The sequence below is a fragment of the Nitrospira sp. genome (assembly GCA_016873435.1).
Lineage (GTDB): Bacteria > Nitrospirota > Nitrospiria > Nitrospirales > Nitrospiraceae > VGXF01.
Genome location: VGXF01000003.1, coordinates 56746 through 169187, shown reverse-complemented (window position 1 = coordinate 169187; position 112442 = coordinate 56746). Strand labels below are relative to the sequence as shown.

Genomic DNA, 112442 nt, shown 5'->3' with positions numbered 1-112442 from the left:
GGCCGACGCGGGAGTTTTCTTCTGCCCGCCCGACCACATCAGCCGGGAGTTTCCGCACTTCCCCGTCACCCGCACCTACGCGGAGCTCCAAGCGCAGTTCGCGGCCGCCGCCCCCTTCCGCCCCTAAAATAGCCGCGGCGGGGGGCACAGCCCTCCCCTGCGACGACACGCGGGCCCGCTCTCCCCTCAAACGCAGACGGGCGAGGGGGATCCGTCCCCTCGCCCGTCCGTTGAGGCAACCCGTCTACGTGGTGCTTAGAAGTTCATCCAGATCTGGGCATAGCCCCAGTGCTGGTTTTGGCTCTGTCCCAGGTTATGCTCAATGTAGCCTCCTGAGAACATGGTGGAGTAGTTGAGCTGGAAGGCCACCTTCCCCTCGGCAAACATCCGCGTCCACGAAAAATCGATTTCGTCGCCGATGTGTTTCTTGGTATTGCCCACCTTGGAGTAGACATAGACCCCCTGGCCACCACGATACCAGTTGTCCTGTCTGTCGGCTAGATTCAGGCTCGTCGCCCAGATCTCGAAGTGATCATCCTTGGTCGGCCGGAACTGGAAGTTGATCGACGGGCTCATCATGTTCTTCCAGGCTTGGATGTCCATGTAGCCCATGTGGATGTGGTTTGTCGGATAGAAGTTCTCAAACGTGTTGGCCGTTGAGCAACGCCCGTACCCGGCATTCAACGAACAGTTGGACTTGCTATCACCCGACGCATAGTCAAGGTTGAACGCCAGCCGCGGCTTCATCGGGTTATTATAGGCCGTGTAGCCGAACCAGTTTCTCATCGCCCACGCGTTGATGGTCAGATTCTTTTTCTGCGCCTCGCCCGCGATGAGCTGAGGCTGACCGCTGTCACCCATGCGACCGAACTGATAGGCGGTCTCGTTGGTGAAGTCCCAGTTGCCTTTGCGCATTTCGATTCGGTTGCCGATCATGTGACGAATCTGGTTGCTGTGCTTTGCCGTGCCCAGACCCTGCGCCCTGTTGACTTCGCTCTGCTGGTTGTTGACGTACAGGACATAGTAGGGCTCGATCAGGAAGCCCGGGACCGACTTGATCTGGTTGTAGAAAATAAACAGATCGGCGTCGGCCTGGCCATCTCTGCCCGTGGTCGTGTTAGTTACCACGTTCGCCGCGAGACTGCCAACCGGGGCGCCCGACCGAATGTCGGATTCCGCCTCGCGGAACCAGCCCAAGTAGGAGGTCACGGCCTTGGTCTCATAGGAGAACATGAGGCCGTCATGCGAGAAGCCCGTGTTCGCCCAGTCAAAGTGGCCGAACAGCGAGTGGTTGCCGAAGATCACATACTGGCGGCCCGCCTTCATGCTCAGCCCCTGGATCCCGCCCAGGTTCCGCACCAACACATAGGCCGCGCGCACACCGAGCCGGTTGGCAGTACCTCCGCTAGCGTCGTTGGACCCGCCGTGGTTCAGGGAGCTCAACCCTGCACCAACTTCGTTGCCGCCGCCGGTCGCCCCCCAGACCGCCGCGTCAATGATTTCCATGTAGAAATTGACATCCGGCGAGAGGTCATAGCCGATACCCAGCCGCACCCACTGCTGGACGTAGAAGTCGTTGGCTTTGCCCGCTGCGCCGTTATGGTTCACAACGTTGCAGGCACCCGCGGCCGCGTTATTGGCGCCGAAGCACGTGTTTTGCCGCATCTCGGGCCGGACGCGCAGGTCGGCGCGCAGCCAGAAGTTCTTGATGTCGAAGTTCTTGCCGATCTTCGGGTCATAGAGCTCGTAGCCTTCCTTCTGCGGAATGGCCCGCGGAATCGCCGGCAGGTTGGTGATCTTCTCACCTTCTGGGAGCTCAAACGCTGCCCAAGCCGGCGCCGTAAATCCGGCCACTACTGCAACCAGCGCCATATTGAGCGCCTGTCGCAGCCACCCGAGTTTCTTGCTCATCATAACGTGCCTCCTCCTTAATGGACTGGCCATGATTACCGTACGTTACGCGACACTGCTGCATCCCTCAACTGCCTGGCTCACTGGCGGCCCTCCGCCTGGTTCGGCCCGCCGTTCCACTGTCGCAGTGTGGCGTAGCCGCCTACTTATCAACAATTGAAATGTAAATCAAGAAGATTTTACATTTCCGTCCGCCCCTGGGCCGGACCCAACTGCGTGAATCTCTTCTTCTGCTTCCTTCATCGAGGCCGCCAGGTCCTGCTCCGCCATCTTGACTTCCTGCTGGATCAGGTTGACTTCCGGCTCCACTGACTTCCGAAGGTCATCTGCCGTTTCCTTGAGCCCCTTGACGGCCCGACCGACCTGCCGGCCCACTTCCGGCAACTGCTTGGGCCCAAAGAGCAGAAAGGCCAGCACCAGAATAATGAGAATCTCGCCAACACCCAGGCCGAACATAATCGCTCAGGGGCGCGCCGCCGGCGTCTTGGCCCTCGGGCCGCGGGCGGCATGTCTGACGCGTTGCATCGAGCCCCGTGCCCAGCGTCTACGGTTTAGGCCTGCTTCGTGGGCTGCGCGGATTGGGCGGTGAGCTGGCCCGGGTCCGCCGAGGGGGCTTGGCCGACCTGGGCTGCGGCAGGGGGAGGGGCCGGTACGGCCGTGGCGGTGGCCTCTTCGACCGGCTCCGGCTCATGGACCGCCTTCTTAAACCCCTTGATCGCCTTCCCCAAACCTTCCCCCAACTGGGGGATCTTGCCCGCCCCAAAGATAATCAGGACGATAAACAGGATCAGTAAGAGTTCCATCCAGCCGAACGAACCGAACATTGAAGACCTCGTAGACGACTTAGCGTAAGTGGGGGGGCACGCTGAGCGGGATTCTGGCTCCCGGCTCGGGGCCCCTTGAGAGCTACCTATCAGCCGGGCACGCTACAGGCATTTGCGGGATGAGTCAAGCACTTTCTGGCAAGCGGCACAAGCGCCCCGCTAGGCGAAGAAAAAGTGCCGGTAGTCAATCGGTTGGACCGGCATCCCCTGCGCCGCCAGCACCAGTTCCCGGGCATAGCCCAGCGCTTCCAGGTCCGCCATGGCGCCGGCGAGTTCCTGCTCCGTCAGATAGGCCACCGTATCGGGGACCCCGTTGGGGCCCAGCGCGTTTACGAGGGCCTGCAGCGCCGGCCGCTCGGCCGCAGGGGTCTCGTGGCGCAGCGGGAACTCAATCGGGCGCCGGTAGGCGCTGTGGTAGAAAGGCTTGAGGGCGTGGAGCGTCCGGATGATCAGTCGGTCCTGCTCCCAGGGCTGGAGCGAGCGGGGCGAGGGATAGGAGGCCAGCAGATCCATGAGGCTCACGACCTTCGTCTGCAAACTGCGTCCGACAAATGCCCGCTGGGCCTCGATCGCGGGGGTCGTGATGCCCTGGTAGGCCGACACGGATTTTACCAACGCAAAGTTGACCATGAAACTGTGCAGCCCGCCGAAGAGACCGTAGCAGGGTTTGTCGGGGTCATTGACCACCGCCAGCTCGTCCGCGCCGGCATCGAAGCTACTGAAGCCGATCGCGTCGGGCGCCAGCACCCGCTTCGCCTCGTGCACGGTTGCGCAGGCGCCCAGGTTGACCGGCACGAGCACGTGCTCGTCGATCTGCTTGAGAAACTCCGTGATGGTCTTGCGATAGGGCACCGCCTTCCAGTCGGTCTTGCGGTACTCCTTCTCCCAGATGATGTCTTCCAGAAAGGCGGGGAAGTGCTGCAGCGCCGCGCCGTTCTTTTCGTCGAAGGCCCGGACAAACCCCGACCAGTCGGCGATGTCGGCATGCCGCTTTTCGCTTAAATTGGGCCGCAGGTACTCTTCGTCGACGTCGTTGCCCTTGCGCAGCAGCAATTTGGCCGGCAGTTCGTTCCACAGCTCATTGCAAATGATCCGATCCACCGAGCCCGCCGCCACCGACGTCAGCGCCGCGGCCTCAGCGCAGAGCGTCTCCACCTGCGCCCGGTGCGGCGCCAAATCCGGATGAGCGAGCGCCGTGGCGAGCATGGTCGGATGCGCATCCACCAGGACGTAGCGGACGCGCGGATAGACGAGGCCGTCGGGGTCCAGCGCCTGAAGGTGCGTCAGAAAACAGGCGGCCAGATTCCCGTTCCCGCAGCCCCATTCGTGGATGACCAGCGGGGGCGCCGTGCCCCGTGCCCCGTCGGTGGCACGGGCGCAGACCCGCGCGAAGTAATCGGCGGCGAGCGCATGCGCGAGCCGATAATCGGCGGACGCAAACGTCTGGTAATACTCGTGGACGCGGGCGCCCCGCAGCCCGTAAAAAATCTGGCTGATGTGGGCCTGCCACTCGTCGACGGGCTTGAAGTCGCCTATGAGTTGCGGCAGCGCATCGGGATTTGTGTCGAGATGGATCGCCATGGCCGGCCCATACTATCAGAACGGCTTTTCGCCGGGCAATGCATCGTGCGCGTGGCGCGGGCGGCCCGTCTTGACAGGCCCCCGACGCTGCAGGTACGACAAGGCCTATGCGACGCGCGGGGCAATCGCTGGGGCTGGCCATGGCCGGGGTGCTGAGCCTCGGAGCGCCCGGGCACAGTTTCGCCGCTGATGCCGCGCCCGGCGGCGTGCCGGAGCTGCAGGACAAGAACCCGATTGCCTCCTACGACTTCAACAAGCCCCCCGAGGGCCTGTTCCGCGCCATCCAGACCGCCGAAGGATTCGACGAGGAGCTGGGCTTCCGGCGCACGCACGAAATCGTGGCCGTCAAACCGACTGCCGTCTTTCGCCCCACGGCGCCGGTCTTCATCATCTTTAGCGTCTTCCCCCATTATCAGCCCTATCAGGTCTTCGGCGTCTGCTATCCCGAGGAGGTCGCCGGGCTCGCGCCCACGACCGCCCTCACACAGGACGCCATGTACCTTGCGCTGGAGGACGAGAGCGGCTACGTGCACCTCACGCCACCAGCGGGCGGCTGGAAACCCGGTCGGTATCGCGTGGAGATCCACGTGGGGTTTGCGATTAACAACCTCAGCCTGACCGGCACGATCCGCTTTACGGTACAAGAGCCCGCGTAGGCCTGCTGCGGGCCGTGCCCCGCGGCAGGCACTACGCGCAGGTTTGACCGTCCCGTAGCCCTCCGGTAGAATGCGCGCATGTCGGGGCCCGTCTGTCCGTGGATTTCTGTTGTCATCCCCATCAAGGATGAAAAGGACACTCTGCCGTCGCTCACCGCGCAGCTACTGAAAGTCTTAGCCCCGCACGAGCAGTCCCGTTCGAGGCCTTTCGAAATCCTCTACGTCGACGACGGCAGCACCGACGGCAGCAGCCACGTGTTGGACAATCTGGCCGCCCAGCACGCGCAAGTCCGTGTCCTGCATTTCGACCGCAACTACGGCCAGACGGCCGCCTTCGACGCCGGCTTTCGCCACGCGCACGGGGAGCTGATCGTACCGATGGACGGCGATTTGCAACTCGATCCGGCCGACATCCTCGTGCTGCTGCCGCTGGCCGCACAGTACGACCTCGTCTGCGGCTGGCGCACAAACCGGCACGACAATCTGGTGCGGACACTCTCCTCTCGCATCGCCTACGGATTCCGCACCCTGGTGCTGGGCGACACGATTCACGACACCGGCTGCTCGCTCAAAATATTCCGGCGCGCGGTCGTCGAGAAACTGTCGCTCTTCGAGGGCATGCACCGGTTCTTTCCTGCACTGGCGCGCATGCACGGCTTCACGCTCACCGAGGTCCCCGTCCGGCATTACCCGCGGGCGCACGGCCTCTCCAAGTACGGCGTCGGCAACCGGCTCTGGCGTAGCCTCTGCGACCTGCTGGCCGTCCGGTGGATGTACACGCGCGTTCTGCGGTATCGTCTCAAACCATGAGCACAACCGAACTCCTCTGGCTTGGGATCGGCTTTCTTGGGCAGGGGGTTTTTTTCATGCGCTGGGTCGTGCAGTGGATCGCCTCGGAGAAGCACGCCGAGAGCCGCGTCCCGGTCGCCTTCTGGTACATGAGCCTCATCGGCGGCCTGATCACGCTCGCCTATGCCCTCTATCGCAAAGACCCCGTGTTCATCGCCGGCCAGAGCGTCGGCGCCATCGTCTACCTGCGCAATCTCATGCTGATCGCCCGTGCCAGCCGCTCCGCAGCAGCCCCTGCACAGACCCAGGACCCCACATGAATGAGGTTGAGTGGCATCCAGCTGTACAGGACAACCGGAGCGTCCACCTCGTTCTCCTGCTGGCCCTGGCCGCCCTTCTTTTCTTTCTCGGGCTGGGGAGCCTCGGCCTAACCGACCGCGACGAGGGCAGTAACGCCGAGGCCGCTCGCGAGATGGTCGAAACGGGCGATTGGGTCAGCCCCACCCTCAACTACCAGCCCCGCTTCGCCAAACCGGCCTTCATCTACTGGCTGATGAGCGCGGCCTATACAACCTTCGGCGTCTCCGAATTCAGCGCCCGCCTGCCCTCGGCCGTGGCCGGGGTCGGACTGATCCTGCTCCAGTATCTGGTGCTGGCGCGCCTCCGCACGCCGCTGGTCGGCCTGCTCAGTGCCGTGATGCTGCTCTTGAACCTGGAAATCGTCGCGATCGGTCGCATGGCCCTGACCGACAGCGTGCTGATCTTGTGCACCACCCTGTCGCTCTATGGGTTTTGGCTTGGGTTCAACGGAGAGGCGCGCGCCCGCCACTGGATCTGGCTCTTCTACGTGGGCATGGGCCTTGGCACATTGACCAAAGGCCCCATCGGCCTGGCCGTGCCGCTGCTGGCCGTTGTGCCCTATCTCACGCTCACCAAACGCTGGCCACAATTCTGGCAGAAGGGCGTTCCGCTCGCGGGCCTGGCAGTGTGTCTGGCAATCGCCCTGCCCTGGTACGCCACGATGCTCGCCCTCCACGGCAGCCGCTACAGCCAGTCGGCACAGGCCGATACGATCGGCCGGTTTGCACACACGATCGGCGGCCACGGCGGAACGCTGCTCTTTTATGTGCCGATCCTCCTGTTTGGCTTTTTCCCGTGGAGCGGATTGACCTCCGTGGCCCTCTACCAGACGTGGCAGGAGTGGCGCGCCTCGAGAGGCAGCCTCCAGGGCCGAGCTGGTGACCTGGAACTCTTCGCCGCGCTGTGGCTGGTAGCCGGTTTTGTGTTCTTCAGCCTCTCCGCCACGCGACTGCCCCATTATATTGGTCCGCTGTTTCCGGCTGCCGCGATCCTGGCCGCCTGTTACTGGAACCGCTGCCTCTCTGAGCCGGCCCCGCCGGGCCTGCGCGCGGCCATCCATCTCACGATGGGGCTGGGCTTCCTGCTGGGGCTGGGCTTCTCCTCGGCGCCGGCGCTCTACGACCGGTTCATCGACGTGATTGGCAAGGAATTTCCCATGGCCTCGCAGGCCTCGCCGGGCTTTGGCCCTGTCGCCGTCGGCCTGACGCTCGTGCTCGGCTGCGCGCTGATCGGCGTCTTCGGCTTCTCGGACGACCGGCGGGCGGGCACCTTCTGGGCCGCGGGCGCCATGATCGCAATCGTGATCCTGCTGGCGATCCAAGTGATCCTGCCGCGGTTCAACGCCGCCTTCATCGCCCCGCCGCAGGAGCTGGCCTATGCCGCGGGCGTGAACCTCGGCCCAGACGACCGGCTGATTCTCTACGGCCCGGCGCGGCCGTCGCTGATCTTTTACGCAAAACGGCCAGTGCTCGTGATCAGGCCCGGCGAGGAGGACCAGCTGCGCCCGCTTGTGTCCGGAACGGGCCGGACCCTAATCCTGCTGCCCTCACGTCTAAAGCCCAAGCTGCCGCCGGAGGCCGCGGGGTTTGTCACGATTTTGCAGAGCTCGGGCTACAGTTTGCTGGCCAGCGACTCCATCCTCAAGTTACCGGCCAATCTTCCCCCACCGCCAGTCTACGATCCGGCAAAGGATCCGCACGCGAGATATAAACAGTAAGACGACTGCTCCGAGGCGGGGGAGGGCTAGCGGACGGCTTCGGATCGCGCGCCTCGTGCCGTCCAGTGCGAGAGTCCGGTCAGCACGCCGGCGCCAAGCAGCAGGCCGGCCGTGCGCAGATCGGACGCCGGCCAGACGAGCAGCCACAGAAGCGCACCGCCCGCCACGAGCCAGGACACGGCCGGCACGACACACGCCTGCACTCTGATCCTCCACTGATGCCTTGGGGCCACGACCAACGTGCCGACGACAAGCCCCAGCCCGATGCCCGCCACCACATCGGAGACGAAATGCGCACCACGGAAGATGCGGGTCAGCGCAACGAACCCGGCCAGCGCATAGGCCGGGCGCGCCCAGCGCGGGAAATGCGTTGCCAGGACAGCGGCAACGGCAAACGAGATGGCCGCGTGGCCGGAGGGAAACGAATCGTAGCCTGCTTCGAGCGTCGGCCCGGTGACGAAGGTGTCCTCCTGATGGAGGCGCGGCCGCGGACGCCCGAGGCTGTGCTTAAGTCCTTGGACCAGAATCCCTGTGACGGCGTGGGCGATCCAGCCCTGGACGCCGGCGGCGCGCCACGTCGAATCGGCACGCCAGTAGCCCACGGCCACGAAGAGCCCGCTGAGTGCCAGCAGCGTCCAGCCCTTGCCGAGCAGATCGCCGGCGTCGCCCACCCGCTCGATTGCGACTGCGCGCAAGGCTCGGACGACTTCAAGGGTGGGCCGATCCATCTGGCGCACCGCGCCGACAAGAAGTACGAGCGCGGCCAGGGCGCAGGCAAGCGGCACCCGGCTGACCGCGCGGGGGGCCGCCCGGTGCGGTGCGCGCTCGACCGGCTCGCCACGCACCGCTTGATCCGTGCCTTCCATTTATGGCACCCAGTCGGCCATGAAGAGATTGACCTCGCCGTCCGCGGTGGCCTGGCGATCCGAGACCCAGACGAGGCGTCTGCCGTCGGGCGAGAACCGGGGAAAACTGTTGACGCGTCCCACCGTCGTGAGCTGCTCGCCCCCCGTGCCGTCGGCGTGGATGAGATGGAGGTGGGACGACGGCGGGCCGTCTGTGCCGGGATCCTGGCTGCGTGCGGAAAAAATGATTCGCTGCCCGTCCGGATGGAATGCAGGCGCACCGTTGGAGGCGCCGTTGGTGGTCACCTGCCGCCTGCCGCTGCCGTCGGCGTTCATCACGAAGAGGTCCCAGGGCCCCGGTGCAACGAGGCGCTGGGCCAGCAGCGCCGTGTAGGCCTCCAGCTCGGTCCGGTTCTGCGGATGGGCGGCGCGATAGACGATCCGCTTGCTGTCGGGTGAGAAGAAGGCCCCGCCGTCGTAGCCGAGTTCCGTCGTGAGCCGGCGCACGCGCGTGCCGTCCAGATTCATAGCATACAGATCCGGATCGCCGTCCCGCATCGAGGTGAAGACGATCGTCCGCCCGTCCGGGGCAATTGTCGCCTCGGCGTCATAGCCAGGCGTCGCGGTCATGCGGTGGAGCCCCTGTCCGTTGAGACCAATCGAATAAATGTCGTAGTCGTCTAGCGCCCAGTGATCGCGGCCGGCGCGCTTCGGCTCCGGGGGACATGGCTGGCGGGCGAGATGCGTCGAGGCGAAGAGCACGCGGCGGTCGCCGGGGAAAAAGGACCCGCTTGTATTCGCGCCCGTGCCGAGGCTAACCCGGCGGAGGCTGTTGGTGTCCAGCTCCAGCACGTAGATCTGGTAGCAGCCCAGCCCCTTCGTACTCGACAGGGGCGTGCCCGCTGGCAGCGTGACCGTGCCCCCGCCCCAATCGTTTGTGGATTGGAAAATCAGCTTCGTGCCGTCGGTCGAAAAATACGCCTCGGCATTTTTGCGCCCCGCCGTCAACTGGCGGATGTTGGCGAGATGACGCTCCGCCAAGACCGACTGAGGCTGCGGGGCAGGCTGCGCGTCGGCCTGCGCGAGGATCGCAAGCGCCGCCACGGCCGCCGCGAGCGCCGCCGGAATACCCACCTGCCCCTTGGCCTCGGCCTCACCCTTCTTGCGCGGCACCCTGTACCTCCCGGTCGCGGGCGCCGGCCAAATCCCCGCGCGCGGCCACGGCCCCGTCCTGAAACACCAGATAGCCCTGCCACCCGTAAAAAAACAAGCGCCGCGCCACTTTCGCTGCGGCGGCCGGTGTGGCCCCATAAAAGAGCGTCACCACGTGCGCGGGATCGTCCGGGCGCCGGCACGACACCAGCGCAGCCAGCCCCGGCCCCTGATAGGTCTTCCCTTCGATCATCACAGCATCTTTTTCGATGCGGATATTCCCGCCACACCCGCGCACCGCCCACTCGGCTGCGGTGTTGATGCCGGGCCCGCCCAGCACCAGCAACGACCCCTTCGTGGTCTCGACATTCCGCTCGTCCTGCCGAGCGACGGTCGCATCCTTTGCCGCTATCTGCGCGGCCAGCTCCACATAGGGCACACGGTCCTGCTCGGAGCCTCCTGTCGGCACCACCACCGCCCGCGCCGGGTCAGTCACAAAGAGGTTCAGCATGGGCGGCAGCGCTTCACGCGGAATGCGCCGGAACAAGTTGTACTCGGGATCGGCCGGGACGGACGGTGCCTGTGGGAGAGGGGCGGCGCCCGGCTGCTCCACCCAGTGGGCAAAAAATTCTCGCAGGTCCCGGCCGGACGCGTCGGCGAATGTCTGCTCGACCTCTCGCCAGCCCGCATGCTTCTCGCCGTACCGCGCGACGAGCGTGCGCAGTGCCGTCCAGAAGGTCTCGTCGCCCAGATTGCGCCGCACCATATGGAAGATCATCGCGGCTTTTTGATAGCCGATGGCGTTGTCTTTCGGATCGTGCGTTTGCGTGAACTGCGCAACCGGATAGTCCTGCTCCGGCTGCACATAGACGGCGTAGCCCAGCAGCATCATGCGCCGCTGCTCGCGCGCCTGCGCGGGCGTGCCGGTCAGCTCCTCGTAATAGTAATTGGCCAGATAGGTCGTCAGCCCCTCCACCCAGTTGCCCTGTCCGGGCGCGTTGAACACGTGGTTGCCGATCCACGAATGGACGATTTCGTGGCCCAGCGCGTAGGGCTGGACGTAATGCCGCTTGACCACGCCGCTGCCCAGCAGCGTGAAGGACGGCATCCCCAGGCCGCTGGGGAAAAAATTCTCCACGACAGAAAACTTCGGAAAGGGATAGGGCCCAAGCAGCTTGCTATAGGTCTCGAGATATTGGATCGAGGCCTCGAGATACGCCTCGGCCAACGCCGCGTCATCGGGAAACAAATAGGTCGAAACCTCAACGCCCTTCCAGTCGCGCCGGGTGACCACAAAGCGGTTGGCGACCAGCGAGAGGGCTTCCGTCTTTGCCGCAATGGCCCAGACCGCCGCCGCCTCGCCGTCGGCGACCGTCCGGGCGAGCTGCGTGCCATGGGTAACCGCGTGCCAGTCCGAGGGCGTCCGCACACGCACGCCGAACGTGGCCAGCGAGTCCTGCCGATCGGGATACCAGCGGGTCTCCCCGCTGAGATAGACCCCCTCCGGACCGATGTGGCCGGCCGTATCGCTGGGCGTGACAAAGCGCAGATGATTTGGGTCGTGCGGCGGGTCGTTGATCGTGCCCTGATACTGCCAGACGAGCTCTACCGTCTCATCCTTCAGCAAGGGCTTCCCAAATCGCACGGTCACGGTCTGCTCGGACGAACCCGGTTTAGCCACGATCCCCAGGGGCCGGATGCCGCGTGAACCGGGCTCCAGCACCAGGACAACGCGCAGGCTTGCGTTGAGCACGAACGACGCCTCGGGCAGCTCGTCGGTCAGCGCCCGGACGGTCATCTGGTCCACCGCCCGCAGTTCATGTGTGGCGGGCGTCACCTGCACTTCCAGCTGGTGATGGAGAATGTCGACGGCAGGCGCGGGCGGCTGAGCGGCCTGGACCGGATAATCCACGCCAACGAAGAGTGCCACTGCGACCCCGATGGACGGCCAGCGAACGCGCATAGAGTCAGCGCTGTCCAATCAGCGCATCCACGAAGGCCGGCGCGTCGAAGTCTTGCAGCGCCTCGGCTGATTCGCCGACGCCGATCAGACGCACGGGAATCTTCAACGCCTCCGCAATCGCCACCACGATGCCGCCGCGCGCGGTGCCGTCCAATTTGGTCAGGGCCAGGCCTGTCACGCCGACGGCATCGTGGAACTGTTTCGCCTGCGCCACCGCATTCTGGCCCACCGTGCCGTCGAGCACCAGCAGGACTTCGTGCGGCGCGCCGGGCACCTCGCGCGCCAGCACCCGTTTCACTTTTTTGAGTTCGTTCATCAAATTAGTATTGGTGTGGAGCCGGCCGGCCGTGTCGATGAGCACGACGTCCGCCCCGCGCGCCTTGGCGGCGGCGAGGCCGTCGAAGACGACCGCCGAGGGATCGGCCCCCTGCGTGTGCCGGATCACATCCACGCCGATCCGCGCTCCCCAGTGCTCCAGTTGCTCGATGGCCGCCGCGCGGAAGGTGTCGCCCGCGACGAGCAGCGGCGTCCGCCCGCTCTGTTTGAGTCGCTGCGCCAGCTTGGCAAGGGTCGTGGTCTTGCCAACGCCGTTGACGCCGACCAGCAGAATCACGAAGGGGTTGGGCCCCTTGGCGATGAGGCGCTCAAGCGGCTCCTGCGGAACGTTGCGCAGGACGTCCAGCAGGGTCGCCCGCAGGACCGCGCGCGCCGTGCCGGCTGCAGCGCCCTGCTCCCGAAGACGGTCCATGAGCCGCGCCACGGTCCGTGCGCCGATGTCGGAGGCGATGAGCGCTGCTTCCAGGTCCTCGCACGCCGCCGGATCGAGCCCGCGGCCAGTCAGGGCATCCAGCGAACGGCTCAGCGCCGAGCGCGTCTTCGCCAGCCCCTGCTGCAAGCAATCCAGCCAGCTCATGTTAGCGGGGCCTTTCTATCAGTCTGGGAATACGACCGAGGCCTCGCAGCACCGCCCGCTCTTTGCGGTGCATGCGCCGCGCCGCGCGCGCACTCCGCTCATGATCGTAGCCGAGCAGATGCAGCGTCCCGTGAATGAGCAGGAGGGTCATCTCCCGATCCGTCGAATGGCCGGCGGCTTTTGCCTGCCGCACCGCCTGCGGGAGCGAGATCACGACGTCCCCGAGCAGCGCCGACGTCCCCCGGGGAACGTACGGCGTACGGGGCGGGGCACCCCTGGCCAAAAAAGCCAGCACGTCGGTCGTACGGTCCTTGCGGCGATACCGGCGATTCAGGCCGCGCATGGTTCGATCACCGACCAGCAGAAGACTGACGGAGGAGCGCGCCGCGCCGGCGGCGCGCAGCACGCGCGCCGCGAGCGTACGCAGCGCGGGCAGCCGCAGCCGCCGACTGCGCAGACGACTGCCGAGCAGCACTGACATCAGTGTGGTTGCTGATTGTCGCCGCCGGTCCGGTGGCGCGGGGCGTGCGACTTCACGCCGCGTGCGCCCGGAGGCGGGGGCTGGTGGCGGTCGTAGGCCTTGATGATCTCCCGCACGAGCCGGTGCCGGACGACGTCCTGCTCGTCGAAATAGACGAACTCAATGCCGGGAATTTCGTGCAGGATGTCGCGCACCTCGATGAGGCCGGATCGGCGGTCAGCGGGCAGATCCACCTGCGTGATGTCGCCGGTGACGACCACCTTGGAGTTGAACCCGAGGCGCGTCAGGAACATCTTCATCTGCTCGGCGGTGGCGTTTTGTGCCTCGTCCAGGATCACGAACGAATCGTTGAGCGTCCGCCCGCGCATGAAGGCCAGCGGGGCGATCTCAATCTCGCCCCGCTCGATGAGCCGGTTCGCCCGCTCGACGTCCATCATGTCGAAGAGGGCGTCGTAGAGGGGCCGGAGATAGGGATTGACCTTGGCGTACATGTCGCCGGGCAGGAAGCCGAGTTTTTCGCCCGCCTCCACCGCGGGCCGCGCCAGGATGATGCGGCTCACCTCGCGTTTTGTCAGCGCGGCAACGGCCATGGCCATGGCCAGATACGTTTTGCCCGTCCCGGCTGGCCCGATGCCAATGACGATGTCGTATTTCTGGATCGCGTCGAGATAGATTTTCTGCGTGGCAGATTTGGGCGCGATGAAGCGCTTTTTCGTCGCGATGGGCACCGTGCCCACCAACAAGTCCTTGAGAGGGGTGGCCTGCGCTCCGTGCGTGGCCCGCACGGCCACTGACACGTCGTCCGGACGCAGTTCGTAGCCCTCGATGGTCAGGGATGCCAATTCGTCGATGATGCGCCCAGCCTTCTGGACTGCGTCGGGAGGCCCCTCGAGCGACAGCTCCTCCCCGCGCGCAGCGATCTGCACGCCCAGGGCATCTTCGATCAGTTTGAGATGGCGGTCTTGGGACCCAAACAGGCTGGCAGCGTTGGTGCCCTCTCGCAGTTTAATCTTGCGCACGTCTGGTCGGCTGATCCCTCGTGAAGCGATCCGAGGACCATTCTAGCAAAGCCTTCGCCCGGCAACAAGGGCACGGAGGCACCGGGGTAGCCATTGCCGCGGACGCCAAAGCCTTCAGTTGAACTCCTAGGAGGCCTGCCCTCTGGGCTGTCCTCCACGCCCACTGTACGGGGGGCCGCGCCTTATAGCTCCAGCGTCACGACCGTCCTCGCCCGCCGTGCCAATACTGACTCGCCGGTGCGGGCCTCACCTCCCGCCCAACTGCCTACGCTCCGCTGCCGCGTGTCCGCTGGCGAACCACCTCGAACAACACGATCGCAGCTGCCGCCGACACGTTCAGTGACGCCACGCGCCCGTGCATCGGAATTTTTGCACGGTCATCGCACTTCTCCAGCACGCCCGCCCGCACCCCCTTGTCCTCCCCGCCCAGCACCAGTGCCACCGGTCCGGTGAGATCGAGTGCCGTGCAGGATTTGTCCGCCGAGGGGTCGAGCGCGTAGACCCAGAGGTTCTGTGCTTTTAATTCTTCGATGGCGCGCGACAGATTTGTCACGCAGGCGACCGGCAGATGCTCTACCGCACCGGCCGAGGCCTTGGCCACCGTGGCGGTCAATCCGACGGCGCGGCGTTCGGGAATGATCACGCCATGAGCGCCGGCGGCTTCCGCAGTCCGCAGAACTGCGCCGAGATTGTGCGGATCCTCGACACCATCGAGCAGCAGGACGAGCGGCGGCTGATTTCGATCACGGGCGGCCCGAAGAATATCTTCCAGCTCCGCGTAGGCCTTGGCCCCCACGAATGCCACGATGCCCTGATGGCGGCCTGACGGCACCAGACGGTCTATCGCCTGTCGCGGTTCGATGCGGACCGGCACGCCGGCGGAACGGGCCAGCTCCACCAGCGGGGCGAACTGACGGTCCGTGTGGACGACGGCCAGCCGGCGCAGCGGCCGCGCACCGGAACGCAGGGCCTCCTCCACGGCGTGCAGGCCAAAGATCAGCTCGCTGGATTCCTCCCCCGCAGCTCTGGGCCCGCCCGGCGGAAACGCCTGGGGCGGGCGCCCAAAGGGCTTAGCGTTTCCAGCGGGTGGTGCCGTCCGGCCGGTCTTCCAGGATGATGCCTTGGGCCGAAAGTGCTTTCCTGATTTCATCTGCCCTCGCAAAGTTTTTCTGTTGCTTCGCGTCGCTCCGCTCGGCGATCAGCCGCTCGATCTCACTGTCAGGGATAACCGGCAGGGCGCCTTCCCCTTCGCCCCTGACTGTTGCGGACGCCGCCGCGCGCGTATCGCTTCCTACGGCCGCTTGAAATTTCCATTGCACCGGTGAAACTTTTAAAAGTCCTACGACCCCGCCATACTGCTGAAATGCTTGCAGCGCCTCGTGGCGCATCTCCTTAGACAGGCCCACCGCTAATAACTTGTTGGTTTCCCCTTTAAACTGCTGCAATGTGGCAATGGCGGCGGGTGTATTAAAGTCATCGTCCATGGCGAGCGCGAGCTCCGTCTTCAATCGCGCTATCGCCTCTCGCAAGGCCTTGTCGCCGGCTTTTTTCTCGTTCGCAGGTTCCGCTAGTCTTTGAAATAAGCCATAGAATCCGTCCAGTGCCCGATGGCTGTCGACGAGCGCCTGATCCGAAAAATCGAGCGGGCTGCGATAGTGGGTGGCCAGCAAGAAATAGCGCAGGATTTCCCCGGTGATCTCCGCTGGCCAGTTGGACTTTTCGAAAATCTCCCTGATCGTGAAGAAATTCCCGAGCGATTTGCTCATCTTCGCCTGGTTTATCTGCACGAAGCCATTGTGGAGCCAGTAGCGCGCGAATTCCTTGCCGGTGGCCCCACACGACTGCGCGATCTCGTTTTCGTGATGAGGAAAAATCAGATCGGCCCCGCCGCCGTGGATGTCGAAGGTTTCGCCCAGATGCTTCATGGCCATGGCGGAGCACTCGATGTGCCAGCCGGGCCGGCCCGCCCCCCAGGGACTGTCCCAGGCCGGCTCGCCAGGCTTGGTGCCTTTCCAGAGGGCGAAATCCATTGGGTGCCGCTTGCGCTCGTCCACCTCGATGCGGGCGCCGGCCTGCATGTCGTCGAGCTTGCGCTTGGATAGCCGTCCGTACGCGCTGTATTTCTCGACGTGGAAATACACGTCGCCGTTGACCTGGTAGGCCACGCCCTTGTCGATGAGCGTCCGAACCAGTGCGATGATCTCGGCCATGTGTTCCGTGGCCTTCGGCTCCGCCGTTGCCGGCATGATGCCAAGTCGGCCCATGTCGCGATAGTAGGCGTCGATGTATTTGGCGGTGACCGCCTGCCAGGGGATGTTGAGTTCGTGCGCGCGCTTGATGATCTTGTCATCCACGTCCGTGAAATTCTTCACGAAGGTGACGGACAGACCGCGGTGCGCGAGGTAGCGCCGGATGACGTCGAAGACAAGCGCGCTGCGCGCGTGGCCAAGATGGCATTCGTCGTAGACCGTCACGCCGCAGACGTACATTTTCACGCGGCCCGGCTCGAGGGGCGAGAATTCTTCCTTCCGTCCAGTGAGCGTGTTGTGCACCTTAAGCATAGGCGTGCATCCGCTAGCCCCGGCGGGGCGTCAGGAAGGATTCCCACGCGCGCAATTTTTCCAGCGCCTCGTGGTGTGTCACGTCCAGATGGATCGGCGTGAGCGTGACAAACCCCCGCCGAAGCAGTTCATGGTCGGCATCCTTCCGGCGCGACCAGGAAATGCGCGTGCCGGCGATCCAATAGTACGTCCGTCCATGAGGATCTGTCTTCTCAATAATGGGCTCGTCGAACCGCCGCCGGCTGAGCGTGGCGACCCGCACCCCGGCGATCCGTGTGCGCGGACGGTCTGGCACATTGACGTTAAGCAGCGTTTCGGCAGGCAATCCATGCGTGAGAACGGCCTTCGCGATACGCGCAGCGTAGAAGGCCGCTGCGTCGCAGCGGAAGGTTCGGCCCGACTCCTGCGACACGGCGATGGACGGAATGCCCATGATCGTGCCTTCCAGCGCTGCGGAGACGGTGCCCGAATAGGTCACGTCATCCCCGAGATTGACGCCATGGTTGATCCCGGAGACGACCAGCGCCGGCGTCCCCCGCAGGAGTTTCTTCAACGCCAGATTCACGCAGTCGGTCGGCGTGCCGCTGACGGCATAGACGCGCGGCGCGAGGCGGGCCACGCGCAGCGGCTGGTGGAGCGTCAGCGCGTGGCCGGCGGCCGTGCGATCGCGGTCCGGCGCCACTACCCACACCTGCCCGAGTGGCCGCATGGCCTTGACCAGCGCGTGCAGGCCCGGCGATGCAGCGCCATCATCATTGGTGACAAGGATTTTGATCACGCGCGCGCTCCTCAAAAAAGAAAAGCTGCCGGGGGCAGCTTTCCCGCAGAAGTTATGAGTGATGCGTTTTCACGTCTGTGCTGCCGGGTCTCTAACTCAGACCGCGTCACTTCCAATTCACCACTGCTGGCACGGTGTGGTCGGGGCGGCGGGATTTGAACCCACGACCACTCGCACCCCAAGCGAGTGCGCTACCAGGCTGCGCTACGCCCCGACTCGACCACGGATAGGAGGTTCAAAAAGCCGCTCGCTGCGAACTCGCTGAACGGCTGTGGGGATCATCCTCTCAGACGTTCATCAGGTGCACGCGGGATTTCAATACCCCTTTATTCATACGACTCAAGTAATTTGAGAATGGCGCGGAGTTCCCCCCGCAGCCGCTTCGCGAGATCCCGCGCGCCGATCTTCCGTTTGCGATGGCGCCCTCGCCGCGACCAAAATCGCTGCAGCCCCGCGATCGTGTAGCCTTCCTCGTACAGCATCCGTTTGATCTCCAGCACGGTCTCGACGTCCCGCTGGAGATAGCGCCGCTGGAGGCCCCGGCTTTTCTGCGGCTTGAGAAACTCGAACTGGGATTCCCAGAACCGCAGGACATACGGTGGCAGCTGCGCAATCTCGCTGACTTCCCCGATCTTATAGAAGATTTTTGTGCCCAACTTGGGCTCAGTCGCCATCACCAGCCCTCACATGTCGCGGGCTTAGGAGTTGACGTACTTCTTAAAGACCTGACTGGGACGGAATGTCACAACACGGCGGGGCGTAATGCCGATTTCCTGGCCCGTCCGGGGATTGCGCCCCTTTCTGGGCCCCTTGCTGCGCACCACAAAGTTCCCGAACCCGGCGATTTTGATCGATTCGCCCTTTTGGAGCACGCCCTTCATTAAATTGAGAATGAATTCGACGATATCGGCGGCTTCCTTTTTTGAAACCCCAACCTTTTCATAGATTTCGTTCGCGATGTCGGCTTTTCTCATGCCGTTCCTCCGGGGTCATCTCGGGAGCCACCGCACACGCACGGCCTTCATCGTGCGCGGGCCTCGGGTCAAATTTTCACGATAAATTACGTGAGGTTAGGGATCGTGTCAAGGAAATTTCCGAGGTCAAATTCTACCGGTCCTTTGGGATGAGCTTGTACTCGATGCTATCGGCCAGGGCCTGCCAGCTAGCTTCCATGATGTTTTCCGACACCCCGACGGTGCCCCATTTCTCCTTGTGGTCGCCCGACTCGATCAGCACGCGCACCTTGGCCGCCGTTCCCTGGCTAGCCGCCAGCACACGGACTTTGTAATCGAGCAGTTTGACTTCCTTGAGCTGGGGATAAAATTTCTCCAGTGCCTTCCGAAGCGCATGGTCCAGCGCATTGACCGGCCCGCCGGCCCCCTGGGCAGACGTATGCTGCACCGCGTCGCCGACCTTGACCGTCACCGTGGCCTCCGAGACCGGCGCCGAGTCCGGGTCGCGTTTCTCCACCACGATACGGAACCCCAGCAACTGGAACGACGGCGTGTAGCGGCCCACCGCCTTGCGCATGAGCAACTCTAGTGAGCCTTCTGCCCCCTCGAACTGATAGCCCTCGTTCTCGAGCGCCTTGAGCCGCCCGAGTAGTTCCTGAAGCTTCGGATTGTCCTTGGACAGGGTGATGCCGTAGGTCTCGACTTTTTCCATCAGCCCGCTGCGGCCGCTGTGATCGGAAATGAGCATGCGCTGCCGGTTGCCGACCTTTCCGGGAATGACATGCTCGTAGGTCGCCGGGTTCTTCTGCACGGCGTGGATGTGCACACCGCCCTTGTGCGCGAAAGCGGACTCGCCGACGTAGGGTTGGTGCTTGTTGGGCATCAGGTTGGCGATTTCCGTCACGAAGTTGGACACCTCGCGCAGATGTGTGAGCCGGTCGTCTTGTAAGGCCCGCCGTTTCATCTTGAGTTCAAGATTCGGCAGGATCGAGCAGAGATTGGCATTGCCGCACCGTTCACCGATGCCGTTGATCGTCCCCTGTACCTGCACGGCCCCTGCGTCGAGCGCAACGAGCGAGTTGGCGACCGCCATCTCGGTGTCATTGTGCGCGTGGATGCCGAGCGGCACGGACAACTCGCGCGTGACCGCCTTGCAGATGTGCCGGATCTCCCATGGCATCGTCCCGCCGTTCGTGTCGCAGAGAATCACCCGCTCGGCGCCGGCCTTGACCGCGCGTTGCAGCGTCTTCAGCGCGTAGTCCGGATCGGCCTTGTAGCCGTCGAAAAAGTGCTCCGCGTCGTAGAACACGCGTCGGCCCTTGTCCTTCAAGTAGGCCAGCGAATCCTCGATGATCTCCAGATTCTTGGCCAGCGAGATGCCCAGCGCGTCTGTCACGTGGAGATCCCAGCTCTTGCCGAAGAGCGTGATCGTGCCGGTCCCTGCCTCCAGCAGCGCCCGGAGGTTGGCGTCCTTCGCGGCCGGGTTGCTGGCCTTGCGCGTGGAGCCGAAGGCCACGACCGTGGCCGCCTGCATCGGCACGGTCTTGATCATGTGGAAAAATTCGATATCGCGCGGATTGGCCCCTGGCCAGCCGCCCTCGATATATTGGACGCCCAGCTCATCGAGTTTCTGCGCGACGCGCACCTTGTCCTCGACCGAAAAACTGACGTCCTCGGCCTGCGCGCCGTCGCGCAGCGTTGTATCGTAGATTTCCAGCGACGGCACGGGGCCCCTGATGCGGGAGACGACCTTGGTCAGGTCCGTGTGCCCCGAGCCCGCCCGCCTCCGCTTCGCCGCCTGTGTTCTACTTTTCACGGCTTGCCCCCCCGCCGCCCGCTGTCTTACTTCTTCTGAGTCGGCCCGTCCAATCCGAACGCTTTGTGCAGCGCCTTCAGCGCCGGCTGCACCTGCTTCTCGTCGATGACGCAGGAGATTTTGATCTCCGACGTGCTGATCATCATGATGTTGATGCCCTCCTTCGAGAGCACTTCAAACATCTTTGCCGCCACGCCTGAATGGGTCCGCATGCCTACGCCGACGAGCGACACCTTGGCGATGGACTCGTTGACCGCCACCGATTTGGCCTCGATGTCCTTTGCGATGCGTTGCACCAGCGGCGTGGCCTTCGGCAGGTCCGCGCGCGGGATCGTGAAGGACATGTCGGTCAACGAGCCCTGCCCCACGTTCTGAATAATCATGTCCACGATGATGTTGGCCGCCGCGATCGGCCCGAAGATTCGCGCCGCGATCCCCGGCGAGTCCGGCACGCCCACGATCGTCACCTTGGCCTGATTGCGGTCGCCGGTCACGCCGGAGACCGACACCCGTTCCATGTCCGCGTCTTCTTTCGCCACGAGCGTCCCCTTCCCTTCCGTGAAGCTGGATTGCACTTCCACCGGTACGTTGAATTTAGCCGCAAATTCCACCGAGCGGCTCTGCAGCACTTTCGCGCCCAGGCTCGCCAATTCGAGCATCTCTTCATAGGAGATTTTGTCCAGGCGCCGCGCGGTCGGCACTATGTTCGGATCGGCCGTGTAGACGCCGTCTACGTCTGTATAAATGATGCAGCGGTCCGCCTTGAGCGCAGCCGCCAGCGCCACCGCCGTCAGGTCCGACCCGCCACGCCCGAGCGTCGTGACGTCGGAGTGCTCGTTGATCCCCTGAAAGCCGGCCACCACCGGGATAATGCCCTTGTTGAGCGCCTCCTTGATGCGGTCCGCCGCCACCCGCGCGATCCGCGCCTTTGTGTGCGCGCTGTCGGTGATGATCCCGACCTGCCGCCCGGTGAACGACTGCGCGTCGACCCCGCGGCCCCGGAGGGCCATCGCCAGAAGCGCGATTGTGACCCGCTCACCGGTAGAGAGCAGCATGTCGAGCTCGCGCTCGTCCGGCACCGACGTCATCTCGTGCGCCAGCTTGAGCAGGCGGTCCGTCTCGCCGCTCATGGCTGACAGCACGACGACGAGGCGGTGCCCGTCCGCCTTCGCCTTGGCCACCTTGTCGGCAACGCGCTGAATGCGCTCAATGTTGCCAACGGATGTGCCGCCGTATTTATGTACTAGCAGCGCCATGACGTCAGTCCACAGGACGCAGGGCGGCGGGGAGACGACACCGCGAAGACGCCTGGCGAGACGGGCGCACGGAGGCCCGCGAGACCGAGGCGTACTCGTTGCCGTCCGTCGCGGGCGCGAGGGCCGCGCCCGCCCACTGGGCGGAGTGCCCCTTGCGACTCCGCTTGGCGCAGCGGCGGATCAGCGGTTGCAGTAGAAGCGTTCATGTGTATTCGGGGCTACCCTTGGGACAGGAGCCGGTTCATCAGCCGGGTCGCGTCCCGTGCCCCGTCCGTGACCGCCGCTCCCTCCACCTCGTTGAACCGCCGGCCCGCCTTGGCCTTCTGCAACGGCCCGCCGCAGAGGGCATAGATCGCCGGCGGCAGCCCGTCGCTCCGCATACGCCCGCGGTCACACACCAGCAACACGCGATAGGGCCCGGCTTTCGCCAGCCCGTCGAGCACCGTGCCCACCACACGCCTGTCGAATTCCTCCACGATTTTCACGGCCGCGGGGCCGTCCCCACCGGTCACGACCGCCGGTGGCAGTTCGGCATGCACGTAGACCAAGGCCTTCCTGGTCAATTCCCGCACCGCCGCCTGTCCGCGACTCAAAAAATCCGATCCGTCGGCCGCGACGATCTTTGCCGGGTCCACTGCCTCCAATCCCGCACACATACCGATGCCACGCCGGACATCGTTGGTCGCCACGATCACGCCCGTGACGCGGTGCTGGTCGGAAAACTTCGGCCAGCGCGACGCGCGGCCCTGCCCCCACAGCCAGAGACAGTGGACCGGCTTGAGCCCGTCTTTCCGGCGCTCGTCGTTCACCGGATGGTCGCGCAGAATGACGAGCGAGGCATCCATCAGCTTGCGCAGAATGTCCGCGCCCGCCCCGCTCGGCAGACAGTCGCCCACCGGCTTGCCGATCGCCTCGCGCGGATCGAGACAGGCCGCCTTTACCTTGCCATTGACCCACACCATCACGTGCCGCGAACCGGTGCCGGGATAAAATTGAATCGTCTCGGAGCCAAGCTGTTCGTTGACCGCCTCGAGCAGCTCGCGCGCGTCCTCGACGCTGAGCTGGTCCGTCTCGCCCTCCACCGTCACTGGCGGCGCCAGCTTCTTGAGCTCGTCGTAGGGGGCCTTGCCCCCGGCGTTGCTGCGCAGCGTGACCATGCTGCAGCGAAACGCCACGTCGTGCTCGCCAAGGGTGACGCCGAGGCTGGTCGCTTCGAGCGGGCCCGCGCCCGGATACCATTTCTGCGGGTCGTAGCCCAGCACGGCGAGTTGCACCATGCCGCTGGTGACGGCCTGCCCGTCAGCCGGCATGCCGGCGACGCCCAGTTCACCCTGCTGCGCGAGCGCGTCCATGTTTGGCGTGGACGCGGCCTGCAGCACCGTCTTTCCGCCCAGTTCTTGGCGCGGCCCGCTGATCAGGCCGTCTCCGTGCAACACAACGTACTTCATGGGTCCGCCGCTGTCTCCCTCCTCAGAGACTCAACAGTTTCGCCACCGCTTCCCGGTCTGCCTTGACCGTCACCGGTTGCTTGCTCACGCCGATGGCCGTATCCGCGTCCTTTAAACCATGCCCGGTCAGCGTGCAGACGACCGTGTCGCCTTTCTTGAAAACACCTTGTTTCTGCAATCTAACCACGCCCGCAATCGACGCCGCTGACGCCGGCTCGCAGTACACCCCTTCCGCCGCCGCGACGAGACTGTACGCGTACAAAATTTCCTCGTCCGTCACCATGTCGATCCTGCCGGACGTCTCCGTGACCGCCTGCAAGGCCAACTGCCAGCTTGCCGGATTGCCGATGCGAATCGCCGTGGCCACGGTCTGCGGATCCTCCACGACCTTGCCCAGCACGATCGGCGCAGCGCCCGCCGCCTGGAACCCCATCATGCGCGGCAATTGGCTGATCTGGCCGGCCGCGTGATATTCCTTGTAGCCACGCCAGTAGGCCGTGATGTTGCCGGCGTTGCCGACCGGCAGCACGTGGAACGCGGGCGCGGCACCCAATTGGTCGCAAACCTCGAAGGCCGCCGTCTTCTGGCCCTCGATCCGGAACGGATTGAGCGAATTGACCAGCTCGATTTTGTGCGTCGCCGCCAGCTCCTTCACGATCGCCAGTGCCTGGTCGAAATTCCCCTCGATCTGGATGACCGTCGCATGGTGCATCATCGCCTGCGACAGTTTCCCTAGCGCGATCTTTCCTGCCGGAATCAGCACGTAGACCGCCACCCCGGCGCGGGCGCCGTAAGCGGCTGCGGCCGCGGACGTGTTGCCGGTGGACGCGCAGATGACCGCGCGCGCGCCGGCCTCGCAAGCCTTCGAGATCGCCAGTGTCATCCCGCGGTCTTTGAAGGAGCCGGTCGGGTTGGCGCCCTCGAGCTTCACGTAGAGCTCGACGCCCGGTGCAATCTTCGCCGCCAGCCGCGGCGTGGGGACCAGCGGCGTATGGCCTTCGCCCAGCGAGATGACCGGCGTCTGCTCCGTCACCGGGAGAAACTTGCGATACTCCTCGATGATGCCACGCCAGCGCATCATGACGGCCACCTGCTGCTCATCGTGCAATGGAAGGACCCGCAACGCATGGGGGCTCGATTACTCGTCGTGGCCCTCAACACGGATTAAAGTCGTGGGCTCAGAGATGAACGCCATCTGGTCGATCTCACGGAGCGACGCCTGCGCGTCGCGCTCGCGGGCGGCATGCGTCATGATGACGACCGGCACCGTCTGTCCTTCCTTGCGGCCCTGCTGGATCACCGACGCGATGCTGATGTGGTGACGGCCCAGCACACCGGCAATCTGCGAGAGCACGCCCGGCCGGTCCAGCACCATGAAACGCAGGTAGTACCGTGCGATGATCTCCTCCATCGGACGGATACGCAGCGGCCGGCGCTGGTCCTGCTGGAACGAAGCCGGCGGCACGCGGCCGGATGCCCCGCGCAGCAGATTGCGGGCGAGCGCGATCACGTCGCTGACCACGGCGCTGCCGGTCGGCATGGAGCCGGCCCCCTGCCCATAGAGCACGATATCGCCCACGGCGTCCCCCACAAGCTGGATCGCGTTGTAGACGCCCTCGACCTGCGCGATCGGCGAGGCGGACGGCACCATCGTCGGGTGCACACGCGCTTCGATCTCGCCGTCAAGCGCCTTGGCGATGCCCAGCAGTTTTATCGTGTAGCCGAACTCCTCCGCGTAGGCGATGTCCACCGGCGTGATGCGGGTGATGCCCTCGGTGTAGATGTCCTTCGCGTTGACCGGCGTCCCGTAGGCGAGGCTCACCATGATGGCGAGCTTGTGCGCCGAATCGATGCCGGCCACATCGAAGGCTGGATCCGCCTCGGCGTAGCCCGCCGCCTGCGCCTCGGCCAGCACGACTTGGAAACTCTGCCCCTCGCAGGTCATGCGGCTCAGGATATAGTTTGAGGTCCCGTTGATGATCCCGAAGAGCGACAGGATCGAATTGGCCGCGAGCCCCTCCATGAGCGCACGGATCACGGGGATGCCGCCGCCCACGCTGGCCTCGAAGCCCAGCTCGGTCTTGTGGCGGACCACCGCCTCGAAAATTTCCTCACCATGTACGGCCAGCAGCGCCTTGTTGGCCGTGACGACCGGTTTGCCCTGGGCCAGCGCCTCCAGAATGAATTTCTTGGCCGCGTCGTACCCGCCGATCAGCTCGATGACGATGTCCACCGCCGGATCGTCGATCAGCGCCTTCGCATCGTTGATCAGCACACCTGGCGGAAGTGCGATGCCCCGGTCGCGGGTGGTGTCGAGATCCGCCACGCGGACGAGCTCGATGGGCACGCCGACGCGGCGCGTGATCAGCGCGCGGCGGCCCAGCAGAATTTTCGCCACGCCGGTGCCGACCGTTCCCCATCCGATCAGCCCGACACCGATCTTTTGTTTCACAACTGCCCCACTCCTGCGCTTAAAAAGCACCCCGTCATCCGCTGTCAGTCATCCGATCTGGCCCCTGCGAACGGAGAACTGCGCCCTCCGCGCTCCGTGGCAGAGCCCGCTCTACTCGTCCGCCCCCTCAAGCTTCAACGCCTTCTTGATCCCCCGCACCGCCTGCCGGGTGCGGTGCTCGTTCTCCACCAGCCCAAACCGCACGTATTCATCGCCCCCCTCGCCGAAGCCGATGCCCGGTGAGACGGCGACCTTGGCTTCCTTGAGCAGCATCTTCGAAAATTCCAGTGAGCCCATCCCGCGGAACGGCGGCGGAATTCGCGCCCAGACGAACATCGTCGCCCGCGGCTTGTCCACCGCCCACCCGGCCCGGTTCAGCCCGTCCACCAGCACGTCGCGCCGCCGCTGATAGCGGTGCACGGTTTCCTTCACACAATCCTGCGGTCCGTTGAGCGCGATGATGCTCGCGATCTGGACCGGCTGGAAAATGCCATAGTCCAGATAGCTCTTGATTTTCGCCAGCGCCCCGATCACCTCGCGATTGCCTACGCAGAAGCCCACCCGCCAGCCCGGCATGTTGTAGCTCTTGGAGAGCGTGTAAAACTCCACGCCGATGTCCTTCGCCTCCGGTACCTGCAACAAACTCGGCGCGCGGTACCCATCAAACACGAGGTCTGCATACGCCAGATCGTGAATGACGATGACGTTGTGCTCCTTCGCGAAGGCTACGATCTTCTTAAAAAACTCCAGATCCACCACCGCCGTCGTCGGATTGTGGGGGAAATTGATGATCAGCACACGCGGCCGCGGCATCGTCTGCCGGTAGGCCCGCGTCAGATCTTCGAAAAAGTCGCTGTCTTGGCGTAGCTCCACGCCGCGCACCTCGCCGCCCGCGATGATCACGCTGTAGATGTGGATCGGATAGGTCGGCGTCGGCGTAAGCACGACGTCGCCCGGCCCCAGCATGGCCAGCGACAAGTGCGCGATCCCCTCCTTCGAGCCGATCGTGACGATCGCCTCGGTTTCCGGGTCCAGATCCACGTCGTACTGTCGCTTGTACCAGCCCGTGATCGCATGGCGGAGCTTTGTGATGCCGCGCGACGCGGAATAGCGATGGTTCTTCGGATTGCGCGTCGCCTCGATTAGCTTCTCCACGATGTGCGGCGGCGTCGGCTGGTCCGGATTGCCCATGCCGAAATCGATGATGTCCTCGCCGCGCTGGCGCGCCTCGAGCTTGAGCGCTTGCACCTGCGCAAACACATAGGGCGGAAACCGCTTGATTCTGTAAAACGTTTCGATCATGTCCGTTTGTCTATCCCCTTCATTCGTCGGCCATTTCAAGACGCACCGGCCGGCTGCAACCGGGACTGCGCGGTAGCCTGAATGGAAGCTGATATTCTAATGCAGCAGGTCAATTCAGTCAATTTTATTAGGGGGTTGGGAGCGTTTTGACGCTTTGCGCCGTTGCCGGCCGGGCGGAGTTTCTTGCCTCCCTTTTATTGTTTCTGCAATAATGGCGCACCCGATTGTTTGCGCAGGAAAATTCCTGTCCCGTCCACCATCGTCCGTAAGGAGCACCGCTCCATGCCCCGTCTGGGCATCAATATTGATCATGTGGCCACTCTTCGCCAGGCGCGCGGTGGCAGTGAGCCCGATCCGGTTGCCGCGGCGGGGCTGGTCGAACTGGCCGGGGCGGACGGGCTTGTCGTTCATCTGCGGGAAGACCGCCGCCACATTCAGGACCACGATCTCGCGCGGCTCCGCCAGACGGCCACAACCCGTCTGAATCTGGAAATGGCCGCCGAGGATGCAATGGTGAAGATCGCGCTGGACGTCAAGCCGGACTATGTGACGCTTGTCCCTGAGCGACGGCAGGAACTGACGACTGAGGGGGGATTAGACGTGGCCGGCCACACGGCTCGGCTCAAGCGCGTTGTGGCCGCATTGCAGCAGGGCGGCATACCCGTCAGCCTGTTCATCGAACCGGATGCGGCGCAGATCAAGGCCGCGCAGGCCGTCGGCGCGGAGATGATTGAACTCCACACAGGCCGCTACGCCAACGCCCGCTCAGAGCAGGCCGTCGGCACGGAATTCACGGCCCTCGCGGCAGCGGCGAAGCTGGCGGCAACACTTCACTTGCGCGTCAACGCGGGGCACGGACTGAACTACACCAACACGCAACGGCTGCTCGCGATCGGCGAGATCGAGGAGTACAACATTGGCCACAGCATCGTCGCGCGGGCGGTCTTTGTCGGACTGGCCCAGGCCGTGCGCGAGATGACGGCGCTGATCCATGGACCCGCGGGCGAGCGGTGAGAGGCTCGGGGGGATGCGTCCCCGTTGCCGCCGGCCGCATGTTTTGCGTCTCTTGCCTGCGCGAAGCGGAGTAACGCGATGATCGTCGGCATTGGGCTTGACCTTGTCAAAATCGACCGTGTGCGGACCATCGCGGACCGGTGGAAAGCGCGTTTTCTCGACCGGCTCTACACGCCGACGGAGCGCCGTGCCTGCATGAAAAAAGCCTCCCCCTACGCCTCGCTCGCCGGGCGGTTTGCCGCGAAGGAGGCCCTGCTCAAGGCGCTGGGCATCGGCTGGGCAGACGGGGTCCGCTGGCGCGACATCGAAGTGCTCAACGACCGCTCGGGCCGCCCGCGCGCCACCGTGTCCGGCCGCGTGAAAACGCTCATGACACGCGCCGGTGTCACGGACATCCAGCTGAGTCTGTCGCACGACACAGATTACGCCGTCGCCCAGGTCGTGCTGACAAAAGACGGCTAAGAGCTTATAGCGTGTGGCTGCGCGCTTATGGCAAGAGACCGGACGCCACGGTGGGGGCGTTCTGCAGTCTACGCGCTAGGCCATTGCCCCTGTGTTCCGAGGACCAATGAAGATCGTCACCGCCGCACAGATGCGTGCACTGGACCGCCGGACCATCACGGAGGCGAAGATACCGGGGCTGACTCTCATGGAGCGGGCCGGCCGCAGCGTGGTAGCGGCAATGGAACGGCTCTATGGGCCGCTGGCCGGGCGGACCATCACGATTGTGTGCGGCAAGGGCAACAACGGCGGCGACGGGTTCGTCGTCGGCCGCCTCCTGAAAAAATCCTGCGCGAAGGTCCGCATCCTGCTCCTGGCTAAGCCGGGAGATCTGAGCGGCGATGCCAAAACCATGCATCGCCGCTTTGTTGCAGCGGCCCGCGCACAGTCCGTTTCGGTTACTCCAACACCAGCGGCGCTTCGCGCCGCGCTGGCACAGAGCGAGCTGATCGTAGACGCGCTGCTGGGCACCGGCCTGTCGACGCCGGTCGCGGAGGCCTACCACGGAGCGATCGAGGCGATCAACGATGCCGGGCGGCCGGTTGTGGCGGTTGACCTGCCCTCCGGCATCCACGCCGACACGGGGACCGTCCTGGGCACCGCCGTGCGCGCAGATCTCACCGTCACGTTCGGCCTGCCAAAACTGGGACTCTACACGGGCGCGGGACTCGATCATGCAGGCGCAGTGGAGGTCGCCGACATCGGCATCCCGTCCGATTTCGTGGCGGCCCCCGACAGCCGCGTCGCGCTCCTCACGCACGCGGCGGTCCGCCGCCTGGTTCCCGATCGCCGGCCGGCCTCCCACAAGGGCACCTACGGCCATGCCGGCATCATCGCGGGCTCGGTCGGAAAAACCGGAGCGGCAGCCCTGGCCGCGAAGGCCGCGCTGCGCATCGGCGCCGGCCTCGTCACGGTCGCCACCCCGGCGGGCGTCAACGACGTGCTCGAAGCCAAGCTGCTCGAGGCCATGACCGTGCCCATGCCCGACACGAAGGCGCAGACGCTCGCGCGGACCGGATTGGAAGAATTGCTCTCGTTTGTCCGTGCGCGGACCGCAGTGGCCATCGGCCCCGGTCTCTCGACCCATCCGGAAACCATCGAGCTGATCCAGACGCTCGTGCCGAGATTGGACAAGCCATCCGTGCTCGACGCCGATGCGCTCAACGCGCTGGCCGGACGGACCGCCCGGCTGACGGAATGCAAGCAGCCACCAATCGCAACGCCCCATCCTGGCGAGATGGCCCGGCTGGTGGACACGACGACTTCGGCGATCAACGCCGACCGTATCGGATCCGCCGTGAGATTCGCGCAGACACACCGGGTGATACTTGTGCTCAAGGGCGCCCGCACCGTCGTCGCGCATCCGGATGGCCACGCGGCGGTCTGCCCGACGGGTAATCCGGGCATGGCAACCGCCGGAACTGGCGACGTGCTCACGGGCATGCTCGTCGGTCTGCTGGCGCAGGGACTCGCGCCGTGGGACGCTGCCTGCGCGGGCGTTTATCTGCATGGCCTTGCCGGCGACCTCGCCGCCGCGCAGACGGGGATGGCCGGCCTGATTGCCGGCGACGTCATCGAGCAGATTCCCCATGCTCTCATCGACGTCCTCCATGACGCGCGCGACTAGGGCACGCAGGCGGCGCCGTCCGTCCCCGGCACGGCGGCCCCGCCTTTCGGACACGTGGCAGTATCTGGCACAATCCCCGCCGGACACGGAGCGGCTGGGTCGGCGGCTGGGTCGGGCCCTGAAAGGCGGCGACGTGCTGGCGCTCTACGGAGAATTGGGCGCGGGCAAGACGGCGCTGGTGCGCGGCATTGCCGCCGGGCTAGGCGCTTCGCCGGAAGGCGTCAGCAGCCCGACCTTTGTGTTGATTCACGAGTACCGTGGGCGCCTGCGCCTGGCACACGCGGACCTGTACCGGATCGAGTCGGCGGTGGAATTGGCGCAGCTCGGCCTGTCGGATTACGACGACGGCAAGACGGTGACGGCGATCGAATGGGCAGACAGGGCCGGCATCGACTTGCCGGTTGCCCGGCTAGAGATTTATCTGCAGCATCATGGCCCCACTTCGCGCAAACTGCGGTTTGTCGCGCGGGGCGCGCGGGCCCAGCGCCTGCTGATGCAATTGACCGCAAGGCAACGGGCCCCGGGCTTGTGAAAAGGAGACCGTCCCGATGAAGGTGCTCTGGGCGCCCTGGCGCATGGCCTATATCAAGCGCGCACGCACGCCGGCCGGCTGCATTTTCTGCCTCAAACCGCGCGCGCGGCGGGACGCTGCCAACCTCCTGCTCCATCGCGGAAAGCACGGCTTCATCATGATGAACCTCTTTCCCTACAACAACGGCCATCTCTTGATCGCGCCCTATCGGCACGTCAGAACACTGGAGCAGCTCCCCGATGACGTCTCGCTGGACCTGATGCGCCTCACCCGACTGGCCTTGAAAGTCCTACGCACGGAGATGCAGCCGGAAGGCTTCAACGTCGGGCTCAACCTGGGACGGGCCGCCGGCGCCGGCATCGACAGTCACGTGCATCTCCACATCGTGCCGCGCTGGAACGGCGACACAAACTTCATGCCCCTGCTCGGTGCCGTTCGCGTGATGCCGGAACATCTGCACGCCACTTACCGGAAGCTCAGGGCGCGCTTCGAGGCACTGACGATGCCCAGCAAGAAACGGACCCGCCGATGATCCGCCTGGTCCTCGTGTGCATCCTGCTGGCGCTCTCGCTGAGCTTTTTCCTGCAGAACCAGGAACCGGTCGTCACGCTACGCTATTTCTTCGGATTGAAAACGGCCGAGACGAGGGTCTACGTGCCGATCCTCAGCGCCTTCGTGATTGGCCTCCTGGTCTCCTCCATCCTGCTCTTTCCCGCCTGGGTCAAGGGCAGAATCGCGCTGCGCCGCCGGAGCAAGCAGCTCCAGGAGGCCGAGGCCGAACTCGACCAACTGCGCGAGCAGCAGCGCGGAACGGCCGGCGAGCAGCCGTCGGCATCTGAACCGGCCGACGACCAGACGGGATGAGTGCCCCCGCCCCCCGCGCTGCGGATGCGGCCGTGGTGCAATGGCCCGCGCCCGGCGCTTTTTGAATCGGCACGAAAACAAGGGCGCCGATGTTGCCCGTGGACCAGGATTCTTTGAGATGACCGATTCCGATCTGACTCCCCTCATGCGCCAATACCGCGAGGTGAAGCGCGCCTACGGAAATGCCATTCTGTTTTTCCGTGTTGGCGATTTCTATGAAATGTTCTACGAGGATGCGGAAGAAGCCTCCCGGCTTCTGTCGATCGCCCTCACCTCACGTGACAAGTCGAGCGCCGCGCCCGTGCCCCTCTGTGGCGTGCCCTACCATGCCGCCACCGGCTACATCGCCAAATTGCTGAAAGCCGGGAAGACCGTCGCTCTGTGTGACCAGGTCGAGGATCCGAAACTCGCCAAGGGCCTCGTGCGCCGCGAAGTCGTCCGCCTCTACACCCCCGGCACCCTGACAGACGCCGAATTACTCACCCCTGCGGAAGCCAATTTTCTGGCTTCGGTCTGCCCCGCGCCGCGCGACGACTCCGTTATCGGATTGGCCACGCTAGAACTCTCCACCGGGGAATTCTGGGTGACGGAATGTTCCGGCGCCCAGGTGCTGGGAAATCTTCGGGATGAACTGGTGCGGGTGGACCCCCGCGAACTGCTCTACCCCGCGACGCTCGCCGGGCCGGTCCGTGACGTCTGCACCGGACTAGGCGGGACGCGACCCTGCGCCCAGGATCCGTCTGTGTTTGACCCCCGCGAGACCGAACGTACACTGATCGAGCAGTTCCGCACGGCCTCGCTGGACGGTTTTGGCTGCCAGGGCCTGTCGGCCGGCATTCAGGCGGCGGGCGCGCTCGTGCGGTATTTGAAGGAGACGCGGCCGACGGCCAGTCTCGCGCACCTGCGCGGGCTGCGCGTCCGCCGGGCCGGCGATGAGATGCACCTGGACGGCGCGACGATCCGCAATCTCGAGCTGGCCCGCCCGCTGGTGGCAGGCCGCGAAGACGCCACGCTGCTTGCCGTGCTGGATCGCACCGTCACCACGATGGGGAGCCGCCTGCTGCGTGATTGGATTGTCCGCCCGCTCGTCCGCGTCGAGCCGATCCGCGCGCGGCTCGACGCCGTGGAGGAACTGCTCCGGTCGCTCGAATCCCGTACTGCCATCCGGACGGCCTTGCGGACCGTGCAGGACATGCTGCGCCTCAGCAGCCGCATCTCGCTAGGGGCAGCCTCGCCGCGCGATCTGCTGGCGCTCAAGCAGTCCGTCGCAGCTCTCCCGGAACTCCGCGCGCGGGTGGCGGCCGGGAAGGCCCCCATGCTGCGCGAGATGGGCGAAGCCTGGGACAACCTCGCCGACGTGCATGCGCTCATCGAGAAGACCATCCTGCCGGAGGCGCCGGTATCTGTCCGCGACGGTGGCATCATCTGCGAAGGCTATGACCCTGCGCTCGACGCGTTACGGACGATCGGGCGGGACGGGAAACACTGGCTCGCGCAATTGGAAGCGCGCGAGCGCGAGCGGACCGGCATCGACTCACTCAAGGTCCGCTTCAACCAGGTCTTCGGCTACTACATCGAGATCACGAAAACCAACCTGGCGAAGGTTCCCGCCGACTACAGCCGCAAGCAGACGCTGGCCAACGCCGAGCGGTTCATCACGCCGGCATTGAAGGAGTTGGAGGACAAGGTCACCGGCGCCGACCTGAAGCAGAAGGCACTCGAACAGGAGCTCTTCGAGCACATCCGGGTGCAACTGGCGCGGGAGACCGCCCGTATCCAGACGATGGGAGCCGCCCTCGCCCTGCTCGACGTGCTGGCATCGCTCGCGGAAACAGCTGCGCTCAACGGCTACGCGCGGCCCGCCGTGGACGACGGTGGGGAGATTCGCATCGCCGACGGCCGCCATCCGGTCGTGGAGCGGCTGGACCTGCCACAGGGCTTCGTGCCCAACGACACGATGCTCGACCTGGACGCGAGCCGGCTGCTGATCCTCACCGGCCCCAACATGGCCGGCAAGAGTACCTATCTCAGGCAGGTCGCGTTAATCGTGCTGATGGCCCAGATGGGTGGCTTCGTGCCGGCCCGCTCGGCCCACATCGGCCTCGTCGACCGGATTTTCACGAGAGTCGGCGCCTCCGATAACCTAGCCGCGGGCCAGAGCACCTTCATGGTGGAGATGACCGAGACGGCGCAGATCCTCAACAGCGCCACCGCGCGAAGTCTCATCGTGTTGGACGAGATCGGGCGCGGCACCAGCACCTATGACGGCCTCAGTATCGCCTGGGCCGTTGCAGAATACATTCAGGACCGCGCCCACGTCGGTGCGCGGACGATGTTCGCCACGCACTACCACGAAATGACGGACCTGGCCACCCGGCACGAGGGCGTCAAGAACTACACGGTGGCGGTCAAGGAACAGAACGAAACCGTACTGTTTTTGAGAAAGATCGTGGCGGGCGGCGCCGACCGGAGCTACGGTATCCACGTGGCCCAATTGGCCGGCCTGCCCGCCCCCGTTATCCACCGGGCGAAGGAAGTCTTGGCGCAACTGGAACAGCCACCGGTCTCGGTGCCGCCAGGCCCGCAGACGCAGCTAGGATTGACGGCTCCCGATCCCACCCTGCCCACGCCACATCCTCTTATCGAGGCGGTCCGCCAGATCGATCTCTTCTCTATGACCCCACTCGAGGCCATGAACCGCCTGGCCGAGCTGCAGCGGAAACTCGACGACGAGCACCAGAAATAAAAGGGGCGGGGCCCCCTTTCGGAACCCCGCCCCCTTTAAGAATCACTGGAACTGCGGCTTAGTGCCCGCCGCTGCTTGCGCCACCTTGGTTGTAGGCAGCCGTCCAGGGGGTCAACCCACCCACCGGCTTGCCACCGGGGAGGAGCACATCATATTGCATGCCTACTTTGCCTGCACCTTTCGGAGCAGTGTTCAGCGCCTGCTTCGCCGCCGCACAGCCGGCATCGGTCTCGTCCTTGCTCACGCAGGCCGCTTCCTTCAGCGCACGGATACCACGCGGCTTGCTCGGTTCACCCGCAATTTCAGGCAGTTGCTTCACCGCCGTGATCACACGATGGTTCTGTTCAGTTTCATGCACGGTGAACTCGACCAGCGCCGTCGAGGACGAGGGCGGCACGTCCTTGGCTGCCGCCGGTCCCGCATGCGGACGGGCCAGCTTTTTCAGCGTGTCCCAAGCCCCCTTATCCGCGTAGAACTTCAGATTCTTGCCCGGGTGAATTTTCTGCCAGAAATACCCGCTCTCGGCATTGCCGCCGAATACGGCCACGTTGATCCAGACCGCTTCATCGTAGGGATCGAGGATGATCACCCGTCCCTGTAGCGTGGTCGGCTTGCTCATGTCGCCCCATTCAAATCGCTCCTGGAACGCTTCGATGGCCAGCGCGCTCGAAGCCACACAGACCACCAGGGCCACGGCGGCGAGGAACGCCCAGCCTGTCTTATGAACTCTCATGATTGCTCCCTCCTTAAAAACCGAAATGACTGTCTGGAAATAAATGGTCGTTGCGCCGTCCGGCTTAGTCCTTCTTCAACACCTTGAAGTCGGTGATCGTCCGGCCATCCAGCGTCACTTCCAGAGCCGTGAGCTCCTGCGACGCCTTGATGATCTTGTCCATCAGGCTCTTGTCCTTGACGTTCAGACGGACGGTCTGAGCCGCGTGATACCAGCCGGCGTAGGGATTGTTCTTCTCGGTGCCGCCGGTGAAACCCCAGGCGCAGCAGACAAACAGAGGATCCGGAGGCCGCACATCCATGTCAGACGAAGACCGCCCGCTCGGGGTGCCCGAAGCCGGCTCGGCCGTGTTCCAATACTGAATCCCGAACAGGAGCTCCTTTTCGGGATTGTCCGCCCACTGGGACCAGACACGGCCCTTGAGCGTCTTGACCGTTTCAGCCTTATAGGTTCCCGGCTTGCCTGCCACGATGTCAGCAGGCCCCGACGGTGGCACCGGTGTCGACGTTCCCGTCTCCACCGCGATGGAAGATCCGGCCATCACGAGGCCGGCCACAAAGAAGAAGGAAACAGCCGCGGTAACGACTCCTCTCTTCATCACTCGTCCCTCCTTAACAAATAAAATAACAACCGATCACAAATGCTTATCAAATAACTCACTCGGTGAAGCAGGGTCGGATCGTACTGAAACTCTCACACCTTGTCAAGGAAATATTTGGCCTTTCAGTTGCTGTGAAGAACCCTGAAAAAGCTTGCTAAGTCAACGGGTTAGGCACCAGCAAAAAAGACGCCTAGTTGAGTGCGGACGACAGGGCCCGGCGCGAAACCGGACCCAGCGCGGCCACAGCCAGATCGCGCCCATCGAGCAGCGCGCGACTCAGATTCAGCAACTGGATCGCGTCCACGCGATCGATGCCGGACATGAGCTCCTCCGGCGTCACGCGTCTTTTGTGATACAACTCGTCCTTGGCCAGCTTGCTCATGCGGCTGGACGTACTTTCGAGCCCCAGCAGGATGCTGCCCTTCATCTGATTCTTGGCCCGGGCCAGCTCGTCGCCAGGAATTTTAGTCGCGCAGAGCCGTGCGATCTCTTTTTGGATCAATCCAATCGTGCGCGCAGCCTCCGCCGGCCGGGTGCCCGCGTAGACTGACCACATGCCGCCATCACTGTAGGCGGACAGGCTGGAATAGATTGAGTAGGCCAGCCCCCGCTTCTCGCGGATTTCTTGAAAGAGGCGCGAGCTGACATTGCCGCCGAGAATGGCATTGAGCAGCGCGGCCGCGTAGCGGTCCTTGTGCTCGACTGCGATACCCCTGAGCCCCAAGCAGAGATGCGCCTGCTCCAGATCCTTCTCGTGAACCTGGAGCCCGCCGTGGAGCGTGGCCGGCTGCCGGTGCCGCTTGGACGCCTCTGGCCGCTCGAAGCGGCCGAAGTGGGCGTCGAGCAGTTTCAGCATCGTTTTCGGCTCGAAATTGCCGGCGACGGCCACGACCGTCTCGTGCGGATGGTAGTAGCGCCGGATGTAGCCGAGGATGTCGCGGCGGGAGAGCTTCGTGATGCTGGCCGCCGTGCCTAGAATCGGCTGCCCCAGCGGGTGCGCTCCGAAAATCTGCTGGGCGTGCAGGTCCTGCACCCATTCCTCGGGATCGTCCCGGACCATGCGCATCTCTTCCAGGACCACCAGCTTTTCCTTTTCGATTTCGCCGGACGGAAAGCGCGAGCCGTGGAAGAGATCGGCGAGCAGTGCGAGCGCCGGCCGCACCTGCTCGTCCGGGACCTTGACATAGTAGGTGGTGGTTTCGCGGGCGGTGAAGGCGTTCATCTCGCCGCCGAGCGCGTCCATTTCGCGTGAGATTTGAAGCGCGGAGCGGGAGGCCGTCCCCTTGAAGAACATGTGCTCGATGAAATGGGAGAAGCCCTCCTCCCCCGCCACTTCATCGCGCGAACCGACGTTGACCCAGATGCCGATCGTGACCGACCGCAGGGACGGCATCCGCTCGGTGACGAGACGGACGCCGTTGTCGAGGACGACCTTGCGGTACATCAGCCGCCTAGTCCGCGCTATTCATATCAGTTCGTGACGAAACCGCCGAGACGCCCTGCGAGACGGCCGCCTGGAGCCCCCCCGAGGCCGAGGCGTACTCGAAGCCCTGCGGCGAGGTCGCGCGGGCGGCGCCCGCCCGCTGGGATGTGAGAACCATGCCTCCAGGCCTGTTGCGGCGGTAGATCGGCAGTCGCCGCAGCCCCGCCCATAAATACCGTGGGCTCACGAGTCCTGGGCCGCCCCCGGCGGCGGCTCCATCGTCTCCTTGCGGCTCAGACGGATCTTGCCCTGGCGGTCCACTTCGAGAACCTTGACCATGATCTGCTGGCCCTCCTGCACCTCGTCGGCCACGGACTTCACGCGATGGTGCGCGAGCTGCGAGATATGCACCAGCCCGTCCGTGCCTGGCAGAATCTCGACAAAGGCGCCGAAGTCCATGATCTTGCGGACCGTGCCGGTGTAGATCCTGCCGACCTCGACCTCCTCGACAATGTTGTTGATCCGATCGATCGCCTTCCTGGCCGACGCCTCGTCCACCGCGGCGACCGAGACGATACCCGTGTCCTCCACGTTGATCTTGACGCCGCACTCGGCGATGATCCCACGGATGGTCTTGCCGCCCGGACCGATGACCTCGCGAATCTTGTCCTGCTTGATCTTGAGCGTGAAGATGCGCGGCGCGTAGGGCGACAGGTTCGTGCGCGGCGCCGTCAGCGCCTTCGCCATTGCCTCAAGGATGTGCAGCCGCCCCTTGCGCGCCTGCTCCAGCGCATCCTTCATCAGGGCCGGCGTGATGCCCGCGATCTTGATGTCCATCTGCAGCGCGGTCACGCCGTTCTTCGTGCCCGTCACCTTGAAGTCCATGTCGCCGAGGTGATCCTCCAGGCCGAGAATGTCGGAGAGGATCGTCACCCGGCTGTCCTCCTTGATCAACCCCATCGCGATACCCGCGACCGGTTCCGCGATCGGCACGCCCGCGTCCATCATAGCCAGCGAGCCACCGCACACGGTCGCCATCGACGAGGAGCCGTTGGATTCGAGAATGTCCGAGACCAGCCGGAGTGTGTAAGGGAACTTCTCCTTGTCCGGCAGGACCGGCTTGAGCGCGCGCTCGGCCAGCGCCCCGTGGCCAACTTCGCGGCGTCCGGGCGAGCGCAGCGGCCGCGCCTCGCCGACGCTGAACGGCGGAAAATTGTAATGCAGCATGAAGGTGCGGAAGTACTCGCCCTCCAGCGCGTCGATGCGCTGCTCGTCGTCCGTGGAGCCCAGCGTCACCACCGCGAGACTCTGCGTCTCTCCGCGTGTGAAGAGCGCCGAGCCGTGCGTGCGCGGCAGCACGCCCACTTCGCAGGTGATCGGCCGGATGTCGGCCGGCCCACGGCCGTCGGCGCGCGAGCCCTTCTCCAGAATCATGTGGCGGACTTCGGTGTATTCGAGCGAATGGAAGGTCAGCTTCACGTGCCGTTCCCGGTTCGGATCGTCGGACTTGAGCTTCTCCACCGCCTCTTTCTTGATCGCGTCCAGCTTTTCCTGGCGGGCCGACTTGTTCGGGATGAAAATCGCCTCGCGGATCTGCTTGGCCACGATCTCGCGCACCTGCTTCTTGAGTCCCTCATCGATATGTTCCTCGGGCGCGATGCGCTTCGTCTTGCCGACCTTGCCCTGGAGCTCTCGGATCTTCGCCACGATCTTCTTGATCTCGGCATGGGCGGCCTCAATTGCGCCTAGCATGACGGCTTCCGGCTGCTCGTTGGCACCGCCCTCGACCATCATCACCGCGTCGGCCGTGCCGGCCACGACGAGGTGCAGGTCGCTCTTCTCCAGCGTCGTCAGATCGGGATTAATGACGAATTTCCCGTCCACGCGGCCAACTTTCACCCCGGCGATCGGCCCGAGAAAGGGAATGTTTGACACGGAAAGGGCGGCCGAGGCTGCCGTGATGCCGATGACGTCGGCCGTCCCGGTCTGGTCGGCCGAGAGGACCGAGGCGATCACCTGCGTTTCAAAATGCCACTCCTCGGGAAACAGCGGACGGAGCGGCCGGTCGATGAGCCGGCTGGTGAGCACTTCCTTCTCCGAGGGCCGCCCTTCGCGCTTAAAGTACCCACCCGGAATCTTGCCGGCCGCGTAGGCCTTTTCCTGGTAGTCGCACGTGAGCGGAAGAAAGTCCACGCCCGGTTTCGCCGTCTGGGATGCGACGGCCGTCGCCAAGACAACCGTGTCCCCGTAGGACGCGAGCACCGCGCCGTCTGCCTGCCGCGCAAGGCGGCCGGTTTCGAGCCGGAGTGTTTTCCCGGCCAGATCGATTTCAATCACATGAACCATGACATCTGTCTCCTCTTGGATCTACCCCACAGATGCCCACAGAGATGGGCTCGCGAGCGAGCGCATGTCCGTGTTCACCTGTGGAAGCAGCCCGGTAATCGCGCCGGCCCCATGCCGGCGCGTAGATGGCCTGCTACTTCCGAATGCCCAGCCGGTCCAGCACGGCCTTGTACCGGCTGACGTCCGTCTTCTGCAGATAACTCAGCAGGCGGCGGCGGCGGCCGACCAGTTCCAACAACCCGCGCCGCGAGTGATGATCCTTCTTGTGCAGCTTGAAGTGCTCGGTCAGATACGTGATGCGGTTGGTCAGTACCGCGATCTGCACCTCCGGCGACCCGCTGTCGGTCTTGTGCTGCTGATATTGCTTCACGAGACCCGTTTTTGCTTCCTTTGTAAGTGCCATCCCCCTCTTCTCCTTCCGTGAACGGTTCCTGCTACCGACTGACTGTCTCGACATCCACCAAGACTTTCTCGATCGTCACGCTGGGCGCCACATTGGCGCCCGCCGATCCGGGCGCAAGCGCCCCGATCGCCAGCAATTGTCCGGCTGTGTCCTTCACGCGCACCGCCCTCGCGCCCTGGGACTGCACTTCCCAGCGTCCGGCTCCGGCCGGCACCGCCACGCCATGCCGAACCCGTTCGGCCGTCCGCGCATCCACAATGACCGCGGGCAGCATCGCCAGCGCGCCGTCCAACGTGAGCAGATCGTCCGCCAACTGCCCGGCCAGCGCATGCGCGGCAACGGCCTCGATCGTCAGCGCCTGCTCGACCGCCAGCGGTCCGACGCGCGTCCGCTCCAACGACAAGAGATGCCCGCCGACGCCCAGCGCCGCACCGATGTCCGCGCAGAGTGTCCGCACGTAGGTGCCCTTCGAACACCGCACACGCAACGTCACAGCCGGGCCGGCGATAGCCAGCACATCGAGCGCGTGGATTTCGATCTCCCGCGCCGCCCGTGCGACCGTCTTGCCGGCCCGCGCCGCCTTGTAGAGCGGCACGCCACCGACCTTCACCGCCGAATACATGGGCGGGGTCTGCGTGATCCGCCCGCGAAATGATTCGACCGCCACCCGGATTGTCTCGTCCGTTAGGCCGTCGGTCGGCTTCGTTGCCAGCACACGGCCCGTCGCATCCTGCGTGTCGGTCGTCTGCCCCAGTCGCAGGACTGCGCGGTATTCCTTGTCCCACGCCAGCAGATATTCCGCGATGCGTGTGCCACGCCCAATCAGCACGGGCAGCACACCGGTGGCTGCCGGATCAAGTGTCCCGGCATGGCCGACCTTGGGTTCGTTCAAGAGGCCGCGGATTTTTGCGACCACGTCATGCGATGTCCAGCCGGCCGGCTTGTTCACGTTCAGGACGCCGGCGCCAACGCTCGCCTTGTACCTCGCGGCGGTCTCCATCACAGTGGCCCTGCTACGTCTGTTCCGGTTCCCCCTGCTTGCGCCGCTCCTCGTCCAGATGATCGAGGATGGACAAAATCCGGTCGCCACGCGGACCGGCCGTGTCCTTCTGAAACACCAGCTCGGGCGTGTAGCGCAGGTTTAACCGCCGGCCCAGTTCGGACCGGATGAAGCCCGCTGCCTTGCCCAATCCGGCGAACGCCGCGCGCTCCTGTTCGGTGTCCAACATCGTCGTCACGAACACGTGGGCCAGCCGCAGATCGTTCGTAATCTCCACGTCGGTCACCGTCACGGACGCCACGCGCGGGTCCTTGGTCTTCCGCATGATGATGTCCGCCACTTCCATGCGGATCTGATCCGCCACCCGCGCGGCCCGGCTGTATGCAGTCTTGGCCATTCACAAGCTCGCAGCGAACAGCACGGAGTAACTCGCCCGAAATTCGTCCGGCTGCCAGCTATTAGCGATCCGCTATTAGCTTTCTTCAGAGCAACTCGATGCGCGACCGCACGATTTCGACCAACGGCACGGACCGGATCTGGTTTAAGACCTGATCCAGCACCTGGTTGACGTGGGCCGTCTCATTCGCCACGCAGGCGATGCCGAGCACCGCCTTCTGCCACAAATCCTGCTCGTCCACCTCGGCCACTGAGATATTGAACTTCTCCCGGAGCCGGTCCTTCAAACTCTTGATGACCTGCCGCTTTGACTTCAGTGACTGCCCGTCGGGGATGAACAGTTCAACGGTGCAAATGCCGACGATCATCTAATTCGCCGAGGCCGGTTCGCTCAGGAGGGGTTGCACCCCGTCCGGCTACTGCTGCCCCCCCTGTGCCCGTACCTTGTGAAGCGGAGCGCGCAGCCCGAATCCGGTGCACACATTCGGCCTTGCCCCTCCGCACGCCTCAGGTATCAGAGCTTCGTCGCGATTTTATCCACGACGAACACTTCCAGCACATCGCCGGTCTTAACGTCGCTGAAATTCTCTACACTCATCCCGCACTCGTAGCCCTGCTGCACTTCGCGCACATCGTCCTTGAAGCGCCGCAGCGAGCCCAGCTTGCCCTGATAGACCGGCACGTTGTCACGGATTACCCGCACGCTGGCGCCAGCACGCTGAATCATCCCGTCCGTCACGTAACAGCCGGCGATGACGCCCGCCTTCGGGATGGTGAACACCTGGCGGACCTCGGCGCGGCCCAGCACGCGCTCCTTGAGCGTGGGCTCGAGCAGCCCTTCCATCGCCGCCTTGATGTCCTCGATGGCGTTGTAAATGATTGTGTAGAGCCGGAGGTCGATGCCGTCTTTTTCGGCAAGCGCGGAGGCCTTCGGTTCGGGCCGGATGTTGAAGCCGATGACGATGGCGCGCGAGGCCGAAGCCAGCATCACGTCTGTTTCGGTGATGGCGCCGACGCCCGAGTGGATCACACGGAGCTTGACCGCATCGGTCGAAAGTTTTTCGACGGCGTTGCCTAGTGCCTCCGCCGAGCCCTGCACGTCGGCCTTGATGACGACGGCCAGTTCCTTGACGGCGCCTTCCTTGATCCGCGCAAACAGATCGTCGAGCGTGACCTTGCCTGGAGCGGAGCCGACTTCGACCGCGCGCTGCTTCTGCGCGCGCGCCTCGGCGATCTCCCGTGCCGTCCGCTCGTCCTTGACGACGACGAAGGGCTCACCCGCGCCCGGGACGCCGGGGAGGCCGATGACTTCGACGGGAATCGAGGGCCCCGCATCCTTGACCTTGCCACCGCGATCGCTGTTGAGCGCGCGTACGCGCCCGCTGAGGGGACCCACGACGAAGGCGTCGCCCACTTTCAATGTTCCGCTCTGCACGAGCACGGTTGCCACGGGCCCGCGGCCGCGATCCAACCGCGCTTCGACGACAGTCCCCTTGGCCGGGCGCACCGGATCCGCCTTGAGCTCGAGGACGTCCGCCTGCAACAGAATCATTTCCAGGAGCGTATCGAGGCCGGTTTTCTGCTTCGCAGAGACTTCTACATAGATCGTCTGGCCGCCCCAGGCTTCCGGAATCAGTTGATGTTCGGCGAGCTGGTTCTTGATGCGGTCTGGATTGGCGCCAGGCTTGTCGATTTTATTGAGCGCGACGATGATCGGCACGCCAGCTGCCTGCGCGTGGTTGACCGCCTCGACCGTCTGCGGCATGACCCCGTCGTCCGCCGCCACGACGAGAATGACGAGGTCGGTGATCTTGGCGCCGCGCGCCCGCATGGAGGTGAAGGCTTCGTGGCCGGGCGTGTCGAGGAACGTCACGGCCTTGCCGTGCACCGACACCGTGTAGGCGCCAATGTGCTGCGTGATCCCGCCGGCCTCGCCCTCGGCGACCTTCGTCTGCCGGATGGCGTCGAGCAGCGAGGTCTTGCCGTGGTCCACGTGGCCCATGATGGTGACAACCGGCGGCCGCGGCGTAGCCGTGCTGCCCGATTCGACGTCGGTCGGCTCGACGAGCAGATCCTCGCCCCGCTTCTCGACCATGACCTCGGTTTTGACGTTGTAGCTTTCGGCGATCAGCTGCGCCGCGTCCAGATTGATCGGTTGATTGAGCGTCAGCATCTGGCCGGTGTCCATGAGCTTGCGCATCACATCGGCCGGGCGTTGGCCGATCACTTCTGAAAATTCCTTCACGGTGAGCCCGGCCGTGAGCTTCACGGCCTTCTGCCGAGGCTTGGTGATCTCGGTGACGGTCGAAACCGGCTGATGGCGGGAGCGGTCCTCGCGGCGATGGATGGGGATCGCGCGCAGGTCCTGCCAGCGGGCCGCATCTGCTCGGAACCGCAGATCGTCCTCGTCCTTCACCCGTCCGGTCTTTTTGCTCTTTTTGAGCTTGTCCTTAAGGCCTTCGTCCGGAACCGGCCCCAGTTCCGGCTTCTTCCGCCCAGCAATGTCGGCCGCTGGCGCGGGAGCGGCCGGTGCAGCGATAGGAGCTGCGGTTTGTGCGGGTGCGCTAGCCGGTGCCGGTGCGGGAGTTGGCTGCTCGACGACCGCTGCGGGCCCCTCCGGCTCGACCACCGGCTGGGGAGCCGGGTGCATCGGCGACATCGGCTGCGGCGCTGTTTCCGGTTCCGCAACCAGTTCGTCATCCTTTTTCTTTTTGAAGAGGAGCCGCTTCTTGTCGGCCTTGGGAGGGTCTTCGACAGAAGCCGGTGCGGGCTTCCCGTCCCTCGTCACGACCGCGGCTTTCTTCGCTGCCGGCTTGGTCGCATCCTGCGCGGCGGGCTGGGCGCCGCCCAGCTTCTTCGTCACCGTCTGCACGGTGTCATCGTCCAGCGTGCTGCTGTGCGACTTCACGGCGATGCCCAGCTTCTTGAGATCGGCGAGCAATGCCTTGCTCTCCATCCCAAGCTGCTTGGCGAGGTCATGCACTCTGGTGCCGGACATGGTTTCTTGCTACCTACGGCTCCTCAATCGTGAACGTTTAGAAATCTTAGTTGGCCCTGGATGCTCAACAAGACCTGCCCGCAAGGCCGCATCGAGCAAGAGCGCGGGGCGTACGTCTTCGCGTACGGTGCGCCTTCGCGCCATGCGACAACGCCGTCGGAGGTCTTGGCCAGCATCCTCTCACGCCGTGGCTTCGGACGCGGCCGTTTCCGCCTGCCGTGCGGCGCGGGCTTCTTCCTCTTCACGCTGCGCCTGCGCTTCCTCGGCCAGCGCCGCCTTGATTTCCTTGTCGCGCTCGACCTTTTCCTTCTCGTATTCGGTCGCGCTAATGATGTCGATCTTCCACCCGGTCAGCCGCGCCGCGAGCCGCACGTTCTGGCCGTTTTTGCCGATGGCCAGCGAGAGCTGCGAGTCCGCCACCACCACCAGCGCCGACTTCTTCTCCTCGTCGATGCCGACCTTCTCGATGTTGGCCGGGTTGAGCGCCTCCGCGATGAATACGCGCGGATCGTTCGTCCAAGCGATGATGTCGATCTTCTCGCCGCGCAGCTCGCGCACGACCGCCTGCACGCGCGAGCCCTTGATGCCGACGCAGGCACCCACCGGGTCCACTGCCTTGTCGCGCGAGGAGACGGCGATCTTTGTCCGGTCGCCCGGCTCGCGCACCACGCCCTTGATCTCGACGATCTTCTCGCCGACCTCGGGCACTTCGAGCTCAAACAGCTTCGACACAAAGGTCGGGTGCGACCGCGACAGAATCACCTGTACGTCTTTCGGAGTTTTTCGCACTTCGACCAACAGTGCCTTCACGCGATCGCCGCGGCGGTAGGTTTCACGGGGGATCTGCTCCTGGATCGGCAGGATCGCCTCGGTCTTACCGAGATCCACGATGTAGTTGCGCCGCTCCTGGCCGATGATGATGCCGTTGATGAGGTCCCCCTGGCGGGTCGAGTACTCCTTCTGCACCGCCTCCCACTCGGCCTCGCGGACCTTCTGGCAGATCACCTGCTTGGCGGTCTGCGCGGCGATGCGGCCGAGCTCGTCCATATCAATGAGCGAACCAATTTCGTCGCCGACCTCCGCACCATCATCCACCTTGCGGGCTTCCGTGATTGAGATTTCGGCCTTGGGGTTCGTGACCGTCTCGACGATGGTCTTGAGCGAGACCACAGAAATCTCGCCCGTCTTGGCGTCGATCTCGACCTTCACGTTCTCGCCCTGGCCAAACCGCTTCTTGGCGGCCGTCTGGAGCGCCATTTCCACCGCGCCGAGAATCCGGGTCTTATCGATGCCCTTCTCGCGGCCGAGCTGATCGATGACTGCAATCAATTCTTTACCATTCATGGTCTCGTCCTCACTTGCTAATCACTGCGGTGCTGTCTCGTTCTCAAAACGTTACGTGCGGACGTCCTTCCGCAATTTGGTCCCACGTCAGGGGCACAAGCTGCTCCGTCTTCTTCTCCTCCACCGCGAGCGTGACCCCCTCGTCGCGCACCTCGCGCAGCGTGCCGATCACTCGCCACTGCCCGTTGATCGGGGTCCGGAGCTTAAGGTTGACCGGCGTGCCCAAGGCCCGATGGTACTGTTCGCGACGCTTGAAGGGCCGGTCGAGCCCCGGGGACGAAACTTCGAGCGTGTAGGCATGCGCGATCGGATCCTCGATGTCCAGCGCATGGCCCAGCGACACGTGCACCTGTTCGCATTCGTTCAGGCTCACGCCGCCCGGCGTGTCAAGGAAGACCCGGACCAGCGTCCGCTGCCCCTGGCCGACACATTCGACGTCCACCACGTGGACACCCAGCGCGCGGGCGATGGGATCGGCAATGGTCCGGACGCGCTCGGCAATGAACTGGGCCTCGCGCCCCCTGGCCCGATCGGCCGGCTCCTGCGTGCTCCAGCTCATCTGTGCGCTCGCCTCAAACAAAAAGTGGGCCAGAGGCCCACTTTCACGTGGCACAACCTACCATGTTGGGGGGATGAAGGCAAGCAGAGAAGGGGCGGCGCGCCGGGCCACTTCCGTGCCTTTCGAAGCGACCCTGTCGGGCGATCGCGGACAGACGCCTTTTGAAATTCCTTCCACCGTGATCGGCGATCACGGGGCGTCAGTCAGTTTCCACTCTCCTGCCCACGACCGCCGCGCCCCCCGGCTTCCTTGATCTTTTTTAACTGGCGCCTATCCAGTAAGACGTCTGAAACCGGCTTGGAGCTTCCGCGTAATAGCGCCCGGCGTGCCGGAGCCGATCGGTTGATTGTCTACGCGAATGACAGGGAGCACTTCGACGGTGGTGCCGCTGAGGAAGACTTCGTCAGCCTTGAGCAATTCACTTAGCGTGACGAAGCGCTCTTCGACGGGGATACCTTCCTTCCGGGCGAGCTCCAGCACGAGCGTCCGCGTGACGCCGGAGAGAATACGCTCGCCTTCCGGTGCTGTACTGACGCGGCCGGCCTGGACGATCATCACGTTGCTGACCGCGCCTTCGGTCACCTGGCCGTTTCGCACAAACAGGGCTTCGAAGGCGCCCGCCTGTTTAGCCTTCTGCCGGGCCATGACGTTGGGCAGCAAATTGACGCTTTTGATGTCGCAGCGGCCCCAGCGCCAGTCGTCCAAGGTCATGACGGAGACGCCGGATGTTTGAATGGCCGAATCCATCGGTTTCATTGCACGCACGGTTATGACGGCGGTCGGGTTCGCTGAGACCGGGAAAGCATGGTCGCGCGGCGCCGCCCCGCGTGTCAGTTGCAGGTAAACCTTGCTCTCAGGGTAGCCGGCGCGTGTGACGCCTTCCTGTACATAGGCCGCCCACTGTGAACGCGTCCAGAGCAGCGGCAGTTCGATGGCCTGCGCGCTGCGCTCCAGCCGGGCCAGGTGCGCATCGAGATGAAAGAGCATGCCGTGGTAGGTGCGGAGGACTTCGTAGATGCCGTCGCCGAACTGGAAGCCGCGGTCTTCCACAGAGACGGTCGCTTCCGCGAGCGGACTGAAGCGGCCGTTGACGAACCCAATGTCCGGCATGATTGCGCCTCTCGTCGCTCGTATCTCGTGAAGCGCGTGAAGGAAACTGCGCCTGCCTTACAAGCTCTGCTGCACGCGTCACGAACCGCGTGTCGAGCCGTCCGTCGCGGTGACGAGAAACACCCGGCGGTCTTCGGCAGTGAATTTCCAGCCCATGCGCTTTTCGAACAGAATCTTGTGCGCACCGGGGCCGAGTGCCCGGAAGGCGAAGACCCGCGTGCCGTTGTCCACAGCGTTATTTCCAGCTACGCGGTGATAGTCATCGCTGACCAGCGCTACGGCTGCCGTATCGTAGGTTGGCACCCACTGCTCGCCCCGTGTCCGGTCCTCCCACAATGTAATGGGAAAGGGCTGGCCGATTTGCACCGCCACGTGCTTTGTTTCTCCTGCGGGGCCATCTGATGCAGCCATCGCGTCGGCTCCGAGAGTTAATCCTGGACTCGGCGGCGGGGCCCGACGAAGACGTCGTGCTCCTTGACCTTCACTTCGTAGCTCCCCACGCAATTCCCACCGCCGTCGGAGGCCAGCCCGGTCCGTACGTCGAAGGCCAGATCGTGCCAGGGACAGGAGACCGTATGGCCCTTGAGCGTCCCTTCGGCGAGTGGCCCGCCCTGATGGGGGCAGATATTATAGACAGCGTAGAAGGTGCCGTTGACGTTGAAGATGGCAAGCTCGCGGCCGTTGACCGTGGCCACCTTGGCGGTGCCGACCGGAATTTCGTCCTCGCGCGCGATGCGCGTGAAGCCTTCCATCCCCACTGTCTTGGCAGATCCGCTCATAGGTCCAGCTTTAGCGTGAATTTCAATTCGGCCCCGGTCACCAGTTTTTCCTTCTGAATAAACCCCGCATCGGTCTCAATAATATACCGGGCATTGGTCGGCGGGGGCCCATACGTTGCACAGGGATCCGTTTCGCAGGGCGCCGCGCGCTCCACCAGATGTACCACATGCCGGCTCTCGTCCGCCCAGATCATGTCGACCGGGAACCGGAATCCCTTAGTCCAGACCTTGTGGCGATCCGACTGCTCGAAGATATACAGCATCCCAGAGGCCGGCGGCAACGCATCCCGAAAGGCCAGCCCGAAGAGAAGTTTCTCCGGCGTGTCGGCCACTTCTGTTTCCATCATGGTCCCGCTGGGAAAGGTGACTAGAATGGTATCAGCCTGCTTGGGGCTGGTCAGAAACCAGCTGGCTGTCAGCACGCCCACCGCCAGCACGATCAGCAGCACGATCCGACGCCGATCCGGCTTGCCTTCCTGCGGCCGTAAAATGTTCATAGAAATGAGTGGGATCGCCTTCTTTGCAAACTAGGCCCAATGGGGTATTTGGCTAGGTCTTCTGCCCGCTGCTCCGTGGTTGACTTGAAAAAGTGGCGCGGTCTAGAATGGCGCCCGTTGAGTAGATTGAATATCGGTTTGACGTCATTGTCAATACTGTTTGCGAAGGAGACTTTATCATGTCGCTACTGATTACGTCTGAATGCATCTCCTGCGGCGCCTGCGTGCCGGAGTGCCCTAACGAAGCCATCTTCGAAAGCCGCGCCGACGCCGAGGCCAAGGGGCACCATGTGGGCGAAGGTCAGGGCGACTATGTAATCACGCACGAGCGCTGCACCGAGTGCGTGGGCCACTTCGACGAGCCGCAGTGCGCAGCCGTCTGCCCGGTGGACAACTGCTGCATCTCCGACCCGGCTTATCCCGAGAAGACCGAGGTCCTGCTGGACAAGGCTAAGAAGCTGAACCCGGACAAGACCATTGATCCGGCCAAGGTCTGGAGCGGCGTCCGGAACTAATCGCTCCGATTTTGTCTGACCGTGAAACGCCCCGGCTCATACGAGCCGGGGCGTTTTTGTTTGCCCTTCGTCCACAGTCCCACGCCTCAGCCGCCAACAGGGTCCGCAAAAAGCAACAACGCCCTGCCTGCATTCAGCAGACAGGGCGTTGCCGTGACTCACCGTTAGGAACGGAACTACTTCAGCATCACCAGCCGCCCCCCGACATGGGCCGGATGCAGATGGCATTTATAATAGAGCACGTTGCCCGTCGTGGCGTAGAAGAGGTCGCTGGTCGGGATGCCGATGTACTTGCTCTCGCCCGGAGCCAGCACGACCTTCGCCTTCAGCACGGTCGGAGCGGCCTGGTTCTCATCCGCCGTGAACATAAAGCCATGCTCGACCATGCTGTTATTGGTCACCTTCATCAGGAAGGGCCGGCCCGGACGCACCTTGAAGTCCACCACGGCTGTTGGCGGATACCACACCTTCTTGCCGCGATCGCCTCCCAGCTCAAGCGCGAACAATTCCACGTCCACGTCCAACGACTTAAACGGCTGGCCAACCACCGAGCCGGTCTCCAGATCACCGATTTCCACACCGCCAGCCTGCAACGCGAACGCCGCTGATGCCCCGGCCATCACTAGCATGAGGCCGAAGAACACTGACACCATCATCTTGCCCATTGCCAACCTCCTTGCAATAAAAAGGCGGTGATTAATAGTGAAAAACGAAATCCTGAATCTAATTATGCGCGAGTTTCGTGGGGACAAGACACCCTGAAACCGCGGAACTTATAGCATAGGGCACAAAGGGAAGCAAGCAACTTTCTTTGCCCCGTCGCCCCCCCTCACGACCTCAAAAACAGGCCCTCGGTTGCGCTTTAGTGCGGGGCTCCGGCCCCTCCTGGGCGGGGGGGCGCGCCGGTGCCCCCGATCAGCAGATCGTAGGGGGCATAGTCGTCCGTCAGGACCGTCCCGGCCGGCCAATCCTGCGTAATCCGGGTCGCCTGCAGTTCCTCCGCCTCGATCGGCAGGCGCCGCTGGAGCAGCAAGGCGCTGACCTTGGACTTGAGAGTCTCGGGGGCGAGGCGCTCCACCGGGGCGCCGGCAAAGAAAATGAGGTTTTCGGCCCTGGTCTGCGGCATCGTTTTCCACGGCCCTTTGACGCCATACGAGAGAATCGCGGGAAAGACCGTCTTCATAGTCGCCACCACGGATTGGGCCCGCAACTGGTCCGGCCCTTCGCCCGACGAGGCCAGATTCACAGCCAGCACCCCATCTGGATTCAAATGGGCGCGCAACTCTCGAAAAAACTCCTGTGTGGTCAGGTGAAACGGAATGAGGTGCCGCGCAAAGACGTCAAGCCAGATGACGTCGTAGGTGGCGGTCGCCCCGCGTAGAAACATCCGCGCGTCTTTCACGTAGACGTGATGCTGTGCTGGCGGTGCGTAGCCGAAATAGGTTGCGGCCGCCTGGACGACCGCGGGATCCACCTCCACCGTGTCCAGCTCCATCTCCGGCCAGTAGTGCGCCAGCCACTTGGCCAGCGAGCCGCCGCCATGGCCGAGGATCAGTCCCCGCTTCGGCTCGTGCGGTAGCGCCAGCGCCGTCATCATCATCTGGCTGTAGGGTAGGAACAGGGCGTTCGGATCCACCGTCCACATGACCGCGTGAAAGGTACGGTCGAGGATCAGGTAGCGGAAAACTTCGTCCTTGTCGTCCCGCACGCGCACTTGCTGATAGGGGCTGTCCTCCTGATGGATCGGCGTCGGGGGAATCAGTTTCTTGAGGTTCTCCGGCAGCGCCAGTCCCGGATGGGCTGCCAGCCAGAAGAGCAGCCCGAGGCCGCTTAGCACCGGCGCCGCCGCCCGCGCGCCGACCGACGCCTGCCAGCCCCAGAGCAGGCCGAGAACGATTTGCACGACACCCAGCAGCGCCACCATCGCCGCGCTGCCCAGCCAGGTCAACAGATAGAAGGCGGTCCCCCACGTGCCGACTAGACTGCCGACCGTGGAGACGGCAATCATCAAGCCAGTGTGGCGGCCGAGATGCCCCATGTCTGCAATGGAAAGCCGCAGCAGCGCCGGCAACACGCCACTCAACCCGAAGGCCGGTGGGGCCAGCAGCACGCTTGCGGCAAGGCACGGCCCCCAGCGTGGATCGTCGATCCAGCTCGCGAAGGTGAGCATCACCGGCTGTCCCGCCCAGGCCAGCAGTAACGTCCAGGCCCCGGCACCGAGCAAGAGCCCCGCCAGCACGACGGCGCCCTTGTGGCGGTCCGCCAGCCAGCCGCCCATCGCGTAGCCGCTGCTCATTGCGGCGAGGATCACGCCAATGAGCGCGCCCCAGACGAACAGCGAATTGCCGAAGACCGGCGCGAGCAGGCGGCTGCCGAGAATTTCCAGCGCCATGACGGCGGCGCCGCTTACGAAAGCGGTCGCAAAGAGCCAGAGGCGCGGGGACGTCGCGGATGAAGTCGCCATGCGTGAAGGAAACTCTGTCGCGGTGAGTTTAGTGCGGGCCCCAGTTTTTGAAATATCTCAGCAAATCCCGGACGGTCACGATTCCAACGATGCGTCCATCCTCCGTCACCCCCAGATGCCGGATACCTTTTTCAGCCATGAGATCGCTCGCGTCGTGCGCGGAGCGGTCCTGATCGATCGCGATGACCGGACTGCTCATGACCGACCGCACCGTCACCTGCGCGGGATTCAGATGGCTCGCCATGGCTTTGCGGACCAGATCCGTCTCGCTGATGATTCCTACGAACGTGCCGTGCTCCGCGACCAGAATCGCGCCGACCCGTGCATCCCGCATCCTGGCCGCAGCTTCGGCGAGCGTCGCCTCCGGACTAATGGACCGGGGGTTCCGCTTCATCATCACGGCCAGGGGCCGTATCATCGTGCCGCCTTGTGACGCCATGACGGACGCTCCTTCTGTGCGGGCAGTCTACTGAAGGCCGAAGAGCGAGTCAATTACGGGGACCGATGCCCTTCCTATCGGTGCCTGTCGCCAATCCATTCCTCTGTACCCTCCGTTCCATTGCGACAAACGTTCGTGCCTGATACGGCCTTGTGCTATAGTCGCCGGCAACCGATAACAATACATCGCACCGAACACCTTTGAGCTAGTTCCTAATTCTTCTAGGGCCGCCCCATGCACATTAGTGTAATCGGAACGGGCTACGTCGGACTGGTGACCGGAGCCTGCTTTGCCGAATTCGGTCTGAACGTGACCTGCATGGACGCCGACGCCAGGCGGATCGGCACGCTTGAAAAGGGCACGGTGCCCTTCTACGAGCCGGGCATCACGGAGCTGGTGTCCAAAGGCATTCGCGACGGCCGTCTGACGTTCACCACCGACATCGCCAAGGCGGTGGCCGAGGCCCTGGTCATCTTCATTGCCGTGGGCACGCCCTCGCGAGAGGACGGCTCCGCCGACCTCTCGTATGTCGAAAAAGTCGGCCTCGGGATCGCCGAGCACATGACCAGCTATAAGGTCATCGCCACCAAATCCACCGTCCCGGTCGGCACTGGAGAGAGGCTCCGTGAGGTCATCAAGAAGACCCAGAAGAAACCGGTTCGGTTCGACATCGTGTCAAATCCGGAGTTTTTGCGCGAAGGGTCGGCCATCGAGGACTTCATGCGGCCCAACCGCGTCGTCATCGGCGCCGACAGCTCCGAAGCCGTCGCGCTCATGAAGGCCCTGTACCGCCCGCTCTATTTAATCGAGACGCCCATCCTCATCACCGACCTCGCCTCCGCTGAGATGATCAAGTACGCCTCCAACACCTTCCTCGCCACGAAGGTGTCGTTCATCAACGAGATCGCAACCCTCTGCGAAAAGGTCGGGGCAGACGTGCAGACCGTGGCCAAGGGCATGGGGCTAGACCACCGTATCGGCTCGAAGTTTCTCCATGCGGGGCCCGGCTTCGGCGGCTCCTGCTTTCCGAAGGACGTGGCTGCGCTGATCCAGACCGGCGCCCGGCAGGGTTTGGAGATGCGGATCGCCAAGGCGGCCGCCGAGGTCAACACACTGCAGAAGAAGGCTATGGTTGGCAAGATCCGACAGGCGCTCGGAGGGCTCCAGGGCAAGACGGTCGGTGTGTTGGGCCTTTCGTTCAAGCCGAACACCAACGACCTGCGCGAAGCGCCGGCCTTGATGATCATCGAGGGGCTGCAACAGGAAGGCTGCGCAGTCCGGGTGTATGATCCCGCAGCGATGGAAGAAGGCACGAAGTTGCTGCCGACGATCACGCCTTGCGCCGACCCCTACGAAGTCGCCACGGGCAGCGACGCCCTCGTGATCATGACGGAATGGAATGAGTTTCGGAATCTGGAGTTCGATCGCCTCAAGGCACTGCTGCGCCAGCCGCTGCTCATCGACCTACGCAATGTCTATGAACCGGAGCGCGTGGCGGGAATGGGATTTCGCTATGTCGCGGTGGGACGCCCGGAGAGACTACCGAAATAAAGTACGCTGGGGGAACGTCGGGATCTGGCCCCGTGTTCCGACCGGGGATACGTACTGAATTCTCACGTCTGCTGCCCGATCTGCTTGACGACTTCCGCCGTCGTCGTCTTCGGCTTGTACCCCATCCGGTCCAGCACCTTCATGATACGAGTCTTGAGCCGGTCGTCCGCGCTCTCGAGTGCGATGGCCAGCGGCTCGACCGACGGCTTGCCGATCTTGCGGATGATTTCCGTGGCCGACTGCCGGAGCTCGTCTTCATCCGACACCAGGAGTCCCACCAGCGAGGGGACCGCCGCGCCCCCCAGCTTAATTAGCGAATCGTAGGCCCGCTGCCGCACGTCGCCTACCTCGTCGGTCAGCGCCTCCACCAGCGGCCCGACGGCACGCGCATCCTTTAGTTCGCCCAGCGACTCAGCCGCATATTTACGGTTTAGCCAGTGCGTATCCTTGAGATCCACCAGCATCGCGTCGGCCTTGGCGGTGTTTGGATCCTTCGCACGGATCTTAAAGCTCTTGGCGACACGCTTGCCGTTTTCCTCGACGACGCGGATCGTCGCCCCATCGCCCGGCTTGACCTTCTGAAGATCGGCGAGCGCTTCCTCGGCCACATCGAGCACGACGGTTTTGCCGTCATACGCCAGGAGCTCCACTTCAAGCTGCTTGGCGGCCGGGTTAACGGCGACGACTTTTTCCGTGACGAGATTAAACCCGTCTTGCTTGGCCCCGCCTTTCGGGCCAATCTGGATCAGCTTAACCGGTTGTTCTGGCGTTTCGTTTGCCATTGAGTAAATCCCTTCGCAAAGGTACTACTGTAGTACGTTTACTCCTTGCGTTTCCACCCCAAACTCGAAAGCGCGCCTTCGGCCGTTTCCTGCACCATCTCATTTTCGTCTTCCAACAAGGGCAGGAGGGGATCCACCGCCCGCTTGTCGCCCAGCCGGGCCAGCGACTCGGCCGCGTTACGCCGGACGAGCCAGTCCTCATCCTGAAGCGCCCCGACCAGCGAATCGAAGCTGCGCACGTCGCCGATTTTCCCCAGCGCCTCGGCCGCGTGGCGGCGCACCATCCAGTTGTTCCCGTTTAGGCCCTCGATCAGTGCCTCGACCGCGCGCACGTCGCCGATTTTCTTCAGCACGCGGGCCACATCCTCGCGCACGAGGCTGTCGTTGAGCGCGTCCACGAGCCCGGGCACCGCCCGCGGATCGCCGATGCGTTCCAATGCCCAGACCGCCGCGGTCCGCACCGCGCCGTCACGATCCTTCAAGGCCTTGATCAACGGCTCGACGCCGCGTGGATCTTTAAGTTTGCCCAAGGCCGAGGCTGCCTGCTCGCGCACAGACCATTCGTCTTCGTGCAGCGCTGCGATAATCGGCTCCACGGTCTCCGGGCCGATCCGCACGATCGCGCTCGTGATCGCCTCGCGGATGACCGCGTCCTCGTCCGTCAGCATATTAATGAGATGCGGTAGCGCCGGCATGCCAATCTGCGCCAAGCTCGCGATGGCGTGCCCGCGCAGGGCCTCATTCTCGTCCCGCAGGGCCGAGAGCAGCTGCTCGATCCGTTCCCGCTGTACTGCGTCGCTCATGTCTCCTCTCCTCCGCCCTCGCCAGCCTGGACCTCCGCCTGCATCGTCAGCGCGGCCAGCTTGTCCACGATCATTCCGGCATTGTACGCGACTAGCCCGTCCCGGTCCGTTTTCAATCGCTCAAAGAGATCCTGATAGGGCCGGAGCGTTTCCACGTCCTTGATCTTGGCCAGCGCCTCCATCGCGAAGACGCGCAGCGGCCGGATCGGAATCGCTTCGATATAGATCTCCAACGGCCGCGCGTCGCCGATCAGACCGAGCGCCTTGAGCGCCAGCTCCTTCACGCCCGTGTCCTTGTCCTTTCGGAGGCGTTCCATCAGCGGTTCCACCGACCGGAGGTCGGCAATCTTGCCCAGCAAATCCGCTGCCGCCTCACGGACCAACCAGTCGTCGTCCTCCAAATTTTCGATCAGGATATCCACGCTGGGCCGGCCGATCGGCAGTAGCTCGATCACCGTCGCCATGCGCGCCTCTTCCCGCTCGGCCGAGCCCTCGATGTTGCGCAGCATGGTGAAGACGCTCTCGATGCGGTCGCGGATCGCGCTGAGCTTTTTCAGTGTCCGCGTGGCCGGCTCGCGGAGCGCCGGATCCATCATCGCATCCACCAGTGCATCGGCCGACGTGGGCTCCAGCAGGTGGTCGAGCATCGCAACTGCTGTCTGCCGGACGGCCGGGTCGCCATGTTTGAGCATGGCGCAGACGGGGCCGACCGCGTTCGGCATGGCGCCGATCAGCTTTGTCACGATCTGGCGCGACCCCTCCTCCTGCGCGGACGAGAGGTCGTGCACCAGCGCCTCCGCCGCCGCCGCATCCAGCACGCCGGCCATTTGCTCAAGCGCGAGCGCCGCCGCCTTGCAGACCGTCTCATCTGGATCGCGCAGAAGCCCCACCAGCGGCACGCCGCCCTTCGGATCCTTCAAGCGTGCCAGCATGCCGGCGATCTCTACCTTTAAGGGAGGCGGCGCCGTGGCCAGTGCCTGGAGCAGAGCTACCACCGCCTTTGTGCCCCCCTGGACACAGGCTGCCATGGCGCGCATGCGTCGCCAGTCCTCCTCGTGGACCAGCTCGGGTATCAACGTTTCAATCGGCTCTTTGGCCATCGCCTGCCTACCTGGGGATTCTCAAAACCCACCTAGCGAATTCACGAGCTAGAACCCACTTGAGCGGCTAGAAACCTTTACACAGGATGCGCATGTTTTCTTGCATATGCATGTATTCTTGAAATAGATTCCGCCTAAATCCGGCCCTGCCTCCAGCCCAACTCTGTCAATGCTTCCTTGACGTGAAACAGAATATTGTCGTCCTGCTCGTGCTTTAAAACGGATAGGAGGGGCGGAATCGCGGCTTGGCCGAACGCCACTAGAGCCGCAGCGGCTTCCGCCCGCGTCACAGTATTTTTCAGCGCCGCCACAAGGACGGGAATGGTCGAGGCATCCCGAATTTGGCCGAGCGACTTGGTCGCCGCGGTTTGAACCGCCATCTCCTCTGTCCACTTGTCCCCGCAGCCGGTCACGACACGGCTCAGGTCTGGCTGGCTCGTGCCTTCCACCACGGCCACAAGAGCCGGCACCGCTTTCGCATCGCCGATCTTCCCCAGCGCCTCGGCCACGAGTGGGCGCAAGCCCGGCTCCTTCATCGCTGTTAGCAGAAACTCGACGGCGCTCACGTGGCCGATTTCGCCGAGCGCCCGCACGGCATCCTCCTTGAGCGACGAGTCGCGGTCGTTGAAGAGCAATTGGAGCAGCGCCGCGACGGCTTCCGGCGACTTGGTCTTACCCAATGCTTCGACCGCGTGGAGCCGCACCAGCCATTCCGCATGGCCGAGCGCCTCGACCAGCACCGGGAGCGCCGCCGGGCCGAGTCGGGCCAGCGCGGTGCCGGCCTCCTCGCGCACGGCCTTGACCTTGTCTTGCAACAGCGGGACAAGCGCCGGCACTGCGCGGGCCTCAGCGATGCGCCCCAGCGCCTTAGCGGCGTGCATGCGCACCACCCAATCGGCGCTGGCCAGCGACGCGATCAGTCCGTCCGCCACGCGCGCGTCGCCGATGGCCGAGAGGATCGCCGCGGCCGATTCCTGCACAATCAGATTGGCATCGCGCAGACAGGCCCCGAGCGACTCGACCGCCGGTGCGCCAAGGGCAGTCAGAGCGGCAATGGCCGCCTCCCGCACGGCACGATCGGAGTCTCGCAGGACAACGATCAACGGTTCCACCGCCCGGTGGTCGCGGAAGGAGCCCAGCCGCTGGGCCGCCTCTTCGCGGACCGCCCAGTCGCCGTCCTGCAACGCGGCAATCTGTTCGAGCACCGTGTCACCCATACCCATTTACTCCGCGCGCACTAAATCGGATTCAAACGGTAACACAGACTTTTTTAGGGGGTCAAACCAGAGGGGAAACCGGTCAGCGAGCGGGTTAGCAACCGCTAGACCCTGCCTTTTGGGATATCGCCTGTGGGGCCGAACCGTCCCGTGTCACCGAGGGGTTGATGGGTCCTGAGGTTGTCCGCGCGGCTCGAATCCACCACCCATTCTTCGTTGCCGGACGGTGGCTCCCAACCCAACTTCTTGAGTGTGTCGAGCGTGATCTGCTTGAGCGCGTCCACAGCCGTGAGGCGCGCCGTGGCAAACGACACGACTCGCTCCCCCTCCGATTCCACTTCCGAGGCCTTCGGATCGTGCAGAAACGCCACCAACGGCTCGATGGCCGTGTCGCCGATGAGCACGAGCGATGGTGCCGCCCGCTCCCTTAAGTTTTGATCCTTGAGCAGCATGATGAGATCGGGAATCACGCGGGGATCGCGAAAATGGCCCAGCGCCGTGGCGGCAGCCTCTTTAATAAATGCGTCTTCGCTCACGATGCAGCCAGGGGTCGGCGTACCATCCTGCCGAATACCCTTGCCCTTCAGCGCGTTCATCACCGCCGGCAGCGCGCGCGCATCGCCGATCATACCGAGCGACATGATCGCGTGCCGCTTCACTGCCCCGTCCTTCATGGCCTCGATCAGCGCATCGATCGCGCGCGGGCTGCCGATCATCCCCAGCGCGATCGTGGCATCCTCACGCACAGCCCGGTCGGAATCTTTCAACGCGGCGATCAGCGCGTCCACCACCTTGGCGTCTCTGGCCCAGGCACGGCCGATCTGGTAGTCGGTCGTCATCCCCCCCAGCGCGCGGGCGCCGTGGCAGCGGACAACGAAATCCTTGTCCTTAAAACACTCGATCAGCGGATCGATGGACGGCTCTCCGATAGCCACCAGTGCGGTGCCCGCCGTTTCGCGGACGATCTTGGAGGAATCGCGGAACAGCTTGATGAGCGCCGGGACGACCCTGGGGTCACCGATTTTCCCCAGCGCCTCGGCCGCCGCGCTCTTGACCGCCCCGTCGCGGTCGCGGCACACGGCGATCAACGCGTCCACCGCCCGGGCATCTTTCAACTCGCCACAGACCTTGGCCGCATGCTCGCGCACGCGCCATTTCTCGTCCTTGAGACAGGCGATCAGCTGGTCCACGGTGCCGCGGCCCAGGTGCGCCATGGACGCCACCGCCTCGTTGCGCACTTCCATGATCGGATCGTTAAAGAGCGTGATCAGCGCGGCCACCGCCTTCGGCCCGCCGATCTTCGCAACGCCCCAGCCCACATGCGCCCGCACCGCCCAGAAGTCGTCGCCGACGGCGTTCAGCAGAGCGTCGAGGGTTTTCGGGTCGGCACGTTCAGCGAGGGCCTTGGCGGCCTCCTCGCGAGTCGCGTCGTCCACGTCTTCGAGCGCTTCCAGGAGATCGTCAACGGATTGCGCCATGCCGAGCCTTACTGCGCGTCTTTGTAGTCGTAATCGCGCCGACCGCCGTATGGATACGTGCGGCTGCACTTGACCGTGAGCGTCTGCGTGTCGCGGCCCGCCACGCACTGGTCGAGGGACTTCGCAAAGTTCAGTTTGCCGTCCAGCGTGAGCTGGAAGGGAAAATCGAAGCTGAAGGTGCCGAACTTATAGGAGCCGGGCTTGAGCATCAGCGTCCGCTTGTCGGTGCTCTTGTAGGCGTCGGTGTAGTCCGGATCGAGCGTCAGGATTAGCGGTGTGATGCCTGGCACCTGCCACCTCGTCGGCGGATGGAGCGCCGTGGCGTCGAAGGTGATTTCATATTCCTTGAGATGCGCCGGAGGCGGCGCGGCCTCAGAGAGCACAGCTGGCGTCACCGCGAGCAGCGCAAAAAGACCCAGCGCCAGCTGGAATGCTTTAGTACCCATGGAGATTGATCGCTGGCGCGTTGTGGACGATCGCGCGGGGGGCACGGAAGATCTCCTCGATAGCGCGGCTCTGCCACTCCGTGTGGGTCTCCAGGCCGAAGGCGCGCATGACCGTGGCGCCCGTGTCCATGATCGAGACGGGCCCGGCGATCGTGTGGCCGGCCTTGACGTTCGCGCCGGAGACGATCCACGGCACCTGCGGCAGCGCCCCGTTGGCCGGGGCCGCGCCCATGCCGTTGAGTGCGGTCACGATCACCATCGTGTCGTCGAGCAGCTTGTACTGTTTATAGATGCCTAGAATGGCCCCAATTGCATCATCCACGTTCTTGGACGCATCCTTGTAGGCCCTGGACGTATAGCCCTGCTCCTCGCCAATCCGGCCCGCGTCGGGCAGGTGAACGATCAACAGATGCGGCAGCGCATACACATAATGATTGTAGCCGCCCTGCGAGCCCTTCTTGAAATATTCGCGGACATAGGAGACAACAGTCGCCGCTTTACACTCCGGTCGCAACTTCCCGCAGAGCTGATAGTCGATGAAGGACGCTGGCCGCGCGAGCTGGTAGAGTGCCTCGTCCATGAAGAAGACGGCCGTGTCCTTGCCGCCACCCAGGTCAATGTAGTCGAACATCGACGGGGACCGCGGATAGCCGCGGGCAAAATCGAAAGTCTCCCAGTCGATGCCATGCTGCTCGACCGGCAGGCCTAGGATCAGCGAGGCCATGGTCGGCAGGCGCAGCGGCGGATTCACCGCGGTCGCGGCCCAGGCCACCGCACCGGTCTGCACCAACTTGCTTATGACCGGCATGGCGTTGTTCTTCAGCGCGTCCTGGCCGAAGCCTTCGAGCACGAAGATGACCACGTGCTCGGGCTGCACGACCGCCGGTGGCGCGGCGGCCCCCGGCCCGGGCCCCGCCAACATGAAAGCTCCAATGAGTGCGAGGACGATGATTCGTTTTCGCATAACAGGGCTCACCGTAGCATGCAGTTTTCTGGCCAGTCAACTCCCCTAGCAATAAGTGGAATCCTTCTGCTAAAAGACCCTCCATGCCTGCCGGAAACAACTTCCAGCATTCGGAATACAGCCGCAAAGACCCGGGCGCGCGCGTGAACTACTGCGAGTTGGGCGCGAGCGCCCAGCCGGACTCGCCCGCCTGGCTCGATGCCATGGCCGAGCACGGGAAAAAACTGGCCGGCGCCGGCGTCCGGGCGGTCATCTTCCTGCACGGGACTCATTTGGGCACGGATCTCTTCGGCATGGGGCGGCTGGACCAGGTCGGCGGTCTCAAGCGCGGCTATTCGCGTGGCATTCCGGGCATGGAAGCACTGCTCGCGCTCATGCGCGAGGAGACCAACGGCGTCCCGGCCATGCCCGGCGGCGCCACGCCGCCCTATACAGACGACGAGACCACCCAAAAACTGCTCGATGAGCAGGCTGGCGACGCCGGTAATTTCACGAACGCCTATGTGGGGCTGTTCAAGAAGGCTCTCGCGCGCGACGCGGGGCGGCCGATTTTCTGTTCGCGCAGCCTCTGGTCCTGCGAGCACCACCATCTGGGGCGCGCCGGGGCCGCTGTGCGGCTGCTCCACCGGCTGCGCGCGCTGTGCACTGAACACGGGTTCGGTAGCGGCGATCGCCTCCTGATTCAGGCCCACGGCCAGGCGGGGTTGGTCCTGGCGCTACTGTCCAACCTCATGGCGCCAGGCAAGTCGACCATGCGCGACGCGATACTGACGCAGCTCAAGGTTATCATGCCGCACGACGAGATCGCCTTGCTCGAATCGCTTGGCCCGAGCGGCAGCCTGTTGAATGGCACAGCACTCGACATCATCACCTTCGGGACGCCGGTGCGCTACGGCTGGGATGTGTCCGGTATCGGCAGGCTGCTCCACGTCGTCAATCACCGCATGCTGCGGGCAGACGGCAAACGCTGGCTCGCGAAGATGGAATTGCCGCAGATCACAATGGAGATGCCTATCGCCTGGGGGGGCGATTACGTCCAGCAACTGGCCGTAGCCGGCAGCGATGCCATCACGGCTTCTGAGCAAAGCACCGCCGTCAACAAGGCGCTCTGGGAACTGCTGGAACCCTGGGACGGCTTCGAGCGCTGGCTGGAATGCGCGCGACGAACCACACGCTGCCAAAACGACGGACAGTGCCTGCTCGTGGATTACAAGGATTCGACTGGCTCCACCAGCGCGCGCGATCACCTGTTCGGCCACGCCGCCTACACGCGCACACACGCCATGCTCTTCAACACCGGCGAGATCGTCCGGGTGCTCTGCCCGGCGTAACGCCCCTAACTAGACTCCGTCCTTGAGGCAGGGGACGCCCGTTCCGCGACTACGGATGCGCTTCTCTCCAGTTCCTGCCAACGCCCAAATCCACCTTGAGCGGTACGGAGAGCCCCAGCTTCGCCCCCGTCGCTTCCATTTCCCCCTTCACCAGCGTCCTGGCCGTGGCCACGTCCTGTTCCGGCACGTCGAAGATGAGTTCGTCATGCACTTGGAGGATCATCTTGGTGGCCGGCAGGGCGGCGTGGAGCTTCTTGTGCACAGCGATCATGGCGACCTTGATGACGTCCGCCGCCGAGCCCTGGATCGGACTATTGACGGCTTGCCGTTCGCCATAATTCCGCTGCGCCGAGTCGGAGCCCTGCAATTCCGGAATCGGCCGCCGACGGCCCGCGATGGTCGTCGTGTAGCCCTGCCGTTTCGCCTCCTCAATTGTCCGGTTAATGAAGGCTTTCACGCCCGCGTACCGCTCAAAGTAGGTGTCGATGTATTTCTTTGCGTCGGCTTGCGAGACGCCGATGTTTGAGGCCAATCCAAACGGGCTGATGCCGTAGACGATGCCGAAGACGACGGTCTTAGCCACGCGCCGCATCTCCTTCGTGACTTTCTCGGGTGGCAGCTTGAAAATTTCGACCGCGGTCGCAGTGTGAATGTCCTCACCCTGCTCGAAGACTTTTTTCAATTTCGGATCGTTGGAGAGATGCGCCAGGATGCGCGGCTCGATCTGGCTGTAGTCCGCACAGAGCAGGGTGTGGCCTGTAGCGGCGATGAAGGCCTCGCGGATACGAAAGCCGTGTTCGCCCTTGATCGGGATATTTTGCAGATTTGGCTCCGTGGAGGAAAGCCGTCCGGTCGCCGCGACAGTTTGGTTCAATGACGTGTGCAGGCGGCTCGTTTCCGGATTGACCAATTCGGGCAGCGCATCCACGTAGGTGGACTTGAGCTTGCTGAGCGAACGATAATTTAAAATCCGGGCGGGCAGCTCGTGCTGTGGCGCCAGTTGCGTGAGCGTGTCCTCGTCCGTCGAATAGCCGGTCTTGGTTTTGCGAAGCGGTTTCAATCCGAGTTTTTCAAACAGCACGGTGGCGAGCTGCTTGGGCGAATTGACGTTGAACTCCTGGCCCGCGAGCCGCGTGATATTCTCCATCATCTGCTCCAGCTCGTGCTCCAGCTCCTTGCCCTGCGCGTGGAGAGTTTCAATATCAAGGCCGAAGCCGTTACGCTCGATCTCGGCCAGCACCGGCACCAGTGGCATCTCGATGGTTTCAAACAGGCCCAGACTTCCCTGGTCCTCCAGCTTTGCCTTCAAGACGGGCACCAGTCGGCAGATGACTGCGGCCGCTTCCGCCGCTGATTCAGGGGATACGCCGTCGTCTTCGCTTCCAAAGAGGTCGGTCGGTTTCTCTTTCTTGTTTGTCTGCCCGCTCACAAATTGATAGCCCAACAGTTCCGCGGCAACAGTTTCGAGCGAATGGTCCCGCTTGTTGGGATTGAGCAGGTAGGCCGCGAGCATCGTATCGAAGGCCGGCTCGACTGTGTCCACGCCGCGGCGGTGCAGGGCCAGCAGCGTCCGCTTGAGATCGTGCGCCGCCTTGACCGTTTTATGGTCCGCCAATAAATCCTTGAGTGGCCCAGAGAGTCGCGGCGCGAAGGCCGCGTGGTCATCCGGCGTGGCGAGGGCTAGGCCGCCCGGCGTCGCGCTGCCCCCCGTGCTCTGCGGCGCGACAAAGAGACCAACCAGCCTGTCCTTTGCGGCGCGGTCGACCACGCGCTTGGCTGATTTGTCGTCTTTGAGGAGTTCAGTTTCAACAGCAACCGGCTCGCCGGATGGAGTCGAGTCCGATGCCGTCTGGATGGTCTTGAGCAGCTTGGTGAATTCCAGCTCGCGCAGGAGCGGCGCCAGCCGTTCCGGATCGGGCGGATGTGTGTGGAAAACTTTGGCATCAAACGTGATCGGGCTGTCCGTCTGGATGGTGGCGAGCTTGCGGCTCAGGCGCGCCTGTTCGGCCTGTTCCTTGAGCAGCATCTGCGTCCGGGGCGGCTTCACGTCATCCACGTGTTCCAACACATTCTCGATCGTGTGAAATTCGGCGATGAGCTTCAGGGCCGTCTTCTCGCCGATGCCTTTCACACCTGGAATATTGTCGGTCGTGTCGCCCATGAGGCCCATGACCTCAACCACACGCGCGGGCTCGACACCGAACTTCGCACGGCACTCCGCTTCGCCGAGCCACCGGTCCTTGACCGGATCGTAGATGCGGACGGCGTCGGTGACAAGTTGGAACATGTCCTTGTCACCGGTGACGATGACGACCTCGAAGCCGGCCGCCGCGGCCTGCGTCGCCAGCGTGCCGATCAGATCGTCCGCCTCATAGCCTTGCTTCCTGACGACCGGGATGCCGAACGCCTCGACCATTTGATGAATATACGGGACCTGCGCCTGCATGCCGTCGGGCATGGGCGGGCGATGCGCCTTGTACTCCTTGTACGCCTCGTGGCGATGCGTGGGGCCCTTCTCATCGAAGGTGATGGCGAGGCAGTCCGGCTTACGCTCGCGCAGGATCTTCATGAGCATCGTCGTGAAGCCGTAGACCGCATTGGTCGGTAGGCCCTTGGAATTGGACAGCGCGGGCAGCGCGAAGAAGGCGCGGTAGATGTAGGTGCTGCCGTCGATCAGGTAGCAGGTGCGGCGTGACGTGGCGGGCGGGGCAGCCATGGGGCTTATGAATCGTCCTGCACGGTGAGCGGCGGCTTCTGGTGCCTGGCGCGCAGGGCATTGATCGCGTTGAGCACTGTCGGCTGGCCGACAATTTTGCGCTCGCAATAGCGCTTGCCGGGGAAATCCATGAGCGAGATGCCGAGCAGGATCGTGAGGATGCCCTGCCCTGGCAAAAAGAGGAGCGCGATTCCGACCAGAAGAAACACGAGGCCGGCGAAATTTTTCAGGATGAAGCCGCTGGTGCGCACGACAGGATGATAACCAGACATCCAGGGCCGTGGGTGGCGCTCATCGAAATAGTGTGGCGGCAAGCGGATGAGGATAGCGGGGATGGCGATGAGCGTGCCAACAAAAAAGATGACGGAGGAGACGCCAAGCCCGGTCATCAATTCTTTTGTCAGGAACGGCTGAATCTGGGCCAGCAGGGCGTCCATTGGCCTATCGTAACAAGGCGCTGGGGATCAGGTAAAGACCGCTTTCCGCCGGACGGAGGTTGCGCTATACTCGGCGCACACGGGTTCGGAGGCCCGCCATGACCCACCCCTCTCGCCGTGCCCGGATGTTCCTGCCCGCAGCCCTGTTAATTGCTCTGGCCTGGGCACTGCCCGCTCCAGCCACCGAGCCGGCTTCGGATTACCACGTCGAGGTGTCGAAAAAGGGACTCGGCAAGGAGGCGGTAATCACGAAGGGCCCCAAGGAATGGTTCATGATGATTGAGGTCACGCCGGAGAACACGGTCATCATCCGGCAAGAAAAGCTCAAGGACGTTTTCATCGTCGACGAGAGCGAGACACACGACCGCGCTATGACGGCCGACGAGGTCAACGCAGCGATCGACGCCTTCGTATCCAGCGTGACCACGCAGGGCAAATTGAAGAAGAGATGAGCGGACGCTGCGCTTGTCCCACCAGCAGACGGGCGCTATAATCCGCCACCTGTGAGCAACCCGGCATGAGCCAGAAACACCGCTTCATCATCTTCGCGCATAATTCCTCGTACGATGCCCTGCATCAGGTGGCTACCCTCGGCCTCACGGCAGCGGCCATGGGTAAGCAGGTCACTGTCGTGCTGATGTTCTGGGCGATCAAGAAACTGTCCGACGGGCGGCTCGACGAGCTGAACTTTTCCCCCGAGCACCACGTGGACGGCCAGGCCGTGGCGCGACTGCTCAAGGAAAAGAACGTGCCGAAGATTTCCGAGATGTTCGCGGAGGCAAAGCAGGTTGGGCATTTCCGCATCGTGGCCTGTAGCGCGGGGCTGGAATACATGGGCGTGGACGAGGGCGTGGTCAAGAAGAACGTGGATGAAGTGATGGGCCTGCCTGCTATTTTAAATCTCACTGCCGACGCGGAGACGACGCTGTTTATCTAAGCCCCTCACTCGTATCCCGTCGTTGGTATGGTACAGAAACGCCCCTTTTGCCCCGGCGCTTCACAAGATTTGTGGCACGCTTAACGTGATTTCGTGACGCCGACGCGGTCACAGTATTGCGTCAGCTTGCACTTGCTGCACCAGGGCGAGACCGGCTGGCAGAGATTTTGCCCGTAGGGCACGAGCAGATCGTTGTAGGTGATCCAGTATTGCTTCGGCAGTTTCGTGCGCAGGGCCTCTTCCGTTTCTTCCGGCGTCTTTGTCTTCACATAGCCCCAGCGGTTGCTGATCCGGTGCACATGGATGTCCACGCAGATGCCAGGCTTGCCGTAGCCGACCGTGACCGTCAGGTTGGCCGTTTTCCGCCCCACCCCATTCAGGGTCAATAGCTCCTCGAGCGTATCCGGCGTACGGCCATCGTAGACGTCTAGAATGCGCCGGCAGATGTCGTGAATCTGTTTCGCCTTGTTGCGGTAGAACCCGACGGGGAAAATGGCTTTCTCGATAGTCCTGACCGGCAGGGTGAGTAATGTGCGCGGCGTGCGGGCCAGCTTGAAGAGCCGCGCGCTGGCTTCCGCCGTCGTCTTATCCTTGGTACGGAGGCTCAGGACGCAGGCAATGAGGACACAAAAGGGGTCGCGCGACTGTTTGGCCACAACCCCCACTATGGGCTCCTGCCACTGCGCGATTTCCTTGCGGAGAATCCTGATCGCAGGGTGGATTTCGAGCGGGCGCATCGCGCGTTAGGTACGGGGACGGCTGTCAGGAGTTAAGAGAGTCGGAGGGGCAAACGACCGACTAGTCCATCCGCCGCTTCGAGAGCCACTTCTGCCGGCGGCGCTGTGCCTCGCGCTGCTTGGCTTTCTTACGGACACTGGGCTTCTCGTAATACCGGCGCCGCTTCAGCTCGCGGAAGAGCCCCTCGCCCGCCAGCTTCTTCTTGGCGACCTTGAGGGCCTTTTCGACATTGTTGTTAAAAACTTTAATTTCCATTGTTCTGTGCGCCCCGTTCCTCTGGAATTTGGATTCCTAACGGGCCGGAGTCTACCACAGCGCTTCGACCGCCTACAAGCTTTTCGGCGGATCAGAATCCGGCCTGTTCGAGCCTTGTTTCGAGTGTTGAGGACGGCTCCAGCGAGGCGATCGCGATGCCGGCGGCCCGGGCCTGTTCCATCGCCCGCCGGGGCACAAGACCGATCAACTCGCTGCCCGTTATTCGAACCCCCCGCTGCTCGGCTTCCCGGCACACCGCCTCGAAGGCAACGTGGACCGGTGTCTCGTCAATATTGACCAAGTTCATCGCCACCTGCACCTGGCTGCGGCCGGACAGCGGCACGCCGATGGCTTTGACGGACGGCAGGCCGCCGCTCGACTGACGAACAGCCCTGGCAATTGCCTTGGCGACAGCCAGATCGTTGGTAGCGAGCCCCACGTTGAAGGCGACCAGGATACCCCGGACTCCGACAATCGTGACGCCGGCGGTCTGATGGGGTGTGGCCGGACCAAAGTCCGACGCCCAGTTGGAGTCACAGGCCATGCGGGCGGTGAGATGCTCCAGGCCGCCGCGGCGGATCTCTGCCAGATTGGCCCTCAGAGGATTCGTCGCAGCGGCTTCATAGAGGATCACCGGAATCTTGAGCTCCTCGCCGATGCGTTTGCCGACCTGCTTGACCAGCGACACACACTCGTCCATCGTCACGCCGCGCAGCGGCACGAAGGGAATCACGTCCGTTGCGCCCACGCGCGGATGCACGCCCGTGTGCGTACGCAGGTCGATGCGCGCCGCGGCACCCACAGTGGCACGGAAGGCTGCTTCCCCGACCGCGTCCGGCGCGCCGGCAAAGGTCAGCACGCAGCGGTGGTGGTCGGCATCGCGGGTGTGATCGAGCAGCCGCACGCCAGGGACAGCCTGCACGGCATCGATCAACGCGCGGATGACGGTGTCCTTGCGCCCTTCGCTGAAATTGGGGACACATTCGACGAGGGGGCTGAACATGACGGCATGCTACGGGCGCGAAAGGGACGGGTCAAGCTGCAGGAGGAAAGCACCCGCTCAGCGTGCCAAGCCCGCGAGTGCGCAGGTGGGACAGCCTTCGGCCAGACAACGCCAGCCGTCGCCGTGCGCAGCCCCAGCGCGCGTGGCGTTATCCGTCGGGCAGTACCGGTGCCGCCAGGCTTTTTCGATCTCCGACGCCTCCTGCGCCGAGTGGGTCTCGATGCACCAGAAATACCGGTAATCGCTCTGCCGCGCGAAGCGCCCGAGCGTCCCCGCGAGATCGTCAGAGGTGGCGCCGACATAGTCGGCCGTCCGCCCGTTGCGGGATAGGATGAAGGTACCGGTTGATAGCGCACTCACGAACAGATGCGCGTACTTGAGGAGAACGGGGCCGAGCATAGAGGGCTTCGTGGTACGCGTCACGTCCAGCCTACTCACGACGGCGCGGACGACGCAGGTGCCATGCGCACGATATCGACCTGTGAAAGCGTGGCCAGCAGCATGACGGGATTCGGGATCGTTATTTCGGCTGGCACGTAGATCACTGCGCGGCGCGCCTGCACGCGCACCATGGTGCGCTGCACGGCGCGGATGTCCTCCATCGACAGCAGCGCCTGTTCGCGGCCGCAGACCACGATGCGCTCCAACGAGGAGGCCACGAGCACACCCTCTGGCTCACCGCTGCCCTGATTCAAGATCGGTAGCAGCGTGGATTCACCGGCCCGAGCGACAGCCTGGTAGGCAACCTTAGAGACGTATTCGTTCACGACGAGACCGCGACTGCCCATGCGTCCACCTCCTAGTTGCAATGACGGTGCGGACGGAGACCGCGCAATGATTGCCGAGGAAAGCGCACGAATCGAGTGGCGAAGAAATGTCCGGTACCGCGATGCGGCCCGTGGAGGGCGGTTGAGCTTGACCGTTCCTGGCATCGCACCTCCTCGAGCCCTCCCGCTGTTTGGGGGACTCACAATGGGGGCGCTACACTCTTCAGTTCGGCCTACTTCAGGGATACTTGGGGTGAACTACATAGCAAACCCTCGTAGGGGTGTCAACAAAAAACCACAATATGGGGTATACACAGAGCATTGAGCCCGCCACAGCTTGTGACGGGAAGGAAGAAAAAAATAGGGCCGCTGAAACAGCGCTTCACCGGCCCCATCCTGTCGCGAACAGATCGTATTACTTGGTTTTTTTGACAAAAGCTTTGAAGATCGGTCCGTCGTTGCCCGTGGCTTCTTCAAGCCCGACCATTTCATGGCCGGTCGTCACGCACCAGGCTGGCATGTCCTTCTTGATGCCCTCGTCGTCGGACACCACTTCCAGCACCTGCCCGATCGTCAGCTCCTTGATTTTCTTGGAGGTCATGATGATCGGCATGGGGCAGAAGTAGCCCAGTGTGTCGAGCTGCACATCGGAACGAATCATGTGCGTGTTCTCCGCGGACTCAGATGAACAAATTGACGCTACCCTGGCGGGCCTCAGCAAGATAGGTGCTGACTCCGGCAAGCTGGTCCACACCTTCGATCAGCGTGTCCTTGGTCACGCCCATCATGCCCATCGTGGTCGTGCAGGCGATGAACTTCACACCTAGGTCCAACGCCGTCTCGCGCAACTCCGGAATGCCCGGCATTCGGTTTTGCTCCATGACACGTTTCATCATGCTCGTGCCCAAGCCCCCGAAGTGGAACCGCGAGAGCGGCAGGCGGCCGGCCCCGCCCTTGTTCAAGAACCCGAACATCCGGCGCAGTAGGTCCTTGGCACCGCTCGTCGCGCCCTCCTTGCGGATGACGTTGAGCCCCCAGAAGGTGAAGAACATCGTAACGGTCATGCCCATCGCCGCCGCGCCGGTGGCGATGATGAAGGCCGCCATGACGCGGTCGAAGTCCCCGCTCAGGACGACGATCGTCACCCGCTCCGTTTTGCTGTTCCGCAGTTCCGCCAGCGCTACCGCCGGCTCGAGTTTTGTGGGATCCACCGGATTGACCTCACGGGTCCTGGGCGCACGCGAAAGTCACTATAGGCTGCGTTTCTTCGGACTGTCAATCCTGAGCAAGCCCGCCTATTGAGCGGATTGTGGACAAAGCCCTTCTGCGCGAATTATGCGTGAGCGTGCCGTTACGCCGATTTTCCCCCACTAGCACTCCGATCGCCCGCCAGATCGGATTGCGGGCCCCCCGCAGCGACAAGACGTCGCCTTCCTCCAGGATAAGATTTTCCTTCAGATTGGAGTCGGTCGAGCCGCACCGCGTCCGCGCGATTACCGAGGGCCCGGTGCACGGGCGAATCGACAACTGTCTAATGCGCCAGCCCCCCGCGGGGGGATCGGCCTCGATGCAGCAGGTCTCCCCCTGCACGTCCGTGAGCGTCCCGCCGCAGCAGCGCATAGCCGTCCTTCCGGATCTGCTCCGCCTTCTGCGCGATCACCGCCAGCGGCATCTTGTAAGTCTGCAGCACCAGCGCGAAGATTTCGATCGACGCTTCAAACTCCTCTGGCACGACCTCGTCGGCCCCTAATTGATGGAGGTCGTCCATTTCGCGGAGATACCGCGTGCGTACGACGATGTGAATCGTGGGATTGAGCCCCCGCGCAATAGGCACGATGTGCCGGGCCGCGGAGGGATCCGAGATAGCGACCACCAGCACGCGGGCGTCGCCGATCCGCACGTGATGGAGCACGCCGGGGCTGGTCGCGTCGCCGTAGATGATTTTTGCACCGGTCTGCGCCTCGCGCCGGACGATCTCGCTGTCGAGGTCAAGCGCCACGTAGGGAATGTCGGTCTCTTTCAGCACGCGGACGAGGTTGCGCCCACTCAATCCGTACCCCAGCACGATCACGTGGTCGCGGATCTTGAGTTCGCCCGGCGCCGCCTGCGTCTGATGCGCGATCGTCCGGTCAGCAGACCACTGCCGTAGCCACTGGATCGCCTCGGCCTTTCGCGCGACATAGGGCGCCCCCTGCATCAGAAAGGGCGTGATCACCATAGTCAAAACCGACACGACGAGAAAAACCTGATAGGGCTCGCCCGTCAGCAGACCGATCCGTTCGCCCTGTTGCGCCACGACAAAACTGAATTCCCCGACCTGCGCCAGCGCGATGCCACTCAGAATGCCGACGCGCGGCGGATAGCCCGAGGCCACCACGGGAATCGCGCCGGTCACAAACTTGCCGACAAGCACCGCGCCGACCAGCGCGGCCACGAGAACCGGATGGGCCAGCAACGTGCGGACATCCATCAGCATGCCGATGGAGACGAAAAAGAGGCTGTTGAAACTGTCCCGGAACGGTAGCACCTCCGCCAGCGCCTGATGGCTGTATTCGGACTCGGAGATGACTAGCCCGGCGATGAAGGCACCCAGTGCAAGCGACAGGCCGCTCAACGCCGTCAGCCACGCGATGCCCAGGCAGAGCACGATAGTCGTCAGGAGAAACAGCTCGCGGCTCCGGTGGCGTACGATCTGCTCGAGCAGTTTCGGCACCACGAACCAAGACACCGCCATCAGTGCGCCAACGAGTACGACCGACTTGCCGAGCGGCAGCAGGATCTCGGGCCGCAGACTGTTGCCCGAATTGGCGAGCAGCGGCAGCAGGAGTATCATCGGCACGACGGCGAGGTCCTGGAAAATCAGAATGCCGACCGTGGCGCGGCCATGCAATGTGTCGCTCTCGCCGCGCTCCGCCAGGGCCTTGAGCACGATGGCCGTGCTGCTCAAGGACAGGAGGCAGCCCCACAAGAGCGCCTGCTGCACCGGCAGGCCCACGGCGATGCCCACGGCGGCGGCCAGTAGGAGCGACCCCGTGACTTGCAGCGGCCCCCCGATCAGCAGCAGGCGGCGCGCCGCGGTCAGATGCGCGAGCGAAAACTCCACACCGATCGTGAACAGCAGCAGGACGACACCGATCTCGGCTAGGACCTTGACCTGCTCGATGTCGGAGACGAGATTGAGCCCATGGGGGCCGATGAGTGCCCCCGCCGCCAGAAATCCGGCGATCGGAGGCAGACGGAATTGATAAAAAACGAAGACGATTCCGATCGAGATCGCGAAGATGACTAGGAGATCGGTCAGAATTCCGACGTCAGTCACGGCCCCTCCGTAGGCTCAGGACTATACACCATCTCCTTGTCACTCCGAAATTCGCCGTGCTACCTTCACCCCATGCCGTTCCGCGTGATCATCTTCGATTTTAACGGTGTGATCGCCGACGACGAAACGTCCCATTTCCTCATGTTTCAGCAGGCACTTCGAGAAGAGGGCCTGCCACTGACTAGAGACGACTACTATGGCACCTACCTCGGGATGGACGAGCGCAACTGCCTGACTGCGCTGTTGAAGAAAGCCGGACGCACGGACCCGACACTCGCGCAGCGCATTCACGACCGCAAAGTGGCACTGTTCAGAGCCTACACGGCCTCGCACCCACCCGTCTTGTTCTCCGGTGTGGTGAACTTCGTACTGGAAGCAAAGAGGCGATACCGGATTGCCGTCGCCTCAGGCGGCAACCGTGACCAGGTCGCGGCGGCCCTCAAGGACACCCCGATCGAGCGGGCCTTCCCGTTGATCGTGACCGCCGAGGATACACCCATCGGCAAACCCGACCCACACATCTATCGCCTGACGCTCGAGAAATTGACCGCGCTCGCTCCACCACCAGAGCCTCTACTGAAGGCGGCCGAGTGTCTGGTGATCGAAGATTCGCTGGCCGGCATTCAATCGGCGAAGGCAGCTGGCATGAAGGTCCTCGGCTTGGCCACCACCTACCCGCCCGAGAAATTGCAGGGTGCCGACGCAGTCTATCCCAATCTGACCGCTGTCAGCCCGGCGGAACTCGACCGGTTGTGTGGAAACTAGCGGCTAGACCTTGTAGTAGGAACGGTACCACTCGACGAACCGTTTGATCCCAACTTCGAGCGGCGTAGCCGGCTTGAAGCCAACATCGTTGATCAGATCCTGCACGTCGGCATAGGTCGCCGGCACATCACCGGGCTGGATCGGCAGGAACCGCTGCTTCGCGGTCTTTCCAAGCGCCCGCCCCAGCACCTCGATCATCCGCAACAGTTCGACCGGCTGATGGTTACCGATGTTGTAGAGCCGCCAGGGCGCCGCGCTGGTCGCGGCGTTCGGCTGTCCGCCGGACCAGGTCGGATCGGGCATGGCCGGACGGTCCAGCACCCGAACTACACCCTCAACAATGTCATCAATGTAGGTAAAGTCGCGCTGCATCTTTCCATGGTTGAACACCTCGATCGGCTTGCCCGCGAGAATCGCCTTCGTGAACAGGAATAACGCCATGTCGGGGCGTCCCCAAGGCCCGTAGACGGTGAAAAACCGCAAACCGGTGCAGGGAATCTGATAGAGATGCGCGTAGGCGTGGGCCATGAGCTCGGTGGCCTTCTTTGTCGCCGCGTAAAGCGAGATCGGATGGTCCACGTTATCGTGCACCGAAAAGGGCATGCGCGTGTTCGCTCCGTAGACCGAGCTGGTCGAGGCATAGACCAGATGTTCAACCTTCGCGTGCCGGCAGCCTTCCAGTACGTTTAGAAATCCGACGACGTTGCTGTCCGTGTAGGCGTGGGGGCGCACAAGCGAGTAGCGCACACCAGCTTGCGCTGCCAGATGCACAACGCGGCGGAACCCGTGCGCCTTGAACAGCGCCGCCATTTTTTTCCGGTCGCCGAGGTCCAGCTTGACGAACCGGAACGCCGGGAACGATTTGAGCTGCGCGAGCCGCGCCTTCTTGAGCCGCACGTCGTAATAGCTGTTGAGGTTGTCGAGGCCGAGCACGGCGCCCCCGCACTCGAGCAGGCGGCGCGCGACGTGGTAGCCGATGAACCCGGCGGCGCCGGTGACCAGAATGGGCGGAGCGGCTTTCGTCACCATCAGCGCCTCCCCGGGCCCGGTTTCATGAACGGCGGATCGCCGCAGTCCAATCGGTAGAGCGAAAGCGGCGACAGCGCATCAGCTTCGGACACGACCTCGGTGCCACCATCAGCCTGCGTGCGGAAAATATCCAGTGCCTGTGTGTAGTGATAGCCGCAGCCCTTCGGGGCCAGCAGGTCCTTGAGTTGCTCCGGCCGTTCCCAATGTGCCGTCAGCAGCGCCGTGCGCGCCGGATTTCGCTGGCTGAACATGAACGAGAGGTGGTCCGGATACCAGTCTGCCCCGCCAGTGGCATAGGAGACAAAGAGTTTTGCCTGCGCGGCAGCGGCCAGTTCAGACAAATAGGTGTTCGTGAGATAGCCGTTCTCCCCGGTTTCGAGCCAGCGGCCCGGATGGGAGAGGCAGGCATGCGCCGCATGAGTGCGCAGTTCCAATAATTGCTGCTGCGAAGCGAAAAGCGTGGATACCGGGCCGTATGTCTTCACCAGATCGCCCATTACACCCTCTTTCACAACCGATTTGCCGTCGTTGGTCGGCCCGCTGTCAACGTGGACGAGCGTGTTCCGACCGCGGTCGTTGATCAAATAACAGTTGCGGGGCATGGCGAGGTCGCAGGGATCCTCGCCATAAAACGGCACCGAGACGACCGCGCCTCCATCGAACGACCAGCTCTCCCCATGCGCCAGTTCGACGATCTGGCCGAAACCCAGCTCGCGCAGCAGCGCTGGATAATCAAAAAAAAGTGCAGTGCGGTTGCGCTTGCTCGGAATGACGACAGGGACGTCCTTGGGCAGATGCAGCAGCGTGCGCGGGTCCACGTGGTCGTCGTGGTCGTGCGTGAGAAAAATCGCGGCGGGGCGCGGCAGCAGCCGGCCCCAAAGGGACGGCACGGGCGATTCCGCGAGCCATGGCAGCAGCCACGGATCGAACAAAAAAAACCGGTCCGCTTGCCGGTACATCAAGGCCGCGTGGCCCAGATGGACCATGTCCTGATCGCGCGTCCGTTCCAGCCATCGGTCCCGCACGGTCATCTTCGCGGAGAAACTCAGGCACTCGTGCTTGTGCAGCACTTCCATCAACTGGGTCAGGAGCCGCGCGCCTTCGCGGCCCGAGGCCAGCGCGATAGTCTTCAGTTCTGCCGCGCGGTGCGTGCCGTCCAGGTAACCCAGAAATTTCCCCGTCGTGGGCGCGAGCGGCCGTTCGAACCCAATGGGGATCTTCTGCCGCGCGACCGCGTGAAAGACGTGCAGGCCCATATAGGTCATCGTGGCTGATTTGGTTGGATCCTTCGCGAAGTCCCACTGAAAAGTGCCGTCGGGCTTGCGCCCGCACTGGATGTGCTGCTGGAGGTGCGGCCGCGAGTTCACGAGTTCGGCATAGGCATCCTCCACTCGGGCCCGGCGCGCCGGCTCATCCAGGGGGGCACGGTGCGAAAACACGTCGCCGATGATCGTATCGATTCCGCTCTGCAACAGATTGTGCGCTTCGTGCAGCGCAGCCACGACGGCCGGATCCACGCCGCCGACGTAGGGGAAGGGGCCGGGATCGTCCGGACTCTCCAGTTGAATCCAGACCCACGGCGCAAGGCCGACGCACTGGTCGCTCTTGAAAGAATCCCAGACGCTCATGGCTTGGCTACTCAGTCTTGAAGGTTTGCTTGCTGATGGTGGGTTCGTAGAGGACCTGCACGACGGTGCCATCCGGATCAGTCATGTAAAACGAATAGCTGCCGTCTCGATGGTGCTGCGGTTGCTTGACGATCGGGGCGCCGAACCGCACGGCCTGTTTCAACAGACGGTCCACCGAGGCCGGCGACTCCATGATGAATCCGAGATGGTCCAGCCAGTGATGCTCTACCGCACGATGCGCGGCAATCTCGGCAGCCGGAATCTGATGCAACGCGAGGTTGTCGACGCCCGAGCTCAGATAGACGTTATCCGGGTCCGGTTCCCAGACAGTGCGCATATCGAAAAGTTCTTCGTAAAATTTCCGCGAGCGTGGCAGGTCTGTGACCTTCAAGGCCAGATGCCGCATGCCCCGGATACCTGCCTCCGCCATGACGTAATTCCCTCGCCCAATTGTTATATGATGCGGGTCGAATGGCGTCAACCGGAAACGTTATGGTACCATCTGCTCAAGATTGATTCACGCAACAGGAGTCCCATGCACGCATCGTTGTTGATTCTTCTCATGCTGTTGCTCAGTGGACCATCTCCCGCGCAGGCTGCGCAACCGGCCAGCAAAGACGGGGCCCCGATGGTCCTGGTGCCAGCGGGTCCCTTCCCCATGGGCGTGCCCCACGGGGACCGTGACGGTGGGCGCGACGAGTACCCGCGCCATACGGTCGAGCTCGACGCCTTTTACATCGACGCCTACGAAGTGAACAACGCACGCTACCTGGAATTTGTGAAGGCGACCGGCCACCGCATCCCGCTGCACCCGACCAATCCCGCACGCACGCTGTGGAAGGACAGCCGGGTGTCGCCCGCTGTCGCCGAGCGGCCCGCGGTCAATGTGGACTGGCACGACGCCGCCGCCTACTGCAAGTGGGCCGGCAAACGGCTGCCGACGGAAGCCGAATGGGAGAAGGCCGCCAAGGGCACCGAGGACCGGCGATTTCCCTGGGGCAATGTCGAGCCGACCCCGAAGCATCTGAATTTCAACCAGCAGTGGATCGGCGAAAAGACCCTCATGCCCGTCGGCAGCTACGAGGCAGGCAAGAGCCCCTACGGCGCCTACGACATGGCGGGCAACGTCTGGGAATGGGTCGCCGACTGGTACGAAGACCGCTACTACGAAAAAAGCCCGGCCAAAAATCCGCCTGGCCCTGCCACCGGCACGGACAAGGTGCTGCGCAGTTCCGGCTGGGCCGTCGAGACACCACTGGTCCGCATCTTCACGCGCGTCAAGAGCACCCCGACGATCCGCAACGAATCCACCGGCTTCCGCTGCGCAATCGACGCAGCGCAATGAGCGCGAAGGGTTTTGAGGACCTGACCGTCGCGTCCTTCGAAAGCCGCCTGGCCACCGAGATGACGGGACTCATCGAACGCCAGGGGGGCCGCCCGATGGTTGCGCCCGCGCTGCGCGAGGTGCCGCTGGAGGACAACCCCGACGCGCTCGAGTTCGGCGAGCGTTTGCTGAACGGCCACGTCGACATGCTGATCCTCTTGACCGGCGCAGGCTTCGAAACCCTTCTGAGGGTCCTGCAAACGCGCCACTCGCTCGACACGATCAAAGCAGCCCTCGGCCAGATCACGCTGGTGGCGCGCGGGCCGAAACCTGCCGCCGTGTTGAAGAGCCTTGGCCTGACGCGCCAACTCACCGTGCCGGAACCGAACACCTGGCGGGATCTGTTGAAAATGCTCGACGAGAACCAGCCCGTGCGGGGCCTGCGCGTGGCGCTGCAGGAATACGGCTCAACCAATGTCGAGCTGCTGGAGCAATTACGCGAACGGGGGGCGACGGTGATCCGCGTCCCCGTCTACAAGTGGGCGCTGCCGGACAATCTGGACCGGCTGCACGACGCCCTGACGGCCATCATGGCCGGCCAGGTGGACATCGCGCTACTCACGAACGCCGTACAGGTGGACCACGTGATGCAGGTGCTGGAAAAGGACGGCAACATCGACCGCTTCAAACACGCCCTCAGACGCGTGGTCGTCGCCTCGGTGGGGCCGGTCGTCAGTGAACGGCTCCGGCAATACGGCTGGCCCGTGGATGTCGAGCCGTCCCACCCCAAAATGGGCACGCTCGTCAAGGAAGTCAGCGAGCAGGCCCGCATCCTGCTCAAACAGAAACGGTCAGCGTAAACCCACCGCCTGAGGACCGACCGGCTGCTCGGCCGCCTTTACGTCCCGCGCGCAGCGGAATCCTAGCCAGTTCATCTTCGTAGTTGGCTCCGTGCCGTTGCGCTGCGCCACGCGCACGCTGGGTGTGCTGTCGATCCAGCCGCCGCCGCGGAAGGCCCGCTGCGTCCCCTTCTCGGGTCCCTTCGGATTTTTGTCCGGCGCCGTTTTGTAATACTCCTTGTCGTACCAGTCGGCCACCCACTCGGCGACGTTGCCTGCCATCTGGTGCGCGCCGTAGGGGCTGAGGGCGTTCTCGTACTTGTCCACGGATATGATCGGCGGATAGAGCATCAGGCGCTCCGGGCGGTCGCGGACCGGTCCGGACAGGCCGCCGCGGCCGAAGTTGGCGCGCGAGAGACCGGCCGGCTGGTCGCCCCAGGGATAGATGCGCCCGTCTTCCCCGCGCGCGGCCTTTTCCCATTCAGCTTCTGTGGGCAGCCGTTTCCCGGCCCAGGTGCAGTAGTCGGTCGCCTCCTGCCAGGACACGTGCATGACGGGATGGTTCACCATCGTGTCCTGGAAATTACCCCCGTCGTAGCGCCAGTCGATCAAGGGTGCGCGGGCCGTCGCCAGGACGAACTTCAAGAACTGCACGGTGGTCACTTCGTGTTTGTCGATCTCGTAGGCGTCGAGATGGACCGTATGCTGGGGCATTTCGGTCAGATAGGCCTTCGGATCTACCTTCTTGTCGCTCCCCATCAGAAACGGCCCGGCCGGGACCAGCACCATCTCGTCGTGCGACGGCAGCTTGATCCGCTCCGCCGCCAGCCTTTTCCCCTCCGGCGTCCACTCAATCGTCATGTCCGCCACATCCAGCGCCCAGACGGCACCGGTGACCCCCCCCATCATCAGAAGAACCATGTGTGCGACAAACCTTTTCACCGACACCCCTCTTGAAAAAAATGGATACGCGCTGGAAAGGGAATACGAATTTACATCGTCTGCCAGGGCGGCTTTCTCTCCGTGCCCTTGTCGAACTCCTCAAGGGGTTGAAAATTCAGCGGCAGTTGAAACATGGAGTCCGATACAGCGCGCAATTTCACGTGGCGGTATTCGACGATCCAGTTTCCGTCCTGCCTGGCCAGCTTCAGCGGAAAACGAATGTCCGTCGCTAACCATTGATAATAGATGGCCGTCCGGTCGCCCTGTTGGACTGTGATCTGGTACAGCGTCGTGGGGTGTCCGTCCAGCGTTTCCGTGCCGATCTCCTCCCGCGTGATCTCGCCCTCCAGCCGTTCCGCCACTTTTGGGGCCTGCTCCGGATCGTAGGGCAGCGTCTTGAAATGCTTCATGCGCGAGAGCAGCAGCCACATCACCTGCTTGTCCTTGCGCACGATCGTGATGTTGACCGGTCCTGGATCGTAGTGCTCCAGCCGCCACATCTCGTCCCGGTAGTAGATGTTGGCCGTGCGGTTGCGCCCGTTGATCTTGGTGATCTGGTCGGCCGTGAACTCTAGCGCCGCAGCGCCGGAGGCATCCACGAACCAGAGCAGACCGGCGACACCCATGCAAACAAAATGTTTCATAGGTCCCAGTGTACAAAGACGTTCCAGCCTCCGGCAAGGGCGGTCGATTGACTCGACAAGTTCTGACTCGTCAAACGGATGACGGCCCTCTTGAGGGGGGCTAGACTCCGAAATGGAGGCCGCGCATTCCCAGCACCTTGTCGGACAGGATGAGGACCGGATCGATTGGCGCGCAGGGCTCGGGCAGGGACTCGATAAACGCGGGGCGTTCGTGATCGTCCCCGCCGTCTCCTGTTCAGGTCGTCCACCGCAAGGTGGTCTTTTCCGGGATCGGGTGCGCGGGCGCCGCAGCGCCTGCCAGGCACTCCTGATGGTATTTTCGCAACTGCCGGAACCAGACGACCAGTTGGTCTGGCTCAAGATTCAATAGCATCCCGCCCTCCTTCCCACCGAAGCCCTGCTCCTGCAGTTCCAGCACCTCGCGGTCCTGGCCAATCGTCGTTGCCATCGTGCGGCGGGCAAACCAACCGATCGGGACCCAGCGGAGAAAATTCCAGCCGACGCTGATATCCAGTCGACTCGTCCTATCAGTCAGCGGCGTCGCGATCAGCATCACGGACGCAAACCGATTGCCCATTTCCCATTTCTCGAAATGGATGCCGGGCAGGACAAAATCCACCGTCGCTGTGGCGGAACCGAGATTCGGCGAGAGAAACCGGAAAATGAACGTGTCCGGCAGCAGCACGTTGTGCGACACGGTGCGGAAACCCAACGGCAGCCGGGTGAAGACCTTCTCCTTTTTCTTCGCCACCTGCTGCTGACGGAAATATTTGTTGTGGACAAATGGCACGTGCGCCGGATCTGCCAGACTGTCCACGGTGAAATTCCACCGGGCCTTCACGACGGCGGATTGTCGCACCGACACCAACGGGCTACCATCGGGCGGCGTGGGCAGCGTCGGCGGCGGGGCAGTTGGTTTGGGACAGCGGTCGTTGCCGACGTAAACCCAGATCCATCCGTCGCGTTCGTCGACCGGGAACGTCTGTACGCAGGCCGAGGCCGGCGACGGATGCGCCGCGCCGGAGAGTGCCGGTACTTCCACGCAGGCGCCTCCGCCGTCGAACCGCCACCCATGGAACCGGCAGCGAAGCGTATCACCCTCTTGCCAGCCCGACGATAATGGGACGCCCTTGTGCGAGCAGCGGTCGTCGAGCGCGCGCACGCGGCCCGCCGCATCGCGGAAGAGGACCAGCGGCCGGTTGCAGAGCATGGCCGCGACGGGGCGGCCCGTTTGCACTGCCTGGCTCTCGCACGCCACGTACCAGAAGCCTTCGATCATCGTCTTACCGGGCCTTGGCCTTGATGCATTCGATGTCGAGCTGGATCGTCACGTCCTCGCCCACGGCCACACCGCCCGTGTCGAGCGTCTTGTTCCAGACCATGCCGAAATCCTTGCGGTTGATCTTCCCGGTCGCCGCGAAGCCCGCGCGGGTGTTGCCCCAGGGGTCCTTGCTGACACCATTGAACGTCCCCGACAGCGTGATTTCCCTCGTGACGCCTCGCAGCGTCAGGTCGCCGACGGCCGTATACCTGTCACCAGCCGTCTGATAGGTTTTCATTTTGAAAGTGATGGTCGGAAACTGCTCGACATCAAAAAAGTCTGGAGCGCGCAGATGGCTATCGCGCTTTTGATGATTCGTATTGATCGAGGCCGTCTTGATCGTCGCCTCGATGGTTTTGAACTGCCGGGCTTCTGCGTCCATCTCGACGACGCCAGTTGCTTCCATGAACCGTCCAGTCGTCTTCGACACCACCATGTGCGCCACGCTGAAGCCGATGGTCGAATGGTCCATGTCCACGTCGTAGCGGGCCATCTCGGCCTCTGCCGTGACGGCCCACAGGCCGACCAGCATGCCAGCCAGGAGTCCGATCTGTCCCATGCGTATCATCTGTCCCGCCCTCCGTTTCTTCCGTGTCCCGTGCCGCTTCGCGCTTGCAACTGTGCGCAGCATAGCAAGCTCCCCGAGGCTGTGCCATAGTAAATTACCAGTGGGCATGACGGTTGAGTGTCTTTAAGGACGCACGATCTTTCCTGATCCCTCGCGAATCAGTCTAGCTGGACCCCCTGCAACGGCAAGAAGAAGTCGGTTGCGAACCGGGCTATTCCCGGACGGCCCTGGCGCGCTTCTGGAGATAGGCGTTGCGGACGGTGCTGTAGAAATCCACGGTCGCCTCCTCCATGCTTTCGAAGGTCTCGAGATTGAGCGACCGGTAGTTGACAAGCTCTTCGAAGGTGCGGCCGAGCTGGAGGATGGTCGTCGTGTCGCGATTCTTGTGCGGGATGGCCGAGGGCCAGTGGTCCACCTCGAACGTGGGCAGCAGGAAATAGTTCACGGGGTTCGCCCCGAAATCAAGAAGATAGCCGAAGAAGTCCCGCAGCGTGAACGGCGGGAGTAGCGGCAGCACCAGATAGGGTCCCGGTGGCACGCCGTAGGCGCCGAGGGTCTGCCCGGCATCCTCCTGGGGAGGCTTATCGATCTCGAGCCAGTGCAGGGCCGGATCGAAGAACCCGGCCAACCCGATGACGTCGTTGATCACAAGCCGGCCGAGTTCGATACCGGCCTCCTTAATTTTGAATTGGAGCAGATTGTTAATGAAGCGCGGCCCGAAGTGGATATTGTTGTAATAGAAGTTGCTGATCCCCTTCTGCAGTGCGTTGGGCATGATCTTGTCATAGACCTTCGCCGCTGGCTTGAGCGCGTACTTGTCGAATTTCCGGTTGAACTCGAACATGGCCGAGTTGAAGCCTTCCCAGGGATCGGCGCCCGTCTCGTCGGTGACCTCCCCTTTCTTGGCGAAGGGATCGTAGAATTCGTCGGTGTCCTTGTCCTTTTGGGATATCTCGGACGGATTGACCGCCGGTGGCTCGGAAGGCGCCGGGTCGGGCGCCGCGATGATCGCATCAGGAGGAGCGTCCTGAGCCGGCGCGGCATTTCCCGCTGGCGCGTCGGCCGGTTCCCCCGCTGGCGCAGGCACCGAACCCGGCAACTCGATAGGCGCCGGGTCGGCCAGCGGCGCGGTCAGATCGGTCGAGGCGCTGGGAAGACCCTCTGAGAGCGCGGCGCAGCCCTGGGCCGCCGCTAGAGCGAGCCCCAGCAGGACTACTCGCAGAATGTCGGGCCTGTTCATATTGTGATGGGCGCGCGATAAATGGTCGCGCACTGTACCAGAATTCACTCGGTGGAACCAAGTGTCAGGGTGGCTCAGCGGGCGCCCCCGCTCTCAACCGTCTCGGCCGTTGCCCCTACGCGCGCACCGTAAGGGAGAGTCTGCGTCGGCTCACGCGCTTACGGCTTAGATACGCCCTCCCCGAGCTGCACCGCCCCCTGCACCCTCTCCCAGTCAAAGGTGAACGGCTCAGACACCATTGCCGGCAGCGTCTTAAGTTCGGCCCGCAGCCGTTCGGCGCGGTGCGTGCTCATCGGATGCGTGGAGAGCATTTCGACGCGGTTCTTTTCCTTCTCCGAGTGCGCCAGCCGCTCGAAGAACGTGATCATCCCCTCCGGCTCAATCTTTGCCTTGTGCACAAGCCGCACCCCCGTGAGGTCCGCCTCCGTCTCCTGATCCCGATTGTATTTGAGCGTGAGGATCTCGACGCCCAACTGCTTCACCAGCCCGATCAGGCCTTGTTGATCCCCCATCACGATGGCGGCTACCGCCATGACGCCGAGCGTTTTGACGATCCGCTCCATGCCGTGCCGCTGGAGCACATGGTTGATCTCGTGCCCAAGCACCCCAGCGACTTCTTCCGGTGACTTGGCATCTTGCAACAGACCTGTGAACACGACGACATACCCGCCGGGCAGCGCGAAGGCGTTGACGACCGGTTCTTTCACGATCCAGACCTGAAATTTGTACGGGCTACTGGGAATCTGCTCGGTCAGCCGTTTCGTGATTTCCTGCACCGCCTCGACTGCGGGGCCCTCCGTCAGGATCGTGCGCCCCGCCAGCGCTTCGTGCAGCGCCGATTCACCGAGTTGCTGCTCCCAGTCGACGGGAATGCGCGCGACGGTCTGTTCAACCAGGATATCGGAACCGAACCAGAGACCGAGCAGGACCGCCAGTACAGCGCCCCCCGACGCCAGCAGCACCGTACGACGGCTCGTCCGCGTGGAGCGGACAGACTGTGCGGCCTGGTTCAGCTGCGCCGTGAGTTCCGGCGGCGCGGCCTCCCGAAACGCCGTGATGGTCGCGATGTCCTTGATATAGAGCGTGCGGTCTGTGGCCCCGTCGTTCCATTTCACGATGAGCTGATCGTGGTCAAATCCGCCAGCTTCCATGGTCAGCGACGAAAAAGCGACCGCCGCCGGGGCAGCAGCGTCGGAGAGGCGCACGGTCAGCCCTGCTGGCGAGATGGCGACACGACACGGCACTCCGCTACCGGGGAGATCGGAACCGAAACAGAGGGCGTTGGGACTAGTCGTCATGGCAAGTTGCGGGTAAGGCTGAGACTCCGTGCCGCGGGCCGGATTTGAGTTTTCCTCGACCTGAGCCTCAACCTCAATCGCAATCTTCCTATTCGGACGCGGCGGGGATGAACTGGCGGAGCCAGGCGCCGAAGCCCCGCGGATTGCGTGTCTGGATATACACAAGACCGGGACCGCGAAACCGACAGACGAAGCCCTCGCCGGACGTGAAACTGGAAATCCATCCGGAGGACGCTTTTTCGATGGAGTAGGACGTCGTGCCGCTCCAAGCGACCAAGTGCGAATTGTCCACGATGTATTCCTGCCCCGGCTTGAGCTCGATCTTATGGATCGCGCCGAAGCTGTTCAGGATCAGTGCGCCTGTCCCGCTGATCTTCAGGATGAAAAACCCCTCGCCGCCAAGCAGACCACGGCTCAAAGACTGCACCTTACTCTCGATGTTCACGGTTGCGGCGCCGCCAAGAAAGCCGTCCTTTTGCACCAGATAGTCGTTCACGCCGTCCAGTTCGATGATGACGAGCTCGCCCGGTACGGTCGGCGCGAGCAGTGCCTCGCCGGGGCCGCGCGTCGCCTTTAACGTCTGGAAGAAAAAATGCTCGCCGGAGAGAACGCGGCGGGACAGCGCGCTCAGAAATCCGCCCTCGACCTTGCTCTCGACGTCAAGCGTCGGTGACATGGCCACCATCGCGCCCGACTCGGCCTTGCAGCTTTCCCCCTGCGCCAGCTCCACGCGCGCGACGGGAAAGGCGCCCGGATAGAGAATTTCGCTTTTCATGCGTCTAGTCCTCCCTCTCTCGAGCCATGACAGAATGATTGTGTTTAAACCGTCGTGGGGAGTCAAGGCCAGGAGACAGCCGATCTAGGCGGATCGCCGCCGGGCCAGCAGGTTCAGCCAGCGCCCCTTCCGCTCCCTGCCCGTCACCGTTTTCAGCGTAATGATCTCCCAGCCAGCTCGCCGAAACGCCCGCGCCAACTCGTCTTTAGACCAACGGGAAAAATAGCGTCCCGGAATCCAGCCCCTGCGCAGACAGCCGGCCGCCCGCCCGTGCGCAACCGTCGCAGCCAGCCAGCCACCCGGCGGCACTAGCGCGCCAAGATCGCGAAAAAGCCGGCGTGCAGCCGGTTTGGGCAGATGGATCAGAGACGCGGCCGCCCACACGGCGTCGAAAGATCGTACCCGAAACGGCAAGCGGCGCATATCGGCCTGCACGAGCGGAAGCCGATGGGCCCGCCGGCGCGCGAACTCCAGCAATGGTCTCGTGCGGTCGAGGCCGACCACACGGTGCCGCCGCGAGGCCAGATACCGGGCATCTTGGCCGGCGCCGCACCCCAGATCGAGGACGAGGGACCCTTGAGGAAGCTGTTTGAGCCAGTCGCGCAATAACGGAGGCAGTTTATACGTTCGCCGGCCCCAGCGACGGAGAAAGTCCTCCGCGTGTGCCGAATAGGCGCGCGCGGTTTGTTCCACCACATCCGCACGACGGCGGACAGTCACGGTTTGGATGCAGGTTCGATTTTGAGGATCTTGACGTCGAAAACGAGATTTTTACCGGCCAGCCGATGGTTGGCATCCATGACGACGGTGTCATTGGTGATTTCGACGACTTTCAGCGGCTGGCGGCCGGACGGTCGCGCCAGCACGTCGCCAACCTTCACCGTGGGCGGAACTTTTTGTCTGGGCACCCGCAGCTGGTTGGAGGCATCATATTCGCCGTAGGCCAGCGCCGCCGGCACCTCGACGTGCTTCTTCTCACCGGCTTTCATCCCCTCGATAGCCCTCTCCAGGCCAGGCACGAGATGCTGCGAGCCCTGCACGAAGGTCAGCGGCTTCTGCCCGACGTTGGACTCCATTTTCGTGCCGTCGGCCAGAAACATTGTGTACTCCAGTGACACGGAGAGGCCGTCGGCCACGACGACGTCGGCCGCGGAGGCGGACAACGCGTGTAGGCCAAGCAGCAGCCCGGCAAGCAACATTGTACGGAGAAGATGGAACATACCTCTGCAACTCCGGAGGATAGGAACGAGGCCGCCAGGAGGCGGCTCCGTCGAGTCATCGTGCGACTGAACCTACCAGCGGTCGCGGCCGCCGCCCCCGCCGAATCCACCTCGACCGCCGCCGCCACCAGCCCGAGGCTCCTGGGGACGCGCTTCGTTGACCGTCAGCGTCCGCCCGCCCAGTTGCGTGGCGTTGAGCGCCGCGATGGCCGCCTTGACCTCTTCATCCGTCGTCATTTCGACGAAGCCGAAGCCGCGCGACTTCCCCGTAAATTTGTCCATGATGATCCGGGCCGACTGAACCGCGCCGTGCGCAGAGAAGAGCTCGCTCAGTTCCTGCTCGGTGGTGGAATAGGGCAACCCACCCACGTAAATTTTAGAACCCATGCGGGGTCCTCCTTAGCATGATGTCTTGGCTCGAGAACGACACAGGGAGGAATCAGCCGAAGGCGCATCAATAGGCGACCTGGTCAGACTTCCGTCACATTCCCGGGCGCAACGACACACAACTCAACGGGCCTTCTCTCTAATTCGCTCCACCGCCAGGCCCCGACCGCGAAGCGGCAAAACGGTAGCACGGTGCCAAAACGAAAGCAAGATACCCGTCCAGCCTGCCGGCCTTTACCACACCTGCACGATGACACATTTAAGATAGCGCGTTTCCGGCATCGCCGCCAGCACGGGATGGTCGCGCGCCTGGGAACGCCGCTCGATGAGACGCAGCGTCCGCTTCGCGTCGTGCGCCGCCTCCTGCACCATCTGCCAGAACGCATCTTCGCTCACGTGGTGCGAGCAGGAGCAGGTCGCCAGAAATCCGCGCGGCTTCACCAATTTCAATGCCCGCAGATTGATCTGCTTATACCCGGCCAGTGCCTGCGGCACAGACTGTTTCGTCCGCGCGAAGGACGGTGGATCGAGAATGACCAGATTGAAGCGGTCGCCCTTGCGTTCAAGCCTGCGCAGTTCGTCGAAGGCGTCCGCTTGGCGGTAGTCGCAGCGTCCCGCCATGCCGTTGCGCTCTGCATGGGCGCGGGCCTTCGTAATAACCTCGCCGCTCACGTCTAGCCCGAGCACCGAGACGGCCCCGCGCAACGCGGCGTGGATGCCGAAAGCGCCGGTGTGGCAGAAGGCTTCCAGTACCGTGGCGCCTTCGGCCAACGACGCCACTGCGAGCCGGTTTTCCCGCTGGTCGCAGAACCAGCCGGTCTTCTGTCCGCGTTCGATGTCCACCGTGAACCACGCCGGGCCTTCTTGAATGTCGATTGTCGTTAGGCCGCCGCCGCGCAGAAATCCTGTTCCTTCCGGCAGGCCTTCAAGCGAGCGCGCATGAACGTCATTGCGCAGATAGACCGCGCGGGCGCCGGTTTCTGCCAACAGTAGATCGGCTAGCAGTTCCTGCCGCCGGTCCATGCCGAACGAGAGGGCCTGCATGACCAGCACGTCCCCGTAGCAATCCACGATCAACCCCGGCAGCAGATCGCTCTCTCCGTGGATCAGCCGGTAGGCCGTTGTGTCGGCCACGATGCGACGGCGCAGGGCCGCTGCCTCCGCGATGCGTGCGGCCCAGAATGCTTTGTCAATCGGCTCGGTTTGTCCGGTCAGCAGGCGGACGCGTATTTTCGAGTGCGGATTGAAGAAGCCCCGCCCGACGAACCGGCCCGACGCGGTGCAGACGTCCACCAGATCACCGGCCGCCGGCGCGCCATCCACCGACTCGATGAGCCCGGCATAGAGCCAGAGATAGCCGGGAGGGAGCGTCCGCTCGCGCCCCCGCACGAGGCATACGCGGCCGGACACTTGTTTGGTGGGAATGGTCATGAGAATTGGCGCTCGCTCATGGGCAAATTTACTTTGAAATCGTGATCCGCGGCGTGCCCTCGCGGGGGCTGTCGATGATCGTCATCTGATAGAAGAGGGGCCATGAGTTGGCGCGCCGGGCGATTCCGCAGACTTGCAGGCCCTCGTTCGTGACGGAATAAAACTCCCGTGCGGCTGGATCAAACGAGCGGCGGCGAGCAGCGGTACCTCCGACGTCACAATCGTCAGTGCGTGGACGGGAGTCTCCAGCCCCGGCGGCGTCCGTTTGTGGCCGCCACATCCATCGGCAGTGTAGTGGGCAGGTTATGAGGCCTGCACCTGCGGAATCTCATGCCACCTGGTGGTATATGCCGGGGAGCGCCTCGCAAATCGTGTTCGCCAGCGTCGGGTCAGCCCTGCGGCGGCAAATCGAACCGTGTCTGCGCCTTGGCGGGTGTTCACTGCGTCTACGGCTCTCATCAGCCGTGTGGATCGTTCCCGATCGGTACACTCAAACAGGTTCGCCTGTACCTGGCCAACCGGGACTAGTCCCAACAGCATCACGCCGGCCTTCTTGTACCGATAGCCGTCACGGTAGATAGATTCCACGCTCTTCAAGGCCAGATGCAACAAGTCGGTGGTTACATCGGTGGCCACCGGCAATCTGAGTGTCAGGGCGTTACTGTACTGCGACTCATCCGTGAACGGATTGGTCGTCAAGAACACGGTCAGGGCGGCAGCCGCCAAGTGCTCTCCCCGTAGCTTTTCAGCCGCCCGGGCAGTATAGGCTGCCACGGCCTCCCGCATCTCAGCCAACGTCGTCACCGGCCGGCCGAACGACCGAGAACAGGTAATACCCTGCTTGGGGGGCGGGCACTGCTCGAGGGGGAGGCAGGAAGTCCCGCGCAGCTCCTGGACGGTCCTGAGCCCGACCACCCCCATTTGTTTGCGGATCCAGTGATCGTCTGCTCCCCGCAGGCCCAGGGCGGTCGTGATCCCCTGGCGCTTTAGCCTCCGCGCATGGGCCGCCCCGATACCCCACACGTCCTCGACCGGCACCCGGGCCAGGAGACTATCTCGATCGGGCCAGGTTGTCAGGTCGAACACGCCGGCTGATTCCGTGGCCTGCTTGGCGTGGCGGTTGGCGATCTTGGCCAAGGTCTTGGTCTCAGCGATCCCGACCGAGACGGGAATGCCGGTCCACTGCTTCACGGTCGCACTGACCCGGCGCCCGTAGTCAGTGAGGCTGGTGCGGGTGAATCCTGAGAGATTGAGGAAGGCTTCGTCGATCGAGTAGACCTCGACCTCGGGGCTGAACTGTTGCAGGGTCTCTATCACTCGCTGGGACATGTCGCCGTAGAGGGCATAGTTCGAGGAGAACACTTGGACGTCGTGCCGGCGAATAAGCGGCTGGTACTTGAAGACCGGCGCGCCCATCGGAATGCCTAGGGCCTTGGCCTCGTTCGACCGGGCAACTACGATTCCATCATTGTTCCCGAGCACGAGTACGGGCTTCCCAGCGAGCTTGAGGTTAAACACCCGCTCGCAGGACACGTAGAAGTTGTTGCAGTCGACCAGGGCAACGACGGGCATAGCGCCTCAGAGAGGGTGGATGACGTTCGTGACAATCCCCCATATCTCAAAGGACTGCTGCTCGGAAACCTCTACCGGCTCATAGTTCTTGTTGGCCGGAAGCAGCCGGAGCTTCCCATTTCTTTTTTCAAGTTGTTTGACGGTCGGCTCGCTATCCACTACCGCGATCACGATGTTGCCGTCCTTGGGGTCCAGTGACCTGTCTACAATCAAAATGTCGCCCGAATGAATGCCCTTCTCAATCATGGAATCGCCGGTGACCCGGACAAAGAACGTGGCGGCGGGATGCTTAACAAGGTACTGGTTCAGGTCGAGCTTGCCCTCCATGTAGTCACCAGCCGGCGAGGGAAAACCAGCAGGTACCCGCTCCAGAAAGACTGGAAGCTGACAGACTGTTGAGAGATCGGGGCTGTAGACGACGTCAACCTTGGTGGTCATGGCAAGAACCTCTTTGGGAACGCGAGTAGTGTAACTGAACAGGAGCGGCTTGAAAAGCCTAGCCGGGCTCCACGCCTTGGAAGAGGTCACTGTGGGGGGTATTGGCGATTTTGCACATGGCACAGGTCTCCATTTCGTAAAAACTTGGATGCCGAGTTCGTCGACCGGCCCCCGTCGGCACCGGAAAGCTGACAGACCGCCTCAACGACATCGCCGTTAAGATAAAGAAATTCTGGATACTTCTCCGCGCTGCGCTTACATCGCCTGCGTATAGGCATTGTAGTGTGCCACTTTCCCACCTGGCTGCTTGTCAGAGGCTATAGGTACTTGCTTGAAGCGATCGAGACGCTGGGGGCCGGCACGACAATGAAACCTTCCCGGCGGTCACCATATTGCTGGTAGTGGCGACTACGAAATCCCTCGGCCGCCACGGCGCAGAGGGCTGCATCGACAAAATCAATATTGGAAAGATCGTGGACTCCGTACCCTCTCTTCTGTAGCGCCGCCCGGCGCACCGTTGCTTTGGGCTTCGTTGCAACTACCCGCCCTGCTATGGCGCAGGTAACGGCATGAGGAAATGTCTCAATGCACATCGGTCTGTTTGCCCACTGCCCGCTGAACAGAACGTACTGGGCTGCTAAGAGTCGGTAAAGCCTCTCCCCGTTGAATACCCATTTGTAGAAATTTCGGTGCAATGCGCGGGCTCGCGTCGGCGTCGAGAAGCAATAAATCTTCTTTCCCCGCAACTCTAATTTCTGCTCAGCTAGACGGGAAGAGCCTGATTGGCTCCACCGGCACGGGGCATCCACGGCGACCACCATGGCTTTGTGATCAAGACACCAATCAACAATCACTTTGGGATCGGGATCGGTCTTTTTGTCCAACACTATGCCGCCAAGCAAGGCAACAGCGTGAAACCCCTTTCGTTCCCCACCCACATCAATTCCCACAACTGCCTGTTTAGACTGACCACGCATGCCGGGATTAAAATCTCCTATGCTGCCCGCCATCCTCAAACGTGCCAAGGCGCTGCACAGACCTGCCAGGCTCAATCCGCACCCCCGGCGCAACCAGTCGGTCCCCATCAGGTGGGACGTGACGAGGAATCACCAGAGTAGCCGAGCGTTCAACGGAGAGATGTTGGGGTGAGTGACGGGTTTCGAACCCGCAACCTCCTGGGCCACAGCCAGGCGCTCTAACCCTTGAGCTACACCCACCACACGGGAAAGACTACGGTTCAGGTTGAGGCTGGGGATGAAGAGAGGAAGGATTTTTCTTCCGCAACCTCGACCTTGACCTCAACCTGCTTCTGCATGGCAGGACTGCATCCTACAAGCGAACCGCGTCTCCGGTCAATCGTCAACCGGCGGGGCGAATGACAATTGACGAATCACGGACCTCACCCGCGCGCGTCGAAGGCGGCCTGCATTTCGCGGACGATGGCGTCGGCCGCTTCACACGGATCAGCGGCATCCCGAATGGGCCGGCCCACGACGAGATAGTCCGCGCCGGCCTTGATGGTTTGCGTCGGCGTCGTCACACGCGCATGGTCGTCGGCGCCCATACCGGACGGCCGGATGCCCGGCGTCACGATCAGAAAGTTTCCGCCGACCTTCTGACGGATGGCCGCCGGCTCCTCACCGGAAGCGATGACGCCGTCGCAGCCGACCTCGTGCGCCAGCTTCGCGCGCGCAGCCACAAGGTCGGCCACGCTCCATTGCATGCCCATGTCGCGCAGATCGTTGGCGTCGAAATTGGTCAGGACCGTCACGGCGAGCAGCTTGAGGCCGTCGGCCCGCCGCGCGCCGCGCCCAATGACTGCCGCGGTCAGCGCCTTGCGGTTGGCGTGCACGGTCAGGAAATCCACGCCCATGGCCGCCACGCGCGCCGTGGCGCGGCGCACCGTCTCCTCGATGTCGAGGAACTTCAGATCGAGAAACACGCGCTTGCCCTGCGCGAGCGCGGATTCCACGATCGCCGATCCCGCCGCCGTGTAGAGCTCCAGCCCGATCTTGACGAACCGCACGGAGTCGCCGACGCGCGCCATCAGGCGCTCCGCCTCGTCGCCCGACGGGACGTCCATTGCGAGGATCAGCCGGTCTCTGGCGTTCACGCTTGCCATGGTGTTCCTTTCTGTGTTACAAACTGCCCCTCGTTTCTCTCATAAATTTGGAGCCGGATCATGCCAGTCGTACACAAATCGACGATCAAACGGGCGCGACAGGCCGAACGGCGCGCTGCGCGCAACCGGGCCGCGATGAGCTCGGTCAAGAATGTCATCAAGAAGGTCCTGGCCGCCCTCGAATCCAAGAACGCGGCGGCCGCCAAGACTGCCCTGCGCGAAGCCACCGCGGCCCTGAGCAAGGCGCGCAGCAAGGGCATCCTGCGCCGCAACACAGTGTCCCGCCGGATCTCCCGTCTCGCCATCAGGGTCAATCAACTGGCCGCCAAGGCGTAGTTTCCGCCGTCACGACGCGCGCGGCCGCGCGCCCCGATCCCGCTCGAACCGGCACAGGCCCAGCACCACCCGTTCCAGCACCAGCCGCTTAGACGATCCCGACGCGCCACCCTTCAATTTCGTATCCGCTTCGGCAAAAAGCCGCAGCGCCGTGGCCAGATCGGGCTCCGTGAAGGCGCCGCTTAGATCGGCGCCCGGCCCGCTGAACCGGCGCTGGTCCTTTGCCTTCCAGATGGCGCGGAACTGCCAAGCCAGCGCGCCCAGAATCCGCAGCGGCTCCTCCCCCGCATCGATATTTCTTGCCAGAATCCAGAGCGCCTGGCCCTCGTGTCGCCCGGCGATGGCACGGGCCAGATCGAACACCGAAGCGCCCGGCTCCCCGCCCCGCACCGCATCGACGTCCTTCACGCCAGCAGTCGAGCCCGACGGCACATAGGATGCCAGCTTTTCCAGTTCGCGGCGCAGCAAGTTCAACGCACCGCCTGCGTCTCCTTTTAAGGAGAGCACGAGCTGGGCCAGTGCCGTCGTCGCCTCCGCGTTCAACTGGACGCCAGCATGAACGCTTTCCTGCCGGATCCATTCCACCAGGCGGGCCTCCGGCAGCGGCGCGCAGTCGATGGTGATGGCGCGGTCCAGCAGTTCCTTCGAGAACTTCAGCCGCTTGTCCAACTTGGCGGCAGCGAACACCAGCGTGGTAGATGCGCACGGCTCCTTGAGATAATCGAGCAGCGCTTCGCCGTCTTTCGCCGATAGCTTCTCCACCGATTTGACGACGACATAGCGGCGTTCCGCGAAGACCGGTGCCTGCCCGGCGCTCGCGAGAATTTCCGAGGCATCGCTCTCGTCAGCATAGAGCACGTTATAGTTAAACACGCTCAATCCCGATGCTGGACCGCCGTCGCCGGATGCGTCGCCCAGCACCGCCCTCTTGAGAACGGCCAGGGCCTGATCGCGCAGACAGTCCTCCTCACCTAGCGCCAGATAGAGCGGCGCCACGCCCTGCCGCTGAATCGTCGCCTCGAGATCACAGGCGTTCATGGCGTCTTTCCGCTCGCGTTCGGCGCCACGGTTCTGTCGCCCCCCGTGCCGGTGGGCGGCGCGCTGGGCCCAGCGGCGGGCGCCTGCCGCCCCCGTAGATCCAGAAAATTCTGGAAGCGCGTGGCGAGATCCTGCGCCGCCAAACGGCCCGCCTGCTCGATCGCACGCGTTTCCAGCACCTGATTGAATTGCAGATCGTTTGTCAGAAAATACTCTGCCGAAGCGGTGGCGGCCTGAGTCCAGATTTTTTTCCCTGTCTTTACCTCCTCTACCGTGACGCTCACGCTCGCCGTTGCCCGGCTCTCGAACGTCCCCTGGAGCGAGAAGCTCAGCGCCCCTCCCCCGCCCGCGGCGTTGACTGTGCCCTTAAGAATCAGATCGGCGGGCTCGCCGTCGCTCACCACGCGCGTGCCGCTGCCCACGGCGAATTCCCGGCGGGCATACCCGATGTATTTCAGTTCGATGTTCGGAACGCTGGTCTTGTTTTCAAAGTTGACGATCTTCAACCGCAGCACGTCCGCCTGAGGCGACGGCTTGCTCCCTCCAATGGTCGGCCCGGCCCCCTCGACGCGGAACTGGTAGCCGCACGATGCCCCGCTCAGCAGACAGTACACCGCGATCAGTCGGACGCACCCCGCCTGAATCCTTAAAAAAGCTGCGAGCTGAGAACTGTTCACGGATCACTCTCCGCTCTATTCACACCACAAAGTTGACTAGTTTCTTCGGCACATAGATCACTTTTTTCAGCGGCTGGCCCTGCAGCCACTCTGTCAGTTTCGCGTCCTGTTTGGCCAGTTCGACGACCTGCGCCTCCGTCCAGTCGGCCGGCACCTCGATTTTACTCCTCAATTTGCCGTTGACTTGCAGCGGAATTTCGACCCGCGTGGATACCACGCGCGCCGGGTCGAAGGCCGGCCAGGACTGTTGCGAGACGCTGGGCTTGCCTCCCAGCTTCTCCCACAGCTCTTCGCAGAGATGCGGTGCGAAGGGCGCCAGCAGGAGGACGAACGGCTCCAGCAGGGCGCGCGAACGACGCTCGAACTTCGTCATCTCATTGGTGAAAATCATCATCTGCGAAATGGCCGTGTTGAACCGCAGGCCTTCGAGGTCGTCCGTGACCTTCTTGATCGTCTGATGCAGCAGCCGGAGCTGCTCGGCGGTCGGCGCAGTGGTAACGATGGCCGGGCTCAATGTCCCGTCCTCGTGGACGAGCATCCGCCAGACGCGGTCCAGAAACCGTGTCACGCCCTCGACGCCGCGTGTACTCCAAGGCTTCATCGCCTCGAGCGGCCCCATGAACATCTCGTACATCCGCACCGCATCGGCACCGAAGCGGTCTATCATCTCGTCGGGATTGACGACGTTACCGCGTGACTTGGACATCTTCTGGTTGTCCTCGCCCAGCACGATGCCCTGATGCACCAGTTTCTTGAACGGCTCGGGCGTGCTCACGACGCCGATGTCGAGTAGGACCTTATGCCAGAAGCGCGAATAGAGCAGATGCAGCACCGCGTGCTCGCTGCCGCCGATGTAGAGGTCCACCGGCATCCAGTAGCGCTCTTTGGCGGGATCGACCAAGCAGCTGGAATTTTTCGGATCGATGAACCGCAGGTAGTACCAGCAGGAGCCGGCCCACTGCGGCATCGTGTTGGTTTCGCGGCGGGCTGGCTGTCCAGTCTTCGGATCGGTTGTCACCAGCCAGTCCTCGAGATTTGCCAGCGGACTCTCGCCGCTTCCCGACGGCTTAAAGTTCTTCGTTTCAGGCAGCGGCAACGGCAGTTGCTCTTCCGGGATTGGCTTCGCTTCGCCGTCCGTCCAGACGATCGGAAAGGGCTCGCCCCAGTAGCGCTGGCGCGCGAAAAGCCAGTCGCGCAACTTATAATTGATCGCCTTCCTGCCCTTCCCCCTCTTCTCAAGCCAGGCGGTGATTTTCGGACTCGCGTCGGCCGGCGTGAGAGCGTCAATCGAGAAAGAGCCGTCAGGCGTCGTAGAATTCACCACGGTCCCGCGACCGGTTTCGACGAAGGCGGCCTTCGACACGTCGCCGCCGTGGATCACCTCGCGGATCAGCAAGTTGTACGTGCGCGCGAAGGCCCAGTCGCGCTCGTCGTGCGCGGGCACGGCCATGATCGCGCCGGTCCCGTAGCTCATGAGCACGTAATCGGCGATCCAGACCGGCAGCCGCTCGCCGTTGACCGGATTGATGGCGTAACTGCCGGTGAAGACGCCGGTCTTGTCCTTGTCCAGCTCTTGACGCTGCAGATCGCTCTTGCGCGACGCCGCCGCGCGATAGGCTGCGACTTCTTGGCTCCGATCGGTTGTCGTGACGACGTCCACCAGCGGATGTTCGGGCGCTAGCACCATATAGGTCGCGCCGAACAGCGTGTCGGGCCGGGTGGTGAAGATGCGGAGGCTGCCGTTCATGCCGGCCAGCGCGAACTCCACTTCCGCGCCGATCGAGCGGCCGATCCAGTTTTTCTGCATCTCGAGCGTGCTAGCCGGCCAGTCCACCAGTTTCAGATCTTCCAGCAGCCGGTCCGCGTAGGCAGTGATCTTCAGGACCCACTGCCGCATGGGCTTGCGCACGACGTCGAAGCCGCCCACTTCGCTCTTGCCATCGACGATCTCCTCGTTGGCCAGCACTGTTCCCAGTGCCGGACACCAATTGACTGGTACCTCGGCCACGTAGGCGAGTCCACGCTCGAAAAGCTTGAGAAAAATCCACTGCGTCCAGCGGTAATAGGCCGGATCGGTCGTGCTGAGTTCGCGGTCCCAGTCGTAGGAGAGCCCTGCGCGCTGCATCTGGCGCTTGAAGGTGGCAATGTTTTGCGCAGTGGTTGTGGCGGGATGCACGCCCGTCTTCACGGCGTACTGCTCGGCCGGAAGCCCAAACGCGTCCCAGCCCATCGGATGCAGCACGTTGAAGCCGCACATACGCTTATAGCGGGCCACGATGTCGGTGGCCGTGTAGCCTTCGAGATGCCCGACGTGAAGCCCCGACCCCGAAGGATAGGGAAACATGTCAAGGCAGTAGAACTTGGGCTTGGCGGGATCGTCCGTCGCGCGAAACACGCGTGCCCGTTCCCACCAGGCCTGCCACTTGGCCTCGATGGCCGTATGATCATAGGTGTTACCCATGCGCGGACCGAGGCGAATCTAACACACGGCGCAGGGGCTCACAAGATTGCGTACGGCGCGGTTTGTTATACTGCGTAACCTGCCATGAGCTTCTACGCCGACCGGATTTTCCCGCGCGCAATGGACTGGATCATGCGCGCGCCCCATTTTCAGGAGCTGCGCCAACAGGCGCTGGCACCCGCGCGGGGGGACGTGCTGGAAATCGGATTCGGAACCGGATTGAATCTGCCGCACTATGCGAAGAGCGTCACGTGGCTGACCGCCGTGGATCCCGCAAATTTTCCAGACGCGCTCGTGCACAAGCACCCCGCGGAGGGGGCCATTCCCGTCAAGCTGCTTCGTCGCAGTGCGGAGACCCTGCCGTTCGAATCAGGCCGGTTCGACTGGGCCGTGAGCACCTGGACCCTCTGCACGATTCCCGATCCGGTCGCTGCCCTGCGAGAGGTCCGGCGTGTGCTCAAACCGGACGGGCAGTTCATTTTTCTGGAGCACGGCAGGAGCCCTGATCCGAAGATCGCCCTCTGGCAGGACCGCCTCACACCGTTTCAGCGTCTCATCGCCTGCGGCTGCCACCTCAACCGCCAAATCGAGGCAATCATTCGACAGGCAGGCCTCATCATCACGCAACTAGAACGGTTTCAAATGGAGGGCGTCCCGCGCGTGGCGGGCGCCATGTACCGTGGTATCGCCACCCCGCACACGCCCATCGGCACCCCGGGTGGAGCGGCCGATCGCAATCAGGCCGTTTCCGGGAAACAGGCGTAAACGGAATCGCTACGCCCCGGCAGTGGCCATTGCCTGGGCGGCGCCTGCCCGAAGACGGTTGCCGCTCCTGCCAGCGACACCAGCACGAGCGGCCACACGAACCCGGTCAGGCGGTCGCGCCGATCCATCATGCCAGCAGATCCGTGAGCCGTTCGAGCGACGGATAGTGTCGCGAGAGGCAGGCGGGCCGCTTCGTGCTGGATTTGGCACTGTGCCGGATGTGCCGGACGCCGAAGGTGTCGGCGGCGACGAGGCAGGCTTCGTCATCATCGATATACAGAGCGCGGGCGGGATCGAAGCCGAGGCGCCGCTGGCAGGCCGGCCAATAGGCTTCGCGCATTTTTAGCGCGCCGACTTCGAAGGCGTTGACGATCCGGTCCACCTGCTTGTCGAGCCCCGTTTTCGCGCACTTGATGGCCACGCCCTCAGCATGGGCGTTGGTCAGGATGACGACGCGCTTGCCGCGCAGACGGAGCGCACGCAGGAAGTCCTCCGCGCCTGGCAGATAGCCGATGCGATGGGAGAATTCCCGCGTCAGCGCCACCACATCGATCTCGGTCGTTTTCGTCCAGTAATGAAGGTCGGTCCAGGCCAATTCGCCCTCGACCGACCGGTAGAGCGCAAAGAGTTTCTCGCGCGCCGCCGATTCGTCCATCCCCTGGAGCGCCGCATAGCGGCGCGGCAGTTCCTCTTCAAAGAAGAAATTGTCAAAATCGCGGTCGAGCAGCGTGCCGTCCATATCCAGCAGCACGTCGTCGACCTGTGTCCAGTCGATTGCGTCGGGCACCGGCGTCCTCCAAAGAATTCGGCAGCGGTATTATACACAAGGCCGGGGGTCGCACGGTTTCTTGTCTTCACTCCGATGCTGTGTTACGGTCCGGCGCATGCGCGCGCCGCTGATCGCTATCATCGGACGGCCGAACGTCGGCAAATCCACGCTGTTTAACCGTATTCTTGGCACGAAGGCCGCGATCGTGGACGACGTCCCCGGCGTCACGCGCGACCGCCACTACGCGGACGGGACCTATCGTGGCCGCCACTTCCGACTTGTGGACACGGGCGGCCTCGAACCCAGCTCCACTGAGGGCATGGTCGCGCTCATCAAGCACCAGTCGCAGCTCGCCATCGCCGAGGCCGACTTTCTTATCCTGTTAATGGACGGCCGCGCCGGCCTCACGCCAGCCGACGAGGAAATCGTCGGCCTCTTGCGCGGCACAAAGAAGCCGCTCTTCGTCGCCGTCAATAAAATCGACACGCCTAAGGCCGAATCGCTTCTGGCTGATTTCTACCAACTTGGATTCGATCCGCTGTATCCGGTGTCGGCCGAGCACAGTCTCGGCGTGGATGACCTGCTGGAAGCCCTCGTCCCGCTGCTGCCTCAGCCGGGCGAGGAACCGGAGCCTGCGGAGATGCCGAAGATTGCGGTGGTGGGTCGCCCCAATGCCGGCAAGTCCACGCTCGTGAATACGCTGCTGGGGCAGGAACGTATGGTCGTGAGTGACGTGCCGGGCACGACACGCGATTCCATCGATACGATCGTCGCCTATAAAGGACGCCGCTACCTGTTCACTGACACGGCGGGCATCCGCCGCCGTGGGCGCGTCGAGCGTGGGATCGAGGGCTACAGCGTCGCGCGGGCCATGCGCGCGATGGGCCGGTCCGACATCGCCGTGCTGGTGCTCGACGGCGTGGAGGGGATCACCGAGCAGGACACAAAGATCATCGGCCTCCTGCTCAAGCAGGGTCGGGCCTGCGTGATCCTCGTCAACAAATGGGATCTGCGTTCTGGCGAGGCTGGCGCGCGTGACCGCTACACGCAGGAATTGAAACGCCGCCTACCCTTCATTCCTTGGGCCCCGGTGCTCTTTGGCTCAGCGCTAAAGCCGGATTCCGTGGCACAGGTGTTTCCGTTGCTCGACCGTGTGAATGCCGCCTTCACCGGCCGCATCCCGACTGGGCAGTTGAACAAGTTCCTCCAGGACGTCCTCGCGCAACATCCCCTGCCGGTAAAAAAGGGCCGACCTGGCAAGGCCACGCTCTCGGCCTATATCACGCAGGTCGCCGCCAAGCCGCCGGCCTTTGCCTTCTTCGTGGGCCATCCGGAAAACATCACGACCAATTACCTGAAGCTTCTCGAAAACCGACTCCGCGAGCAGTTCGGGCTCCCCGGTACGCCCATCCACCTCCTCGTCCGCAAGAAATAGCCTTGGTCACGCTCGCGGCGGGCGGTCTTGCTATTTTCACTTTTTAGAATTATCGTAAAAAACATGACCCCGGCCGCGAATATCCTAAAGTCAGTCCGCATCGCTGACCGTCACGGCGCAACGGACCGTCGTGCTGGAGTCGCTGCGCGGCAATACCCCCCCTGCATAGAGATGATCCGTACGCAGGTCAGAAAACGGTTTTATGGGAGAGCGCTGCAAACGCTGTTGTTGAAAGGAGGCGCATCATGAACTCTGTGCGCACGACCGCATGGCTGCTCGCCGGCGTGGTGCTGGCGGTGGCCGGCGCGATGGAGCCCGTGCACGCCGACGATTTGATCCTCGTGGGGGGCGTGGCCGTTCCGGACATCGGTCCCCTGCCGACCGCTGTGCCGGTACCACCGAACAATCTCAACTACACGGCCAAGGTAGAATTGGGCAAGCAACTCTATTTTGACGGGCGGCTGTCCGGGAACGGCGCGATTTCCTGCGCCTTCTGTCACAATCCTGCAACTGGATTCGCCGATCCACGACAGACCTCCATTGGCATCGGTGGTGCCGTCGGCGGACGCCAGTCGCCGACCGTGTTCAACACGGCGTTTAACCATCTGCAGTTTTGGGATGGCCGCGCGGGCTCTCTGGAGGAACAGGCGATCGGACCGATCCAGAGTCCGACCGAGATGGGGGAAACGCACGAAAACGTCGTCGCCAAGCTGAACAAGATCAAGGGGTATCGCAAGCAGTTCCGCGCCGTCTTCGGGGCTGATGTGAACCTCCAGGGCATCGCCGACGCGATTGCGGCCTACGAGCGGACGGTCCTCTCGACCAACTCTGCCTTCGACAAATATGTCACGGGCGACAAACGTGCCCTGACCGAGTCGGCAATCCGCGGCATGGCGGTCTTTAAAGGCAAGGGCCGCTGCCTGCTCTGCCACAACGGGCCAAACTTCACAGACAACCAGTTCCACAATCTTGGCGTACCGCAGGTCGGTCCGATGAAGGAGGATCTCGGCCGCTACTACGTGACGAAGCGAGAAGTTGACAAGGGAGCCTTCAAGACGCCGACGCTCCGCAGCATCGCCGAGACCGCGCCCTACATGCACGATGGCGCTTTCGGTACGCTGGAAGCCGTGGTGGACTTTCTGGATCAGGGCGGCGGGGCGAATCCCCATCTCAGCCCTCTCATGAAAAAACTGAACCTGACGAAGGAAGACAAGGCGGACCTTGTCGAATTTCTCAAGGCGCTCAGCGGCGAGCCGGTGACAGTCACCCTTCCAAAGCTCCCGTGACACGTTCCTCTGGCAATGGCGCGGCGGCTGACAAACAGTCAGCCGCCGCGCTCACCCAACTCTACCGTGATCATGTGGATCACATGGCCCGGTTCGCGCAGGCGTTCATGCGGACGATCAATCTGTGCAAGAAAATTGACGTCGCTCGGCTGGCCTTCGCGGAGAAAACGAACTTGCAGAGCCGCATCCGCGCGGCGGCCGCCCGACTATAATGCTCCCACGCCTGACACCCGCAGGTCGAACAAGACAATGACGGACGGAGTTGTGGTGACCCGGCTGTTCTTTGCACTCCTGTTCACACTGGCCGCCGCGCTCTGGGATGGCGCGTCGGCACAGGCCGCCCCGCTCGCGGAGGAGGAGGAAATCCTTGTGATCATACGGGGCCGACAGTTTCTTCCTGACACGGTCACCGTGCACGCTGGTCGCAAAACCAAACTCGTCTTCCAGAATCAGGACGCTGAGCTGCATGTCTTCATGCCCTTCACGCTCTTCTCCGGTGTGAATCTCAACATCAGCGGGAATGGCGCACCCGAATTCGGCGATGACGGCTTTCGCCGTATCATCATTCCGCCGGACGGCCACGCGGAACTCCGTTTTGTCCTTGATCGTCCGAGCCATTTCCCCTTCATCTGCGACATGCCGGGCCACGAAATGCGCGCGACCCTTGTCGTCGAGTAGTCCCAGAAAAACTACCGTCGCTCGTCGCTTGTGACGCGGATCACGCACCTGCCTCGTATGCGCTTCACGCTTCGCGCATAACGAGCACTGCCAAGCCCTTTTCCGACCGGGCCGGGCATGCTACAGTGCGGCGCTCTTATTTGGGGGCACCTCCTTGCGCCACGCGCTCGTCCTACTAATTGGGCTTGCAGCCGCCCTGACAGCGGGCCCCAGCCCGGCCGAGGCCGCGCCGACGAAAAAGAAAGGGCCGCTCAAGCCGTCACCAGCTGTTGAAACGGCGCAACAGTTCACGTCCGCGCTGGCAGCCGGTGACCAGACGGCGGTCGCCAAACTCGACTTCGCCTGCTCGTATCGCTTGGCCGCGGCGGGCGCCAAGACATTCCCGCCCGATACAGACCCGCTCTACACTGCCTGCTGGGAACCGATCGGCAGGGCGCACGACACGGTCATCCAGCACACTGATCAGGGCGTGCACGTCCTGTGGCCGGGCAAGGATCGGCTGGTATTTTTCTCAGAGGACTTCGCGCGCTACACGCCGTCAGTCTTCGTCATGGAGGCGCTCGGGCTCTCTCCTCCGGGCGGCGGGCTTTTCATTGACGTACTGGACGAGCGCCGTTTGCCTCCCGCCTCATTTCGAATCGGCGACAGCGGCCCGACCCTCGCCGCGCCAGCCACGCTCGTGCGGCTGTCCATAGGCTACAAGGATCCTCTTCTCGCCCCGGCATCCCATGCGCCCGGTTTAAAACAGTGGACAGACATGACCCGCCGCCCGCGTCAGGCGCTCAAGAGCGTCACGCTGAAATGGATCGTGCTCTCCGATTTGAAGAAGCTGGGCTTTCCATCCGATGTGGCCGTCGTGAACCTTCCCGTCAAAGACGCCACCGCCACGGCGCAAACCGTGCCGTTTGCGGCCGAGAGATCCGGCTACGAACAGGACTCCGCGCGCTGGTGGCAGGCGGACGACGCGCCCGGAGTACTGATCGCCGCCGTTGCCCGCGCGTCGCTGTTTCCCGAGCTCCGCGACCGTCTGGCCATGCTCAACCGCGTGCTGCTCATTGATGCATCGCAGGCCGAGGCGCTGACGCTGCTGAGCCACGATCTCTACACCATGCTGCTCGACATCGCGGCGCGCACGCACAGGATTCCAGTGGGCGATCAGACCCTCTTCATGATCTTCAACGAGCTCTATTGGAACACCTATGCCCAGACGGTGCGCTGGGACCTGTCGCTCGGCATGGACATGGGCGGACTGGCGCAGCCTTCCGCAGCCGATTTTCTTCACCGCCTGCTGCCAGCCATGCAACAACTGGAAACCATCCGCCCCCAGGATTTCGAAAACCGGCTTCGCTTGGGCAGCGCCTACCGCTGGAACATTGATCAATTCATCGCAATCGCCACGCACGAGGCGCTGCTGAAGGAGATCCCTCCGCAGCGGACCGCCGTCAGGGCCCGCGTGCTCAACGAGCTGGCCTGGTCGCGGATCGCCAAGGTGGCCTGGAACCGGACGTTCAGCGACACCGGCATCCTCCAGGCCTACAAGGAAGCGGAGGAGGCCCTTCAACTCACCGATGTGCCGCTCGATAAATTCGTGTCGACCTACACGATGGCCTACAGCCTGCTGTTCATGCCGCAGCGGGACAATCAGAAGCTGTTGGAAAAGCTTACGGAGGCGAGAACACTGTTTCTCGCTCTGCGCGGCGCCTCAGCCGAATCGTGGAAATTTCTATTGAGTCCGGAATCGTTGAAGATGGTACTAGACGCGGACCCGATTTTTGCGCCGCTGCTCACGGACAAATAACGCTCAGTGCAGCTTTGTGAGTTCTAAAAAATACGCGGCAACCGAGTTTATCCCGCCCGAGGCCTGGCCCCAGTCGGAATATTCGTTGGGCGCGTGATAGCCGTGCTCCAGCAGGCTCAGGCCCAAAAAGAGAACCGGCGCCTTCCATTCCTGCTGCATCGTCGCCACCGCACCGATCGAGCCGCCACGGCGCGCACCCTCAGCGACGCCGTCCGGCTGCTCCCCGCGACATGTTGGGTAGATCATGATTTCGGAAAGAAGAACGGAAACGGGGAAAACGTGATGGCAAAGATGAGGAGCGCGCACCAACCGATCACCACGCGCGTGCGACCCAGCGCCGTCTCCGGATCCAATACGGGCGGGTGGCCGAGTCCCAAGAAGCTTGCCATGCCGGCCCAGAGAATCCAGCCCGGCCAGCCGGCGAAGCCCAGCACCAATAGGATGGGCACCATCGCCAGCGCCACGGTCCGCTGGCGGCGGCCCCAGAGCGCATAGGCCACGTGGCCGCCATCCAACTGTCCAATGGGAATCAGATTGAGCGACGTGACGAACAGGCCGAACCAAGCGGCAAAGGCCACCGGATGCAGCACCACGTCGTAGCCCGCCGGGATCGGACCGATCACGAGCCAGGAAATTAACTGCAGCAGCAGCGGCTCGCCCAGTTGCATGCCGTAGGTGGACTCCACCATCACGACGCGCGACATCTGCATCCCGTAGACCAGCGCTGCGACGGCCACGACGAAGCCTGCGATCGGTCCGGCCACACCGACATCGAAAAGCGCCTTGCGGTTCAAAATCGGACCGCGCATGTGGATGATCGCGCCGAAGGTGCCGATGAAATGCGGCGGACCGGGAATGAACAGTGGCAGCGTCGTCGGGACGGCGTGGATCCGCGAGAGGACCCAGTGCCCGAACTCGTGCGTCACCAGAATGCCCAGCAGCGTCGCCGCGAAAGGCACGCCATCCCACAGTGCCGCGGGATTCTCCGTCAAAAACGACCAGGCGCCTTTGAACGGATTCGTGTTGGTCTGGTAGGCCCCGGCCCAGAGCGTGGTGAGGGCTGTGAGCAGAAACAGCCCGGCGGGCAGGGCGTAGTCCGCGAAGCCGGGTTTCCGGATTTCTTCGTCCAACAACAACAGCGGATGGACCGGCAGCGGCTTCGGCTCAGGCGGCTCAAGCTCGCGCTCGTAGACAGGCGGTTGTTTCGAAAAGAGCTGCTGTTGCCGGTCGTCGTCCATAATCACACAAAATGCCTGGTTGATGGTGAACAGTTCGCGGGCAATGGAGGAGCCCCTACATCAACCATTAACCATTCCCCTGGCTCATTGCGCAAACGGGTTATGCGCCCGCTCCTCGCGGACGGTCGTGGCCGGTCCGTGACCGGGCAACAAAATCGTATCCGGCAGCAGCGTCAGCACGCGCGTCCGGACCGATTCGAGATGCGCCTGATAGAGCGTGGCGGGGTTTGAGCCGCCGATCGACCCGGCAAACAGCGTGTCGCCCACGAAACAGAGATCGGCACCCGCCCCCTCCACCTTGTAACAGATACCGCCAGGCGTGTGGCCCGGCGTCGTGACGAACCGGATCGTCAGCCGCCCCACGCTGATGATCTGGCCGTCTTCGGTCGGTTTCATCAACTCCGTAGGAGGAATCCAGTCGAGCAACGGCTTGTCGCCTTTCCCAAGATAGACCGGGACACGATACTGTTGGAGCAGGACGTCCAGCCCACTCGCATGATCCGAATGCCCGTGCGTCAAACAGATGGCTTTCAGCTTGAGGGCCTGTCGGTCCAAGACGGCCAGCATGGCCTCTTCATTATACGCCGTATCCACGAAAACGGCCTCGCCCGCATCGTAGACGACGTAGCCCTTCACTGCATAGCCGTTGAGGTCGCCCAGGACCGTCTCGACCGGTCCCGTGGCGCGCGGTGGCGCCGGCATCCAGCGGTCCAGCGCGATTTGCATCAGCGGCGTTGTGCGCAACTGGAGCGCGGCGGCCAGCGCTTCGATTTCCTGTTTAACCGGCAGGCGCCCCGCGCGCTCCAGGATCGTCACATCCCCAGCGGAGAGGCCACTGGCCTGCGCCAGCTCCCCGGCCGAGAGCCCGTGCCCGCGGCGCGCTTTTTTGATGATGTCGCAGAAATCGTCTTCGAGCGGCATGGCAACTATTTGTGTGCGGCGTCGCGCCACGCCGCGATCATCTGCGGATCCACGTCCACCAGTACGACGGTTTTGAGCGCGCGCGGCTGAAAGGCCTGCACGATGTCGAGCATCACGCGAGCCGCATCGCCCGGCGCCACGCCGCCCACGCCCGTCCCCATGCCGGGCATGGCAATGGATTCGATCCCCTTCTCGTCCGCCAGCAGGAGCGCGGCCTTGGTCGCAAACACGACGTTCTGGATGGGAATCCGCTGGCCCGGCTCCGCCATCGTCGGTGCATGAATGATGGCTTTGAATTTCGTCTTGCCGCCGGACGTCAACACGGCCTTGCCGATGCGAATGGGCGAATTCTGCACCGCCTCGCGTTCGACCTCGGCGCCGGCGGCGCGCTTGATCACACCGGCCACCCCGCCGCCCATCAGGCCAAGACTATTCCCCGCATTCACGATCACCTGCACATTGGCGTCAAGAATGCTGCCCTGCACAATAGTAATCTGCACCGGGTCAACTCTCAGGCGACAGCGAAATTTCCTTCGCCTCGCCAAAGGAGGACAGGACGCGGGCCAGGCTTTCGGCTGGCCCGACGGCGAGAATACGCAGCCGCTCAGGATGGAGGTGTCTCCGGCCCGCGGCCAGCAGATCGTCCTTCGTGGCCTGCACCACCTTGTCGCGGAGCTGCTGGAGAAAATCCTTTGGCAGCCCGTCGTATTCCAGAGCGATGAGGCGGCCGACAATTGCCGAGGCGCTCGAATAAGAAAACACAAAAGAGTTCACGAAGGCGTCCTTAGCCTCGGCCAGCTCCTCATCGGTTACCGGCTCCGTCCGCAGCCGCTCCACGTTAGCGGCAAAGCGGCCGATCGCTTCCTGCGTGGACTCCACCTTCGTTTCCGCCCGCATGGCCCACACGCCCCGCTCGCGCATGCCGATACGCAACGAGCTGCCGACCGAGTAGGCCAGCCCGCGCTTCGTGCGGATATCGTTAAACAGGCGGCTGCGGAATGAGCTCCCACCGAGAATATCATTGAGCACGACCAGCGCCGGATAGTCGGGGTCGTCCTCTTTGATGGATAGATGCCCGACACGCAGATGCGTCTGTGACGTGCGCTTGCCGACAAACCGCACGACGGTTTGATCAGCGCGCGCGGGGTCTACGCTTGGGGATGGGAAGGCGATGTTCGAAACACTGCCCGGCTTCCATTTCCCGAACATTTCTCTCAACAGCACGAGCATCGCCGTTTTGTCAAAATCACCCGTGACACCCAGAATGAGGCCGTTGGGATGGATGGTCTTCGCGTGGAAGGCGATCAGATCGTCGCGGGTGATTTTCGAGACGGATGCGACGGTGCTTTCTCTCGCATAGGGATGGTCCGATCCGTAGAGTAGCTTGGCGAACTCGCGCCCGGCGATGGACTGGGGCTGGTCCTGGCGGCGGCGGATCCCCTCGATAGTCTGGAGTTTGGCCAGTTCGACCCGCGCCGGATCGAAGGCCGGCGCCTGCAGCACATCAGCGAAGAGGCGCACCCCACGCGGCAGATCCTTGACTAGCACGTCCAGCATCGCAGAGCCCGACTCCGTGCCGATGCCGGTGGAGATCGTCGCGGCCATGTGCTCAAGCTCTTCATCCAGCGCGGCTGCGGACAGGGTTTTCGTGCCGCCTGTGCGCATCGTCGCGCCGGCAATTCCTGCCAGGCCGATTTTATCGGACGGGTCCATCCAGGCACCGGTCCGGATCGTCGCTGTGATCGTGACCAGCGGCAGCGCATGGTCCTCCAGCAGATAGATGACGAGGCCATTATCCAGGACAAGGCGCTCAGGCTCCGGCGGCGTGAAAGTCACTGGGGCAAACTGCATCGTGCGCGGATCGCCGTCACCGGGCGCCTGAGCTGCCGGCAAGACGCAGCCCGTCATCATCACCGCCGCGCTCAGCCACGCAGCGAGCACAAACCGGCGCCCGAACGATGGCGCATGAACGACGAATGATGAATGTGTCGGCGGCCGCTGTTCGCATCGGACCCGACTATCGGTTGTGAGCGTTTCCATCTTCATGCTGCCCGTACCTGTTATTTCGTTCATTGTTCTGGCTTGATCTTGCATCATTTTCTCGTTCGGACCAGTGTCGCCACCGTGCGGTTGTTCCTAGTGAACCAGGTCTTTGCCGTACGCTGAATGTCCGCCGGTGTCACGGCGGCAATCCGCTCGCGCGCCTTGAGCACGTAGCGCCAGTCCTTCGCGACCGTCTGGAAATAGGCCAGTTGCCCCGCGAGGCCACCGTTGGAGCGAAGCGCGCGCACGAGGTTGGCGTCCAGATTGTTCAGCACCTTTTCCAGTTCCTTCGCCGCCACCGGCTCGGTTTTGAGCCGTTCGATCTCCTCGTAGACCGCCGCTTCGATCTCGGCCGTCGTATGGGGCGCCAGCGGCACCGCACTGACGATGAAGAGGTTGGGCGCGATCACGCCGGGGAACCCGCCATCTGCGCTGACGGCCGTGGCCACGCGCTTCTCGCGGACGAGCCGATGGTAGAGCCGGGACGTGACGCCGTCGGCTAGCACCGATTCCAGGACATCGAAAATGAAATCGTCGGGATGGCTCAGCGCCGGCTTGTGCCAGCCGATTAACACGATCGGCTCAGCGTCGAACTCCACCTCCACGCGCCGCTCGCCGCGCTGCGTCGGCTCAGCCGTGATGACCGGCGGGGGCGGGGGCACGGCCGGAATAAGCCCGAACGTGCGCTCGATCAAGGCGATGGTTTCTGTCGGATCGATGTCGCCCACGATGGCGATGGTCGCGTTCGCTGGTCCATAAAAGGTGCGAAAAAATTGCTCTGTTTGAGGTGGCGTCAGCGCCTGAATGTCCGAGGCCCAGCCGATCGTTGGAAAGCCGTAGGGATGGGCCTGGAACGCGGCGGCGGCGAAGGCTTCGTAGAGCAGGCCGTTGGGGCTGTCGTCGGTCCTGAGGCGCCGCTCCTCCATGACGACGGCGCGTTCCTTGTAAAACTCACGTAGCACCGGACGGGCCATGCGGTCCGATTCGATGGCCGCCCATAGCGGCAGGCGGTTGGCCGGCAGTGCAATGACGTAGCGGGTGACGTCCTTGCCGGTGGAGGCATTCAGCCCGACTGCGCCATGCCGCTGGTAGAGTTGCGACATCTCGTTGCCGATGACCAGTTGATCGGCCCGTTCCTGTACTGCTGTGAACGCCTGTTGCAGCGGTTGCAATGCGCCCGCCGTGGCGCCCGCCGCACGCCGCCTCTCGATCTCAGCGTTGAGCCGGTCCAATTCGTCGAGCAACGGCTTTTCCTGCGTGTAGTCCTTCGTGCCGATCGTCTGCGTGCCTTTGAACGCCATGTGCTCGTACAAATGCGCGATCCCGGTAGCGCCCGTGAGCTCGTTAATGCCGCCGACACCGAACGTGACGTTGATGGAGACGATCGGCGCCTGATGACGCTCGACCATTAAGAGGGTGAGGCCATTGGCCAGCCTGTGCTCGATGACGCGGCCTGCCAGGCCATTCTCTTGAACGGCCTGGGCGTTCAAGTCAAGGTTGGGGCTAAGGCTGAAGATAACAAGAACAAATCCCCCCAGCGCGGCCGCCCGTGCCCTCGACCTCAGCCTTAACTTTCTGATCATTAGACAAACACCTCCATCAGTTCCTCGGGCGTTTCGACGAACCAGTCGGGCCCGCAGGCGGTCATTTTCTTCCGATCGCCCATGCCATAGCCGACCGCGCAGACGCGGATGCCGGCATTGTGGCCTCCATTGATATCGTTGGTGCTGTCGCCGATCAGGACCGTCTTATCTTTCGACACGCCCAATTTGTCCATGACGGCCAGCAGCATGCCCGGCTCCGGCTTCAGGCCGAACCCGTCATCCCCGCCCACGACATGGGCGAAGTGGTGGTTGCCGAGTCCGTTCAGGATCACGCGCGTGTATTCGATGGACTTGTTCGTCGCCACGGCTTTGTGCTTGCGCGAAAAGTGCGTGAGCATGGATTCGATACCGGGATACCAGCGCGTGCGGTCCAGGCAGTGTATCAGATAGTGTCTGCGGAAAACGCGCAGCGCGTCTTCATACCGCGCGTGGTTGCCCTCGCCGGCAGCCGACTTGAGCAGCCGCTTGATGCCGTCGCCGACGAAACCAAAAATTTCCTCCTGCGCGCGCAGCGGCAGCCCCAGCTCGGCCAGCGTCAGATTCACGCAGGCAGCGATGTCCCACTTTGATTCGATGAGCGTCCCGTCCAGATCGAAGATCAGCAGCTCGACGGGCTGTTTGCGCGGATGCCGGTCCTTCACGGTTTTGCCTTCTTCAAATCCCCCAGCAATACTTTGAGCGTGGCGGCCTCGGTCGGTTCCTGCTCGTCCAGAACGGCCTGCCGGACGTAATTGATCATACGTTTCTGGCCGATGTGCGGCGGCAGGATCGGCTCGGCGATCCGCCAGCGGTCGCCCACGATCTTGATGCGGAAGCCGACCCGTTCGGTGCGCGGCTCAGCGAAAAATACGGCCGTTTCCCAGGAGACGGACCCGAGCACCTTGTATTCGACGGGGATCACTACCTCGGAGAGACTGATGATGGTCCACTGCTTGAGATCGTTGATGACGGCGTAGTCCGTCACAACGACGGTTTGCCCCCAGGCCGGCTCGCTCTTCCAGACGGTGTAGGATGCCAGTGCTTCCTGGGACATCGGGTCCAGGCGCACGCCTTTGATGTCGAGCTCCAGATATTTGTCGAGCATGTCGGTCGGATCGTGCGCGATCTGGCCGACCTGCGCCCCAGCGTCAGCTGCCACGAGCGCGAGCAGGATGACAAGCGGCCCGGCTAGCCATCGCTGGGGCGAACCGACGGAGGAGACGAACGAACGCATAGACTCGCATTCTAACAAACCATTGGCACCGTCGCCACCTACGTGCGTTGACCGTCTGCCGCGCTGCGTGATACGGTGCATCTCGTTTCGTTTTGAGCTCCCAGCTATGCGCCATTGGTCATGAACACCACGAAATCACAACGGCTCTTTGCTGAGGCACAACGTTACATTCCTGGCGGGGTGAACAGCCCGGTCCGCGCCTTCAAATCCGTGGGCGGCCAGCCCCTGTTCATTTCAAAAGCCAAAGGCGCCTACCTATGGGACACAGACGGCAATAAATTCATCGACTATGTCCATTCCTGGGGGCCGATGATTCTGGGCCACGCGCCGGGGGCGGTGATCAAGGCGATTCAGAGGGCCGCGACGCGCGGCACGAGCTACGGCGCGCCGACCGAATTGGAAGTCCGCCTCGCAAAAATGATCAGCGCGGCCGTGCCGTCCATGGAACAGGTGCGGTTCGTGAGTTCCGGCACGGAAGCGGTCATGAGCGCGATTCGCCTCGCACGCGGCTACACGAAGCGCGACAAGATCATCAAATTTGACGGCTGCTACCACGGGCACAGTGACTATTTATTGACTAAGGCCGGCTCCGGTGTGGCCACCCTCGGGCTACCCGATTCGCCCGGTGTGCCAGCCGACTTTGCCAAGCACACGCTGACCGCTCCCTACAATGATGTGCGCGCTGTCAAAGCTCTGGTCGAGGCCAACGCGAAGGACCTGGCCTGCATCATCGTCGAGCCGGTCGGGGGCAACATGGGCGTCGTGCCCCCGCATCCGGAGCTCCTGCCGGAGCTCCGCGAACTCACGCGTGCCTGCGGCGCGCTGCTAATTTTTGACGAGGTCATGACCGGCTTCCGCGTCCATTACGGCGGGGCGCAGACACTTTTTGGCGTGATGCCGGATCTCACCTGCTTGGGGAAAATCATTGGCGGGGGCCTTCCAATCGGCGCCTACGGAGGCAGGCGCGAGATCATGCAGATGATTGCGCCGGCCGGGCCGGTCTATCAGGCGGGGACACTCTCGGGCAATCCGCTCGCGGTGACGGCAGGCCTTGAAACGCTCAAGGCGCTGAAGGCTTCCAGCGTGTACAAAAAACTGGAGGCGAAATCAGCGGCGCTGGCCGATGGCCTCGGTAAAGCGGCCAAGCAGGCCGGCGTGCCGCTCACGCAAACGCGTGTGGGCTCGATGCTGACCGGATTTTTTACAAGCAGTCCGGTGACGGACTACGCGTCGGCAAAAACCTCTGACACGCAGCGCTACGCGAAGTTTTTCCAAGGCATGCTGGAGCGGGGGGTGTATTTCGCCCCGTCACAATTTGAAGCGGCGTTTCTCTCGACTGCCCACAGCGATGCTGATATTAAAAAAACGGTCGCCGCGGCCCACTTGGTTTTTAAAACTCTCTAGCGGCTCAGCTCGCCCACTACACCCGTATCTATTCGTCGTCGTCGTCCGCTTCCAGCGCTTCCTGCCGCCGCTGCTCCTCCATGGCATTGTGCAACAGCATGCGGATGAACATCGAATAAAGCGAACCCTTTTCGAGCGTTCCGCCGGGCGGCACGGCGATTCTGCCTTCCTTGATCATTTTATCCAGCCAGGCCTTCTGATCCGGAGCGATCAAGATTGGAATTTCGACCAGCCCGACCTTCCCAAACATATCCATGGTTTCGGCCTCCCTCGCGTATTTCGTTATTCGTGAAGCATGCAGCGCAAGCTGAGATAGGAACGACGCTTCACCAGAGACGTTATTCCAGCATCCCCGTTGTAGCCTTGTCAACCGACAGGCCCGAGCGTAGGCTTCTCAAGGCTCATTCGAACCACTGCTTGCAGAGAACATCCGCTCTTTTGGCAGGCATTGACGGTCCTGGCGCCGAGCGAGCTGGAGCTGCCGCTGCGCTGACAAGCTATTTTTTGTTTTTCTTCCCGTCCTTCTTGTCTTCCGCAAACAGCAACCAGGCGAGGACGACGAAGCCGATGGTGACGGCGGCGATGGCAAGCCAGGTTCCGAGTTTTTCGGGCATTCCCGGTCTCCTTTCAGCGGACCTTTAGCTTCGCGAGCAGCTCCGGATCCGCCCGTTTGACCTTGTTGTCCGGCGACGTGACCACCAGCGTGGCCGAGCCTTCCACGATCACGCGCCCACTGAGTTTTTCCCTGATCACGTGCGAAAACAGGAACGCCGCCTTGCCGTTGTCCGAAAAGGTCGTCTCGATTGCGAGCGTCTCGCCCAGTCGTGCCGGGGATTTGTAGTCGAGCTCAGCCCGGATAACCATGAAGATTGTTCCGTCCTTGGCCAGTTGCGGCACCGAGAGTCCGCGCTGCTCAAGATAGTCCGTCCGCGCCCGTTCAAAATACTTTAGATAATTTGCATAGTACACCACGCCACCGCAATCCGTGTCTTCATAAAAAATCCTTACGTCCACGCGCGCGATCCCCTTGCCCAGTTTCCGGACATCCCGCTATCAAAAACGCGTGTTTTCATTCTTTCACCTTGCTGTCGCTCGCTTGCCCGAGTGTCACGCGTCACGAAAGATTAATCCCCGGAAACATCGGCAGCGAGCTGTCATTGATGCCCGTGAGCTTGATGACAATGTCCTGGAGCTGCTGGAACCGTTCCGGTTTAACCGGCTCGAAGCCATGGCCAAGCACCGCGTGGTTGGCCGCGTCGAGCAACGGCTTCATCTTCGGCCACTGTGCCAGATATGCCTGGCCCGCCGGGCTGCCGAGTCCGGCCAGCGCGCGGAACTGATCGTGTAACGGCAATTTATATTTTCCGTCGAGATCGCTTAGGAAGCAGGTCCGGCAGGTCTCGCGCAACGCTTCCGGCAATTGCTCCGGCTGCACATCCCACGTTTTGATGTTGTACGATTTGAACAGGTGAACCTGCGCAAAGGCTTCCAGTGCCCGCACGAGCGCAACCAGGGCTGCCTCATAGTCGTGTTCGACTTCCGCGCGGCGCCGGGCGTGCGCGACCAGGTCCAGCGGCTGCATTTCCTTCACCGCACCAGGATCCAGCACAAGTTTTTCCAGAAACCCAGTGTTCTGCTTGACGACTGTCAGCAGGCTTTTCAACCCGGCCGGCCCGCCCCAGACGGAGACCATCTCCAGCGCCTTGTGCGCAGTCTTGAGC

General features: G+C 63.2%; 113 protein-coding genes, 2 tRNA genes and 2 pseudogenes (1 of these 117 running past the window's edge). 26 read left to right on the top strand and 91 right to left on the bottom strand.

The window, feature by feature from the left end; all coding sequences use genetic code 11:
• Window positions 1–255: 255 nt before the first annotated feature.
• From FJ248_03725 to FJ248_03710, 4 genes are all read right to left on the bottom strand, one after another.
• Window positions 256–1914 (bottom strand): hypothetical protein, encoded by a 1659-nt coding sequence (locus FJ248_03725; protein ID MBM4119996.1) that lies wholly within the window; start codon window positions 1912–1914, stop codon window positions 256–258.
• Between the two features lie 165 nt (window positions 1915–2079).
• Window positions 2080–2367 carry a twin-arginine translocase TatA/TatE family subunit gene (gene tatA, locus FJ248_03720; protein ID MBM4119995.1) on the bottom strand — a complete coding sequence of 96 codons (288 nt, stop codon included), beginning with the start codon at window positions 2365–2367 and terminating at the stop codon, window positions 2080–2082.
• 95 nt (window positions 2368–2462) lie between these two features.
• A complete protein-coding gene (tatA, locus tag FJ248_03715; GenBank protein MBM4119994.1) occupies window positions 2463–2735 on the bottom strand; it encodes a twin-arginine translocase TatA/TatE family subunit in 273 nt (90 codons plus the stop codon).
• A gap of 159 nt (window positions 2736–2894) precedes the next feature.
• A complete protein-coding gene (locus tag FJ248_03710) occupies window positions 2895–4316 on the bottom strand; it encodes a class I SAM-dependent methyltransferase (GenBank protein ID MBM4119993.1) in 1422 nt (473 codons plus the stop codon).
• A gap of 107 nt (window positions 4317–4423) precedes the next feature.
• Between FJ248_03710 and FJ248_03705 the strand changes: the two genes are divergently transcribed.
• The 4 genes from FJ248_03705 (at window position 4424) to FJ248_03690 (ending at window position 7838) form a co-directional block, all read left to right on the top strand.
• Window positions 4424–4972: a hypothetical protein gene (locus FJ248_03705; GenBank protein ID MBM4119992.1), complete on the top strand. Its 549-nt coding sequence runs from the start codon at window positions 4424–4426 to the stop codon at window positions 4970–4972.
• 78 nt (window positions 4973–5050) lie between these two features.
• Window positions 5051–5782 (top strand): glycosyltransferase family 2 protein, encoded by a 732-nt coding sequence (locus FJ248_03700; protein MBM4119991.1) that lies wholly within the window; start codon window positions 5051–5053, stop codon window positions 5780–5782.
• The gene (locus FJ248_03695) at window positions 5779–6081 is read left to right on the top strand and encodes a lipid A biosynthesis protein (protein ID MBM4119990.1); all 303 of its coding nucleotides are present in this window, start codon (window positions 5779–5781) and stop codon (window positions 6079–6081) included. Before FJ248_03700 ends, FJ248_03695 begins: the two co-directional genes overlap by 4 nt.
• Complete coding sequence (locus FJ248_03690; GenBank protein MBM4119989.1) at window positions 6078–7838, top strand: glycosyltransferase family 39 protein; 1761 nt, start codon at window positions 6078–6080, stop codon at window positions 7836–7838. The genes FJ248_03695 and FJ248_03690 overlap by 4 nt, the downstream gene beginning before the upstream one ends.
• Before the next feature lie 26 nt (window positions 7839–7864).
• Here FJ248_03690 and FJ248_03685 read toward each other — a convergent pair whose 3' ends face one another.
• The 18 genes from FJ248_03685 to FJ248_03600 form a co-directional block, all read right to left on the bottom strand.
• Window positions 7865–8704 carry a phosphatase PAP2 family protein gene (locus tag FJ248_03685; GenBank protein MBM4119988.1) on the bottom strand — a complete coding sequence of 280 codons (840 nt, stop codon included), beginning with the start codon at window positions 8702–8704 and terminating at the stop codon, window positions 7865–7867.
• A complete protein-coding gene (locus FJ248_03680; protein MBM4119987.1) occupies window positions 8705–9994 on the bottom strand; it encodes a hypothetical protein in 1290 nt (429 codons plus the stop codon).
• Complete coding sequence (locus FJ248_03675; GenBank protein MBM4119986.1) at window positions 9837–11798, bottom strand: M1 family metallopeptidase; 1962 nt, start codon at window positions 11796–11798, stop codon at window positions 9837–9839. Before FJ248_03675 ends, FJ248_03680 begins: the two co-directional genes overlap by 158 nt.
• Before the next feature lie 4 nt (window positions 11799–11802).
• Window positions 11803–12711 (bottom strand): signal recognition particle-docking protein FtsY, encoded by a 909-nt coding sequence (ftsY, locus tag FJ248_03670; protein ID MBM4119985.1) that lies wholly within the window; start codon window positions 12709–12711, stop codon window positions 11803–11805.
• Window position 12712: 1 nt separating this feature from the next.
• Window positions 12713–13192 carry an rRNA maturation RNase YbeY gene (gene ybeY / locus FJ248_03665; protein MBM4119984.1) on the bottom strand — a complete coding sequence of 160 codons (480 nt, stop codon included), beginning with the start codon at window positions 13190–13192 and terminating at the stop codon, window positions 12713–12715.
• Complete coding sequence (locus FJ248_03660) at window positions 13192–14211, bottom strand: PhoH family protein (protein MBM4119983.1); 1020 nt, start codon at window positions 14209–14211, stop codon at window positions 13192–13194. The genes ybeY and FJ248_03660 overlap by 1 nt, the downstream gene beginning before the upstream one ends.
• A 265-nt stretch (window positions 14212–14476) precedes the next feature.
• The gene (rlmB, locus tag FJ248_03655; GenBank protein ID MBM4119982.1) at window positions 14477–15211 is read right to left on the bottom strand and encodes a 23S rRNA (guanosine(2251)-2'-O)-methyltransferase RlmB; all 735 of its coding nucleotides are present in this window, start codon (window positions 15209–15211) and stop codon (window positions 14477–14479) included.
• A 70-nt stretch (window positions 15212–15281) separates the two neighbouring features.
• Entirely contained in the window at window positions 15282–16772 is a 1491-nt protein-coding gene (locus tag FJ248_03650; protein ID MBM4119981.1) for a cysteine--tRNA ligase, read from the bottom strand.
• 13 nt (window positions 16773–16785) lie between these two features.
• On the bottom strand, window positions 16786–17547 hold the full coding sequence (gene surE, locus FJ248_03645) for a 5'/3'-nucleotidase SurE (GenBank protein ID MBM4119980.1): 762 nt from the start codon (window positions 17545–17547) through the stop codon (window positions 16786–16788).
• Between the two features lie 140 nt (window positions 17548–17687).
• Window positions 17688–17764: transfer RNA gene (locus tag FJ248_03640), tRNA-Pro, on the bottom strand.
• A 112-nt stretch (window positions 17765–17876) separates the two neighbouring features.
• On the bottom strand, window positions 17877–18224 hold the full coding sequence (locus FJ248_03635) for a MerR family transcriptional regulator (protein ID MBM4119979.1): 348 nt from the start codon (window positions 18222–18224) through the stop codon (window positions 17877–17879).
• 24 nt (window positions 18225–18248) lie between these two features.
• Complete coding sequence (locus tag FJ248_03630) at window positions 18249–18524, bottom strand: integration host factor subunit alpha (protein MBM4119978.1); 276 nt, start codon at window positions 18522–18524, stop codon at window positions 18249–18251.
• A gap of 133 nt (window positions 18525–18657) precedes the next feature.
• A complete protein-coding gene (locus FJ248_03625; protein ID MBM4119977.1) occupies window positions 18658–20229 on the bottom strand; it encodes a citramalate synthase in 1572 nt (523 codons plus the stop codon).
• Between the two features lie 116 nt (window positions 20230–20345).
• Window positions 20346–21575: an aspartate kinase gene (locus FJ248_03620; GenBank protein ID MBM4119976.1), complete on the bottom strand. Its 1230-nt coding sequence runs from the start codon at window positions 21573–21575 to the stop codon at window positions 20346–20348.
• A 218-nt stretch (window positions 21576–21793) separates the two neighbouring features.
• Window positions 21794–23023 carry a phosphoglycerate mutase gene (locus tag FJ248_03615; GenBank protein ID MBM4119975.1) on the bottom strand — a complete coding sequence of 410 codons (1230 nt, stop codon included), beginning with the start codon at window positions 23021–23023 and terminating at the stop codon, window positions 21794–21796.
• Between the two features lie 22 nt (window positions 23024–23045).
• The gene (locus FJ248_03610) at window positions 23046–24104 is read right to left on the bottom strand and encodes a threonine synthase (GenBank protein MBM4119974.1); all 1059 of its coding nucleotides are present in this window, start codon (window positions 24102–24104) and stop codon (window positions 23046–23048) included.
• A 57-nt stretch (window positions 24105–24161) separates the two neighbouring features.
• Window positions 24162–25475, bottom strand: a complete 1314-nt coding sequence (locus FJ248_03605) for a homoserine dehydrogenase (protein ID MBM4119973.1) — start codon at window positions 25473–25475, stop codon at window positions 24162–24164.
• Between the two features lie 111 nt (window positions 25476–25586).
• On the bottom strand, window positions 25587–26777 hold the full coding sequence (locus FJ248_03600; protein ID MBM4119972.1) for an alanine transaminase: 1191 nt from the start codon (window positions 26775–26777) through the stop codon (window positions 25587–25589).
• Between the two features lie 282 nt (window positions 26778–27059).
• Between FJ248_03600 and FJ248_03595 the strand changes: the two genes are divergently transcribed.
• The 7 genes from FJ248_03595 to mutS all read left to right on the top strand — a co-directional run bounded on the left by FJ248_03595 (window position 27060) and on the right by mutS (window position 34061).
• Window positions 27060–27791 (top strand): pyridoxine 5'-phosphate synthase, encoded by a 732-nt coding sequence (locus tag FJ248_03595; protein MBM4119971.1) that lies wholly within the window; start codon window positions 27060–27062, stop codon window positions 27789–27791.
• 78 nt (window positions 27792–27869) lie between these two features.
• Window positions 27870–28253, top strand: coding sequence for a holo-ACP synthase (locus FJ248_03590; protein MBM4119970.1), 384 nt, complete (start codon window positions 27870–27872; stop codon window positions 28251–28253).
• Between the two features lie 106 nt (window positions 28254–28359).
• A complete protein-coding gene (locus tag FJ248_03585; GenBank protein MBM4119969.1) occupies window positions 28360–29919 on the top strand; it encodes an NAD(P)H-hydrate dehydratase in 1560 nt (519 codons plus the stop codon).
• The gene (tsaE, locus tag FJ248_03580; GenBank protein MBM4119968.1) at window positions 29903–30451 is read left to right on the top strand and encodes a tRNA (adenosine(37)-N6)-threonylcarbamoyltransferase complex ATPase subunit type 1 TsaE; all 549 of its coding nucleotides are present in this window, start codon (window positions 29903–29905) and stop codon (window positions 30449–30451) included. Before FJ248_03585 ends, tsaE begins: the two co-directional genes overlap by 17 nt.
• A gap of 16 nt (window positions 30452–30467) precedes the next feature.
• Window positions 30468–30983 carry an HIT domain-containing protein gene (locus FJ248_03575; GenBank protein MBM4119967.1) on the top strand — a complete coding sequence of 172 codons (516 nt, stop codon included), beginning with the start codon at window positions 30468–30470 and terminating at the stop codon, window positions 30981–30983.
• On the top strand, window positions 30980–31315 hold the full coding sequence (locus FJ248_03570; protein ID MBM4119966.1) for a LapA family protein: 336 nt from the start codon (window positions 30980–30982) through the stop codon (window positions 31313–31315). The genes FJ248_03575 and FJ248_03570 overlap by 4 nt, the downstream gene beginning before the upstream one ends.
• Before the next feature lie 118 nt (window positions 31316–31433).
• Entirely contained in the window at window positions 31434–34061 is a 2628-nt protein-coding gene (mutS, locus tag FJ248_03565) for a DNA mismatch repair protein MutS (protein MBM4119965.1), read from the top strand.
• A 58-nt stretch (window positions 34062–34119) separates the two neighbouring features.
• On the opposite strand, the gene FJ248_03560 is transcribed toward mutS, so the two are convergent.
• The 15 genes from FJ248_03560 to FJ248_03490 form a co-directional block, all read right to left on the bottom strand.
• A complete protein-coding gene (locus FJ248_03560) occupies window positions 34120–34794 on the bottom strand; it encodes a hypothetical protein (protein MBM4119964.1) in 675 nt (224 codons plus the stop codon).
• Between the two features lie 64 nt (window positions 34795–34858).
• Window positions 34859–35392 carry a hypothetical protein gene (locus tag FJ248_03555; GenBank protein MBM4119963.1) on the bottom strand — a complete coding sequence of 178 codons (534 nt, stop codon included), beginning with the start codon at window positions 35390–35392 and terminating at the stop codon, window positions 34859–34861.
• A 193-nt stretch (window positions 35393–35585) separates the two neighbouring features.
• Window positions 35586–36839 carry an insulinase family protein gene (locus tag FJ248_03550; protein MBM4119962.1) on the bottom strand — a complete coding sequence of 418 codons (1254 nt, stop codon included), beginning with the start codon at window positions 36837–36839 and terminating at the stop codon, window positions 35586–35588.
• Window positions 36840–37061: 222 nt separating this feature from the next.
• Complete coding sequence (gene pnp / locus FJ248_03545) at window positions 37062–39164, bottom strand: polyribonucleotide nucleotidyltransferase (protein ID MBM4119961.1); 2103 nt, start codon at window positions 39162–39164, stop codon at window positions 37062–37064.
• 133 nt (window positions 39165–39297) lie between these two features.
• Entirely contained in the window at window positions 39298–39567 is a 270-nt protein-coding gene (gene rpsO / locus FJ248_03540; protein MBM4119960.1) for a 30S ribosomal protein S15, read from the bottom strand.
• Between the two features lie 31 nt (window positions 39568–39598).
• Window positions 39599–40570 (bottom strand): tRNA pseudouridine(55) synthase TruB, encoded by a 972-nt coding sequence (gene truB, locus FJ248_03535; GenBank protein ID MBM4119959.1) that lies wholly within the window; start codon window positions 40568–40570, stop codon window positions 39599–39601.
• A gap of 10 nt (window positions 40571–40580) precedes the next feature.
• Window positions 40581–40964, bottom strand: a complete 384-nt coding sequence (gene rbfA / locus FJ248_03530; protein MBM4119958.1) for a 30S ribosome-binding factor RbfA — start codon at window positions 40962–40964, stop codon at window positions 40581–40583.
• 85 nt (window positions 40965–41049) lie between these two features.
• Window positions 41050–41331: a DUF503 domain-containing protein gene (locus FJ248_03525; protein MBM4119957.1), complete on the bottom strand. Its 282-nt coding sequence runs from the start codon at window positions 41329–41331 to the stop codon at window positions 41050–41052.
• Window positions 41332–41477: 146 nt separating this feature from the next.
• Entirely contained in the window at window positions 41478–43961 is a 2484-nt protein-coding gene (gene infB, locus FJ248_03520; GenBank protein ID MBM4119956.1) for a translation initiation factor IF-2, read from the bottom strand.
• 180 nt (window positions 43962–44141) lie between these two features.
• Window positions 44142–45305 carry a transcription termination/antitermination protein NusA gene (nusA, locus tag FJ248_03515; protein MBM4119955.1) on the bottom strand — a complete coding sequence of 388 codons (1164 nt, stop codon included), beginning with the start codon at window positions 45303–45305 and terminating at the stop codon, window positions 44142–44144.
• Between the two features lie 43 nt (window positions 45306–45348).
• Window positions 45349–45864 (bottom strand): ribosome maturation factor RimP, encoded by a 516-nt coding sequence (locus tag FJ248_03510; protein MBM4119954.1) that lies wholly within the window; start codon window positions 45862–45864, stop codon window positions 45349–45351.
• A gap of 270 nt (window positions 45865–46134) precedes the next feature.
• The gene (gene dat, locus FJ248_03505; GenBank protein MBM4119953.1) at window positions 46135–46974 is read right to left on the bottom strand and encodes a D-amino-acid transaminase; all 840 of its coding nucleotides are present in this window, start codon (window positions 46972–46974) and stop codon (window positions 46135–46137) included.
• Window positions 46975–47052: 78 nt separating this feature from the next.
• Window positions 47053–47385 carry a protease inhibitor I42 family protein gene (locus FJ248_03500; protein MBM4119952.1) on the bottom strand — a complete coding sequence of 111 codons (333 nt, stop codon included), beginning with the start codon at window positions 47383–47385 and terminating at the stop codon, window positions 47053–47055.
• Window positions 47386–47402: 17 nt separating this feature from the next.
• Window positions 47403–47753: a Rieske 2Fe-2S domain-containing protein gene (locus FJ248_03495; GenBank protein ID MBM4119951.1), complete on the bottom strand. Its 351-nt coding sequence runs from the start codon at window positions 47751–47753 to the stop codon at window positions 47403–47405.
• Window positions 47750–48250: a DUF192 domain-containing protein gene (locus FJ248_03490; GenBank protein ID MBM4119950.1), complete on the bottom strand. Its 501-nt coding sequence runs from the start codon at window positions 48248–48250 to the stop codon at window positions 47750–47752. The genes FJ248_03495 and FJ248_03490 overlap by 4 nt, the downstream gene beginning before the upstream one ends.
• A gap of 179 nt (window positions 48251–48429) precedes the next feature.
• Between FJ248_03490 and FJ248_03485 the strand changes: the two genes are divergently transcribed.
• The gene (locus tag FJ248_03485; GenBank protein ID MBM4119949.1) at window positions 48430–48765 is read left to right on the top strand and encodes a YfhL family 4Fe-4S dicluster ferredoxin; all 336 of its coding nucleotides are present in this window, start codon (window positions 48430–48432) and stop codon (window positions 48763–48765) included.
• A gap of 176 nt (window positions 48766–48941) precedes the next feature.
• Here FJ248_03485 and FJ248_03480 read toward each other — a convergent pair whose 3' ends face one another.
• The 3 genes from FJ248_03480 to FJ248_03470 form a co-directional block, all read right to left on the bottom strand.
• Complete coding sequence (locus FJ248_03480; GenBank protein MBM4119948.1) at window positions 48942–49430, bottom strand: hypothetical protein; 489 nt, start codon at window positions 49428–49430, stop codon at window positions 48942–48944.
• Window positions 49431–49627: 197 nt separating this feature from the next.
• Entirely contained in the window at window positions 49628–51229 is a 1602-nt protein-coding gene (locus FJ248_03475) for a methyltransferase domain-containing protein (protein ID MBM4119947.1), read from the bottom strand.
• Between the two features lie 28 nt (window positions 51230–51257).
• Window positions 51258–51668: a CBS domain-containing protein gene (locus FJ248_03470; protein MBM4119946.1), complete on the bottom strand. Its 411-nt coding sequence runs from the start codon at window positions 51666–51668 to the stop codon at window positions 51258–51260.
• A 234-nt stretch (window positions 51669–51902) separates the two neighbouring features.
• Between FJ248_03470 and FJ248_03465 the strand changes: the two genes are divergently transcribed.
• Window positions 51903–53219, top strand: coding sequence for a UDP-glucose/GDP-mannose dehydrogenase family protein (locus tag FJ248_03465; GenBank protein ID MBM4119945.1), 1317 nt, complete (start codon window positions 51903–51905; stop codon window positions 53217–53219).
• Window positions 53220–53281: 62 nt separating this feature from the next.
• Here the strand turns inward: FJ248_03465 and FJ248_03460 are convergent, their stop codons facing one another.
• The 7 genes from FJ248_03460 to FJ248_03430 all read right to left on the bottom strand — a co-directional run bounded on the left by FJ248_03460 (window position 53282) and on the right by FJ248_03430 (window position 60009).
• Window positions 53282–54001: a HEAT repeat domain-containing protein gene (locus FJ248_03460; GenBank protein MBM4119944.1), complete on the bottom strand. Its 720-nt coding sequence runs from the start codon at window positions 53999–54001 to the stop codon at window positions 53282–53284.
• Window positions 54002–54039: 38 nt separating this feature from the next.
• Entirely contained in the window at window positions 54040–54804 is a 765-nt protein-coding gene (locus FJ248_03455) for a HEAT repeat domain-containing protein (protein ID MBM4119943.1), read from the bottom strand.
• On the bottom strand, window positions 54801–55904 hold the full coding sequence (locus FJ248_03450) for a HEAT repeat domain-containing protein (GenBank protein ID MBM4119942.1): 1104 nt from the start codon (window positions 55902–55904) through the stop codon (window positions 54801–54803). Before FJ248_03450 ends, FJ248_03455 begins: the two co-directional genes overlap by 4 nt.
• Before the next feature lie 134 nt (window positions 55905–56038).
• Complete coding sequence (locus FJ248_03445; GenBank protein ID MBM4119941.1) at window positions 56039–57127, bottom strand: HEAT repeat domain-containing protein; 1089 nt, start codon at window positions 57125–57127, stop codon at window positions 56039–56041.
• A 98-nt stretch (window positions 57128–57225) separates the two neighbouring features.
• Entirely contained in the window at window positions 57226–58599 is a 1374-nt protein-coding gene (locus tag FJ248_03440; protein MBM4119940.1) for a HEAT repeat domain-containing protein, read from the bottom strand.
• A gap of 8 nt (window positions 58600–58607) precedes the next feature.
• Entirely contained in the window at window positions 58608–59045 is a 438-nt protein-coding gene (locus FJ248_03435) for a hypothetical protein (GenBank protein MBM4119939.1), read from the bottom strand.
• The gene (locus FJ248_03430; GenBank protein ID MBM4119938.1) at window positions 59035–60009 is read right to left on the bottom strand and encodes a hypothetical protein; all 975 of its coding nucleotides are present in this window, start codon (window positions 60007–60009) and stop codon (window positions 59035–59037) included. Before FJ248_03430 ends, FJ248_03435 begins: the two co-directional genes overlap by 11 nt.
• Window positions 60010–60092: 83 nt before the next feature.
• Between FJ248_03430 and FJ248_03425 the strand changes: the two genes are divergently transcribed.
• Entirely contained in the window at window positions 60093–61340 is a 1248-nt protein-coding gene (locus FJ248_03425; protein ID MBM4119937.1) for a hypothetical protein, read from the top strand.
• A gap of 49 nt (window positions 61341–61389) precedes the next feature.
• Here the strand turns inward: FJ248_03425 and polA are convergent, their stop codons facing one another.
• Together polA and FJ248_03415 are read right to left on the bottom strand one after the other, a co-directional pair.
• Window positions 61390–64056, bottom strand: a complete 2667-nt coding sequence (gene polA, locus FJ248_03420; protein ID MBM4119936.1) for a DNA polymerase I — start codon at window positions 64054–64056, stop codon at window positions 61390–61392.
• A 5-nt stretch (window positions 64057–64061) separates the two neighbouring features.
• Window positions 64062–64493 carry a hypothetical protein gene (locus FJ248_03415; GenBank protein MBM4119935.1) on the bottom strand — a complete coding sequence of 144 codons (432 nt, stop codon included), beginning with the start codon at window positions 64491–64493 and terminating at the stop codon, window positions 64062–64064.
• A gap of 98 nt (window positions 64494–64591) precedes the next feature.
• Between FJ248_03415 and FJ248_03410 the strand changes: the two genes are divergently transcribed.
• Both FJ248_03410 and FJ248_03405 read left to right on the top strand, forming a co-directional pair.
• On the top strand, window positions 64592–64945 hold the full coding sequence (locus FJ248_03410; GenBank protein ID MBM4119934.1) for a hypothetical protein: 354 nt from the start codon (window positions 64592–64594) through the stop codon (window positions 64943–64945).
• Between the two features lie 65 nt (window positions 64946–65010).
• A complete protein-coding gene (locus FJ248_03405) occupies window positions 65011–65430 on the top strand; it encodes a hypothetical protein (GenBank protein MBM4119933.1) in 420 nt (139 codons plus the stop codon).
• 80 nt (window positions 65431–65510) lie between these two features.
• Here FJ248_03405 and FJ248_03400 read toward each other — a convergent pair whose 3' ends face one another.
• The 8 genes and pseudogenes from FJ248_03400 to FJ248_03365 form a co-directional block, all read right to left on the bottom strand.
• On the bottom strand, window positions 65511–66167 hold the full coding sequence (locus tag FJ248_03400; GenBank protein ID MBM4119932.1) for an endonuclease III: 657 nt from the start codon (window positions 66165–66167) through the stop codon (window positions 65511–65513).
• Between the two features lie 61 nt (window positions 66168–66228).
• The gene (rpsU, locus tag FJ248_03395; protein ID MBM4119931.1) at window positions 66229–66423 is read right to left on the bottom strand and encodes a 30S ribosomal protein S21; all 195 of its coding nucleotides are present in this window, start codon (window positions 66421–66423) and stop codon (window positions 66229–66231) included.
• 91 nt (window positions 66424–66514) lie between these two features.
• Window positions 66515–67426, bottom strand: a complete 912-nt coding sequence (gene ftcD, locus FJ248_03390) for a glutamate formimidoyltransferase (protein MBM4119930.1) — start codon at window positions 67424–67426, stop codon at window positions 66515–66517.
• Window positions 67427–67483: 57 nt separating this feature from the next.
• Complete coding sequence (locus tag FJ248_03385; protein MBM4119929.1) at window positions 67484–67825, bottom strand: hypothetical protein; 342 nt, start codon at window positions 67823–67825, stop codon at window positions 67484–67486.
• Between the two features lie 35 nt (window positions 67826–67860).
• Window positions 67861–68214: a hypothetical protein gene (locus FJ248_03380; GenBank protein MBM4119928.1), complete on the bottom strand. Its 354-nt coding sequence runs from the start codon at window positions 68212–68214 to the stop codon at window positions 67861–67863.
• 394 nt (window positions 68215–68608) lie between these two features.
• Window positions 68609–68854 carry a sulfurtransferase TusA family protein gene (locus FJ248_03375; GenBank protein MBM4119927.1) on the bottom strand — a complete coding sequence of 82 codons (246 nt, stop codon included), beginning with the start codon at window positions 68852–68854 and terminating at the stop codon, window positions 68609–68611.
• Window positions 68855–68873: 19 nt separating this feature from the next.
• Complete coding sequence (locus tag FJ248_03370) at window positions 68874–69404, bottom strand: hypothetical protein (protein MBM4119926.1); 531 nt, start codon at window positions 69402–69404, stop codon at window positions 68874–68876.
• 64 nt (window positions 69405–69468) lie between these two features.
• Window positions 69469–71512, bottom strand: a pseudogene (locus FJ248_03365) (sodium:proton exchanger).
• Between the two features lie 72 nt (window positions 71513–71584).
• Between FJ248_03365 and FJ248_03360 the strand changes: the two are divergent.
• Complete coding sequence (locus FJ248_03360) at window positions 71585–72277, top strand: HAD family phosphatase (protein MBM4119925.1); 693 nt, start codon at window positions 71585–71587, stop codon at window positions 72275–72277.
• A gap of 3 nt (window positions 72278–72280) precedes the next feature.
• Here FJ248_03360 and FJ248_03355 read toward each other — a convergent pair whose 3' ends face one another.
• The 3 genes from FJ248_03355 to FJ248_03345 are packed head-to-tail and all read right to left on the bottom strand — an operon-like array spanning window position 72281 to window position 75364.
• Window positions 72281–73306, bottom strand: a complete 1026-nt coding sequence (locus tag FJ248_03355) for an NAD-dependent epimerase (protein ID MBM4119924.1) — start codon at window positions 73304–73306, stop codon at window positions 72281–72283.
• Window positions 73306–75006, bottom strand: a complete 1701-nt coding sequence (locus FJ248_03350; GenBank protein MBM4119923.1) for an MBL fold metallo-hydrolase — start codon at window positions 75004–75006, stop codon at window positions 73306–73308. The genes FJ248_03355 and FJ248_03350 overlap by 1 nt, the downstream gene beginning before the upstream one ends.
• A complete protein-coding gene (locus tag FJ248_03345) occupies window positions 74942–75364 on the bottom strand; it encodes a VOC family protein (GenBank protein ID MBM4119922.1) in 423 nt (140 codons plus the stop codon). Before FJ248_03345 ends, FJ248_03350 begins: the two co-directional genes overlap by 65 nt.
• A gap of 198 nt (window positions 75365–75562) precedes the next feature.
• On the opposite strand from FJ248_03345, the gene FJ248_03340 reads away from it, so the two are divergent.
• Together FJ248_03340 and FJ248_03335 are read left to right on the top strand one after the other, a co-directional pair.
• Entirely contained in the window at window positions 75563–76279 is a 717-nt protein-coding gene (locus FJ248_03340) for a formylglycine-generating enzyme family protein (protein ID MBM4119921.1), read from the top strand.
• The gene (locus FJ248_03335; protein ID MBM4119920.1) at window positions 76276–77118 is read left to right on the top strand and encodes a uroporphyrinogen-III synthase; all 843 of its coding nucleotides are present in this window, start codon (window positions 76276–76278) and stop codon (window positions 77116–77118) included. The genes FJ248_03340 and FJ248_03335 overlap by 4 nt, the downstream gene beginning before the upstream one ends.
• Here FJ248_03335 and FJ248_03330 read toward each other — a convergent pair.
• From FJ248_03330 to pyrF, 17 genes are all read right to left on the bottom strand, one after another.
• Window positions 77110–78018 carry a formylglycine-generating enzyme family protein gene (locus tag FJ248_03330; GenBank protein MBM4119919.1) on the bottom strand — a complete coding sequence of 303 codons (909 nt, stop codon included), beginning with the start codon at window positions 78016–78018 and terminating at the stop codon, window positions 77110–77112. The genes FJ248_03335 and FJ248_03330 overlap by 9 nt on opposite strands.
• Before the next feature lie 71 nt (window positions 78019–78089).
• Window positions 78090–78665, bottom strand: a complete 576-nt coding sequence (locus FJ248_03325; GenBank protein ID MBM4119918.1) for a hypothetical protein — start codon at window positions 78663–78665, stop codon at window positions 78090–78092.
• Window positions 78666–78918: 253 nt separating this feature from the next.
• A complete protein-coding gene (locus tag FJ248_03320; GenBank protein MBM4119917.1) occupies window positions 78919–79962 on the bottom strand; it encodes an aromatic ring-hydroxylating dioxygenase subunit alpha in 1044 nt (347 codons plus the stop codon).
• 4 nt (window positions 79963–79966) lie between these two features.
• Window positions 79967–80497, bottom strand: a complete 531-nt coding sequence (locus tag FJ248_03315) for a YceI family protein (protein ID MBM4119916.1) — start codon at window positions 80495–80497, stop codon at window positions 79967–79969.
• Between the two features lie 286 nt (window positions 80498–80783).
• Window positions 80784–81812 (bottom strand): hypothetical protein, encoded by a 1029-nt coding sequence (locus FJ248_03310; GenBank protein ID MBM4119915.1) that lies wholly within the window; start codon window positions 81810–81812, stop codon window positions 80784–80786.
• 158 nt (window positions 81813–81970) lie between these two features.
• The gene (locus FJ248_03305; GenBank protein ID MBM4119914.1) at window positions 81971–83110 is read right to left on the bottom strand and encodes a hypothetical protein; all 1140 of its coding nucleotides are present in this window, start codon (window positions 83108–83110) and stop codon (window positions 81971–81973) included.
• 88 nt (window positions 83111–83198) lie between these two features.
• Entirely contained in the window at window positions 83199–83885 is a 687-nt protein-coding gene (locus FJ248_03300; protein MBM4119913.1) for a TIGR00266 family protein, read from the bottom strand.
• Between the two features lie 84 nt (window positions 83886–83969).
• The gene (locus FJ248_03295; protein ID MBM4119912.1) at window positions 83970–84614 is read right to left on the bottom strand and encodes a methyltransferase domain-containing protein; all 645 of its coding nucleotides are present in this window, start codon (window positions 84612–84614) and stop codon (window positions 83970–83972) included.
• Window positions 84602–85105 carry a peptidylprolyl isomerase gene (locus FJ248_03290; protein ID MBM4119911.1) on the bottom strand — a complete coding sequence of 168 codons (504 nt, stop codon included), beginning with the start codon at window positions 85103–85105 and terminating at the stop codon, window positions 84602–84604. Before FJ248_03290 ends, FJ248_03295 begins: the two co-directional genes overlap by 13 nt.
• 72 nt (window positions 85106–85177) lie before the next feature.
• Window positions 85178–85492, bottom strand: coding sequence for an RNA-binding protein (locus FJ248_03285; GenBank protein MBM4119910.1), 315 nt, complete (start codon window positions 85490–85492; stop codon window positions 85178–85180).
• Between the two features lie 234 nt (window positions 85493–85726).
• Entirely contained in the window at window positions 85727–86923 is a 1197-nt protein-coding gene (locus FJ248_03280; protein MBM4119909.1) for a class I SAM-dependent rRNA methyltransferase, read from the bottom strand.
• Between the two features lie 28 nt (window positions 86924–86951).
• The gene (locus tag FJ248_03275; protein MBM4119908.1) at window positions 86952–87203 is read right to left on the bottom strand and encodes a hypothetical protein; all 252 of its coding nucleotides are present in this window, start codon (window positions 87201–87203) and stop codon (window positions 86952–86954) included.
• Between the two features lie 23 nt (window positions 87204–87226).
• Entirely contained in the window at window positions 87227–88495 is a 1269-nt protein-coding gene (locus tag FJ248_03270) for a Y-family DNA polymerase (GenBank protein MBM4119907.1), read from the bottom strand.
• A 6-nt stretch (window positions 88496–88501) separates the two neighbouring features.
• A complete protein-coding gene (umuD, locus tag FJ248_03265; protein MBM4119906.1) occupies window positions 88502–88933 on the bottom strand; it encodes a translesion error-prone DNA polymerase V autoproteolytic subunit in 432 nt (143 codons plus the stop codon).
• Window positions 88934–89250: 317 nt separating this feature from the next.
• Window positions 89251–90018 carry a DUF429 domain-containing protein gene (locus FJ248_03260; GenBank protein ID MBM4119905.1) on the bottom strand — a complete coding sequence of 256 codons (768 nt, stop codon included), beginning with the start codon at window positions 90016–90018 and terminating at the stop codon, window positions 89251–89253.
• A 56-nt stretch (window positions 90019–90074) separates the two neighbouring features.
• Window positions 90075–90150, bottom strand: a tRNA-His gene (locus FJ248_03255).
• Window positions 90151–90332: 182 nt separating this feature from the next.
• A complete protein-coding gene (gene pyrF / locus FJ248_03250) occupies window positions 90333–91055 on the bottom strand; it encodes an orotidine-5'-phosphate decarboxylase (protein ID MBM4119904.1) in 723 nt (240 codons plus the stop codon).
• A 60-nt stretch (window positions 91056–91115) separates the two neighbouring features.
• Between pyrF and FJ248_03245 the strand changes: the two genes are divergently transcribed.
• Complete coding sequence (locus tag FJ248_03245) at window positions 91116–91391, top strand: 30S ribosomal protein S20 (GenBank protein MBM4119903.1); 276 nt, start codon at window positions 91116–91118, stop codon at window positions 91389–91391.
• Window positions 91392–91400: 9 nt separating this feature from the next.
• Here the strand turns inward: FJ248_03245 and holA are convergent, their stop codons facing one another.
• Genes holA through FJ248_03230 form a run of 3 tightly spaced genes read right to left on the bottom strand, consistent with a single transcriptional unit; the run spans window position 91401 to window position 95567 of the window.
• Complete coding sequence (gene holA, locus FJ248_03240; GenBank protein ID MBM4119902.1) at window positions 91401–92429, bottom strand: DNA polymerase III subunit delta; 1029 nt, start codon at window positions 92427–92429, stop codon at window positions 91401–91403.
• Window positions 92426–93106 carry a hypothetical protein gene (locus tag FJ248_03235; protein MBM4119901.1) on the bottom strand — a complete coding sequence of 227 codons (681 nt, stop codon included), beginning with the start codon at window positions 93104–93106 and terminating at the stop codon, window positions 92426–92428. The genes holA and FJ248_03235 overlap by 4 nt, the downstream gene beginning before the upstream one ends.
• Window positions 93107–93125: 19 nt before the next feature.
• On the bottom strand, window positions 93126–95567 hold the full coding sequence (locus tag FJ248_03230; protein MBM4119900.1) for a leucine--tRNA ligase: 2442 nt from the start codon (window positions 95565–95567) through the stop codon (window positions 93126–93128).
• A gap of 84 nt (window positions 95568–95651) precedes the next feature.
• Between FJ248_03230 and FJ248_03225 the strand changes: the two genes are divergently transcribed.
• Window positions 95652–96332: a methyltransferase domain-containing protein gene (locus FJ248_03225; protein MBM4119899.1), complete on the top strand. Its 681-nt coding sequence runs from the start codon at window positions 95652–95654 to the stop codon at window positions 96330–96332.
• Window positions 96333–96459: 127 nt separating this feature from the next.
• On the opposite strand, the gene FJ248_03220 is transcribed toward FJ248_03225, so the two are convergent.
• Window positions 96460–97119, bottom strand: coding sequence for a haloacid dehalogenase (locus FJ248_03220; protein ID MBM4119898.1), 660 nt, complete (start codon window positions 97117–97119; stop codon window positions 96460–96462).
• A gap of 97 nt (window positions 97120–97216) precedes the next feature.
• On the opposite strand from FJ248_03220, the gene FJ248_03215 reads away from it, so the two are divergent.
• From FJ248_03215 to FJ248_03200, 4 genes are all read left to right on the top strand, one after another.
• Window positions 97217–98536, top strand: coding sequence for a ribosome biogenesis GTPase Der (locus FJ248_03215; GenBank protein MBM4119897.1), 1320 nt, complete (start codon window positions 97217–97219; stop codon window positions 98534–98536).
• Between the two features lie 245 nt (window positions 98537–98781).
• Window positions 98782–99822: a cytochrome-c peroxidase gene (locus tag FJ248_03210; protein MBM4119896.1), complete on the top strand. Its 1041-nt coding sequence runs from the start codon at window positions 98782–98784 to the stop codon at window positions 99820–99822.
• A 15-nt stretch (window positions 99823–99837) separates the two neighbouring features.
• Entirely contained in the window at window positions 99838–100500 is a 663-nt protein-coding gene (locus tag FJ248_03205; GenBank protein MBM4119895.1) for a hypothetical protein, read from the top strand.
• 154 nt (window positions 100501–100654) lie between these two features.
• Window positions 100655–102298, top strand: a complete 1644-nt coding sequence (locus FJ248_03200; GenBank protein ID MBM4119894.1) for a hypothetical protein — start codon at window positions 100655–100657, stop codon at window positions 102296–102298.
• A 3-nt stretch (window positions 102299–102301) separates the two neighbouring features.
• On the opposite strand, the pseudogene FJ248_03195 reads toward FJ248_03200, so the two are convergent.
• The 7 genes and pseudogenes from FJ248_03195 to FJ248_03165 all read right to left on the bottom strand — a co-directional run bounded on the left by FJ248_03195 (window position 102302) and on the right by FJ248_03165 (window position 108892).
• A pseudogene (locus FJ248_03195) lies at window positions 102302–102490 on the bottom strand (M20 family dipeptidase).
• Window positions 102491–102540: 50 nt separating this feature from the next.
• Window positions 102541–103536: a site-2 protease family protein gene (locus FJ248_03190; GenBank protein ID MBM4119893.1), complete on the bottom strand. Its 996-nt coding sequence runs from the start codon at window positions 103534–103536 to the stop codon at window positions 102541–102543.
• A gap of 84 nt (window positions 103537–103620) precedes the next feature.
• Window positions 103621–104457: an MBL fold metallo-hydrolase gene (locus tag FJ248_03185; GenBank protein ID MBM4119892.1), complete on the bottom strand. Its 837-nt coding sequence runs from the start codon at window positions 104455–104457 to the stop codon at window positions 103621–103623.
• A 5-nt stretch (window positions 104458–104462) separates the two neighbouring features.
• Complete coding sequence (locus tag FJ248_03180; protein MBM4119891.1) at window positions 104463–104957, bottom strand: macro domain-containing protein; 495 nt, start codon at window positions 104955–104957, stop codon at window positions 104463–104465.
• Window positions 104958–104961: 4 nt separating this feature from the next.
• The gene (locus tag FJ248_03175) at window positions 104962–106554 is read right to left on the bottom strand and encodes an insulinase family protein (GenBank protein ID MBM4119890.1); all 1593 of its coding nucleotides are present in this window, start codon (window positions 106552–106554) and stop codon (window positions 104962–104964) included.
• Window positions 106551–108083, bottom strand: a complete 1533-nt coding sequence (locus FJ248_03170) for an insulinase family protein (GenBank protein MBM4119889.1) — start codon at window positions 108081–108083, stop codon at window positions 106551–106553. The genes FJ248_03175 and FJ248_03170 overlap by 4 nt, the downstream gene beginning before the upstream one ends.
• On the bottom strand, window positions 108083–108892 hold the full coding sequence (locus tag FJ248_03165) for an HAD-IA family hydrolase (GenBank protein ID MBM4119888.1): 810 nt from the start codon (window positions 108890–108892) through the stop codon (window positions 108083–108085). The genes FJ248_03170 and FJ248_03165 overlap by 1 nt, the downstream gene beginning before the upstream one ends.
• 545 nt (window positions 108893–109437) lie before the next feature.
• On the opposite strand from FJ248_03165, the gene hemL reads away from it, so the two are divergent.
• Window positions 109438–110721, top strand: a complete 1284-nt coding sequence (gene hemL / locus FJ248_03160) for a glutamate-1-semialdehyde-2,1-aminomutase (protein ID MBM4119887.1) — start codon at window positions 109438–109440, stop codon at window positions 110719–110721.
• Window positions 110722–110749: 28 nt separating this feature from the next.
• Here hemL and FJ248_03155 read toward each other — a convergent pair whose 3' ends face one another.
• The 3 genes from FJ248_03155 to FJ248_03145 all read right to left on the bottom strand — a co-directional run.
• Window positions 110750–110977: a hypothetical protein gene (locus FJ248_03155; protein ID MBM4119886.1), complete on the bottom strand. Its 228-nt coding sequence runs from the start codon at window positions 110975–110977 to the stop codon at window positions 110750–110752.
• Between the two features lie 371 nt (window positions 110978–111348).
• Window positions 111349–111756 (bottom strand): YbgC/FadM family acyl-CoA thioesterase, encoded by a 408-nt coding sequence (locus tag FJ248_03150; protein MBM4119885.1) that lies wholly within the window; start codon window positions 111754–111756, stop codon window positions 111349–111351.
• Between the two features lie 79 nt (window positions 111757–111835).
• Window positions 111836–112442, bottom strand: the 3' end of a protein-coding gene (locus tag FJ248_03145) for a TIGR02710 family CRISPR-associated protein (protein ID MBM4119884.1). Its footprint extends 728 nt past the window's final position; only the last 607 of its 1335 coding nucleotides appear in the window; the start codon falls outside the window, past its right edge; its stop codon occupies window positions 111836–111838.

What these genes read in the sequence shown, in the direction of transcription:
- FJ248_03725 (MBM4119996.1), bottom strand. Translation starts at nt 1,914, where the DNA reads ATGATGAGCAAGAAACTCGGGTGGCTGCGACAGGCGCTCAATATGGCG.
- tatA (MBM4119995.1), bottom strand. Translation starts at nt 2,367, where the DNA reads ATGTTCGGCCTGGGTGTTGGCGAGATTCTCATTATTCTGGTGCTGGCC.
- tatA (MBM4119994.1), bottom strand. Translation starts at nt 2,735, where the DNA reads ATGTTCGGTTCGTTCGGCTGGATGGAACTCTTACTGATCCTGTTTATC.
- FJ248_03710 (MBM4119993.1), bottom strand. Translation starts at nt 4,316, where the DNA reads ATGGCGATCCATCTCGACACAAATCCCGATGCGCTGCCGCAACTCATA.
- FJ248_03705 (MBM4119992.1), top strand. Translation starts at nt 4,424, where the DNA reads ATGCGACGCGCGGGGCAATCGCTGGGGCTGGCCATGGCCGGGGTGCTG.
- FJ248_03700 (MBM4119991.1), top strand. Translation starts at nt 5,051, where the DNA reads ATGTCGGGGCCCGTCTGTCCGTGGATTTCTGTTGTCATCCCCATCAAG.
- FJ248_03695 (MBM4119990.1), top strand. Translation starts at nt 5,779, where the DNA reads ATGAGCACAACCGAACTCCTCTGGCTTGGGATCGGCTTTCTTGGGCAG.
- FJ248_03690 (MBM4119989.1), top strand. Translation starts at nt 6,078, where the DNA reads ATGAATGAGGTTGAGTGGCATCCAGCTGTACAGGACAACCGGAGCGTC.
- FJ248_03685 (MBM4119988.1), bottom strand. Translation starts at nt 8,704, where the DNA reads ATGGAAGGCACGGATCAAGCGGTGCGTGGCGAGCCGGTCGAGCGCGCA.
- FJ248_03680 (MBM4119987.1), bottom strand. Translation starts at nt 9,994, where the DNA reads ATGGGGCCACACCGGCCGCCGCAGCGAAAGTGGCGCGGCGCTTGTTTT.
- FJ248_03675 (MBM4119986.1), bottom strand. Translation starts at nt 11,798, where the DNA reads ATGCGCGTTCGCTGGCCGTCCATCGGGGTCGCAGTGGCACTCTTCGTT.
- ftsY (MBM4119985.1), bottom strand. Translation starts at nt 12,711, where the DNA reads ATGAGCTGGCTGGATTGCTTGCAGCAGGGGCTGGCGAAGACGCGCTCG.
- ybeY (MBM4119984.1), bottom strand. Translation starts at nt 13,192, where the DNA reads ATGTCAGTGCTGCTCGGCAGTCGTCTGCGCAGTCGGCGGCTGCGGCTG.
- FJ248_03650 (MBM4119981.1), bottom strand. Translation starts at nt 16,772, where the DNA reads ATGCTTAAGGTGCACAACACGCTCACTGGACGGAAGGAAGAATTCTCG.
- FJ248_03635 (MBM4119979.1), bottom strand. Translation starts at nt 18,224, where the DNA reads ATGGCGACTGAGCCCAAGTTGGGCACAAAAATCTTCTATAAGATCGGG.
- FJ248_03630 (MBM4119978.1), bottom strand. Translation starts at nt 18,524, where the DNA reads ATGAGAAAAGCCGACATCGCGAACGAAATCTATGAAAAGGTTGGGGTT.
- FJ248_03620 (MBM4119976.1), bottom strand. Translation starts at nt 21,575, where the DNA reads ATGGCGCTGCTAGTACATAAATACGGCGGCACATCCGTTGGCAACATT.
- FJ248_03615 (MBM4119975.1), bottom strand. Translation starts at nt 23,023, where the DNA reads ATGAAGTACGTTGTGTTGCACGGAGACGGCCTGATCAGCGGGCCGCGC.
- FJ248_03610 (MBM4119974.1), bottom strand. Translation starts at nt 24,104, where the DNA reads ATGATGCGCTGGCGTGGCATCATCGAGGAGTATCGCAAGTTTCTCCCG.
- FJ248_03600 (MBM4119972.1), bottom strand. Translation starts at nt 26,777, where the DNA reads ATGATCGAAACGTTTTACAGAATCAAGCGGTTTCCGCCCTATGTGTTT.
- FJ248_03595 (MBM4119971.1), top strand. Translation starts at nt 27,060, where the DNA reads ATGCCCCGTCTGGGCATCAATATTGATCATGTGGCCACTCTTCGCCAG.
- FJ248_03590 (MBM4119970.1), top strand. Translation starts at nt 27,870, where the DNA reads ATGATCGTCGGCATTGGGCTTGACCTTGTCAAAATCGACCGTGTGCGG.
- FJ248_03585 (MBM4119969.1), top strand. Translation starts at nt 28,360, where the DNA reads ATGAAGATCGTCACCGCCGCACAGATGCGTGCACTGGACCGCCGGACC.
- tsaE (MBM4119968.1), top strand. Translation starts at nt 29,903, where the DNA reads ATGACGCGCGCGACTAGGGCACGCAGGCGGCGCCGTCCGTCCCCGGCA.
- FJ248_03575 (MBM4119967.1), top strand. Translation starts at nt 30,468, where the DNA reads ATGAAGGTGCTCTGGGCGCCCTGGCGCATGGCCTATATCAAGCGCGCA.
- FJ248_03570 (MBM4119966.1), top strand. Translation starts at nt 30,980, where the DNA reads ATGATCCGCCTGGTCCTCGTGTGCATCCTGCTGGCGCTCTCGCTGAGC.
- mutS (MBM4119965.1), top strand. Translation starts at nt 31,434, where the DNA reads ATGACCGATTCCGATCTGACTCCCCTCATGCGCCAATACCGCGAGGTG.
- FJ248_03560 (MBM4119964.1), bottom strand. Translation starts at nt 34,794, where the DNA reads ATGAGAGTTCATAAGACAGGCTGGGCGTTCCTCGCCGCCGTGGCCCTG.
- FJ248_03555 (MBM4119963.1), bottom strand. Translation starts at nt 35,392, where the DNA reads ATGAAGAGAGGAGTCGTTACCGCGGCTGTTTCCTTCTTCTTTGTGGCC.
- FJ248_03550 (MBM4119962.1), bottom strand. Translation starts at nt 36,839, where the DNA reads ATGTACCGCAAGGTCGTCCTCGACAACGGCGTCCGTCTCGTCACCGAG.
- pnp (MBM4119961.1), bottom strand. Translation starts at nt 39,164, where the DNA reads ATGGTTCATGTGATTGAAATCGATCTGGCCGGGAAAACACTCCGGCTC.
- rpsO (MBM4119960.1), bottom strand. Translation starts at nt 39,567, where the DNA reads ATGGCACTTACAAAGGAAGCAAAAACGGGTCTCGTGAAGCAATATCAG.
- rbfA (MBM4119958.1), bottom strand. Translation starts at nt 40,964, where the DNA reads ATGGCCAAGACTGCATACAGCCGGGCCGCGCGGGTGGCGGATCAGATC.
- FJ248_03525 (MBM4119957.1), bottom strand. Translation starts at nt 41,331, where the DNA reads ATGATCGTCGGCATTTGCACCGTTGAACTGTTCATCCCCGACGGGCAG.
- infB (MBM4119956.1), bottom strand. Translation starts at nt 43,961, where the DNA reads ATGTCCGGCACCAGAGTGCATGACCTCGCCAAGCAGCTTGGGATGGAG.
- nusA (MBM4119955.1), bottom strand. Translation starts at nt 45,305, where the DNA reads ATGAATGGTAAAGAATTGATTGCAGTCATCGATCAGCTCGGCCGCGAG.
- FJ248_03510 (MBM4119954.1), bottom strand. Translation starts at nt 45,864, where the DNA reads ATGAGCTGGAGCACGCAGGAGCCGGCCGATCGGGCCAGGGGGCGCGAG.
- dat (MBM4119953.1), bottom strand. Translation starts at nt 46,974, where the DNA reads ATGCCGGACATTGGGTTCGTCAACGGCCGCTTCAGTCCGCTCGCGGAA.
- FJ248_03500 (MBM4119952.1), bottom strand. Translation starts at nt 47,385, where the DNA reads ATGGCTGCATCAGATGGCCCCGCAGGAGAAACAAAGCACGTGGCGGTG.
- FJ248_03495 (MBM4119951.1), bottom strand. Translation starts at nt 47,753, where the DNA reads ATGAGCGGATCTGCCAAGACAGTGGGGATGGAAGGCTTCACGCGCATC.
- FJ248_03490 (MBM4119950.1), bottom strand. Translation starts at nt 48,250, where the DNA reads ATGAACATTTTACGGCCGCAGGAAGGCAAGCCGGATCGGCGTCGGATC.
- FJ248_03485 (MBM4119949.1), top strand. Translation starts at nt 48,430, where the DNA reads ATGTCGCTACTGATTACGTCTGAATGCATCTCCTGCGGCGCCTGCGTG.
- FJ248_03480 (MBM4119948.1), bottom strand. Translation starts at nt 49,430, where the DNA reads ATGGGCAAGATGATGGTGTCAGTGTTCTTCGGCCTCATGCTAGTGATG.
- FJ248_03475 (MBM4119947.1), bottom strand. Translation starts at nt 51,229, where the DNA reads ATGGCGACTTCATCCGCGACGTCCCCGCGCCTCTGGCTCTTTGCGACC.
- FJ248_03470 (MBM4119946.1), bottom strand. Translation starts at nt 51,668, where the DNA reads ATGGCGTCACAAGGCGGCACGATGATACGGCCCCTGGCCGTGATGATG.
- FJ248_03465 (MBM4119945.1), top strand. Translation starts at nt 51,903, where the DNA reads ATGCACATTAGTGTAATCGGAACGGGCTACGTCGGACTGGTGACCGGA.
- FJ248_03460 (MBM4119944.1), bottom strand. Translation starts at nt 54,001, where the DNA reads ATGGCAAACGAAACGCCAGAACAACCGGTTAAGCTGATCCAGATTGGC.
- FJ248_03455 (MBM4119943.1), bottom strand. Translation starts at nt 54,804, where the DNA reads ATGAGCGACGCAGTACAGCGGGAACGGATCGAGCAGCTGCTCTCGGCC.
- FJ248_03450 (MBM4119942.1), bottom strand. Translation starts at nt 55,904, where the DNA reads ATGGCCAAAGAGCCGATTGAAACGTTGATACCCGAGCTGGTCCACGAG.
- FJ248_03445 (MBM4119941.1), bottom strand. Translation starts at nt 57,127, where the DNA reads ATGGGTATGGGTGACACGGTGCTCGAACAGATTGCCGCGTTGCAGGAC.
- FJ248_03440 (MBM4119940.1), bottom strand. Translation starts at nt 58,599, where the DNA reads ATGGCGCAATCCGTTGACGATCTCCTGGAAGCGCTCGAAGACGTGGAC.
- FJ248_03435 (MBM4119939.1), bottom strand. Translation starts at nt 59,045, where the DNA reads ATGGGTACTAAAGCATTCCAGCTGGCGCTGGGTCTTTTTGCGCTGCTC.
- FJ248_03430 (MBM4119938.1), bottom strand. Translation starts at nt 60,009, where the DNA reads ATGCGAAAACGAATCATCGTCCTCGCACTCATTGGAGCTTTCATGTTG.
- FJ248_03425 (MBM4119937.1), top strand. Translation starts at nt 60,093, where the DNA reads ATGCCTGCCGGAAACAACTTCCAGCATTCGGAATACAGCCGCAAAGAC.
- polA (MBM4119936.1), bottom strand. Translation starts at nt 64,056, where the DNA reads ATGGCTGCCCCGCCCGCCACGTCACGCCGCACCTGCTACCTGATCGAC.
- FJ248_03415 (MBM4119935.1), bottom strand. Translation starts at nt 64,493, where the DNA reads ATGGACGCCCTGCTGGCCCAGATTCAGCCGTTCCTGACAAAAGAATTG.
- FJ248_03410 (MBM4119934.1), top strand. Translation starts at nt 64,592, where the DNA reads ATGACCCACCCCTCTCGCCGTGCCCGGATGTTCCTGCCCGCAGCCCTG.
- FJ248_03405 (MBM4119933.1), top strand. Translation starts at nt 65,011, where the DNA reads ATGAGCCAGAAACACCGCTTCATCATCTTCGCGCATAATTCCTCGTAC.
- FJ248_03400 (MBM4119932.1), bottom strand. Translation starts at nt 66,167, where the DNA reads ATGCGCCCGCTCGAAATCCACCCTGCGATCAGGATTCTCCGCAAGGAA.
- rpsU (MBM4119931.1), bottom strand. Translation starts at nt 66,423, where the DNA reads ATGGAAATTAAAGTTTTTAACAACAATGTCGAAAAGGCCCTCAAGGTC.
- ftcD (MBM4119930.1), bottom strand. Translation starts at nt 67,426, where the DNA reads ATGTTCAGCCCCCTCGTCGAATGTGTCCCCAATTTCAGCGAAGGGCGC.
- FJ248_03385 (MBM4119929.1), bottom strand. Translation starts at nt 67,825, where the DNA reads ATGCTCGGCCCCGTTCTCCTCAAGTACGCGCATCTGTTCGTGAGTGCG.
- FJ248_03380 (MBM4119928.1), bottom strand. Translation starts at nt 68,214, where the DNA reads ATGGGCAGTCGCGGTCTCGTCGTGAACGAATACGTCTCTAAGGTTGCC.
- FJ248_03375 (MBM4119927.1), bottom strand. Translation starts at nt 68,854, where the DNA reads ATGATTCGTTCCGATGTGCAGCTCGACACACTGGGCTACTTCTGCCCC.
- FJ248_03360 (MBM4119925.1), top strand. Translation starts at nt 71,585, where the DNA reads ATGCCGTTCCGCGTGATCATCTTCGATTTTAACGGTGTGATCGCCGAC.
- FJ248_03355 (MBM4119924.1), bottom strand. Translation starts at nt 73,306, where the DNA reads ATGGTGACGAAAGCCGCTCCGCCCATTCTGGTCACCGGCGCCGCCGGG.
- FJ248_03350 (MBM4119923.1), bottom strand. Translation starts at nt 75,006, where the DNA reads ATGGCACCGTCGTGCAGGTCCTCTACGAACCCACCATCAGCAAGCAAA.
- FJ248_03345 (MBM4119922.1), bottom strand. Translation starts at nt 75,364, where the DNA reads ATGGCGGAGGCAGGTATCCGGGGCATGCGGCATCTGGCCTTGAAGGTC.
- FJ248_03340 (MBM4119921.1), top strand. Translation starts at nt 75,563, where the DNA reads ATGGTCCTGGTGCCAGCGGGTCCCTTCCCCATGGGCGTGCCCCACGGG.
- FJ248_03335 (MBM4119920.1), top strand. Translation starts at nt 76,276, where the DNA reads ATGAGCGCGAAGGGTTTTGAGGACCTGACCGTCGCGTCCTTCGAAAGC.
- FJ248_03330 (MBM4119919.1), bottom strand. Translation starts at nt 78,018, where the DNA reads ATGGTTCTTCTGATGATGGGGGGGGTCACCGGTGCCGTCTGGGCGCTG.
- FJ248_03325 (MBM4119918.1), bottom strand. Translation starts at nt 78,665, where the DNA reads ATGGGTGTCGCCGGTCTGCTCTGGTTCGTGGATGCCTCCGGCGCTGCG.
- FJ248_03320 (MBM4119917.1), bottom strand. Translation starts at nt 79,962, where the DNA reads ATGATCGAAGGCTTCTGGTACGTGGCGTGCGAGAGCCAGGCAGTGCAA.
- FJ248_03315 (MBM4119916.1), bottom strand. Translation starts at nt 80,497, where the DNA reads ATGGCCCGCTACGACGTGGACATGGACCATTCGACCATCGGCTTCAGC.
- FJ248_03310 (MBM4119915.1), bottom strand. Translation starts at nt 81,812, where the DNA reads ATGAACAGGCCCGACATTCTGCGAGTAGTCCTGCTGGGGCTCGCTCTA.
- FJ248_03305 (MBM4119914.1), bottom strand. Translation starts at nt 83,110, where the DNA reads ATGACGACTAGTCCCAACGCCCTCTGTTTCGGTTCCGATCTCCCCGGT.
- FJ248_03300 (MBM4119913.1), bottom strand. Translation starts at nt 83,885, where the DNA reads ATGAAAAGCGAAATTCTCTATCCGGGCGCCTTTCCCGTCGCGCGCGTG.
- FJ248_03290 (MBM4119911.1), bottom strand. Translation starts at nt 85,105, where the DNA reads ATGTTCCATCTTCTCCGTACAATGTTGCTTGCCGGGCTGCTGCTTGGC.
- FJ248_03285 (MBM4119910.1), bottom strand. Translation starts at nt 85,492, where the DNA reads ATGGGTTCTAAAATTTACGTGGGTGGGTTGCCCTATTCCACCACCGAG.
- FJ248_03280 (MBM4119909.1), bottom strand. Translation starts at nt 86,923, where the DNA reads ATGACCATTCCCACCAAACAAGTGTCCGGCCGCGTATGCCTCGTGCGG.
- FJ248_03275 (MBM4119908.1), bottom strand. Translation starts at nt 87,203, where the DNA reads ATGTGGCGGCCACAAACGGACGCCGCCGGGGCTGGAGACTCCCGTCCA.
- FJ248_03270 (MBM4119907.1), bottom strand. Translation starts at nt 88,495, where the DNA reads ATGCCCGTCGTTGCCCTGGTCGACTGCAACAACTTCTACGTGTCCTGC.
- umuD (MBM4119906.1), bottom strand. Translation starts at nt 88,933, where the DNA reads ATGACCACCAAGGTTGACGTCGTCTACAGCCCCGATCTCTCAACAGTC.
- FJ248_03260 (MBM4119905.1), bottom strand. Translation starts at nt 90,018, where the DNA reads ATGGGGACCGACTGGTTGCGCCGGGGGTGCGGATTGAGCCTGGCAGGT.
- pyrF (MBM4119904.1), bottom strand. Translation starts at nt 91,055, where the DNA reads ATGGCAAGCGTGAACGCCAGAGACCGGCTGATCCTCGCAATGGACGTC.
- FJ248_03245 (MBM4119903.1), top strand. Translation starts at nt 91,116, where the DNA reads ATGCCAGTCGTACACAAATCGACGATCAAACGGGCGCGACAGGCCGAA.
- holA (MBM4119902.1), bottom strand. Translation starts at nt 92,429, where the DNA reads ATGAACGCCTGTGATCTCGAGGCGACGATTCAGCGGCAGGGCGTGGCG.
- FJ248_03230 (MBM4119900.1), bottom strand. Translation starts at nt 95,567, where the DNA reads ATGGGTAACACCTATGATCATACGGCCATCGAGGCCAAGTGGCAGGCC.
- FJ248_03225 (MBM4119899.1), top strand. Translation starts at nt 95,652, where the DNA reads ATGAGCTTCTACGCCGACCGGATTTTCCCGCGCGCAATGGACTGGATC.
- FJ248_03215 (MBM4119897.1), top strand. Translation starts at nt 97,217, where the DNA reads ATGCGCGCGCCGCTGATCGCTATCATCGGACGGCCGAACGTCGGCAAA.
- FJ248_03210 (MBM4119896.1), top strand. Translation starts at nt 98,782, where the DNA reads ATGAACTCTGTGCGCACGACCGCATGGCTGCTCGCCGGCGTGGTGCTG.
- FJ248_03205 (MBM4119895.1), top strand. Translation starts at nt 99,838, where the DNA reads ATGGCGCGGCGGCTGACAAACAGTCAGCCGCCGCGCTCACCCAACTCT.
- FJ248_03190 (MBM4119893.1), bottom strand. Translation starts at nt 103,536, where the DNA reads ATGGACGACGACCGGCAACAGCAGCTCTTTTCGAAACAACCGCCTGTC.
- FJ248_03185 (MBM4119892.1), bottom strand. Translation starts at nt 104,457, where the DNA reads ATGCCGCTCGAAGACGATTTCTGCGACATCATCAAAAAAGCGCGCCGC.
- FJ248_03175 (MBM4119890.1), bottom strand. Translation starts at nt 106,554, where the DNA reads ATGATGCAAGATCAAGCCAGAACAATGAACGAAATAACAGGTACGGGC.
- FJ248_03170 (MBM4119889.1), bottom strand. Translation starts at nt 108,083, where the DNA reads ATGATCAGAAAGTTAAGGCTGAGGTCGAGGGCACGGGCGGCCGCGCTG.
- hemL (MBM4119887.1), top strand. Translation starts at nt 109,438, where the DNA reads ATGAACACCACGAAATCACAACGGCTCTTTGCTGAGGCACAACGTTAC.
- FJ248_03155 (MBM4119886.1), bottom strand. Translation starts at nt 110,977, where the DNA reads ATGGATATGTTTGGGAAGGTCGGGCTGGTCGAAATTCCAATCTTGATC.